The sequence below is a fragment of the Pseudomonas sp. MPFS genome (assembly GCF_022537035.1).
GTDB classification, from domain to species: domain Bacteria; phylum Pseudomonadota; class Gammaproteobacteria; order Pseudomonadales; family Pseudomonadaceae; genus Aquipseudomonas; species Aquipseudomonas sessilinigenes.
On record NZ_CP066123.1, the window covers coordinates 797081 to 910501 of the forward strand.

The following is a 113421-nucleotide window of genomic DNA, read 5'->3' on the forward strand; positions in this document are numbered from 1 at the left end:
ACCTTGGCCTACCGGCGACCGATATCGTGTTCGGCCGTCCAGTGATCGGTTTCCAGCAGCCCCTGGTGGCAGGGCAGAGATAAGTCCGGCGGTTCTGCTGCCAGCTTGATGCCCCGGCAGAGGAATCGGCTCCGGGCTTCCCTGAGCGGGCCCAGCAGGTCGTCGATGCTGGTCACCAGGTCGAAGCTCGCAACCAGGCGCTTGCCGATGGCCGAGTTGGCGAAGGCGAAGTCGATTTAACGATCGGACATGGAACGCACTCCGCAAGCTGGGGTTCAAAGAGTGGACCGCGAATGGCCCCGGGGTGTTCGCTCAGAGGCTTTGTCCCGCCGCTACCAGGGGAATACCTACGCTGCGTTAGGGGGGCGGCGCAGTAGTACTTACAAAACAAGGCGCTTTCCGTGACTTAGCTACGTCGCGTAGCGAGCATCGGCGGCAGTTGCCGCCCAGGTGCTCTGCACGCTCAAGGCGTAGCAGGACCCGCAATACTGCAAGACCCGGCTGGGGCTCGATGCGCCGCTGGGCGATATCGATCGTTCGCGGCTCAACGTCAAGGGCTGTTTCCTGGCGGCCGGTCACCCCTTTGCCGCCACGGGCGGGCGCATCGTTGCCAACTTGGCGAAGTTGTTGAGCGTGGCGGGACAGGGGGGCGGGTTGATTTCAATCTGTGCCGTGGGAGGGCAGGGCGTGACGGCGATCATCGAGCGTTGAAGGATGTTGGTCTGCTTATTGACGGCATTGTAGAGGGGCGTTGATCGGCAGCTCTTTCCCGGCGTGGGAGGATTGCCGTATAACGAGTGACTTTCGCGTGTTTGGTAACAAGGGAACCAGAATAAAAGCTGATGAAGACTCCAAAACGCATTGAACCGCTGATCGAAGACGGTCTGGTAGACGAGGTGCTGCGCCCACTCATGAGTGGTAAGGAAGCAGCTGTGTATGTGGTGCGCTGCGGGAAGGAGATACGTTGCGCCAAGGTCTACAAGGAGGCTAACAAGCGTAGTTTCCGCCAGGCGGCGGAGTATCAGGAAGGGCGCAAGGTGCGCAATAGCCGCCAGGCCCGGGCGATGGCCAAGGGCTCCAAGTACGGGCGCAAGGAAGCCGAGGAGGCCTGGCAGAACGCCGAGGTGGCTGCCCTGTTTCGCCTGGCCAATGCCGGGGTCAGGGTACCCAAGCCGTTCGACTTCCTGGAAGGCGTGCTGCTGATGGAGCTGGTGGCCGACGAGTATGGCGATGCCGCGCCACGCCTGAACGATGTGGTGCTGGAGCCGGAGCAGGCGCGTGAATACCACGCCTTCCTGATTTCCCAGATCGTGCTGATGCTGTGTACCGGCCTGGTGCATGGCGACCTGTCCGAGTTCAACGTGCTGCTGGGGCCGGAAGGACCGGTGATCATCGACCTGCCCCAGGCCGTGGATGCTGCCGGTAACAACCATGCCTTCAGCATGCTCGAGCGCGATGTGGGCAACATGGCCGCCTACTTCGGACGCTTTGCCCCGGAGCTCAAGCGCACCCGCTATGCCAAGGAAATGTGGGCGCTCTACGAGGCCGGCACCTTGCATCCGGAGAGTGTGCTCACGGGCGAGTTCGCCGAGGCCCAGGAGCAGGCGGATGTCGGTAGCGTGATGCGTGAAATCGAAGCGGCGCGTTTCGACGAGGAGCGTCGCCGGGCCGCTCGTGCGGAGGACGAAAGACCGCCGGGCAAATCCGACGAGCCACCGCCTCCGCCCTGGATGCAGTGACCCATGAAAAATCCGGCCCAGGCCGGATTTTTCGTTTCTGCAGACCACCTTGGCACCCTGTAGCCGCTGTCGAGCCTGCGAGGCTGCGCCAAGGCCCGCAGGACCTTCAGGACTCGATCTTGCGAGCGCTGCGCGCCTGTGCGGCAGCGGCTACACGAAGCCTTTCACACTCAAGGCCCGCAGCAACTGCCGGAGGCCAGTTCCTTGAGGATCGGGCAGTCCGGGCGGTGATCGCCATGGCAGTGCTCCACCAGGTCCTGCAGGGTGTCGCGCAGGCCTGCCAGTTCGCGGATCTTCTGGTTCAACTCATCGATGTGCTGACGGGCCAGGGCCTTCACATCGGCGCTGGCCCGCTGGCGGTCCTGCCACAGGGTCAGCAACTTGCCCACTTCCTCAAGGGAAAAGCCCAGGTCCCGGGAGCGCTTGATGAATGCCAGGCTGTGCAGGTCGTCATTGCCGTACAGGCGATAGCCGCTGTCGCTGCGGTGGGCCGGCTTGAGCAGTCCGATGGACTCGTAGTAGCGGATCATCTTGGCGCTCAGGCCGCTCTTGCGCGCTGCTTGGCCGATGTTCATCCGGCGTTCTCCAGGTCTTTGGGTTTCCAGGTTTTCAACAGTAGCGCATTGCTCACCACACTGACGCTGGACAGGGCCATGGCGGCGCCGGCCAATACCGGGTTGAGCATGCCGAAGGCCGCGAGGGGGATGCCGATCAGGTTATAGACGAAGGCCCAGAACAGGTTCTGGCGGATCTTCGCGTAGGTCTTGCGACTGATCTCCAGCGCGGCGGGAATCAAGCGCGGCTCGCCACGCATCAAGGTGATGCCGGCCGCGTGCATGGCCACGTCGGTGCCGCCGCCCATGGCGATGCCGATGTCCGCGGCGGCCAGGGCCGGAGCATCGTTGATGCCGTCGCCAACCATTGCCACTACGCCGCTTTTCTTCAGTTCGGCCACGGTGGCGGCCTTGTCGGCAGGCAGCACTTCGGCGTGCACGTCGCTGATGCCCAGGGCCTCGGCTACCACCCGAGCGCTGCCGCGGTTGTCACCGGTCAGCAGGTGGCTATCGATATGCCGGGCCTTGAGTTGCTGCACCGCTTGCAGGGCGCCGGGCTTGAGGGTGTCGCCAAAGGCGAACAGGCCCAGCACGCGCGGTTGGGCGCCCTGTTCGATCAACCAGGACAGGGTTCGTCCTTCATGTTCCCAGTCCTTGGCCACCGGGGCCAGGTCACCCGGGTTCAAGCCGCTTTCCTCCAGCAGGCGGCGATTGCCCAGGGCCAATGGTCGGCCGTCCAGGGTGCCGGCGATGCCGCGGCCGGTCAGGGCCTGGCTGGCGCTGACGTCGGCCACTGGCAACTGGCGCTCCTCGCACAGGTCCAGCACGGCCTTGGCCAGGGGGTGTTCACTGCCGCGCTGCAGGGCACCGGCCAGTTGCAGCAGGGTGTCTTCGTTACCCTCCAATGCCTGCAGGTGGGCGATACGAGGTGTGCCCGAGGTCAGCGTGCCCGTCTTGTCGAAGACCACGGATGTCACCTCATGGGCCCGCTCCAGGGCTTCGGCATCCTTGATCAGGATGCCGTGGCGGGCGGCGACGCCGGTACCGGCCATGATCGCGGTGGGGGTGGCCAGGCCCAGGGCACAAGGACAGGCGATCACCAGCACGGCCACGGCATTGATCACGGCGGTTTCCAGGGGCGCACCGTACAGCCACCAACCCACTAGGGTGATCAGCGCCAGCACCAGCACGGTGGGCACGAACACCTGGCTGACCTTGTCCACCAGCTTCTGGATAGGCGCCTTGCCGGCCTGGGCGTCTTCCACCAGGCGGATGATCCGGGCCAGCACGGTTTCCGCGCCCAGGGCCTGGGTGCGCACCAGCAGGCGGCCTTCGCCGTTGATCGCACCGCCGGTGACTTTGTCGCCAGGCTGCTTGGGCACCGGCAGGCTTTCGCCGCTGATCAGGGCTTCGTCGGCATGGCTCTGGCCCTCGACGACTTCGCCGTCTACCGCAAAGCGCTCGCCGGGCTTGACCAGCACCAGGTCGCCCAGGCGCAGGGCGCTGATGGCCACTTCCTGTTCGCGGCCGTCGATCACCTGGATCGCCCGTTCCGGCCGCAGGGCCTCCAGGGCGCGGATGGCGCTGGCGGTCTGGCGCTTGGCGCGACTTTCCAGGTACTTGCCCAGCAACACCAGGGCGATGACCACCGCCGAGGCCTCGAAGTACAGGTGCGGCATGCTGCCCGGCGTGGCGCTGGCCCATTCGTACAGGCTCAAGCCGTAGCCGGCGCTGGTGCCCAGGGCGACCAGCAGGTCCATGTTGCCGCTGCCGGCGCGTACGGCTTTCCAGGCCGCCACGTAGAAGCGTGCGCCGAAGATGAATTGCACTGGGGTGGCCAGGGCGAATTGGGCCCAGGCCGGGAGCATCCAGTGCAGGCCGAAGGGTTCTACCAGCATTGGCAATACCAGCGGCAGGGCCAGCAGGATGGCCAGTACCAGGCTCCAGCGCTCGCGGCGCAGGTGTTGCCCGGGATCGCCGTCATGGCGTTGCTCGGCCTGCCACAGTCTGGCGGAATAACCGGCTTTGGTTACGGCCTCGATCAACTGCGCCGGATCGACCTGGCCCAGCAGCTCGAGGTGGGCACGCTCGGTGGCCAGGTTGACGTTGGCGCTGCGTACTCCCGTTACCTTGTTCAAGGCGCGCTCCACGCGTCCGGCGCAGGTGGCGCAGGTCATGCCGCCGATGCTCAGTTCCAGGCTCTGTACCGGCACGCTGTAGCCGGCGTTCTCCACGGCGGCCAGCAAGTCCGGGAGACTGCCGTCCGGTGCCTCGATACGGGCCTGTTCCGTGGCCAGGTTGACGCTCACCGCACGGGTTCCGGCGACCTTGCCCAGGGCGCGCTCCACGCGTCCGGCGCAGCTGGCGCAGGTCATGCCGGCGATCGGCAGGTTGAAGGTGATTGAATCGGACATCGGGAGCACTCCCTGTAGACAAGTGGCCACAGGATCAACCTTGCCATGCAGGCAAGGTCAAGGGGCATTGCAGGGGTGCTTCATTTTGTCCCAGGAGCGGGACGGGAAAGGCCTGGCGCCAAGGGCACCAGGCGGGCGGTCAGTATTCCAGGGCCGCGGGCTTGAGGTACATGCCCGAGGGGCTGGTGGCGATGCGGAACTTCAGCACGTCGCCGGCCTTGAGGCTGATCTCCTGGGTGTTCGGGGCCAGCATGCCGGCGCTGCATCCCGGTGCCTGGCTCGGCAGCAGTTTCAGGCTCAGCGCTACTTTGCCCGCAGGCAGGTTGAAGGACGTGCTCTGCTCCTGGAACAGTCGACCGGCGAGCTGGTCCTGGATATACAGACCGATTTCGCAGGAGGTGGCAACCTCCAGTCGCTCCCTGGAAATGATCAGTACGCCGTAATCCTCGCCGGCGGCCAGGGCCGGTGGCACTGCCGCGAACAGGCCCAGCAGGCCGACGAGGCTGAAAGTTGACCAGCGCATGGCTGAATCTCCCGCTTTGATGACATAAGGAGTGAAGCTTGGCCGAGCGCGGCGTCGATTTCCAGCCCGGCAGGTTGCGCTGGAACTTGACCTTGCCATGGTGGCAAGGACAAGACTCTGCCCAACTTCAACACAGGAGAAGCGCAATGCAAGTATTCAACGTTCAAGGCATGTCCTGCGGCCACTGCGTGCGAGCCATCACCCAGGCCCTGCAGAGCAAGGACCCTGCGGCCACGGTACGGGTGGACCTGGCGGCCAAGGAAGTGGGGGTCGAGAGCCGGTTGTCCAACGATGAGGTGATCAGCCTGATCAGCGAAGAAGGTTATGCAGTGCAGGTGGCCTGAGTCTTTTTAATCGTTAGCGACCTACCTGAATGTTCAAGGCGTCCAAGCGCGGATAAACTGTCGGACCGCTGACCCGACGTTCGTTTGGATGCCATGAACCTGCGCACTATCCTGATTCTCGGCGCCCTGAGCGCTTTCGGCCCATTGGCCATCGACTTCTATCTGCCGGCTTTCCCGGCGATGGCCCAGGCTTTCGGCACTGATGAAAAACATGTCCAGTTGACCCTGGCGGCCTACTTCCTGGGGTTGTCCATCGGTCAGTTGGCCTATGGGCCGCTGGCCGATCGTTTTGGCCGGCGCTTGCCGCTATTGGCCGGAGTCGGCTTGTTTACCCTGGCGTCGATGGCCTGTGCCTATGCGCCGAGCCTTGAATGGCTGATCGGCGCGCGGTTCGTCCAGGCCCTGGGTGGATGCGCCGGCATGGTGATTTCCCGCGCGGTGGTCAGCGACAAATGCGATGCCGTAGGGTCGGCCAAGGTGTTCTCGCAACTGATGCTGGTCATGGGGCTGGCACCAATCCTGGCACCGATGCTCGGAGGCCTGCTGGTCAATCTGCATGGCTGGCAATCGATCTTCATCATGCTCACGGTATTCAGCGCGCTGTCCGGACTGGCCGTCGCCCTGGGCCTGCCGGAAAGCATGCCGGCGGATCGGCCGCGCCTGCCGTTGTCCGGTGCGCTGTACCAGTACGGCCTGCTGCTCAAGGACCGGGTGTACCTGGGCCATGCCTTGACCGGCGGTATCGCCATTGCCGGCATGTTCTCCTACATCGCCGGTTCGCCCTTTGTCCTCATCAAGTTGTATGGCGTGCCGGCCGAGCACTTTGGCTGGTTCTTCGGCATCAATGCCGGTGGATTCATCCTGGTGGCCCAGGTCAATGCACGGCTGTTGGCCAAGCGCGGACCGGCTTTCCTGTTGGCGCGCACGGTGTGGATCTATCTAGCGGCGGGCCTGACCCTGCTGGGTGTCAGTACCTTGCACACCGAGGCGCTGTGGCCACTGCTGGTGCCCCTGTTCGTGTGTATCGCGAGCCTGGGCTGCATCATTCCCAACGCCGCGGCCTGCGCCATGAATGGCCAAGGAGCCAGGGCCGGCAGCGCCTCGGCGCTGCTGGGGTGCCTGCAGTTCAGTGTCGCCGCGGGAGCGGCTTATCTGGTGGGGGTGTTGCACGATGGCAGCGCCACGCCAATGGCGATGGTCATCTGCCTATGTGGCGTGCTGGCCGTGAGCATGGCGGTCATGACCCGGCGTTTGCAGAATGCCCGGGCACTGAAGACCGCCGGGCTCTGAATCAGCCGACGGCGCGCTGGGGCTGGGGAATCGAATGAGGTGCCTGCAGCCTGGCTTGCAGGGTCTGGGCGAAAGCCCGCGCCTCGGCTTCGCTGCGGAACGCTACCGCATGCTGGTCGAGACGCACCTGCCACTGGGAGCCTTGAGGGGTTGCCAATTCTTTTATCAGGATCTTCATTGCTGACCTCCTAACGGTAAAAGAGCGCGCTGCAAGGGACCCCAGTGTAGACCTGAATACGGTCATGAATATGACCGAAATCAATTCTCGGACTGGCGGCCGCCGCTGCGTTTTATCGCCGGCGGGAGGCCGCCCATTACGGCTCTAGAAACCTTCCAGGACGATCTTGCCCTTGGCCTTGCCGCTTTCCAGCAACGCGTGGGCACGGCGCAGGTTGGCGGCGTCGATCCGGCCAAAATGTTCGCCGACCGTGGTCTTGAGGGTGCCAGCATCGATCAGCTCGGCGATCCGCGTCAGGATCACGTGTTGCTGTTGCATGTCGGGAGTCTCGAACAGCGAGCGGGTGTACATGAATTCCCAGTGCAGCGACAGGCTCTTGCGCTTGAGCTTGGTCACATCGAAGCTCTGTGGGTCGTCGATCAGCCCCAGCTTGCCCTGTGGCGCCAGGGCTTCCACCAGTTGGTCCAGGTGCGCGTCGGTCTGGGTCAGGCTGGCCACGTGGGTCACCTGCTCGATGCCGATGCGCTTGAGCTCGGCGCTCAGTGGCTGGCTGTGATCCACCACGGCATGGGCGCCCAGCTCGCGCACCCAGGCCTGGGTCTGCTCGCGGGAGGCGGTGCCGATCACCTTGAGCCCGGTCAGTTGCCGCGCCAGCTGGGTGAGGATCGAACCGACGCCGCCAGCGGCGCCGACGATCAACAAGCTCTGGTCTTTGATCTGCGGGTCCTGGCTGACCTGCAAGCGATCGAACAGCAATTCCCAGGCGGTGACCGCCGTCAGCGGCAGGGCGGCGGCTTCGGCAAAGCCCAGGCTCTTGGGCATGTGGCCGACGATGCGTTCATCGACCACGTGCACTTCGCTGTTGGCCCCGGCGCGGGCGATGGAGCCGGCGTAGAACACCTGGTCGCCAGCCTTGAACAGGCTGACCTCGCTGCCCACGGCCTTGACCACCCCGGCCACGTCCCACCCCAGGACCTTGGCGGCCCCGTCTTCGGGCTGGACGTTGCGGCGTACCTTGGTGTCCACCGGATTGACCGAGATGGCCTTGACCTCCACCAGCAGGTCGCGAGGGCCGGGGGTAGGCTCCGGCAGTTCAATGTCTTGCAGGGCGCGTGGATCGTCGATGGGCAACGATTGGTAGTAGGCGATGGCTTTCATGATGGGTTCCTTGTAAGGCGATTGAAGAGGGTCAGGCGATCAGTTGCAGGCGCTTGAGTTCGAAGTGTTCGAGGGCATCGCGGGTGTGTTCCAGGAAGGCCTGGAAGTGGGCGGTGCCGTTGTGCAGGTCCAGGGCCGCCTGGTTATCCCAGCGCTCCAGGACGTAGAAGGTGCCCGGCTGCCCGGCGTCCTGGTGCAGTTGGTAATACTGGCAGCCGGCTTCGGCGCGGCTGGGCGCCACCAGGACACTGAGTTCGCGTTGCAACACGTGCTGCTGGCCGGGCCGGGCGACCAGGGTGGCAATGGCGGTGAAGGGCTCGGACATTGGGGTATTCCTCGGTGGAATTGGACGATGGAGAGATGATTGGCTATTTCTGTGCACGGTAAAACCGGCTAAAAGAGCAGTCTCTTTCAATATTTTTTTGATAATACGAGGCTGGCCGTGTTGCGATTCGATGATCTGCAGTTGTTCGTGCGTGCCGCCGACCTGGGCAGCCTGTCGGCGGCGGCCCGGGTCATGGACCTTTCGCCGGCGGTGGCCAGCGCTGCCCTCAAACGCATTGAGCACCACCTCGGCGCACGCCTATTGGCTCGCTCCACCCGCAGCCTGCGCCTGACCGCCGAGGGCGAGGGTTTTCTCGAATACGCCCGCGCCGCCTTGGGCAACCTGGATGAAGGCCGGCGCCTGCTGGCCAGCGGGCAGGACCAGGTCAGCGGCGTGTTGCAGCTGTCCGCTCCCTCGGACTTTGGGCGCAATTTGCTGCTGCCCTGGCTCGACGAGTTCCAGCGCGAGCATCCCAAGCTCAGCGTGCGCCTGTTGCTGGGGGACAGGATCGCCGACCTGTTCCGCCAGCCGGTGGATATCGCCCTGCGCTATGGTGAACCGGAGGATTCCAGCCTGGTGGCCCTGCCGGTAGCCCCGGACAACCGCCGGGTGCTGTGCGCCGCTCCCGGCTACCTGGCGCGCCATGGCGAGCCGCGCCAACTGGAGCAGCTGGCCCAGCACAACTGTCTGTTGTACATGCTCGACAGCCGGGCCCACGATCTCTGGAGCTTTCATGACGGCAAGCGCGAGGTGAGCCTCAGCGTCAGTGGCGACCGCCTGAGCGACGATGCCGATGTGGTCCGGCGCTGGGCTTTGGCCGGGGCCGGGATCGTCTACAAGTCCTGGCTGGACGTGGCCGCCGATGTGCTGGAGGGGCGCCTGCAGGTGCTGCTGCCGGAGCTGACCTGCGAGCGGGCGTCGCTGAACCTGCTCTGCACCCATCGGGCGCACCTGAGCAAACCGGTGAAGCTGTTGCGCGATCTGTTGCAAAGACGCTGCGCCGAGATCAGCGCTCGCCGCCCGGTATAGCTCTGCCACGACATAGCACCCCCAGGACATAACCCTCCCACGGCGTCGCCCAGCCATTCGGCGCTTCGCCCCTGGGCGTCGCTGGTGGATGCGGGCAGGTCGCCCTCGGCAATCAGCCCCGGTCTCGATCCCGCACACTCCGACGGTCAAGCATTCGACTGTGGGGGACGGGGCATGGGCATACAGAAGTACAGCGCTGCGGAGCGCCTGGAGCGGTTACCCATCAGCGGCTATCACCGGCTGATCTTCATCATCATCGCCTTGGCGTTCTTCTTCGACTCCATGGACCTGGCGATGATGACCTTCCTCCTGGGCTCGATCAAAGCCGAGTTCGGCTTGAGCTCGGCCCAGGCCGGCCTGCTGGCCAGCTCGAGTTTCTTCGGCATGGTGCTGGGGGCGTCACTATCGGGAATGCTCGCCGACCGTTTCGGTCGCAAGCCGGTGTTCCAGTGGAGCATCGTGCTCTGGGGCGTGGCCAGCTACCTGTGCTCCACGGCCCAGGATGTGGACAGCCTGACCCTGTTCCGGGTGCTGCTGGGAATCGGCATGGGCATGGAGTTTCCCATCGCCCAGTCGATGCTCTCGGAGATGATTCCGGCGCAACGACGCGGACGCTACATCGCCTTGATGGATGGTTTCTGGCCCTTGGGTTTCGTCGCCGCCGGGGTGCTGTCGTACTTCCTCCTGCCGTTGATCGGCTGGCGCGACATCTTCCTGGTGTTGGCGATCCCAGCGGTGTTCGTGCTGGCGATCCGCTTCTTCATTCCCGAGTCGCCGCGCTGGCTGGAGCAGGCCGGGCGCCATGCCGATGCCGACCGGGTACTGCAAGGCATCGAGGGCAAAGTGCGGGTATCCCTGGGCACCAGCCAGTTGCCCGAGCCCGTGCGCCTGCCACGCATAGAAAGCGCGCCAGGGCAGTTTTTCTCTGCGTTGCGCCAGATCTGGTCGCCGCAGTATCGCCAGCGCACGGTGATGATCTGGAGCCTGTGGTTCTTCGCCCTGCTGGGGTTCTATGGCCTGACCTCCTGGCTCAGCGCGTTGCTCCAGCAGTCCGGCTTCGCGGTGACCCAGTCGGTGTACTACACGGTGCTGATTTCCCTGGGCGGGATCCCGGGGTTCCTCATGGCCGCCTGGCTGGTGGAGCGCTGGGGGCGTAAGCCGGTGTGCATCGTCACCTTGCTCGGTGGCGGGATCATGGCCTTCTTGTATGGGCAAAGCGCGGTGTTCGGCGGCAATGCGAGCCTGCTGATCGGCACCGGGTTGCTGATGCAGTTCTTCCTGTTCGGCATGTGGGCGGTGCTCTACACCTACACCCCGGAGCTGTATCCGACCTCGGCCCGGGCCACGGGCTCGGGGTTCGCTTCGGCAGTTGGCCGTATTGGTTCGTTGCTGGGGCCCTTGGTGACGGGGCTGGTGTTGCCGGTCGCCGGGCAAGGGGGCGTGTTCGCCTTGGGGGCGGCGTGCTTCGTGGTCGCGGCGGCGGTGGTCTGGCGCTTCGGGATGGAGACCCGGGGCCGGACCCTGGAGGAATTGAGCGAGGTGTAGAGGGGGCGTTGCGTAGCCCCCGGCGCCCTTGCAAGAGGGCGCCGGGGAGGGTGCTGCCTGTGGCAGCGACTCTGGCAGGCTGGCCTTACGGCTTGACCAGGCGGGCGTCCAGGCTGTTCTGGGCCAGGCGCTGGGCTTGTTCCCGGGTCATGCCCAGGTCGGTGTACAAGGCATGGAAGTTCTCGGTGACGTAGCCGCCGAAGTAGGCCGGGTCATCGGAGTTGACCGTCACCTTCACGCCACGCTCGAGCATTTCCAGGATGTTGTGCTGGGACATGTGATCGAACACGCAGAGCTTGGTATTGGACAGCGGGCAGACGGTCAGCGGAATCTGCTCGTCGATGATCCGCTGCATCAGCCGCTCGTCCTCGAAGGCCCGAACGCCATGGTCGATGCGCTGGATCTTGAGCAGGTCCAGGGCTTCCCAGATGTACTCCGGCGGACCTTCTTCGCCAGCGTGGGCCACGGTCAGGAAACCCTCGGCGCGGGCCCGGTCGAACACCCGCTGGAACTTGCTCGGCGGATGCCCCATCTCGGAGCTGTCCAGGCCCACGGCGATGAAGGCTTCGCGAAACGGCAGGGCCTGGTCGAGGGTCTTCTGCGCTTCTTCTTCGCTCAGGTGGCGCAGGAAGCTGAGGATCAGGCCGCTGGTGATCCCCAGTTGCTGCTCGCCATCCTTCAGGGCGCTGGCGATGCCGTTGAGCACCACTTCGAAAGGCACGCCACGGTCGGTGTGGGTCTGCGGGTCGAAGAAGGGTTCGGTGTGGATCACGTTCTGTTCTTTGCAGCGCAGCAGGTAGGCCCAGGTCAGGTCGTAGAAGTCCTGGGAGGTGCGCAGCACGTCGGCGCCCTGGTAGTACAGGTCGAGGAACTCTTGCAGGTTGTTGAAGGCGTAGGCCTTGCGCAGGGTCTCGACGTCGCTCCAGGGCAGGGCGATCTTGTTGCGCTCGGCCAGGGCGAACAGCAGCTCGGGCTCCAGGGAACCTTCCAGGTGCAGGTGCAGTTCAGCCTTGGGCAAGGCGTTCAGCCAGTCATACATGGTGTTGTCTCATCAGGTGCGGGAGCGGCGAGAAGCCTGGTGCTGGACGGTGCCCTTCTGTGGGGCCTGGCCATTGGCTCGCGGTGCTCGCCGGGTGTGAAAAAGCCGCCATTCTACAGTGGCCGGCGCGAATGTCCGATAAAACCTGACCGAGGGCGAGGGGGCTTCACTTGCACTCAGGGGCGAGTATGTAACGAAACATTAGTGACTCGCGGCGGTCTTCAGCTCATCTTCTATGTCCGTTTTTATTTCCGTCAAAGGATTGCAATGCTCACTTCCCTCAAGCAAGAAAAGCTCCTGCTGCTTGCGCTACTGGCTGCCCTGGCCGCCTATCCCCTGGAACACCTCTTGCTCAACAGTGGCCAGGGCATCGCCCTGCTCGCCGGGCTGGTGCTCATCGGCTTCATCGTCGTGGCTTCGATGCGGGTGGCCCATCACGCCGAGCTGCTGGCGGAAAAGGTCGGCGACCCCTACGGCACCATGATCCTGACCCTGGCGGCGGTGCTGGTGGAGGTGGTGATCCTGGCGATCATGATGAGCAACGAGGCTTCGCCGACCCTGGTGCGCGACACCATCTACTCGGCGGTGATGCTGGACATCAACGGCATCCTCGGCCTGGCCGCGCTGATGGGCGGCATCAAGCATGGCGAGCAGCCCTACAACGACGATTCGGCGCGGACCTACAGCGTGATGATCCTCACCGCCATGGGCGTGTCGATGGTGGTGCCGGAGTTCATTCCCGAAAGCGACTGGAAGGTCTACTCGGCCTTCACCATCGGCGCGATGGTGGTGCTCTACACCCTGTTCCTGCGCATGCAGGTCGGGCCTCATAGTTACTTCTTCAGCTACAGCTATCCGGAAAAACGCCGGGCCAAGGAAGACCAGGCGCAGCCCCATGCGGTCAACCTGGCCTGGAGCATCGGCATCCTGGTGTTCGGCGTGGTGGTGATCGGCGCCCTGGCCGAGGTGATGTCCAAGACCCTGGACCTGGGCCTGGAAGGCACCGGTGCACCACCGGTGATCACGGCGATCCTGGTGGCGGCGATTTCCGCTGCGCCGGAGATCCTCACCGCGTTGCGCGCAGCCCTGGCCAACCGCATGCAGTCGGTGGTCAACGTGGCCCTGGGCGCCTCCCTGTCGACGGTGATCCTCACGGTGCCGGTGATGGAGGCCATGGCCCTGTACACCGGCCAGCCGTTCCAGATGGCCATGACGCCGGTGCAGACGGTGATGGTGTTCATCACCCTGATTGTCAGCGCGATCAACCTCAACGATGGCGAAACCAACGCCATCGAAGGCATGACTCACTTCGTGCTGTTCGCCACCTTCATCATGCTCTCGCTGCTCGGGCTTTAAAGCGGCTGTGCCGACTGGATGGCGCAGCGAAAGCTGACACCGGGGGCATTCCAGGCCGCGAGTGCTCCCCAACGCCAACGACGCACGGTGCTGGCCGAAGGCGAGAAGGTCGGGTCGTTGGCAGACACGTTGTTCGCTCCACGTTGCGCCCGATAAATGCCGGTTTGCGGCCCCTGCGGGTTCTCCACGGGAGACTCGCGATAGTAGTGTTTGTCGTACCAATCGTTGACCCATTCGCTGGCATTGCCGGTGAGGTTGTAGAGGCCCAGGGGGTTGGGCACGAACCGGTCCACGGCGAAGGTCTGGTTGTCGTCGGGTGCCGGAAAGTTGCGGCCGTAGTCCAGGTTGCCGTTGTCGGTGGCGAACATCACCGGCTGGCCACGGTTGCGCGCCGCATATTCCCATTGGGCCTCGGTCGGAAGATCGACCGGATAACCACTGAGTTCTGCCAGCCAGCCGCAGTAATCCTTGGCTTCTTGCCAGTCTCGAGACGCCGGGGCGGGCAGGTTCTTTTGGTAGAGGTGCTGCATTTCGGCGCGGTTACGCAGGGCCGCGTCGAATGGCGGCTTGCCTTGCGCGAGGAAGAACAGATCGAAATCGCCCAGGGTGGTTTGCAGCGAGGACAGGTAATAGCTGCTCAATTTGACGGGGTGGACGAAGTCGTCATCGAGCTCGAGGCTGATCCGCTCCATTTTCGCCGGGTCCACGCCGCAGGGCCATTGGCACAGGGCATGTGGGTCGAAGCCAGGGGGCCAACCGAAATCGCCCATCTGGAATTCGCCACCTTCAATCCGCACCATGTTGTCCAGCGAGCGGACGACCGTGCTCAGCACGGCAGCGCGGTTTTGCGCGGAGAGGTCCGGGTACTTGCGGTTGATGGTGGAAGCTATTTCGGCAACTTTTGCAGGCGACAGTACTTTGCTGACGGGGCCTGCAACCTCCTGTTTCCCACAGCCTGAAATCAGCAGCGCGACGCAAAGCGCCAGTCCGTGCTTGTGTCTCACGTAATGTCCCTATGACAGCTATTTTGAGGGCGCAAACTACCATGTTTCCCCAGGCTGATCCGGTTTGGAGCGCAGGCGAGGGATCTGCTCCCTCGCCGCTGGAGGCATGGATCAGGTATTGGCGATCAGTTGCCGGGCTGCCTGGCTGTGATCGGCGATCAGGCCTTTGAGGTCCAGCCCGTCGACTTGGCCATCGAGCACCCGCCACTTGCCGCCAATCATCACTCGATCCGCCCGATCCGCACCGCACAACAACAGTGCCGAAACCGGATCGTGGCTACCCGAGAAACGCAGCTCATCGAGCTTGAACAAGGCCAGGTCCGCCTGTTTGCCCACCGCCAGTTCACCAATGTCGGTGCGGCCCAGCAGGCTTGCCGAGCCCCGGGTCGCCCAGCCCAGTACGCGCTCCGGGGTGATCTTTGCGGCGCCGTAGCGCAGGCGCTGAATGTACAGGGCCTGCCGCGCTTCGAGGATCATGTTCGAGGCGTCATTGGACGCCGAGCCGTCCACGCCCAGGCCCAACGGCGCGCCGGCGTCGGTCAGCTCGATACTGGGGCAGATGCCGGACGCCAGGCGCATGTTCGAACTCGGGCAATGGCAGATGCCGGTGCCGGCCTGCCCGAGGCGGGCGATTTCATCCGGGTTGAAGTGGATGCCGTGGGCCAGCCAGGTGCGCGGGCCGAGCCAGCCGACGCTGTCCAGGTAGTCCACGGTGCGCAGGCCGAAGCGCTGCAGGCAGAAGTCTTCTTCGTCGAGGGTCTCGGCCAGGTGGGTGTGCAGGCGCACGTCCAGGGCCTCGGCCATTTCGGCGCTGGCGGCCATGATCTGCGGGGTCACCGAGAACGGCGAGCAGGGCGCCAGGGCGATCTGGATCTGCGCGCCAGCGCCACGTTCGTGGTACTGCTGAATCAGCCGTTGGCTGTCGTCGAGAATCACCTGGCCCTCCTGCACGGTCTGTTGCGGTGGCAGGCCGCCGTCCTTTTCGCCAAGGCTCATCGAACCGCGGGTGAGCATGGCGCGCATGCCCAGTTCACGCACGGCTTCGACTTGCACGTCGATGGCGTTTTCCAGGCCGTCGGGGAACAGGTAGTGATGGTCGGCGGCGGTGGTGCAGCCGGAGAGCAGCAGTTCGGCCAGCGCCACCTTGGTGGCCAGGGCGAGTTTTTCCGGGGTCAGGCGGGCCCAGACCGGGTACAGGGTCTTGAGCCAGGGGAACAACGGCTGGTTGACCACCGGGGCCCAGGCCCGGGTCAGGGTCTGGTAGAAGTGATGGTGAGTGTTGATCAGGCCCGGCAGCAGCACATGTTCGCGGGCATCGAAGACTTCCTGGCAGGGGCTTGCGGGCTGTTGGCCGAGGCCGAGGATCTCGACGATCAGGCCGTCTTGCAGCACCAGGCCGCCGCGGGCGTCCAGGGCGTTGCCGGTGAAGATGGCCAGGGGATTTTTTAACCAGGTACGGGTCGCAGGCATGGTGGCCGGCTCCTCTGAAAGTGGGTTCAGGTTAGCCAGCTCAGTGTTGCCCTGTCTGCTGATCCAGGGTCGCCGTGGGGCGAGTGGCGCAGTCTAGCGAAAGTTTTGCCGGGGGACAAAACCGCTGTCCGGGGCCCGGTTCCAGAGCCTTTGCCGAAGGTGGCCGCAGGTTGTGGCGGCGGCCACCTGTTTCGGGGTTACCAGGGAATGGTCTGGCCCTTGTAGTTGATGAAGTGGTGGCCGCCCTTGCCGGTGTAGGCATTGACCTGGGCGATCAGGCCGCGAGTGCTGGTCAGCACGTCGATGTCGGCGCCTTCGCCGCCCATGTCGGTCTTGACCCAGCCCGGGTGCAGCGAGAGCACGGTCAATGGTTGTTCGAGCAGGCTGACGAAGCTGTTGGTCATGGAGTTCAGGGCCGCCTTGCTGGCCTTATACAGCGCCAGCTCGGGAGCGTCCGGCATGGTCACGCTGCCCAGTACCGAGCTCATGAACGCCAGGACGCCGGTATTGGGACGGATCTGCCCGACGAAACGCTGGGCCAGGTTGATCGGCGCCACGGCGTTGGTGAAGAACAGCTGGCCGACCTCGGCCTGGGTGGCCTGGCCCGGCAGTTGGTTGTCCGGGCCCTTGACCCCGGCGTTGACGAACAGCAGGTCGAACACCTGGCCCTTGAGTTTCTGGCTCAGGGCGAGCACGGCCTGCTGGTCGTCCATGTCCAGTTGTTCGATCTGCACCTTGCCCAGGGCTTGCAGGGCCTCGGCCTTGTGCGGGTTGCGCACGGTGGCGGTGACCTGCCAGCCGTCTTCGAGCAGGCGCTGGACCAGGCCGAGGCCCAGGCCCCGGGAGGCGCCGATGATCAGTGCGGTTTTTGCCGTGGACATAGTGAGGCTCCTTGGTGGATGAAGATCAGGGATTCAGTGGACAGGCTTGCCCGAGCCTTTGTTGCAGCTCGCGGCGCAAGTGGTCCAGTTCGTTGATGCGGGTTTCGATCAGGTTGAGCTTGTCTTGCAGCAATTGCGCAACGGCCTGGTCCGGCTTGGTGCTGCGCCACAGGGCACCGACGCTGCTGCTGATTTCCCCGAGGCTGAAGCCCAGGCGTTGCGCGGTCTTGATATAGAGCACCAGTTGGACCATGTCGGAAGGGTAGTCGCGATAGCCGTTGGCGCTGCGCTTTGGGGCGATCAGCCCGCGCTGTTCATAGAAGCGCAGGGTATCGCGGCTGACGGCGCAGGCGCTGGCCAATTCTCCAATACGCATTAAGGGGGACTCGAAGGGGGTTGACCTTGGAGCATACTCCAGGCTTTAGCCTGCGTGCTCCTTGAATCCATGGAGCGATTGATGATGTGGACGAACGCGCAATACCGAAAATTGGTCCGGGCCAGCGGTTGGTACGACCTGTTGATGACGATGGCCTTTGTGACGCCCTGGAGCTTCCTGGCTTTGCATGGGCTGCTGGGGCAGTTGGCCCTGGCACTGAATCTGCCGGGGGACCTGCCGCCATTCGAGCCCATGCATATGCTGTTGGCCAACTTGATGGGATCGATCGTCTGCGTGTGGTCGCTGTTGCGGATTCGCGATCCACAACCGGCATTCGGTCGTTATGACGCGCTGGGACGCTTCCTGTTCGCCACCTGGATGGCGTATGCCCTGGCCCAGGGGGGCACGATGTTGATTGGTGTGTTCCTGTTCTTCGAGCTGGCCTGGGGTGTGGCCCAGTGGTTGCCAGTGCGCGCCGATAGCCATGGGGGCGAGTTCCCGCCGGTACCTTTGCCGCAGTGAACCTGGGGTTGGATAAAAAGTGAGCAGTAGCGCTCAGGCCCTGTGCAACCTGCGGTACACGCAGCGTTGCACGGGTTATCCACAGCTTGCTCCACAGTATTTGTGTGCAAGAGCGAAACTTGGGCATAAGCCCGGCGGGGCTATCTTCCAAGTGCGATAAACCAAGCTAAGCCGCTGTTTTGCGTTGCAAAAAAATCCTCTGGGCAGGGCTTTGGACGAAAAACGATCAATGCCGATAAAGTCACGGTGCAAAAGGGCTGCAGCCTGGTGTACTCAGGTTATCCACAGCCGGGTGCACAGTAGATGTGGGCAATTGCCGTGGCCTGGCGCGGTTATGCACAAGCGCGAAGCCGGCGCTCAGCGTTGCAGCAGGATGCGTCCACGGCTCAGGTCGGCCAATTGTTGCTGCAGGGTGTCGATTTGTTCTTCGCCCAGGGCCAGTTGCAGTTCCACGCCGTTGGCGGTGAAGTCTTCCTGGACCAGCAGGCCGCCCAGCTCGGCGACTCGCAGATTGACCAGGGCCAGTTCGCTGAAGCTGCAAGCGCAGCGCAATGGCACCCGGTTGACCAGGGCGATGCGTTCGGCGCCTTGCAGGCATTTGTTGGCGCCGCCGCCATAGGCCCGGGCCAGGCCTCCAGTGCCCAGCTGGATACCGCCGTACCAGCGGATCACCAGGACCGCCACCTGGTCGCAGTCCTGGGCTTCGATGGCGGCCAGGATCGGTCGTCCGGCCGTGCCGCCGGGTTCGCCGTCGTCGTTGCTGCGGTACTGGTCGGCCAGCTTCCACGCCCAGCAATTGTGCGAGGCATCCGGGTCGCTGTGCGCCTGGATGAAGGCCTGGGCTTCGCTGGCGCTGGTGATGGGGGCGGCGAAGGTGATGAAGCGACTTTTGCGAATTTCCTCGCGGTATTCGCAAAGGCCGGCCAGGGTAAAGGGCATGGGCTCAATCTTTCTGGGGGGAGGGCAGGCCGCAGCCTTTGAGGATGATACGCAGCAGGTTGTCGGTGGCGGCTTCCATGTCTTGCTTGGTCAGGCGGCTGCGGCCGGTGACGCGGCAGATCTGGCTGGCGAAGTCGGCATAGTGCTGGGTGCTGCCCCACAACAGGAAGATCAGGTGCATCGGGTCCACCGGGTCCATCTTGCCGGCGTCGATCCAGGCCTGGAATACCCCGGCCCGGCCTTGGAACCAGGTGCGATAGTCCTGGCTGAAGTATTCGCTGAGGCATTCACCGCCGCTGATGATCTCCATGGCGAAGATGCGCGAGGCCTGTGGCTGGCGCCGGGAAAACTCCATCTTGGCGCGGATGTAGCGGGTCAGCGCCTCGGCGGGATCGTCCTCGGCGGTGAGGCTGTTGAAGGTGCTGTCCCACTGCTGGAGGATGTTGCTCAGGACCGCAATGTACAGACCCAGCTTGTTGTTGAAGTAGTAGTGCAGGTTGGCCTTGGGTAGACCGGCCTTCTGCGCGATGGCGTTCATGCTGGTGCCCTTGAAGCCGTGGCGGGCGAACTCGTCTTCGGCAGCCTGGATGATGGCTTCTTCATTCTTCTGCCGGATGCGGCTGGCGGGTTTGCCTGGAAGGTGAGCGCTGTGGGCGGGGACGTCAAAGGTCATGGGGGTTTCCGAGCGAGTCTGTGGGGAAAGCCTGTGCGTTGATAGCGCACCGCACTGGAACAGACAAGCCTTGGTGCGACAAAAGCCGGGCAAGGCGCCTAATGCCAGTCGGTTGATCGAGGTGATTCGCAGTAGGGGCGAAGCTTGCTCGCGATGGTCCTCAACGGTAGTACGTATCGACTGGATAAACGCAGCGCTCTGAAGTCCCTCGCGGGCAAGTCTCGCTCCTACCCTTTCCTTAACTGATCGGCATTGGCTGGCTACCGGGTGGTCGCCAGGCTTTCCAGGAAACTTTCCAGGACCAGATGCGGGCGTCGTCCCTTGCGGGTGACTGTCGACAGGTTCAGGTCATAGAAGCGCGACTTGGGCTTCAAGGCCCGCAGCCGCCCCTGCTGTACCCATAGGCTGGCGTAGTGGTCCGGCAGGTAGCCGATGTAGCGCCCGGTGAGGATCAGGAAGGCCATGCCTTCGCGGTCGGAAGCGCTGGCGGTGCAGTTCAGCGCCTGGTAGCGGGCCTGGATCTCGGCCGGCAGGCGGAAGGTCGGGGCAATGGCTTCCTGGTCGTTGAGGCGCTGGTCGTCCAGTTGCTTGTCATCCACATAGAACAGCGGGTGGCCGACCGCGCAGTACAGCAGCGAACGTTCGTCGTACAAGGGTTGGTATTCCAGGCCGGACAGGGCGCTGGCCTGAGGTACGACCCCCACGTGCAGGCGGCCGTCGAGCACTCCTTGCTCGACCTCGCTGGGCGCGATCATGCGGATCTGGATCTGCACGTCCGGGCCGCGCTCCTTCAATTGCGCCAGGGCGTGGGTAATGCGCATGTGGGGCAGGGTCACCAGGTTGTCGGTGAGGCCGATGATCAGCTCGCCGCGCAAATGGCGGTGCAGGCCATTGACCTCGGTTCGAAAGCTTTCCAGGGCGCTGAGCAGTTGCAGGGTCGATTGATAGACCTCGCGGCCTTCTTCAGTCAGGGAAAAACCGGCGCGCCCGCGTTGGCACAGGCGCAGGCCGAGTCGTTGTTCCAGGTCGCTCATCTGTTGGCTGATGGCCGAGCGGCCGATGCCGAGTACGGTTTCCGCGGCGGAGAAGCCTCCGCTCTCCACCACGCTGCGAAAGATCCGCAAGAGGCGGATATCAAAGTCACTGACTTGTGCCAGAGGATCGGCTCGACGAAGGCTCATAGTTTAGTGGGTGGCTGACTGAAGGTTATTAAAGTTGGATTTCACCGACTTTATAGCCGTGGCAACGTAGCTGCAACAACGCTTCATTCCTACGCCGCTTCATTGCCCTGCGAGGTTTTGCCCATGAACATGCCGGAAAACGCTCAACAGTCCCTGGCCAGTCAGCTCAAGCTTGATGCTCACTGGATGCCCTACACCGCCAACCGCAATTTCCAGCGTGATCCGCGCTTGATCGTGGGCGCCGAAGGCAGTTGGCTGGTGGATGACAAGGGGCGCAAGGTCTATGACTCGCTGTCCGGCCTGTGGACCTGTGGTGCGGGGCATTCGCGCAAGGAAATCCAGGAGGCGGTGAGCAAGCAGTTGGGCACCCTGGATTACTCGCCGGGTTTCCAGTACGGCCATCCGCTGTCGTTCCAGCTGGCGGAAAAGATCACCGCCTTGACTCCGGGCAACCTGAACCATGTGTTCTTCACCGATTCCGGCTCCGAGTGTGCTGACACCGCGGTGAAGATGGTGCGGGCCTACTGGCGCCTGAAGGGCCAGCCGACCAAGACCAAGATGATCGGTCGGGCCCGTGGTTATCATGGCGTGAACATCGCCGGCACCAGCCTGGGCGGGGTCAATGGCAACCGCAAGTTGTTTGGCCAGGCGATGATGGATGTCGATCACCTGCCGCATACCCTGCTCGCTAGCAACGCCTTCTCCCGTGGCATGCCGGAGCAGGGTGGTATTGCCCTGGCTGATGAGCTGTTGAAGCTGATCGAGCTGCATGATGCGTCCAACATCGCCGCGGTGTTTGTCGAGCCGCTGGCCGGTTCCGCGGGTGTGCTGGTACCGCCACAGGGTTATCTCAAGCGTCTGCGTGAGATCTGCGACCAGCACAATATCCTGCTGGTGTTCGATGAAGTGATCACCGGCTTCGGTCGTACCGGTGCGATGTTCGGCGCCGACAGCTTCGGCGTGACGCCGGACCTGATGTGCGTGGCCAAGCAAGTCACCAACGGTGCGATCCCGATGGGCGCGGTGATTGCCAGCTCCGAGATCTACCAGGCCTTCATGAACCAGGCGACTCCCGAGTACGCGGTGGAATTCCCCCACGGCTATACCTATTCGGCGCACCCGGTGGCGTGCACGGCTGGCTTGGCGGCCCTGGACCTGCTGCAAAAGGAAAACCTGGTGCAGAGCGTGGCCGAGGTCGCGCCGCATTTCGAGCAGGCACTGCATGGCATCAAGGGCGCGAAGAACGTGATCGACATCCGGAACTTCGGCCTGGCGGGGGCGATCCAGATCGCGCCTCGTGATGGCGATGCGATCGTGCGGCCGTTCGAGGCTGGCATGGCCTTGTGGAAAGCCGGCTTCTACGTGCGCTTCGGTGGCGACACCCTGCAGTTCGGCCCGACCTTCAACAGCAAGCCCCAGGATCTCGACCGCTTGTTCGACGCGGTTGGCGAGGTGCTGAACAAGCTCGACTGATCCGATCCTTCTTATATAGCAGCCGGTGCGAAGTGGTTCGCGCCGGCTCCTTCCTTCTTCCCAGGAGTTCCCGCATGAGTCTGATTCCACACCTGATCCATGGCGAGCTGGTAAGCGACGGCGGTCGTAGCAGCGATGTCTTCAACCCGTCCACTGGCCAGGCGATTCACAAGGTACCGTTGGCCAGCCGCGAAACCATTCAACAGGCGATCGATTCCGCCAAGTCGGCATTTCCGGCTTGGCGTAACACGCCAGCGGCCAAGCGCGCCCAGGTGATGTTCCGGTTCAAGCAGTTGCTGGAGCAGAACGAGGCACGTATCGCCCAGTTGATCAGCGAAGAGCATGGCAAGACGCTGGAAGACGCCGCTGGTGAATTGAAGCGCGGTATCGAGAACGTCGAATACGCTTGCGCTGCACCTGAGATTCTCAAGGGCGAATACAGCCGGAATGTCGGCCCGAACATCGATGCCTGGTCTGACTTCCAGCCGCTGGGCGTGGTCGCCGGTATCACCCCGTTCAACTTCCCCGCCATGGTGCCGTTGTGGATGTATCCGCTGGCGATTGCCTGTGGCAACTGCTTCATCCTCAAGCCTTCCGAGCGTGATCCCAGCTCTACGCTGTTGATTGCCCAGTTGCTGCATGAGGCCGGGTTGCCCAAGGGTGTGCTGAACGTGGTGCATGGCGACAAGGCGGCGGTGGATGCGCTGATCGAGGCGCCGGAGGTCAAGGCCTTGAGTTTTGTCGGTTCGACGCCGATCGCCGAATACATCTATGCCGAAGGTACCAAGCGCGGCAAGCGCGTCCAGGCGCTGGGTGGGGCGAAGAACCATGCGGTGCTGATGCCGGATGCCGACCTTGATAATGCAGTCAGCGCACTGATGGGGGCGGCCTATGGTTCCTGTGGCGAGCGTTGCATGGCGATTTCGGTGGCGGTCTGCGTGGGTGACCAGGTGGCTGATGCCCTGGTGGCCAAGCTGGTGCCGCAGATCAAGGCGCTGAAGATCGGTGCCGGCACTTCGTGCGGTCTGGACATGGGGCCGCTGGTCACCGCCCAGGCCAAGGACAAGGTCAGCGGTTATGTAGAAGACGGCGTGGCTGCCGGTGCCCAACTGGTGGTGGATGGTCGTGGCCTCTTCGTGGCCGGCCACGAAGAGGGCTTCTTCCTGGGTGGCTGCCTGTTCGATCGCGTTACTCCGCAGATGCGCATCTATAAAGAAGAGATCTTCGGGCCAGTGTTGTGCATCGTGCGGGTCAACAGCCTGGAAGAGGCTATGCAACTGATGAACGATCATGAGTATGGCAATGGCACCTGCATCTTTACCCGTGACGGTGAAGCTGCACGTTTGTTCTGCGACGAGATTGAAGTCGGCATGGTGGGGGTCAACGTACCGCTGCCGGTGCCGGTGGCCTACCACAGCTTCGGTGGCTGGAAGCGTTCGCTGTTTGGCGACCTGCATGCCTACGGCCCGGATGGTGTGCGTTTCTATACTCGGCGCAAGGCCATTACCCAGCGCTGGCCACAGCGGGCCAGCCATGAAGCTTCGCAATTCGCTTTCCCCAGCCTTTAAGTAAGGCTCTGCCAAGGCCGGCCCGGAAGGGTCGGCCTTGGCATTTATGGGCTTTTTTGACCGATGTGACAGATTTATGAAAATAAGTGTTGACGGCGAGTTTAATGTCTCTATAATTCGCCCCACTTCCGGCGCAGTCGAAACGGAAAACTCCTTGAGATTCAACGAGTTACGAAGATTTCGATAGCGGTCACGCTTCAGTTCATCGAAGCCCGAAAGGAGCTGATAAGGCAGCGAAAGTAGCCTTGTTAGCGTTTCGATCCTCTCGATCGAAAGCGGTTAAAAAGAGGTGTTGACAGCAGCGTGTAACGCTGTAGAATTCGCCTCCCGCTAACGAGAGATCGAAAGCGCAAGTGGTTGAAGTTACAAAGGAAACTTTGAAAGCTTCTTGAAAAAATCACTTGACAGCAAATGAGGCTGCTGTAGAATGCGCGCCTCGGTTGAGACGAAAGATCTTAACCAACCGCTCTTTAACAACTGAATCAAGCAATTCGTGTGGGTGCTTGTGTAGTTAGACTGATAGTCAAAAAGATTGTCAGCATCACAAGTGACCATTCGAGAAATCAAATAGTCATTTGAGATTGCTGAGCCAAGTTTAGGGTTTCTTAAAAACCCAAGCAGTATTGAACTGAAGAGTTTGATCATGGCTCAGATTGAACGCTGGCGGCAGGCCTAACACATGCAAGTCGAGCGGATGAAGTGAGCTTGCTCACGGATTCAGCGGCGGACGGGTGAGTAATGCCTAGGAATCTGCCTGGTAGTGGGGGATAACGTTTCGAAAGGAGCGCTAATACCGCATACGTCCTACGGGAGAAAGCAGGGGACCTTCGGGCCTTGCGCTATCAGATGAGCCTAGGTCGGATTAGCTAGTTGGTGAGGTAATGGCTCACCAAGGCGACGATCCGTAACTGGTCTGAGAGGATGATCAGTCACACTGGAACTGAGACACGGTCCAGACTCCTACGGGAGGCAGCAGTGGGGAATATTGGACAATGGGCGAAAGCCTGATCCAGCCATGCCGCGTGTGTGAAGAAGGTCTTCGGATTGTAAAGCACTTTAAGTTGGGAGGAAGGGCAGTAAGCTAATATCTTGCTGTTTTGACGTTACCGACAGAATAAGCACCGGCTAACTCTGTGCCAGCAGCCGCGGTAATACAGAGGGTGCAAGCGTTAATCGGAATTACTGGGCGTAAAGCGCGCGTAGGTGGTTTGTTAAGTTGGATGTGAAAGCCCCGGGCTCAACCTGGGAACTGCATCCAAAACTGGCAAGCTAGAGTATGGTAGAGGGTGGTGGAATTTCCTGTGTAGCGGTGAAATGCGTAGATATAGGAAGGAACACCAGTGGCGAAGGCGACCACCTGGACTGATACTGACACTGAGGTGCGAAAGCGTGGGGAGCAAACAGGATTAGATACCCTGGTAGTCCACGCCGTAAACGATGTCAACTAGCCGTTGGGGTCCTTGAGACTTTAGTGGCGCAGCTAACGCATTAAGTTGACCGCCTGGGGAGTACGGCCGCAAGGTTAAAACTCAAATGAATTGACGGGGGCCCGCACAAGCGGTGGAGCATGTGGTTTAATTCGAAGCAACGCGAAGAACCTTACCAGGCCTTGACATGCAGAGAACTTTCCAGAGATGGATTGGTGCCTTCGGGAACTCTGACACAGGTGCTGCATGGCTGTCGTCAGCTCGTGTCGTGAGATGTTGGGTTAAGTCCCGTAACGAGCGCAACCCTTGTCCTTAGTTACCAGCACGTTATGGTGGGCACTCTAAGGAGACTGCCGGTGACAAACCGGAGGAAGGTGGGGATGACGTCAAGTCATCATGGCCCTTACGGCCTGGGCTACACACGTGCTACAATGGTCGGTACAGAGGGTTGCCAAGCCGCGAGGTGGAGCTAATCCCACAAAACCGATCGTAGTCCGGATCGCAGTCTGCAACTCGACTGCGTGAAGTCGGAATCGCTAGTAATCGCGAATCAGAATGTCGCGGTGAATACGTTCCCGGGCCTTGTACACACCGCCCGTCACACCATGGGAGTGGGTTGCACCAGAAGTAGCTAGTCTAACCTTCGGGAGGACGGTTACCACGGTGTGATTCATGACTGGGGTGAAGTCGTAACAAGGTAGCCGTAGGGGAACCTGCGGCTGGATCACCTCCTTAATCGACGACATCAGCTGCTTCATAAGCTCCCACACGAATTGCTTGATTCATTGAAGAAGACGATAGAAGCAGCTTTAAGCTCCAAGCTGATAGCTCCAAGCTAACAGTTACAAGCTCGAAATTGGGTCTGTAGCTCAGTTGGTTAGAGCGCACCCCTGATAAGGGTGAGGTCGGCAGTTCGAATCTGCCCAGACCCACCAATTTTGTTATGGGGCCATAGCTCAGCTGGGAGAGCGCCTGCCTTGCACGCAGGAGGTCAGCGGTTCGATCCCGCTTGGCTCCACCATAAACTGCTTCTGAAAGCTTAGAAATGAGCATTCAAATCGAATGTTGATTTCTAGTCTTTTGATTAGATCGTTCTTTAAAAATTTGGGTATGTGATAGAAAGATAGACTGAACACTACTTTCACTGGTAGTGGATCAGGCTAAGGTAAAGTTTGTAAATATTGCAAACTTTCGGCGAATGTCGTCTTCACAGTATAACCAGATTGCTTGGGGTTATATGGTCAAGTGAAGAAGCGCATACGGTGGATGCCTTGGCAGTCAGAGGCGATGAAAGACGTGGTAGCCTGCGATAAGCTTCGGGGAGTCGGCAAACAGACTTTGATCCGGAGATCTCTGAATGGGGGAACCCAGCCATCATAAGATGGTTATCTTACACTGAATACATAGGTGTAAGAGGCGAACCAGGGGAACTGAAACATCTAAGTACCCTGAGGAAAAGAAATCAACCGAGATTCCCTTAGTAGTGGCGAGCGAACGGGGACTAGCCCTTAAGCTTCTTTGATTTTAGCGGAACGCTCTGGAAAGTGCGGCCATAGTGGGTGATAGCCCTGTACGCGAAAGGATCTTAGAAGTGAAATCGAGTAGGACGGGGCACGAGAAACCTTGTCTGAATATGGGGGGACCATCCTCCAAGGCTAAATACTACTGACTGACCGATAGTGAACTAGTACCGTGAGGGAAAGGCGAAAAGAACCCCGGAGAGGGGAGTGAAATAGATCCTGAAACCGTATGCGTACAAGCAGTGGGAGCAGACTTTGTTCTGTGACTGCGTACCTTTTGTATAATGGGTCAGCGACTTATATTCAGTGGCAAGCTTAACCGAATAGGGGAGGCGTAGCGAAAGCGAGTCTTAATAGGGCGTTTAGTCGCTGGGTATAGACCCGAAACCGGGCGATCTATCCATGGGCAGGTTGAAGGTTAGGTAACACTGACTGGAGGACCGAACCGACTACCGTTGAAAAGTTAGCGGATGACCTGTGGATCGGAGTGAAAGGCTAATCAAGCTCGGAGATAGCTGGTTCTCCTCGAAAGCTATTTAGGTAGCGCCTCATGTATCACTGTAGGGGGTAGAGCACTGTTTCGGCTAGGGGGTCATCCCGACTTACCAAACCGATGCAAACTCCGAATACCTACAAGTGCCGAGCATGGGAGACACACGGCGGGTGCTAACGTCCGTCGTGAAAAGGGAAACAACCCAGACCGTCAGCTAAGGTCCCAAAGTTATGGTTAAGTGGGAAACGATGTGGGAAGGCTTAGACAGCTAGGAGGTTGGCTTAGAAGCAGCCACCCTTTAAAGAAAGCGTAATAGCTCACTAGTCGAGTCGGCCTGCGCGGAAGATGTAACGGGGCTCAAACCATACACCGAAGCTACGGGTATCACGTAAGTGATGCGGTAGAGGAGCGTTCTGTAAGCCTGTGAAGGTGAGTTGAGAAGCTTGCTGGAGGTATCAGAAGTGCGAATGCTGACATGAGTAACGACAATGCGAGTGAAAAACTCGCACGCCGAAAGACCAAGGTTTCCTGCGCAACGTTAATCGACGCAGGGTTAGTCGGTCCCTAAGGCGAGGCTGAAAAGCGTAGTCGATGGAAAACAGGTTAATATTCCTGTACTTCTAGTTATTGCGATGGAGGGACGGAGAAGGCTAGGCCAGCTTGGCGTTGGTTGTCCAAGTTTAAGGTGGTAGGCTGAGATCTTAGGTAAATCCGGGATCTTAAGGCCGAGAGCTGATGACGAGTTACCTTTTAGGTGACGAAGTGGTTGATGCCATGCTTCCAAGAAAAGCTTCTAAGCTTCAGATAACTAGGAACCGTACCCCAAACCGACACAGGTGGTTGGGTAGAGAATACCAAGGCGCTTGAGAGAACTCGGGTGAAGGAACTAGGCAAAATGGCACCGTAACTTCGGGAGAAGGTGCGCCGGTGAGGGTGAAGGACTTGCTCCGTAAGCCCATGCCGGTCGAAGATACCAGGCCGCTGCGACTGTTTATTAAAAACACAGCACTCTGCAAACACGAAAGTGGACGTATAGGGTGTGACGCCTGCCCGGTGCCGGAAGGTTAATTGATGGGGTTAGCGCAAGCGAAGCTCTTGATCGAAGCCCCGGTAAACGGCGGCCGTAACTATAACGGTCCTAAGGTAGCGAAATTCCTTGTCGGGTAAGTTCCGACCTGCACGAATGGCGTAACGATGGCGGCGCTGTCTCCACCCGAGACTCAGTGAAATTGAAATCGCTGTGAAGATGCAGTGTATCCGCGGCTAGACGGAAAGACCCCGTGAACCTTTACTATAGCTTTGCACTGGACTTTGAATTTGCTTGTGTAGGATAGGTGGGAGGCTTTGAAGCGTGGACGCCAGTCTGCGTGGAGCCATCCTTGAAATACCACCCTGGCAACTTTGAGGTTCTAACTCAGGTCCGTTATCCGGATCGAGGACAGTGTATGGTGGGTAGTTTGACTGGGGCGGTCTCCTCCTAAAGAGTAACGGAGGAGTACGAAGGTGCGCTCAGACCGGTCGGAAATCGGTCGCAGAGTATAAAGGCAAAAGCGCGCTTGACTGCGAGACAAACACGTCGAGCAGGTACGAAAGTAGGTCTTAGTGATCCGGTGGTTCTGTATGGAAGGGCCATCGCTCAACGGATAAAAGGTACTCCGGGGATAACAGGCTGATACCGCCCAAGAGTTCATATCGACGGCGGTGTTTGGCACCTCGATGTCGGCTCATCACATCCTGGGGCTGAAGCCGGTCCCAAGGGTATGGCTGTTCGCCATTTAAAGTGGTACGCGAGCTGGGTTTAGAACGTCGTGAGACAGTTCGGTCCCTATCTGCCGTGGACGTTTGAGATTTGAGAGGGGCTGCTCCTAGTACGAGAGGACCGGAGTGGACGAACCTCTGGTGTTCCGGTTGTCACGCCAGTGGCATTGCCGGGTAGCTATGTTCGGAAAAGATAACCGCTGAAAGCATCTAAGCGGGAAACTTGCCTCAAGATGAGATCTCACTGGGATCTTGAATCCCCTAAAGGGCCGTCGAAGACTACGACGTTGATAGGTTGGGTGTGTAAGCGCTGTGAGGCGTTGAGCTAACCAATACTAATTGCCCGTGAGGCTTGACCATATAACACCCAAGCAATTTGCTTAAGAGCGAGTTGCGGTGTGTGAAGACGCACGAACCGAAAGTTTGCAGCACACAAACCTATTGCATACCCATTCGCTGGAACGTTGCCCAAACAACGGCTCAGCTACAGAATTTCTTGACGACCATAGAGCATTGGAACCACCTGATCCCATCCCGAACTCAGAAGTGAAACGATGCATCGCCGATGGTAGTGTGGGGTTTCCCCATGTGAGAGTAGGTCATCGTCAAGATTAAATTCCGAAACCCCAATTGCGAAAGCAGTTGGGGTTTTGTCTTTGCGCTAGCGAAAAGTTTCCATCGTTCACGCAGCTCTTTGATCGGTCCGGCTGCCAGCGTTCCGCGACAGTGCTAAGGTTCCGCCCTGGCTTTTTGCATTCTCCAAGGAAATCCTTTATGCCGGACGCCTCGTCCCTCAACCCTGGTTTCATGGTGGTTCATGGTAACCGCCTGGACGAGTTGCGCAGCCTGGTCGTCAGTTGGATGCGGCGCTACCCGCTAGCGCCCTTGGAGAATGAAATTGCCCTGGTTCAGAGCAATGGCATTGCCCAGTGGTTGAAGCTGGCCCTGGCCGAAGACCCCGAAGACGATGATTCCGGTGGCTGCGGCATCGCCGCAGCCATCGATGTACAGTTGCCCGGCAGTTTCATGTGGCAGCTGTATCGCCTGGTGCTGGGACGGGATGAAATCCCCCCAAAATCTCTGTTGGACAAGGCCCCGCTCACCTGGCGCCTGATGCGTCTATTGCCGGAGTTGATCGACGAGCCGCATTTCGAGCCTCTGCAACGTTTCCTGACCCATGACAGCGATCTGCGCAAACGCTACCAACTGGCCGAGCGCTTGGCTGACCTGTTCGACCAATACCAGGTATACCGGGCCGATTGGCTGGAGGACTGGGCCGCCGGGCGGCATCAGTTGCGCAACGTTCGAGGAGAGCCCAAGGCCTTGCCTCCCGCCAACTGCTGGCAAGCCGAGTTGTGGCGAGCGCTGCTCCTGGACGTGGGTACCGAAGGCATGGCCCAGAGCCGAGCAGGTGTGCACCAGCGCTTTATCGAGCGAATCAACAGCCTCGACACCACCCCCCAGGGGCTGCCACCGCGAGTGATAGTGTTCGGGATCTCGTCACTGCCGGCCCAGGCCCTGGAGGCACTGGCAGGTTTGGCTCGCTTTAGCCAGGTACTGCTTTGCGTGCACAACCCCTGTCGCCACCACTGGGCTGACATCGTCGCCGACAAGGACCTGCTGCGGCATCAGTACAAGCGCCAGGCGCGCAAGACCGGCATGCCCCTGGCGCTCGACCCGCAAACCCTGCACCAGCATGCACACCCCCTATTGGCCGCCTGGGGCAAGCAAGGTCGTGACTACATCAATCTCTTGGACAGCTACGACGACCCCAACAGCTATCGCGCAGCCTTTCGCGATGGACGGATCGACCTGTTCAGCGAGACCCGCCCCCTCAGCATGCTCCAGCAATTGCAGGACGACATTCTCGAACTGCGCCCTCTCGATGAAACCCGCGAGCTATGGCCCGAGGTCGATCTCCAGCAGGACTCGTCGATCCGCTTCCACATTGCCCACAGTGCCCAGCGCGAGGTGGAGATTCTCCACGACCAGCTGTTGGCCCGCTTCAGCGCCGATCCCGAGCTGCGCCCTCGCGACGTGATCGTCATGGTTCCGGATATCGACAGTTATGCTCCGCATATCCGCGCCGTATTCGGCCAGCTGGAACGCGATGACCGACGCTTCATTCCCTTCACCCTGACCGACCAGGGGCAACGTGGCCGCGATCCGCTGCTGATCGCCGTGGAGCACTTGCTGAAACTGCCGGACAGCCGCTTCCCGGTCAGCGAGATTCTCGATCTGCTGGATGTCCCGGCCCTGCGCGCACGTTTCGGTGTCGACGAAGCCGACTTGCCGACCCTGCATCGCTGGATCGAAGGTGCTGGTATCCGCTGGGGCATGAATGCCGAACAGCGAGCCGAATTGGGGCTGCCCGAGGAGCTGGAGCAAAACAGCTGGCGTTTCGGTCTGCGGCGCATGCTGTTGGGGTATGCCGTTGGCCGTTCCGATGCCTGCGCCGGTATCGAGCCCTATGATGAGATCGGTGGCCTGGATGCCGCCCTGATCGGTCCGTTGGTGGCCTTGCTCGATGCCCTGCAACTGGCCCATGAGCAGCTGTGCCAACCTGCCGTGCCTGGTCAGTGGGGCGAACGCTTGCACCACCTGCTGGAGCAGTTCTTCCTGGCCAGTACCGAGCATGACGATTACTTGCTGGGCCAACTGGAAGACCTGCGTGAAACCTGGCTGGAAACCTGTGAGTCGGTGGGCCTGCAGGATGAACTGCCCTTGACCGTGGTACGGGAGGCCTGGTTGGCGGGCCTCGACCAGGGACGACTGTCCCAGCGCTTCCTGGCCGGCGCAGTGAACTTCTGTACCCTGATGCCGATGCGTGCCATCCCCTTCAAGCTGGTGTGCCTGCTGGGCATGAACGATGGCGACTACCCGCGGGCCCAGCCCCCCCTGGACTTCGACCTGATGGGCAGCGACTACCGCCCGGGCGACCGCTCTCGGCGTGAAGACGACCGCTACCTGCTGCTCGAAGCCTTGCTCTCGGCGCGTGACCAGCTCTACATCAGCTGGGTCGGCCGCAGCATCCGTGACAATAGCGAGCGCCCGGCCTCCGTGCTGATCGGCCAGTTGCGCGATCACCTGGCCAGTGGCTGGCGAGCGCTGGATACACCTGGCGCCCTACTGGAAGAAATGACCCAGGAGCATCCGCTGCAACCCTTCAGTGCCCGCTACTTTCATGACGACGATCCGCTGTTCAGCTACGCCCGGGAGTGGCAAGTGCTGCATCAGGCCCCACAGGAGCAGGACACGCTTGTGCGCCTGGAGCCCTATGCCCAGGACGAGCCCCTGAGTGTGGCCCAGTTGCAAGATTTCCTGCGCCACCCGGTACGGCATTTCTTCAGCCAGCGGCTCAAGGTGTTCTTCGAAGCGATGGAGGCGCCCTTGGCCGATGAAGAACCCTTCGTCCTTGATGCCCTGCAACGCTACAACCTGAGCGACAGCTTGCTGGAGGCTGCACTGGGCGACGCCCGGCAACCCGAGCATGCGCTACAGGCTCAGGCCCAGCGACTGCAGGCCAGCGGCTTGCTGCCCATGGCCGGTTTCGGTGAGTGCCTGCAACGGGAGTTGATGGAACCCCTGCCGGACTTGTTGCAGCGCTACCAGCAATTGCTGGCCCTATGGCCAACCCCGCTTGCCAGCGCACTGCCGGTGAGCCTGGACTTGCAAGGTGTCCGAGTGGAGGGGTGGTTAAGCGGTTTGCACCAGCGTGCGGATAATGGGCTGTTGGCCGTGACCGCCATTGCCAATGGCATCGGCTCCAGCAAGACCCGCAAGTGGCACCGACTGATCAAACCCTGGATCAATCACTTGCTGGCCTGTGCCAGTGGCTACTGCCTGACCACGGCACTGGTGGCGAGCGACGACAGCCTGCTGCTCGCCCCGCTCGAGCAAGAGATGGCCCGCCAGGTCCTGGGCGAGATCTTGCAAGCCTGGCAGGCGGGCATGCGCCAACCCCTGCCCGTGGCCGTCAAGACGGCCTTTGCCTGGTTGGGGCAGAGCGATCCGGACAAGGCCGCCGCCGCGGCGCGCAAGGCCTATGACGGTGATGGGCAGAATAGCCAGGGCGAGCGCCGCGAAAGTCCGGCGCTGGCCCGCCAGTTTGCCGACTACAACGCATTGATCGCCGATGAAACCTTCAGCGGCTGGGCCCAAACGCTCTATCGCCCGCTACTCAACGCCCCATGGCGTTCAGCCCTCGGCGAGGAGGCCGGAGCATGACTGGACAACGCCCCCTGGCCCTGGCTTTTCCGCTGCACGGCAGCCAGCTGATCGAGGCCAGTGCCGGTACAGGCAAGACCTTCACCATTTCCGCGCTCTACCTGCGCCTGGTACTGGGCCATGGCGGTGAAGCCGAAGGTTTTGGCCGCGAGCTGCTGCCGCCACAGATCCTGGTGGTGACGTTCACCGACGCCGCGACCAAGGAACTGCGCGAGCGTATCCGCACCCGCCTGGCAGAGGCCGCACGCTTCTTGCGTGAAGAAATCCCGGCCCCGGACAGCCTGATAGAGCAGTTGCGCGAGCAATACCCCCCCGAGCAATGGGCCGCCTGTGCCAATCGCCTGGATATCGCAGCCCAGTGGATGGACGAGGCGGCGGTCTCCACCATCCACAGTTGGTGCCAGCGCATGCTGCGCGAACACGCTTTCGACAGCGGCAGCCTGTTCACCCAGACCCTGGAGACCGACCACAGCGACTTGCTGGGCCAGGTCCTGCGCGATTACTGGCGATTGTTCTGCTACCCCCTGCAAGGCGACGCACTGAACTGGGTGCGTAGCCATTGGGTGGGGCCGGCCGAGTTGCTGCCCCGGGTCCGGGCGATGTTCGGCAATGAGCGGCGCGGGCCGATGGAGCAGACGCCAGCCGAGTTGATCGAGGCCAGCCTGCAAGAGCGCCGCGAAGCCCTGGTGCAGATCAAGGCACCCTGGCGCCAATGGTCTGCGCAATTGCGGGATATCTGCCTGCAAGGGGTGGCCAGCAAGAGCGTCGATGGACGCAAGATGCAGGCGCGTTATTTCGAGCCCTGGTTCGACAAGATCGACGCGTGGGTCGATGACGAGAGCCTTGAGCAACTGGATATCGGCACCGGTTTCAGCCGCCTGACTCCAGAGGGCATGAGTGAGGCCTGGAAGAGCGACGCCCCAAGCCATCCCGGGCTTGAGGCGATGGCCGGACTCAAGGCCAGCCTGGAGGCCTTGCCCAGCCCGGATGCGGCGGTGCTGCAACATGCTGCGCAATGGGTCGGGGCACGCTTTGAGGAAGAGAAGCGCCGCCGTGCCGAGATGGGGTTCGACGACATGCTGCTGCGCCTCGATGGCGCCTTGCAGAGCGATGGCGGCGAGCGTTTGGCGAGCCTGATCCGCGAGCAGTTTCCGGTGGCCTTGATCGATGAGTTCCAGGATACCGATCCGGTGCAGTACCGCATCTTCGAGAGCATCTATCGCATCGAAGACAACGACCCGACGACCGGGCTGTTCCTGATCGGCGACCCCAAGCAAGCGATCTACGCCTTTCGCGGTGCCGATATCTATACCTACCTGCGGGCGCGCCAGGCCACCAGTGGCCGCCTGCATAGCCTGGACACCAACTTCCGCTCCAGCCAGGCCATGGTCAGCGCGGTCAACCACGTGTTCCTGCATGCCGAGCAGCGCCAGCAAGGGCGAGGCGCTTTCCTGTTTCGCCAGCCCGATGGCCAGAACCCGGTGCCGTTCCTGGCCGTGGCGGCCCAGGACCGCAAGGAGCGCCTGCTGGTCGATGGCCAAGCCGTACCGGCACTGAATTTCTGGTTGCTGCCTTCGGAGCAACCGTTGTCCGCAGCCCAGTATCGCCAGCACCAGGCCGCGTCCTGTGCCAGTGCCATTGTCGGCCTGCTCAATGGCGGCCAGCAGGGCCGCAGTGGTTTTGCCCGCGGCCCGCAAGAGCTCGAAGGCCTGCTGCCGGCGGACATCGCCATCCTGGTACGCGACGGCAAGGAGGCCCAGGCCATCCGTGCCGAACTGGCCGCCCGCGGGGTGCGCAGCGTGTACCTCTCGGACAAGGACTCGGTGTTTGCCGCCCAGGAAGCCCGCGACCTGCTGGTGTGGCTCAAGGCTTGTGCCGAGCCGGACGTGGAGCGTCCGCTGCGTGCCGCCCTGGCGTCCTTGACACTGAACCTGCCCCTGGTGGAACTGGAGCGCTTGAACCAGGACGAATTGGCCTGGGAAGCGCGAGTCATGCAGTTCCGTGGCTATCGGGCGATCTGGCGGAGCCAGGGCGTGCTGCCGATGCTGCGCCGCCTGCTCCACGACTTCCAGTTGCCCCAGGCCCTGATGGCCCGCAGCGATGGCGAGCGGGTACTGACCAACCTCCTGCATCTGTCCGAATTGCTGCAGCAGAACGCCGCCGAGCTCGATGGCGAGCAGGCGCTGATCCGCCATCTCACCGAACACCTGGCCTTGTCCGGGCAAGCGGGTGAGGAGCAGATCCTGCGCCTGGAAAGCGATGAGCAATTGGTAAAGGTGGTCACCATCCACAAATCCAAGGGCCTGGAGTACCCCCTGGTGTTCCTGCCGTTCATTTGCTCCACCAAGCCGGTGGACGGCAGCCGCCTGCCGCTGCATTACCACGATGCCGCCGGCAAGCCCCAAGTCAGCCTGCGCCCTAGCGCAGAGCTGATCGCCCAGGCTGACGACGAGCGCCTGGCCGAGGACCTGCGGCTGCTCTATGTCGCCCTGACCCGGGCCCGGCATGCCTGCTGGCTGGGAGTCGCCGACCTCAAGCGCGGTAACCACAGCAACTCGATCCTGAATCTCTCGGCCCTGGGCTACCTGTTGGGCGGCGGCGCGCAGTTGAACGAGTCCACTGGCTTGCAGCGCTGGTTGCTGGATCTGCAGCAAGGCTGCGATGCCATCGCGGTGGCCGAGTTGCCGCCCGCTGATGACCAGCGTTTCTATCCGCCGCGCAACGAAGCCCGCCTGCTGGCTGCGCTGGCTCCCGTGCGCCGGGCCGCGGAGGACTGGTGGATCGCCTCCTATAGCGCCTTGCGGATCAGCGACACCCTGGGTGTGGGCAGCCAGGCCCCGGACGATCCCCAGGCACAAAAGTTGTTCGATGATGAACGCCTGGACCCCGAGGCGCCTCGGGAGGTCGTCGCCAGCAGTGGCGATATCCATCGTTTCCCCCGCGGGCCGAACCCCGGCACCTTCCTTCATGGCCTGCTGGAATGGGCGGGTGGCGAAGGCTTTCGTGCGTCCCCCGAAGCGATCACCGATGCGGTCGCCCGCCGTTGCAATCGCCGGGGCTGGGAAGGCTGGATCCCGACCCTCAGCGATTGGTTGCAGCAGGTGCTGCAAGTACCCTTGCCGGCGGGAGAGGGGCAGCCGCCCGTGGTGCTCGGGCAGTTGGTCCAGTATCGGGTGGAGATGGAGTTCTGGTTCGCCAGCCACAAGGTCGATGTACTCAAGCTCGACGAACTGGTGCGCCAGCAGACGCACCAGGGGGCGCCCCGGGTGACTGCCGAGCCCGTGCTGCTCAATGGCATGTTCAAGGGCTTTATCGACCTGACCTTCGAGCACCACGGCCGCTACTACGTGGCCGACTACAAGTCCAACTGGCTGGGCGTCGATGACGCCGCCTACACCGAGCAGGCCATGGAACAATCGATCCTCGACAATCGCTATGACCTGCAGTACGTCCTGTACCTGCTGGCCCTGCACCGACAGTTGAAGGCCCGCCTGGCCGACTACGACTACGACCGGCACATGGGCGGGGCTTTGTACCTGTTCCTGCGGGGCACTCAGGCGGCCAGCCGGGGCCTGTACTTCACCCGCCCGCCGCGGCAGTTGATCGAGCGCCTGGACCTGATGTTCCAGGGCCAGGCCGAGCCGCCCAGGGTCGAACCTGCCTGGGAACAGGGAGTGCTGCTATGACCCCGGATCTGTTCGCCTCCCTGGACGAGCCGGAGCCGGCCTCCCAGGGCCAGGCCCCCTTGAGCCGTGCCGCTGACCTGCTGCAGTTGCTCGACCTATGGGTGGCACGGGGTTGGCTGCGGGCCCTGGACAAGGCCTTCGTGGCCTTCCTCCATGAACTGGACCCGGAGTGCGACCCATTGGTGCTGATGGCCGCGGCCCTGAGCAGTCATCAACTGGGGCACGGACATGTCTGCCTGGACCTGTTCGAAACCCTCAAGGAGCCGGACTTCGCCCTGTCATTGCCCCCCGAAGGGGACGCGCAGAATGGCGCGCCGGCGCTGCCTTCCCAAGTCCTGGCCGGCCTTGAGGGCGCACACTGGTGCAAGGTCCTGGCCGGTAGCCGATTGGTCGCCCTGGCTGCGGACCACGGCGAGGGTGCGCGACAGCGGCCCCTGGTTCTGTCGGGCAAGCGCCTGTACCTGCGGCGCTATTGGGCCTATGAGCGACGCATAGACAACGCCCTGCGCCAGCGCCTGGCACAAACCGAGGCAACACCCGAGCATCTGGCCCGGCGCCTTGACGAGTTGTTCGGCGCAGCCAGGGCCAGCGGTCCGGTCGACTGGCAGAAACTCGCCTGTGCCCTGGCCACGCGAGGGGCCTTCAGCATCATCACCGGAGGCCCGGGCACCGGCAAGACTACCACGGTGGTCCGCCTGCTGGCCCTGCTCCAGGGGCCGGCAGTGGAGGTTCGCAAGCCCCTGCGCATCCGCCTGGCAGCCCCCACCGGCAAGGCCGCGGCGCGGTTGACGGAGTCGATCAGCCTGCAGGTGCGCTCCTTGTCGGTGGCCGATGAGGTGCGGGAAAAGATCCCCAGCGAAGTGACCACCGTGCACCGCCTGCTGGGCAATCGCCCGGGGACCCGGCACTTTCGCCACCATGCCGGCAATCGCCTGCCACTGGATGTGCTGGTCGTGGACGAGGCCTCGATGATCGATCTGGAAATGATGGCCAACCTGCTCGATGCCTTGCCCATCCATGCACGCCTGGTGCTGCTGGGGGACAAGGACCAGTTGGCCTCGGTGGAGGCTGGAGCCGTGCTGGGTGACTTGTGCCGGGATGCCGAGGCGGGCTGGTACAACCCGCAGACCCGCGCCTGGCTCGAGACGGTCAGTGGTGAAGACCTGGCCACCAGCGGCCTGCAGGAAGATCACGGGCACCAGCACCCCCTGGCGCAGCAGGTGGTGATGCTGCGTCACTCCCGGCGCTTTGGCGAAGGCAGTGGCATCGGCCAGCTGGCACGCTGGGTCAATCAGCAACAGGCCGACGAGGCCCGGCGCTTGCTGGCGGCCCGCAGCCATGGGGACTTGCATGGCCTGAGCCTCAAGGGTGAACAGGACCGGGCCCTGGAGCGGCTGTTGCTCGAAGGCCACGGCGAAGGGCCGCAAGGCTATCGCCATTACCTGAATGTGCTGCGCAGCCAGCGTCCACCGGTTGGTACCGGCCTGGAAGATCGGCGTTGGACCGATTGGGCACGCAACGTCCTGCAGGCCTTCGACCGCTTCCAGCTGCTCTGTGCGGTACGCAAGGGGCCTTGGGGCGTCGAGAGCCTGAACCAGCGCATCACCCAGGCACTGTTCAAGGCCCGGCTGATCGAAAGCGACCAGCAATGGTACGAGGGCCGTCCGGTCTTGATGACCCGCAATGACTATGGCCTGGGCCTGATGAATGGTGATATCGGCATTGCCCTGCGCTTGCCGGAACAGGACGGCAGCGAGGCGGGCCGCCAGGTGCTGCGCGTGGCCTTCCCGCGCAACGATGGCCAGGGCGGCGTGCGCCTGGTGCTGCCGAGCCGGCTCAACGACGTGGAAACCGTCTACGCCATGACTGTGCACAAGTCCCAGGGCTCGGAGTTCGCCCATACCGCGCTGATCCTGCCCGATGTATTGAATCCGGTACTGACCAAGGAGTTGATCTACACCGGCATCACCCGGGCCAAGGATTGGTTCAGCCTGATCGAACCCCGTGCCGGTGTCTTCGAGGAGGCGGTGCGACGGCGGGTCAAGCGCCTGAGCGGATTGATGCTGGAGCTGGACTGAGGCCGGGCTTCCAGGCATGGTTGCACCGCGTCGATCTCGCGGCATTTTCCAGGGCTGTGCTATCGTTGCGGCATCATCTTCGTGAAAATCAACGAGATTCCCTGCATGGACGTGGCTGTCTTGAGGACAGAGCGCATTTTGCGGTGGCGGCAGTACGTGCTGGCGACCATCCTTTGCCTGTTCAGCCTGTTGGCCATCGCACAGCCCGAACCCTCGGCACCGGCCAGCCTGGCCGAACAGCGGGCCAAGGCAGTGACCCAAGTGGTGCTGGGCATCCTCAGCTATGCGCGCTGGCCGGTCGAGCCAGCGCAGTTGCGTCTTTGCGTGGTAGGTCCCACCGAATACACCGACGATCTGCTCAAGGGGGCCACCCAGGCTACCGGACGCCCGGTGCAGGTGCGTCGGTTACTGGCCAGTAACGCGGCGATCGCCAGCGAGTGCGATTCAGTCTACGTCGGCAAGCTGGGGACTGAGCAGCGTACTCGCTTGTTCAGCTCGTTGACCGGGCAGCCGGTGCTGAGCATCAGCGAGGGGGGCGACCAATGCACCGTGGGCAGCCTGTTCTGCCTGCGAGTCAGCGACAGCCAGGTATCGTTCGAAGTCAATCTGGACTCAGTGGCGCGCAGTGGGGTGAAGATCCATCCCAGTGTGTTGCAGTTGTCCCGTCGGCGTCCGGCGGAGCCATGAAACTGTTCAAGTCCAACTCCCGCCCTACCTTGCGGTCGGTCATTGGTCGCGGCCACCTGATCGTTGCCCTGTTGGCGATCTCCATGGCCAGCCTGTCCCTGACCGGCCTTGGCGTACTGGCCCTGCGGGTGTATGCCGACCACAACCTGCACCTGATCGCCCGTTCCATCAGCTATACGGTGGAAGCTGCCGTGGTGTTCCACGATAACGTCGTGGCCACCGAGGCCCTGGCGCTGATCGCTTCCACCGAAGAGGTGGCCGACGCCAAGGTCTACGACAGCCAGGGGCAGTTGCTGGCCAGTTGGCAGCGTCCGGACAGCGGTTTCCTGACCAACCTGGAAATGCACATCGCCAGCACATTCCTGGAAAAACCCATCAGCGTGCCGATCTATCGCCAGGGCCAGGAGATCGGCAGCGTCAATGTCACCGGCCATGGCGGCAGCCTGTTGCGCTTCCTCTTCAGCGGGTTGGTGGGCATCGTGCTGTGCATCGCCCTGAGTGCCTGGGCCGCCCTGTACCTGGCACGCCGGCAACTGCGCGATATCACGGGCCCGCTACGCAGCCTGGCGGACGTGGCCCACGCGGCCCGACGCGAGCGTGCCTTCGACCAACGGGTGCCGCCGGCGCAAATCGCCGAGCTGGACAACCTGGGCAATGACTTCAACGCCCTGCTCGATGAACTGGAGGTCTGGCAGACCCACCTGCAGAGCGAGAATGAGACCTTGGCCCACCAGGCCAGCCATGACAGTTTGACCGGCCTGCCTAACCGGGCCTTCTTCGAGGGACGGCTGATCCGCGCCCTGCGCAGTGCCAACAAGCACAACGAACACATGGCGGTGCTGTTCCTGGACAGCGATCGGTTCAAGGAAATCAACGACAATTTTGGCCATGCCGCCGGGGATGCGGTGCTGGTGGCCGTGGCCACGCGGATTCGAGCGCAACTGCGCGAGGATGACCTGGTGGCGCGCCTGGGTGGCGATGAATTCGCGGTGTTGTTGACGCCCCTGCATCGGGTGGAGGATGCCCAGCGCATCGCCGACAAGATCATCAGCAGCATGGAGATGCCGATCCAGTTGCCAGGCAGCCTGTCGATCCTGACATCGCTGAGCATCGGCATCGCCGTGTATCCGGAGCATGGCGCCACTCCGGGCAGTCTGTTGAATGCCGCCGACGCGGCCATGTACCAGGCCAAGCGAGGCGCGCGAGGCGGGCAGCACACAGTGGGGGCGGAGTCCCCCGTCGTCCAGGTTCAAAACAGGAGCTAACTCCCTTGTTCTCAATGACACAACGTTCGGTTCGACTTTTCGGTGCCCTGGTGTTCATGGCCTTGCTGGCCTTGACGGGCTGCCAGAGCGTGCCACCCAAGGGCCTGACCCCGAAGCAGATCGCGGTGCTGAAACAGGAGGGCTTCGAACTGACGGATGAAGGCTGGGCCTTCGGCCTGTCGGGCAAGGTGTTGTTCGGCAGTGATATAGAGAGCTTGAACCCGGCCAGCACCCAGATCGTCCAGCGCATCGGCAAGGCCTTGCTCAGTGTCGATATCCAGAAGGTGCGGGTCGACGGCCACACCGATGCCTCCGGCAAGGAGGCCTACAACACGCAGCTCTCCATGCGCCGGGCCAAGAGCGTGGTCAAGGTCCTGACCCAGGTCGGCATGCGCGAAGAGAACATCCAGTTGCGCGGCCTTGGCAGCAGCGAGCCGGTGGCCTCCAACAGCACCCCGGCCGGGCGTACCGAGAATCGTCGGGTGTCGATCGTGGTGATCGCCGACTGAGCGGCGATCCATCCAGTCGCGGCTGTAGTCCTACGGCCGCTTCGCCAGGCCGATCGGTGACCGATACGGCATGGCGGCACAAGGCTAGGGGGCACTGAACGACATGCTTCGAGTGTCCCCCATCAACAAGGGCTGGTTCTGCTCGGTCACCTCGCGGATGTAATCCCATAGCAGTGTGATGCGCTTGAGCTTGCGCAGGTCCTCGCGGCAGTACATCCAGAATTGCCGGGTCAGGTTGATTTCCTTGGGCAGCACCGGCAGCAAGCGTGGGTCCTGGGCCGCCAGGAAACACGGCAGGATCGCCAGCGAGCGGCCCTGCTGCGCCGCCACGTACTGGGCGATGACGCTGGTGCTGCGCAGGTGGGCGCTGGCCCCGGGGACCACGTTGGCCAGGTACAGCAGCTCGGAGCTGAAGGCCAGGTCGTCGACATAGCTGATGAACTGATGCTCGCCCAGGTCGCTGGGGCGGCGGATCGGCGGATGGCGATCGAGGTATTCCTGGGTGGCGTACAGCTGCAGGCGGTAGTCGCACAGCTTGCAGCACACGTAGGGCCCATGTTCCGGACGCTCCAGGGCAATGACGATGTCGGCTTCGCGCTTGGACAGGCTGATGAAGTGCGGCAGTGGCAGGATATCCACCGAAATCGCCGGGTAGGCGTCGAGGAAATGGCTGAGCTGCGGGGTGATGAAGAAGGTGCCGAAACCTTCGGTGCAGCCCATGCGCACATGCCCGGACAGCGCCACGCCGGAGCCCGAGACCTGCTCGCAGGCCATGTGCAGGGTGCTTTCGATCGACTCGGCATACCCCAGCAGGCGCTGGCCCTCGGCAGTCAGGACGAAGCCGTTGGTACGGGACTTTTCGAACAGCAGGGTGCCCAGGGCGGTTTCCAGCGAGCCGATGCGCCGTGACACCGTGGTGTAGTCCACCGCCAGGCGCTTGGCCGCGCTGCTGGCCTTGCGAGTACGTGCCACCTCCAGGAAAAACTTCAGGTCGTCCCAGTTCAGGGTGCTCAGCGAGGTGATGTTTTTTTGCATGATGGACCGGATTTTATGTGCGTTCTTATTAGAAGTTTGCACATCTATACTCCAAAAACAGTCCGATACCAACTCGCGACTCCCCTCTTTCAAGGCGCTGCAACGCCTTGGTTCCCTGCATAAGAACTCAAGAAGTCAGGAGACCCCATGAACGCTCCCCTCCAGTCCGGCGGCACTACCCTGCAGCAGGTCAAATTGCTGATCGACGGCCAATGGGTCCAGTCCCAGACCCAGGAATGGCATGACATCGTCAACCCGGCGACCCAGGAAGTCCTGGCCAAGGTGCCGTTTGCCACCGCTGCCGAAGTCGATGCCGCGATCGCTGCGGCCCAACGTGCCTTCCAGACCTGGAAGCTGACGCCGATCGGCGCGCGGATGCGCATCATGCTCAAGCTCCAGGCCTTGATCCGTGAGCACTCCAAACGCATTGCCCAGGTCTTGAGCGCCGAGCAGGGCAAGACCATCGCCGACGCCGAAGGTGACATCTTCCGCGGCCTGGAAGTGGTGGAGCATGCCTGCTCCATCGGCACCCTGCAGATGGGCGAGTTCGCCGAGAACGTCGCCGGCGGCGTGGACACCTACACCCTGCGCCAGCCTATCGGCGTGTGCGCGGGGATCACCCCATTCAACTTCCCGGCGATGATTCCGCTGTGGATGTTCCCGATGGCCATCGTTTGTGGCAACACCTTCGTCCTCAAGCCTTCCGAGCAAGATCCGCTGTCCACCATGTTGCTGGTGGAGCTGGCGCTGGAAGCGGGAGTCCCGGCCGGCGTGCTCAACGTGGTCCATGGTGGCAAGGACGTGGTGGATGCCCTGTGCGTGCACCAGGACATCAAGGCCGTGTCCTTCGTCGGCTCCACCGCCGTCGGCACCCATGTCTATGACCTGGCGGGCAAGCACGGCAAGCGCGTGCAATCGATGATGGGCGCCAAGAACCACGCCGTGGTGCTGCCCGATGCCAACCGTACCCAGACGGTCAACGCCTTGGCCGGTGCGGCGTTCGGCGCGGCCGGCCAGCGGTGCATGGCCACCTCGGTAGCGGTGTTGGTGGGCAAGGCCCGCGAATGGCTGCCGGACATCAAGGAGGCCGCGAGCAAGCTCAAGGTCAACGCCGGTTGCGAGCCGGGTACCGATGTCGGCCCGGTGATCTCCAAGCGGGCCAAGGAGCGCGTGCTGGGCCTGATCGAAAGCGGTATCAAGGAAGGCGCCAAGCTGGAGCTGGACGGCCGTGACGTCAAGGTTCCGGGCTACGAGCAGGGCAATTTCGTTGGCCCGACCCTGTTCTCCGGGGTGACCACCGAGATGCAGATCTACACCCAGGAAATCTTCGGCCCGGTGCTGGTGGTGCTGGAGGTCGACACCCTCGACGAGGCCATCGCCCTGGTCAACGCCAACCCCTTCGGCAACGGCACCGGCCTGTTCACCCAGAGCGGCGCGGCGGCACGCAAGTTCCAGAGCGAAATCGACGTTGGCCAGGTGGGGATCAACATCCCGATCCCGGTGCCGGTACCGTTCTTCAGCTTCACCGGTTCGCGCGGTTCCAAGCTCGGCGACCTGGGTCCGTACGGCAAGCAAGTGGTGCAGTTCTACACTCAGACCAAGACCGTCACCAGCCGCTGGTTCGACGATGACAGCGTCAACGACGGTGTGAACACCACTATCAGCCTGCGTTGAGGAGCCTGACATGAACATTGCATTCATCGGCCTGGGCAACATGGGCGCGCCCATGGCCCGCAACCTGATCAAGGCCGGCCACCAGCTGAACCTGTTCGACCTGAACCAAAGCGTGCTGGCCGAGCTGGCGCAACTGGGCGGGCGCATTGCCGCCTCGCCCAAGGCCGCCGCCGAAGGCGCCGAACTGGTGATCACCATGCTGCCGGCCGCCGCCCATGTGCGTAGCGTCTGGCTGGGTGAGGACGGCGTGCTGGCGGGCATCGCCCGTGGCGTGCCAGCGGTGGACTGCAGCACCATCGACCCGCAGACCGCTCGCGATGTTGCCGCCGCTGCGGCCAAGCAGGGCGTGGCCATGGCCGACGCCCCGGTTTCCGGCGGCACAGGCGGCGCCCAGGCTGGCACCCTGACTTTCATGGTCGGCGCGGGTACCGAGCTGTTCGCCGCCCTGCAGCCGGTACTGGCGCAGATGGGGCGCAACATCGTGCACTGCGGGGAAGTGGGCACTGGGCAGATCGCCAAGATCTGCAACAACCTGCTGCTGGGCATCTCGATGATCGGCGTCAGCGAAGCCATGGCCCTGGGCGATGCCCTGGGTATCGATACCAAGGTGCTGGCCGGGATCATCAACAGCTCCACCGGGCGGTGCTGGAGTTCCGACACCTACAACCCGTGGCCGGGAGTGATCGAGACCGCGCCCGCAGCGCGTGGCTACACCGGTGGTTTTGGCGCCGAGCTGATGCTCAAGGACCTGGGGTTGGCCACCGAGGCCGCCCGTCAGGCCCATCAGCCGGTGGTGCTGGGCGCGGTGGCCCAGCAGCTGTACCAGGCCATGAGCCAGCGCGGGGAAGGTGGCAAGGACTTCTCGGCCATCGTCAACAGCTACCGCAAGCCGCAGTAGCCCTTTGCGTGGCGGGGGCCAAGCCCTCGCCACGAATACCGTCTCATGATCGTAGCCCCCCGAATGGGGGCGTTTCCGGGAATCCGCGTCGGGCGGCTTCCCGTTTTTTTTGCCCGCTCAGTTGGGCCGGCCAGCCGGAGTGCGTGGCGGCGGATTGAGGCGGGTGTCGAGGCCGAAGCGCTCCTGGATCACCACCTGGTACAACCCCTTGGCCAACAGCGGATTGATCAGGATGTTCCAGCTGTGGCGCGAGACGGAGGAAGGCACCAGTACGAAGGGATGCTCGGCCAGTAACTGGTCGGCGAATTGCTGCTGGCCGGCGCTGGGAATGCCCGGCACCAGCCAGTTGGGATTGGGCACGCTGCCTTCGTCCAGGCGGTAGATGGTCGACGGGTCGTGGATCAGCGCCCCGGTCAGCACATGGGGCACCTGGTCGAGCGCGGCAAAGCCCTTATGCACGGCCACCTCGAGGATCGCCGTGGCAGGGTCGGCGCTGCCATATACGGCCTTGACCCCCTTGGAGTTCCAGCGCCCGCCGCACAGCTCGGCACCGATGCCGCTGTCCCAGCTGTCGGCGTGCTGCGCGGCGTCCAGGCGCCAGAAGTGAACGGCACTGCTGCCGGGGATGCTGATCACTGATAGACCCCGTATTCCAGGCGGGTGAGGAACTCATCCACCAGCTCGAATCCGATGGGGTTGGTCAGCAGGTCCACCGGCTTGTGGCCGTCCAGGGCCATCACCGGCTTGGCCATCCAGTCCTGGGCCTGTTCGCTGCTGCCGAAGACCTCCTGGGCCTTGGACAGCACCTGGGCGAAGCGTACCGCCCGGGCGCTCTGCTCCGGGTTCAGCGGTTCGTCGGGGGTCTTCAGGCGCCGGTGCAGGGTGCGCTCGGACAGGCCGATGATCTTGGCCAGGACCTGTTCGTCCTTGAGCATGGGGACCGAGGAGACGAACTTGACGATTGCCGTCAGCGGAATGCCTTCCTCGGTCAGGCGATAGATCGAGATACGGTCGTCGAACCGTGCCCGGCCACCGAGCAGGATGTCCGAGGTTCGATCCTTCAATACGGGCTTGCCGCGTCGTTTTACGGCGATGTCGCTACCGGTCAGTGCAACCATGGGCCTTACTCCTGCCTTTGCCATTTGGCAGGGATTATATAGACATTTGGCAAGCAGCGCTGAGCCGGGCGTCGGCGGCCCGGACTCGCCGCTGGCAGGCCTCAGGCGAAGACGAAGTACTTGCGTACCGTCTCCACGACTTCCCAGGTGCCCTTCATGCCGGGCTCGACCACGAAGATATCGCCGGCGCGCAAGTGGATGGGAGCCAGGCCGTCCGGGGTGATCACGCAATAGCCTTCCTGGAAGTGGCAGTACTCCCACTTCTCATAGGCCACCCGCCATTTGCCGGGAGTGCAGATCCAGGTGCCCATGATCTTGCTGCCATCTTCGCTGGTGTAGGCATTGAGGTTGACGGTGTGCGGGTCGCCTTCGAGTTTTTCCCACTTGCAGGCGTCCAGGACCGGCAGTGGATGGGTATCGCGCAGAACGGTAATGGGCTTGGGCATGCTGTGCTCCTGACAGATCGAGAACCAGAGGCCGCACCCTATAGCGCCCGGCGCCCATGGGGTTGTCTGTACTCGACACCGGGGTATCCAGAAGCGCTGCGGCCCTGCTCGCGATGACTGGCAAAGGGGGAGCCGGTGGCCGGCGGGCTTGAAAGATTCATCGGATAAACCAGGTTTTGTTAGCAGTTCTTGCGAAATACCTGAAGCTGACCGAGTTATTTCGCAAGAATCTTTACCGGCTTCGCTCGTATTATGCAGTCTGGACCGACCAAGAGCCATGCCCATGGAACATACACCCCGTTGGTGGGATATCAGCCCGCCCTTGAGCACCGCGACCCCGACCTGGCCGGGAGACACGCCATTCCAGGAAGAACGTGTCTGGCATTTCGGGCCCGAGTGTCCAGTGAACATCGGTCGGATCACCCTGTCGCCCCACACTGGCGCCCATGTCGATGCCCCGCTGCATTACCGCCCTGATGGCCTGCCTATTGGCGAGGTGCCGCTGGATGTCTACATGGGGCCGTGCCGGGTCCTGTATTGCCTGGAGAGCGGTCCGCTGGTGCAACCCGAGGACCTGCAGGGGCATCTGGACAATCTGCCCCAACGGGTACTGCTGCGGACCTATCGCCAGGCTCCGCTGGACACCTGGGACTCAGGCTTCACCGCTGTGGCCGAGGCCACCATCGAGCTGCTGGCCCGTCTCGGTGTGCGCCTTGTCGGTATCGACACCCCCTCCCTGGACCCCCAGCAGTCCAAGACCATGGATGCCCACAATGCGGTCGCCCGGCATGGCATGGCGATCCTCGAAGGGGTAGTGCTCGACGAGGTGCCTGAAGGCGACTACGAACTGATTGCCCTGCCACTGCGCTTTGCCCACCTGGACGCCAGTCCGGTGCGGGCGATCCTGCGCCCGTTGGCCGATTGATTCCTACAATAACTATGACGGCGGGCCATTCGTGCACCCTTGCCCAGGCAACGGTGTGGGCCCCAGCCGACCGAGACGAGGAGCCCACGCGATGAGCCAATGTCCTTTTTCAAGCAATCCACCGGATGAATGGCATAACGCCCAGCTGAATTTCTCCGACTCCATGAGCTACGGCGACTACCTGGATCTGGGGCGCATCCTCAGCGCCCAGCATCCGTTGTCGCCAGACCACAACGAGATGCTGTTCATCATCCAGCACCAGACCTCCGAGCTGTGGATGAAGCTGATGCTCCACGAACTCAAGGCCGCCCGTGAGCAGGTGCGCCAGAGCCAGCTGGCGCCGGCGTTCAAGATGCTGGCGCGGGTCTCGCGGATCTTCGACCAGTTGGTGCATGCCTGGGCGGTGCTGGCCACCATGACCCCTTCGGAATACAAGTCCATCCGCCCGTACCTGGGCCAGTCCTCGGGCTTCCAGTCGTTCCAGTACCGCGATATCGAATTCATCCTGGGCAACAAGAGTGCGGCGCTGTTGCGTCCCCATGCCCACCGTCCCGAGCTGCTGCAGGCGCTGCAGGAATCCATCGCCACTCCGTCGCTGTATGACGAGGCGATCGCCCTGATGGCCCGCAGCGGCCTGGACATCGATCCGCAGCGCCTGGCGCTGAACAGCACCAGCGCGACCCAGCACGATCCCTCGGTGGAAGCGGCCTGGCGCGAGGTATACGGTGATCCCTCGAAGTATTGGGACCTGTACCAGCTGGGCGAGAAGTTCATCGACCTGGAAGACTCCTTCCGTCAATGGCGCTTCCGCCATGTGACCACGGTGGAGCGGATCATCGGCTTCCAGCCGGGCACTGGTGGAACCGAGGGCGTGGGTTATCTACGCAAGATGCTCGATACCGTGCTGTTCCCCGAGTTGTGGCGAGTGCGCTACCCGCAATGACCCAGACCAACGCCCCGCCAGCCGGGGCGTTTTCATTCCTGGCATCGCCCATTCGCTTCTCGTGCCTGTCCTGGCGCCTGCGACAGCGGCCAGGCAGGAGGTGACCGCAAAGGTGGCCGGCGCTAAAGTGGCTGCCCAAAATCGATGCTTTCACTTTCCTGGGCAGACCGCATGAGCCGTACCTTCGAACTTGAAACCCTGAACATGCGGCTCAATGACCCGGAGTTCCAGGCATTGGACCTGCATCAGCGCATCCAGCGGGCGCTGTGCGGGCTGATCCTCGATGGAGCCCTGGCGCCGGGGCTCAAGCTACCGGCGAGTCGGGTCCTGGCCAAGTCCCTGGGGGTATCGCGCGATACCGTGGAAAACGCCTACGTACAGTTGCAGCGCGATGGCTTCATCGTCCGGCGCGAGGGCTCCGGCAGCTATGTCTGCCAGGCCATTGGCGCGCAGTTGCGCGGAGCGGCCCGCAGGCGCCTGCGCTTGCAGGAGCCGCCACGCAGCATCCGGGAGCCTGGGGGCGGCTTGAGTCGTCGGGGGCGGACGCTGTTCGAACGCGGTGGGGTCGCGGACCAGCAGGTGGTCAAGGCCTTTGCCACCGGCTTGCCGGAAACCCGCAGTTTCCCGGTGCAGGTCTGGGAGCGCTTGCAACGCCAGGTGCTGCAGGAGTACCGGGGCAATGTCTTGCTGCATGGCGACCCACAGGGGGCCGAGCCCTTGCGCAAAGCCATCGCCGCCTATCTGAACCTGGAGCGTGGAGCCAAGGTGCAGCCGGGGCAGATCCTGGTGTTGAGCAGCACCCGCCAGGCCTTGTTCCTGTGCGCGCAACTGCTGGTGGACGCTGGCAAGCCGATCCTGATGGAGAACCCGGGGTATTTTGGCGCCCGCAAGGCGTTCGAGGCCGCCGAGGTGCGCATCGTCCCCATCGATGTCGATGAACAGGGCTTGCGCACCGATCTGCTGCGGGCCGATCGCAGTGGTGCCCGCTGTGTCTATGTCACGCCATCGCATCAGTATCCCAGCGGGGTCACCCTGTCCCTGGAGCGCCGGCTGGAGTTGATCCGCTGGGCCGCCGAGCACGATCGCTGGATCATCGAGGACGACTACGACAGCGAGTTCCATTACGACGGCCTGCCGACCGCCTGTGTCCAGGGCCTGGACGCGTATCAGCGCACCCTGTACATCGGCACGTTCAGCAAGACCCTCTATCCCGGCCTGCGCATGGGCTACATGGTCCTGCCCGAGGAGTTGGTGGCGCCCTTCAGTGCGGCCCGCAGCATCATGGACGGCCATACCCCGCAGATTCTCCAGCTGACCCTGGCGCGGTTCATGGAGCAGGGGCACTACAACGCCCACGTGCGGGCCATGCGCAAGCTCTACGCGGGACGCAGGCAGGCCATGCTCGACGCCATCGGGCGGCATTTGCAAGGCATCGCCAGGGCCTTGCCGCCGCCGGGAGGCCTGCAGATTCCCTGCCTGTTGGAGCCGGGCTGGAGCGAGGAGCACACCCAGCGCCGGGCAGCGAGTATCGGCATGCAGTTACCCGGCCTTGGCCGGCTGTATGTCGGCGAGCACAGGGAACAGGGCTGGTTGCTGGGCTACGCCTCCTTGAGTGCCCATGAAATCGAAGCCGCGATGGAGCGCCTGGGACAGGTTCTGCGCAAGCCCTAGGGCAATTTTCAGGGCTGGGCGCTCGCGGTGTCGCGAGCCCCGGGCCGACCGTGCATCAGCCAGTGCGCGGCCAGGCCCGCCAGCAACCCCCAGAAGGCACCGCCGACGCCCAGCAGGCTGACATTGGCGACCGTGGCAAGAAAGGTGATCAAGGCTGTTTCCCGGGTCTTGGCATCGGCCATGGCATTGGCCAGGCTGCCACCGATGGCACCCAGCAGCGCCAGGCCGGCCAGGGTGCCGATGAAGGCCTTTGGCAACACCATGAACAGGCTCGCCAGCGTCACACCGAAAGTGCCCACCAGGATGTACAGCAGCCCGCAGGCGATACCGGCGAGGTAGCGCTTGCCCGGGTCCGGATGGGCGTCCGGGCCGGTGCAGATGGCCGCGGTGATAGCGGCCACGTTGAAGGCGTGGGCACCGAATGGCGCCATGATCAGCGAGCCCAGGCCGGTGACCGTCAGCAGCGGGTTGGCACTGGTCTTGAAACCGTCGTTGCGCAGCACCAGCATGCCAGGCATGTATTGCCCGGTCAGGGTAATGACGAACAGTGGCAGGGCCACGCCGAGCAGGGCCGGCAGAGAAAACTGCGGTGGGGTGAACAGCGGTGTGGCCAGGCTCAGTTGCACGCCAGCACCGTCGATCCGTTGCTGGACGATCAACAGCGCCAGGCCGATCCCGAGGATGCCGACTACGGCAAAGCGCGAGGTGAAGCGCCGCAGCAGTGCATAGGAACCCAGCAGCACGGTCACCAACAGGGGATCGACGCTGGCGCCGCCAAAGGCATTGATGCCAAACGGCAAGAGGATTCCGGCCAGCAGCCCGGCGGCGATCCCCTTGGGGATCAGCTGCACCAGCCGTTCGAAGGCCCCGCATGCACCCAGGATGATGAAGCCCAGGGCCGAAACCAGGTAGGCGCCGATCACCTCGGCGTAGGGGGTCACAGGCAGGACCGTGGCCAGGAAGGCCGCTCCGGGGGTCGACCAGGCCGTGATGACCGGTGCCCGATAGCGCAGGCTCAACCACAGGCCGCTGACTCCGACCCCTACCGACACTGCCCAGACCCAGGAGGCCGTCTGGGCTGGCGACAGGCGGGCCAGCTCGGCGGCCTGCAGCACCAGGACGAACGTTCCACCGTAGTTCACCAGCACCGAAATCAGCGCGGCCACGGTGGGTGAGAAAAAATCGGCAGGCCTGAGCCCCTCGGTCGTTCTATTCATGCGCCATTCTCCATCCAGGGTGAGCCCCGGTCCTGAAGCTCCGGGAGGCGCTGATTCTAGAGAGCTGGCGGAGGGTCGTTTCAGGCCGCTTGAGAGGGTTGGGGCAGACCACTTTGTGGTGCGCATGAAAAAGCCCGGCCTTGGATCCAGGGCCGGGCTTTCAGGTCTTGCAGGGGCCACCCGCTAACTTAGCGCAGGGCTGCCTGTTCGGTTTTTTTCGCCTGGCTCAGGCGGTAGAACACCCAGATCAGCAGGACCCAGACCGGGATCGCGTACACCGAGGCACGGATGCCCGGGATCATCAGCATCACGCCGATGATCATGACCATGAAGGCCAGGCACAGGTAGTTGCTCAGTGGCGACCAGAAGGCCTTGAAGGACGGCACCACGCCTTGCTCGGCCATGGCCTTGCGAAAGCGCAGGTGGGTCAGGCTGATCAGCGCCCAGTTGATCATCAGGGCCGCCACCACCAGGGCGAACAACAGCTCCAGGGCCTCATGGGGAGCCAGGTAGTTGACCAGCACGCAGAGCAAGGTGATCAGCGCGGAGATACCCAGGGCCAGGATCGGCACGCCTTGCTTGTTGAGCTTGGTCAACGCCTTGGGCGCATCGCCCTGCTCGGCCAAGCCGTAGAGCATGCGGCTGTTGCAGTACACGCCGCTGTTGTACACCGAGAGCGCGGCAGTCAGGACCACGAAGTTGAGGATCTGCGCGGCGGTATCGCTACCGATCAGCGAGAAGATCTTCACGAAGGGACTGCTGCTGTAGGCGTCGCCGCCGGAATTGAGGCTGACCAGCAACTCGTCCCACGGGTACAGGGAGAGCAGCACCGCCAGGGCGCCGACGTAGAAGATCAGTACCCGGTAGACCACCTGGTTGATGGCCTTGGGAATCACTTTGCGCGGCTCGCTGGCCTCGGCCGCGGTGATGCCCACCAACTCCAGGCCGCCGAAGGAAAACATGATGAAGGCCATGGCCATCAACAGGCCGTTGCCGCCATTGGGGAAGAAGCCGCCGTGGGACCACAGGTTGCTCACCGAGGCCTGGGCCCCGCCACTGCCGCTGAAGAGCATGTAGCAGCCCAGCAGGATCATGCCGACGATGGCGACGACCTTGATGATGGCGAACCAGAACTCGGCTTCACCGAAGAACTTCACGTTCATCATGTTGATCAGGTTGACCAGCACGAAGAACACCGCCGCGCTGACCCAGGTAGGAACCTCCGGCCACCAGAACTGGATGTATTTACCTACCGCAGTGAGCTCGGCCATCCCCACCAGCACATACAGCACCCAGTAGTTCCAGCCGGCGAGGAAGCCGAAGTAGCCCCCCCAGTACTTATGGGCGAAATGGCTGAAGGAGCCGGCCACTGGCTCTTCGACGATCATCTCGCCCAGCTGGCGCATGATCAGGAAGGCGATGAAGCCAGCGATCGCGTACCCCAGGATCATCGAGGGCCCGGCGGACTTCAGGACCCCGGCCGAGCCGAGGAAGAGTCCGGTCCCGATCGCCCCGCCCAGGGCGATCAATTGGATATGGCGGTTTTTCAAGCCGCGCTTGAGTTCACCCTGCTTCAAGGTTTGATCCACTAACTTGCGCTCTCTTCTAGTTGTTATCAGGACCGACCCAGGGATTTAGGCGTCGGTCTCGGCATCGTGTCGACGGGATCAGATATTACTCTCGGTGAACCTCTCGTAATACAGCTGAACACGCCCAAGTCCCTGTTCTTGCTGCCAGGTGCGGATCGAATCGACCATCGGCGGTGGCCCGCAGACGTACATGTCGGCCTCGCCGCTGCGCAATTCCTCGGTATCGAAGTGCTCGGTGATGTAACCGCGCTTGCCGTTCCAGGCCGGGTCGCTGTCGCTGATCACCGGCGTGAAGCGAAACGCCGGCAGGCGCTCGCCGTAGGCGCGGATGCGCTCCAGCTCGCATAGGTCGGCACTCTGGCGCACGCCGTAGTACAGGTGGACCGGTTGCTGGCAGTCCTGCTCGACGATTTGCTCGAGCATTGCCAGCAGGGCCGAGAGCCCGGTGCCGCCCGCCACGAGGACCAGCGGACGGCTGACCTGGCGCAGATAGAACGCCCCCAGCGGCGCTTCCAGCTCCAAGGCGTCGCCCACCTGGCAGCGCTCGCGGATGTAGTTGCTCATCGTCCCGTCGGGTAACAGGCGGATCAGGAACAGCAACTGATTGTCCGCCGCGGATCGGTTGGCGAAGGAGTAGGCGCGGCTGCAGTCGGTGCCGGGAATGCCGAGGCGGGCGTATTGGCCGGGCAGGAAGTCCAGCGGGGTCGGATTGCCGCCCAGGTCCAGGCGCAGGATCGCCGTGCTGTCCGAAACCTGGCGCACTTCCTGTACCGAGGCGCGGTAGCGCACCGGCTCGGCGGCATGGCACAGGCTGGAGTCGAAGTCGAAGTAGAACGCCGCATCGGATTGCACCCGGGTCTGGCAGCTGAGCATCTTGCGTTGCGCAAGGTCCTGGGCCGACAGGGCTTCCTCGTCCACGTAATCCTGGCTGTACTGGCCCGACTCGCAACGCCCCTGGCAGGTGCCGCAGACCCCTTCGCGGCAGTCCAGGGGGATCTTGATGCCGTTGCGCAGGGCGGCGTCGAGCAGTATTTCATTGGCTTGCACCGGGAAGAACAGGGTCTTGCCGTCGGCGAAGCTGAACGCGACCTTGTGCGTCATGGGGAGTGTCCGTCGAGTCAGAGGTGATAGAAGTCGAGCACCGAGTTGATCGTGTCGTTGAGCAGCAGCACGTGCTTGCGCTGGATCAGCCAGCTGTCGCCGTGGGGGACGAGGTCATAGGTGGCATGACCGTAGAACTGCTCGGAAGTGGCCAGGCGGTAGAACAACGTGTGCCAGTTCAGGCGCACCTGCAGCTTTCCTTGCTCGCCTTCGGTGATGCGCAGGTTGCTGACCTGGTGCAGGGTGCGTGGCATCGGGATGGTGGAGGCCGCCTTGCCGGTACGCAGGCGGAAGACCCGGTCCTCCAGGCCTGAGCGGTTGGCATAGTAGATCAGCGACATGCCGCGCTTGGGGTCCTGGGTGTAGACATGCTCGGAGTCCCACTGGGGCAGGTGGAACACGCTGTCCTGGGCGAACAGTTGCAGGTAGGCGTCCCAGTCCTGGGCGTCGCACAGCTCGGACTTGCGATAGAAGAACTGCTCGACCTGGTATTGCAGTTGCGCATTCATGTTCATACCTCCCGCAGTTTCAGGGGTTGGCGCTGCAGGCCTTCGAGGAGGAAGCGCTGCCAATTCTCGTGCTGGTTGACGTACAGCCCCTCATGGGTGATCTCGGTACCGGTCATGGCCGGCGCGATGCCCAGGTTCCGGGTGTTGGCGGTCGGGCCGGTGGCCCAGCGGTGATGGCCGCGAGAAACGTCGCTCCAGCGCTCCAGGCGGGCCTGGAAGCCGCGCTGGGCCTCGCGAAACTCCACCAGGTCGTCAGGGGTGCCCATGCCCGAGACGTTGAAGAAGTCCTCGAACTGGCGAATGCGGTTTTCCCGGTCGGCGTCGCTCTCGCCCTTGACCCCGATGCACTGGCTGATGATCTCGGTCTTGTTCCAGGCCACGGGGCGAATGATCCGCAACTGCGAGCTGATCTGGTCGAGGAAGAACAGGCTGGGGTAGATGTTCAGGTTGCGCAGGCGATGCATCATCCACTCGGCCCGGGCCTGGCCGTACTCCTCCACCAGGCGCGGCATGATGCTGGCGTAGCCGGAACGTACCGCCGGGTTGGGCATCTCGCTGAACAGCACGCTGTGGCCGTTGGCGAAGGCGAACCAGCCGTCGTCGGTGGCGGCATCGCCGGCCCCGAGCTTGCTGTAGTCCAGGGTGGCGCTGGCGGTGCCGTTCTCGCTGTTGACCTGCTGGCGATGCTGCACCGTGGCCACGTAGTTGTAGTGCACGGTGCTGACGTGATACCCGTCCAGGCCGTTCTCGTTCTGCAGTTTCCAGTTACCGTCGTAGGTGTAGGCGGACTTGCCCGGCAGCACCTCCAGCTCGCCGGTGGGCGATTGGGCGACCATCATGTCGAAGAAGATCCTGGCGTCACCGAGGAAGTCTTCCAGGGTGTCCGTGGCTGCGACATCCAGGCTGATGAACACGAAGCCCTTGTAGCTCTCGATACGGGCCTTTTTCAGGCCGCGGGTGGCCTTGTCGAAATCCTCGGCGTACTCGCCGGGGGCCTTGACCTTCACCAGGCGGCCGTCGCTCTTGTAGCACCAGGCATGGAAGGGACAAGTGAAGGTGGACTGGTTGCCCTTGCCGACCCGGGTCAGGGTGGTGCCGCGATGCTGGCAGGCGTTGACCAGCGCATTGAGCCGGCCCTCGCCATCACGGGTGATGATCATCGGCTGGCGCCCGGCCCGCATCGTGACGAAGTCGTGGTTGTTGGGCAGCTCGCTTTCGTGACAGGCGTAGATCCAGTTCTTCTCGAAGATCAGTTCCATCTCCAGGTCGAACAGCTCGGGTTCGGTGAACATCTCCCGGGCGATGCGGAACACGCCATCGGCTGGGCGAAAATCCAGGCAGCTGTGGATGAACTCCTGCCATTGCTCGACGTTTCTTGCGCCACTCATGGGTCGGTACCTTTTTTATTCGGGCCAATCGGTACGATCATTAGAGTGAGTGCAGGGCGGGGGTGGCTATCCGCTTAGTCGACCAAGCGCATCCACAAAATTGCCAGGGTGGCGGTAGCCGCTGCCGAGAGTGCGAGGCCGCGTCAGGGACCTTTCGGCCAGCTCCGCCTATGGCCGCTACGCGCCCATGCGCAGGCTGCGGCAGCGGCTGCAGGGTGGGGACTTTCTACACGGTCGGCGCCAGCCGGTGAATGAAAGCGAGCAGGGTGGCGGGGAGGTTTATCCACTTAGTCGGCTATTGTTATCCACTGGGTTGGCAGCAGCACCGGTTGGCGCAAAACTTGCCCTGCCAAACAAGACGCGCCGTCAGAGCGCGCTAAAAAATATTGCCGTGAGTGTGCCGTGATGAATAGCAAGACTGATGGGCAGTTGCGCGATATTCGCGTCGATCACTACGACCTCGAGGGCGCCAGGAGCTGGATGTCGGGCATTTGCGGCCCGCACCGCCTGGAGACCGCGACGCCCGAGCGGATCCGTTTCCACCACAGTGCCCATGTGCTCAGGTCGCGGGCCACGACCCTGGGCATCATCGAGTACGGCACGGACGTGGTGGTGGATATCGAGGACATCGAGCGCTTCAGCAGCTACAGCCTGAGCCTGCCGTTGTGCGGCGAGCAGGAGTTGAGCAAGGACGGACGCCTGCTGCGCTCCGACAGCGACCATGGCGTGATCATCGCTCCCAACGAAAGCCAGGTGCTGGCCATCTCCGGCGATTGTCGCAAGTTGCAGGTGGTGATTCCCCGGCCGGCCATGAGCGAGGCCCTGGAAGCCTTGTTGCAGCGCCCGATCCTGGACCCGTTGCGTTTCGAGCCGGGCATGGACGCGCTCAATGGCGCGACGGCCTCCTGGTGGCGCATGGCCCGACATTTCATCGGCGAGTTGGCCCAGGGCAACGAGCTCTATGAGCAACTGGCCTTCACCCGGGAAATCGAGAGTTCGCTGATCAAGGGCCTGATCCTGGCCCAACCCAACAATTACTCCAGCGAGCTGCGCGAGGTGCTTGGGGTCAAGCTGCCGCATTACCTGGTACGGGCCCGCCAATACTTGCAGGAGCATGCCCGCGAGGCGGTGCACCTGGAGGATCTGGAAGTGGCCGCCGGAGTCTCGCGCTACAAGCTGTTCGAAGCCTTTGGCAAATACTTCGCGCTATCGCCCATGGCCTACCTCAAGCGCCATCGGCTCAATGGCGTGCGCCAGGAGATTCTCGAACATGGTGCAGCGCGCAATATCTCCGAGATCGCCCTGGGCTGGGGCTTCACCCACCTGGGGCGATTTTCCGCCGAGTACCGCAAGCTGTTCGACGAGTCCCCGAGCGCGACCGCCCAGCGCCATCCGAGTCGGTTTTAGTTCCGACAGGGCGCTTATTTGCGCTGCACCAGGTCCAGCAGGCCGTTCTGCTCCTTGATCTTCTGCAGGACGATCTCCGAGCGAATATCGGTGACCCCGGCGGCGCGGTTCAGGTGATTGACGATGAAATCCGAGAAGTGCTTGAGGTTGCGCGCCTGGACGCGCAACACATAGTTGCTGGCACCGGTGATCACATAGGCCGTCATCACCTCCGGCCACTGCTGGACCTTGGCGATGAAGGTCTCGTGCCAGCCCTCCACGTCATGGCGCAGGGACACGTGGACGATGGCCTCCAGCTCGATCCCCAGGCGTTCGGCATTGAGCTGGGCGCGGTAGCCGCTGATGATGCCGTCGCTTTCGAGCATGCGCAGCCGACGCAGGCAGGCCGAGGGCGACAGGGCGACTTTCTCCGCCAGCTCCTGGTTGCTGATGCGCCCGTCCTGCTGCAGGTGATGGAGGATGCGCAGGTCGGTGGAGTCGAGCGTCATGGTTGGCATGAATCCATGTTTTTTATTGAAGGATTAGAATTTTATTCGAGATTAGTACGGGATCGCGCTGCTCTTTGCACGAAAATTCTTCTTGGCTTCGTTCATTATTTTCCGGGTTTATCCATTGCCTGCTCCGTTCGTTCCGTCGTGGAACGGGCAGGGCATCGACCAAGACAGGACTTCCAATGATCGACAAAAACCACTGCCTGCGTCTCGATGAACAAGACTCCCTGGCGCCGCTGCGCCGGCAGTTCGCCTTGCCTGAGGGGGTGATCTATCTCGATGGCAACTCCCTGGGCGCGCGCCCCGTGGCCTCCCTGGAGCGGGCTCGGCAAGTCATCGAGCAGGAGTGGGGCGATGGCCTGATCCGTAGTTGGAACAGCGCCGGCTGGCGCGACTTGTCCCAGCGTTTGGGCGATCGCCTGGCGCCGTTGATCGGTGCCGATGCCGGGGAAGTGGTGATCACCGACACCACCTCGATCAACCTGTTCAAGGTCCTCAGCGCCGCCTTGCTGGTGCAGGCCGAACGCGCCCCCGAGCGCCGGGTGATCGTCTCCGAAAGCAGCAACTTCCCCACCGACCTGTACATCGCCGAAGGCCTGACCCAGCTGCTCCAGCAGGGCTATTCGCTGCGCCTGGTGGACAGCCCCGAGCAGGTGCCGGCGGCCATCGACCAGGACACCGCGGTGGTGATGCTCACCCACGTCAACTACAAGACCGGCTACATGCACGACATGCAGCAACTGACCGGGTTGATCCACGAGGCTGGCGCCCTGAGCATCTGGGACCTGGCCCACTCGGCCGGCGCGGTACCGGTGGAACTCAAGCGCTGCGGCGCCGACTACGCCATCGGCTGCACCTACAAGTACCTCAATGGCGGTCCTGGTTCCCAAGCGTTCGCCTGGGTCGCCCCGGCGCTGTGCGACCTGGTGACCCAGCCGCTGTCCGGTTGGTTCGGCCATGCCCGGCAGTTCGACATGGCCACCCGCTATGAACCCAGCAGTGGCATTGCCCGCTACCTGTGCGGCACCCAGCCGATCACCTCGCTGGCGATGGTCGAGTGCGGCCTGGAGATCTTCGAGCAGACCGACATGCAGAGCCTGCGGCGCAAGTCCCTGGCCCTGACCGACCTGTTCATCGAACTGGTCGAGCAACGCTGCGCCGGGCATGACCTGACGCTGGTGACCCCGCGTGAGCACGCCAAGCGTGGCAGTCATGTGAGCTTCGAGCATCCCGAGGGGTATGCGGTGATCCAGGCCCTGATCGCCCGGGGCGTGATCGGCGATTATCGCGAGCCGCGGATCATGCGTTTCGGCTTCACGCCGCTGTACACCACCTTCACTGAAGTGTGGGAGGCGGTGCAGATCCTTGGTGAAATCCTCGACGCCAAGACCTGGGCCCAAGCGCAGTTCCAGGTGCGCCACAGCGTAACCTGAAGACAACCTGTAGCCGCTGGCGCAGCCCTATCCTGCGCCAGCCACTGCAACACCCCGCGGCACAAGGACGAGCCGCCAGATCGATCAACGCGTGCACACAACAATAAAGAGGCACTGAACGTGACCACCACCAACAAGGGTTTCGAAGCGATTTCCAATCGCGAGCACGGCCTGAGGCGGCAGCTGACCGCCGGCCAGATGAGCATGATCGCCATTGGCGGCGCCATCGGTACCGGGCTGTTCATGGGCAGCGCCTACGCCATTGGTTATGCCGGGCCCAGCGTGCTGCTCAGCTATGCCATCGGCGCCCTGATCACCCTACTGCTGATGGGCTGCCTGGCGGAAATGACCGTGGCCCATTCCACCTCCGGCTCCTTTGGCGCCTATGCCGAGTTCTATATCAGCCCCCTGGCCGGTTTCCTGGTGCGCTACGCCTATTGGGCGGCCATCGTCCTGGCCGTGGGCGCCGAGGTCACGGCCATCGCCATGTACATGAAGTACTGGTTCGCCAACGTGCCTGAGTGGGTCTGGATCATCTCGTTCTCCAGCGTGCTGATCCTGCTCAATGCCATCAGCGTGAAGACCTTCGGCAATTTCGAATACTGGTTCTCCACCATCAAGATCGCCGCCATCGTCGGTTTCATCATCCTGGCGGTGTATGTGGTGTTCGGCTCCGGCAACCCCGACTATGGCGTGCACAACTACAACGTCCACGGCGGCTTCTTCCCCAACGGCTTGCAGGGCATGTGGATCGCGGTGATCGTGTCGATCTTCAGCTACCTGAGTGTGGAGATGATCGCGGTGGCGGCCGGGGAGGCCCAGGACCCGCAACGGGCAGTGAAACAGGCGTTTCGCGCCACCATCGTGCGCCTGGTGGTGTTCTACCTGCTGACCCTGGCACTGATGCTGGCCATCGTGCCCTGGGTCCAGGCGGGCAAGGCCCAGAGCCCGTTCGTCACGGTGATGCAGACCATCGGCATTCCCGGGGCCACCGGAGTGATGAACTTCGTGATCCTGATCGCTGCGCTGTCGGCCATGAACAGCCAGCTCTATATCACCACCAGGATGATGTTCAGCCTGTCCCGCGCCGGTTATGCGCCCAAGTCCATGGGGGCCCTGAGCAAGACCGGGATTCCGCTCAATGCCCTGCTGCTGTCGAGCAGCGGTATCGCCCTGGCGACCCTGATCAACGTGTTCTACCCGGAAAGCTCGTTCGCCCTGATGATGGCGATCTCGATGTTCGGCGCGATCTTCACCTGGTTCATGATCTTCCTCACCCACTACTGCTTCCGGCGCTATCACCAGCGCCATGGCGAGCAGCCGCTGTCGTTTCGCATGCGCCTGTTTCCCTACAGCACCCTGCTCGGGTTGTTCCTGATGGGGGCCGTGATGATCACCACCTTTTTTACCGACGCCTTCAAGATGACCCTGGTGTTCGGGGTGCCCTTCCTGCTGGTGCTGAGCCTCGCCTACTGGTTGTTCTTCCGCAGGCCCAGGAGTACGGCCGCGTTGTCGCAAGTCTGATACGCCGCTTCCCGGGCGGCCTTAGAGGCTGCCCAAGGGACACTCATCGCGGGCCTGTTGCAGGCTGCCCTGGAAGGCGTCGAGGCGGGCATGCAGCTGTTGCAGCTCATCGATCTTGAGTTGCAGCTCGCGCTTCTTCTGCGCCAGGGCCGCCTGGGCCTGGTCCCAGGGAAAGGCCTGGCCCTGGTGGGCGGCGAATACCTGTTGCAGTTCCTTGAGCTTGAACCCCAACTGTTGCGCGCACTTGATGAACACCAGTTGCTCGACGCTCTGCGCGTCATAGAGTCGGTAGCGACCCTGGCGCGGGGCCTCGGGCAACAGGCCGATGGCCTCATAGTGGCGGATGCTCTTGATGGTGGTGCCGGACAATTGCGCGGCTTGACCGATGTACATGGCGGCTTCCTTGTGCTGTACCGGGCAGGGGCGCCGGATGCCGCGCATTATCGAGCAGTGTCAGCGCCTGGCAAGCTGTTCTGCTTGTTGCAGCCAATGGGTCCGGCTGAGGTCGCTGGCGCCCAGCACCGGGCCGAAGGTCAAGGTACGCCGTGTGCGAATACCACAAAAGGCCAGGGTGGTGCGGCGCATCTGGTGCAGCCCGGGCATGTGGTAGAACCAGCGGTAGTACCAGGGCGGGGTGTCCATGGTCACCAGCAAGTCGGCAGTGCGTCCCTTGAGCAGTTGTTCCGGGAAGGCCTTGCCGGGGCGGTACTTGAACGCGAAGCCGGGCAACAGCACCCGGTCGAGAAAACCCTTGAGCAAGGCCGGGATGCCGCCCCACCAGATGGGGAAGACCCAGGTCAGGTGCTCGGCCCAGAGGATATCGGCCTGGGCTCGCTGCAGGTCGTCTTCCAGTGGCTGGATTCGCCGATACCCCTCGTGCAGCACCGGGTCGAAGCGCAGGTCGCCCAGGTACAGGCTCCGTACTTCATGCCCGGCTTGCTGCGCCGCGTGGATGTAGCGCTCGCTCAGTGCCGCGCAGAGGCTGGCGCGGGAAGCATGGCCGAGAATCACCAGAATGCGTTTGCTCATTACCTTGGTCCTTGGGGAAGAAGTGCCAAGGCTAAGGTCTGCCCCTAAGGGCAGAGTCAAGGCTTGTGCAAGGCCTGGCACAGGTCCTGGGCATAGAGCGGCAGGGTGGCGAAATCACGGGCGCACAGGAGCAAGCGCCGCCGGGCCCAGGGCTCGCCCAGGGGGCGGGTCTGCAGGGCCAGTTGCCGGTTGCGCTCCAGGGCGGCCAGGGGCACCACGGCCAACCCGGCTCCGCGTGCCACCATGCGCAATGCCGCGTCGAAACCCTCGGTCCGAATCCGCAACTGCATGCGCAGGCCCAGGTGCAGGGCCTGCTCCTCCAGGTACACCGCCAGGGCGCTATGACTGGCCAGGCCGACATAGTCATAGGCCAGGGTGTCATCGAAGCTCGGTGCGGACTGCTGGCTCAGCGGGTGATCCATGGGCATCGCCAGGATCAGCGGATCATCGCGAAACGGCCGGACCTGCAGGCCCCGGGTGTCCACCGCATCGGAGACGATGCCCAACTCTGCCGCGCCTTGGCGCAGGGCATGGGTGATGCGTTGGCTGGGCAACTCCAGGCAATCGATATCCACCTGAGGGCGCTCGCGCAGGAAGTCCGCCAGCAGTTCCGGCAAGTACTCGCTCAGGGCGCTGGTATTGCACAGCAGGCGCACCTGCCCCTTGACGCCCTTGGCGTACTCGGCGAGGTCCTGTTGCAGGTGTTCGGCATACAGCAGCAACGTCCGGGCGTGCTGGGCCAGGGCCTTGCCGGCCGGCGTCGGGCTGATGCCGCGCCGACCACGTTCGAGCAGGCCGATGCCCAGGCTGGCTTCCATGGCGCGGATCCGCGCGCTGGCCGCGGCCAGGGACAGGTGGCTGCGCTCGGCGCCAGCGGTGATATTGCCGGCGTCGAAGACATTCAGGTACAGGCGCAGGTCCACCAGGTCGAAATGCATGCGGGGCCTCCACAGTCAGGGCATCGAGGATCAGCCTCTTGTCTGGCAAGAGGCTGGCTCAGTATATGGCAGATTTTCAGCGCCGCCGGGCGAGAGCAGGATAGGCCCATGAATACCTCCCTCGCGTTTTATCAGGATCTGGGCCTTGGCCTGTCTTTATGGGTACTCGGCATCTTTGTCATGGCCGGAATGGTCAAGGGTGTGATCGGCCTGGGCTTGCCCACGGTGGCCATGGGGCTCCTGGGGTTGGCTATGGCTCCGGCGCAGGCAGCAGCCTTGCTGATCATTCCGGCGACCCTGACCAACCTCTGGCAACTGGCGTTCGGTGGGCACCTGTCGGCCTTGCTCAGGCGTTTGTGGCCGCTGTTGCTGGCGATCGGCATCGGCACCTTGGGCGGCTCCCTGTGGTTGGGCATCGATGGCGGGCCGTGGGTGGTGCGAGGGTTGGGGGCGGCCTTGCTGCTCTATGCCCTGGCGGGCCTGTGCTTGCCTCAGCTGCACATCGCCCCGGCCCATGAGCGTTGGCTGGCGCCCTTGTGTGGATTGGCCACTGGCCTGGTTACTGCGATCACCGGGGTTTTCGTGATTCCGGCGGTGCCTTACCTGCAGGCGCTGGGCCTGGCGCGGGATTCCTTGGTCCAGGCCCTGGGCCTGTCGTTCACCGTCTCGACCCTGGCCCTGGCCGCCGGCCTCGCCTGGGGCGGCCACCTGGGTGGTGCGCAGCTGGGGGCCTCGTTGCTGGCGCTGGTCCCGGCGCTGCTGGGCATGTGGCTGGGCCAGTGGCTGCGCCAGCGCATCAGCGCGCCGTTGTTCAAACGGGTGTTCTTCATCGGCCTGGGCCTGCTGGGGGCCCACCTGCTGATCAGCGGATAGCAGAAGCCGGGCTGAGCATGTCGATGGCGCGGATCTCGAAGTCGCGCTCCAGGTACTCCATGCGCGCATCGCGGAACTGCTTCATGTGCGGCAGGTTGGAGTGCACGTCCAGCGCCTCCTGGGATTCCCAGACTTCGTAGAAGATGAACAGGCTGGGGTCCTGCTGGTCGCGCAGCATGTGGTACTCGATGCAGCCGGGTTCGGCGCGACTGGCGGCGACATAACCGAGGAACAGCGCTTCGAATTCGGCAGCCCGTTCGGGGCGCGTCTTGGCGTGGAGGATGAAGGCCTGGCGGGTCATGGGATGTGCTCGTGGCAAAGGAAGTTGCCAAGGATTCTAAGACAACAATAAAGGCTTGATTCGTGCCTTTACGGCAAATGTATTTTGAGCGCCAGAGGCTTATTCCCGCGCGAGTCCTTCACTAACCTGCCGCCCTCGTTTTCCACCCCAACGGCCTGGCGTCGCACGACGCCTGCAACGGGCCGTTCCCGCGACAGGGCCCGCTCATGAAAAAAGTACTGCTGCTCAATGGCGCCAAGCAATTCGCCCACTCCGACGGCCGCTACAACACCACCTTGCACGAGGCTGCACTGGCGGTGCTGGATCGCGGCGGCCTGGACGTCAAGGTCACCCTCATCGACCAGGGCTACGACGCCCAGGAAGAAGTGGCGAAGTACCTCTGGGCCGACGTGATCGTCTACCAGATGCCTGCCTGGTGGATGGGCGAGCCCTGGATCGTCAAGAAGTACATTGACGAGGTCTTCACCCAGGGCCATGGCAGCCTGTATGCCAACGATGGCCGGACCCGTTCCGACGCTTCGCAGAAGTACGGCAGTGGCGGCCTGGTCCAGGGCAAGCAGTACATGCTCTCGCTGACCTGGAATGCACCGCAGCAGGCCTTCGACGACCCGAGCGATTTCTTCGAAGGCAAAGGGGTGGACGCGGTCTATTTCCCGTTCCACAAGGCCAACCAGTTCCTGGGCATGAGCCCCCTGCCGACCTTCCTCTGTGTCGATGTGATGAAGTGCCCGGCTGTTGAAAACGATGTCCGGCGCTACGAGCAGCATCTGCGCCAGGTGTTCGGTCTTAAGGCTCAAAGCCGCTAATATCGATAGGCCGTTCCTGTAGCCGCCGTGCGTCGCAGCCTGCGCAGGGGCTACAGCTACCAATCGATAGAGGGTTCTACGTGAAAGCCAGATCCGACGAGTTGCAGATCTTCGTCTGTGTCATCGAGTGCGGTTCCATCTCCGCCGCTGCCGAGCAGGTCGGGCAGACGCCATCGGCGGTCAGCCGCACCCTGTCGCGCCTGGAATCAAAGCTCGATACCACGCTGATCAACCGCACGACCCGGCGCATGGACCTGACCGAAGAGGGCAAGTATTTCTTCGAGCAGGCCAAGCTGATCCTCGATCAGATGGACCAACTCGAAGAGCGCCTGTCCTCCCGCCAGCAGACCCCCTCCGGGCGCCTGCGGATCAACGCCGCCTCGCCGTTCATGCTGCACGCCATCGTCCCCTACATCGCCGAGTTTCGTGGCCTGTACCCCGATATCCAGCTCGAGCTCAACAGTAACGACCTGATCATCGACCTCCTGGAGCAGAGCACCGATATCGCGATCCGCATCGGCACCCTGGCCGACTCGACCCTGCATGCCCGCTCCCTGGGTTGCAGCCCCTTGCGCATCCTGGCCAGCCCGGCCTACCTGGAGCGCCACGGCACCCCGCGCAGCGTCGCCGAGCTCAGCGAACACACGCTGTTGGGCTTCACCCAGACCGAAAGCCTCAACCACTGGCCGCTGCGCCATCCCCATGGCGACCGCTGGCAGATCCAGCCAGGCATCAGTGCCTCCAGCGGCGAGACCCTGCGCCACCTGGTACTGGAGGGGCAGGGCATTGCCTGCCTGTCGCACTTCATGACCATCGATGACATTCGCGCCGGGCGTCTGATACCGATCCTCAGCGAGTTCAACAGCGGTTATCGCCAGCCGATCAACGCCGTGTACTACCGTAACTCGCAGTTGGCCCTGCGTATCCAGTGCTTCCTGGATTTCATCCAGGGCAAGCTGGCCGACTACGCCGACCCGATGTTCGAGGGCTGAGACCCAGGTTCCCTGGCTGGGGATTCGTGATCCCTGCGCAAGAGTGATTTGGTCCAGCCCGGCTGTTTCGTCGAAGCAGGCGCGCCGATACTGGCGCCATCACTTATCCACCCAGGGAGTCTCTCCATGAACGTATTCGTTACCGGTGCCGCGGGTTTCATCGGCGGTTCCATCGCCACCGGCCTGGTCAAGGCCGGGCATCAGGTCACTGGCCTGGTGCGCAGCGCCGAGCAAGCCGCCGAGCTGACGGCCCTGGGCATCAAGCCCGTGGTAGGCAGCCTGGACGACAGCGCCCTGCTGAGCGAACAGGCCCGGGCCGCCGATGCGGTGATCAATGCTGCCAGCAGCGACCATCGTGGTGCGGTGGAAGTGTTGCTGGCCGCGCTCAAGGGCTCGAACAAGCCGTTCCTGCACACCAGCGGTTCGAGCATCGTCGGCGACGCTTCCGGCGGCAAGGCCAGCGATACCGTCTACTACGAAGACCAGTTGCCGGAGCCCACCGTGGACAAGGCCGCCCGGGTGGCCATCGATAACCTGATCCTGGCGGCGGCCAAGGACGGGGTGAACTCGGCGGTGCTGTGCAACACCCTGATCTACGGCCACAGCCTGGGCGTCAAGCGTGACAGCGTGCAGCTGCCGCGCCTGCTCAAGCAAGCGCGCAAGAGCGGTGTGGTGCGTCATGTCGGGCCGGGACAGAACATCTGGTCCAACGTGCATATCGAGGACGTGGTGGCGCTCTACGCCCTGGCCCTGACCGACAACACTCCGGGCAGCTTCTACTTCGTCGAGAGCGGCGAGGCGTCCTTCATCGACATGACCCGCGCCATGGCCCGCGCCCTGCACCTGGGCGAACCCGAGGACTGGCCGCTGCCTGCCGCCGAGGCCGAGTGGGGCTACGAGATGGCCAACTACGGCCTGGGCTCCAACAGCCGGGTACGCGGCAAGAAGGCCCGCGAGCTGCTGGGCTGGGCGCCGCAGCGGACTTCGGTGCTGGAGTGGATCGAGCACGAGATGGTCTGAGGAGCGGCTGCTCCACTGATCCATCTGCGACAAACGGCTGCCTGCGGGCGGCCGTTTTGCTGTGGGCGTTTGCCCACCGCGCAACAAAGCGCATAAGGTTCGTCTGGTCTGAAAACAACGATAAGGACGGACTCCATGGGTATCTTGCCGTGCACGACCCTCACCCTGGGCCTGGCGCTCGCTGCCAGCGTTCCAGTCTTCGCCGCGCCCCTTGAGGGCGGCGCGGTGGCCGCACCCAACCAGTACGGCGCCGATGTCGCGGCGCAGATCCTCAAGAAGGGCGGCAACGCGGTGGACGCTGCGGTGGCCATGGCCTTCACCCTGGCCGTGACCTATCCCGAAGCCGGCAATATCGGCGGTGGCGGCTTCATGACGCTGTTCATCGACGGCAAGCCGTATTTCCTCGACTACCGGGAAACCGCGCCCAAGGCCGCGACCCGCGACATGTACCTGAATGACAAGGGTGAGGTGATCGAGAACCTCAGCCTGGTGGGCGCCCGCGCCGCCGGGGTGCCGGGCACCGTGATGGGCCTGTGGGAGGCCCACCAGAAGTTCGGCAAGCTGCCCTGGAGCGAACTCGTCACCCCGGCAGTGGCCTACGCCAGGAACGGCTTCAAGGTGGCGGACAAGCAGTACCAGTACCGCGAGGATGCCTTGAAGCTGTTTAACGGCAGCACCAACTTCGGTGATTATTTTGGCAGCATGCAACCCGGCCAGACCTTCCGTCAGCCGGAGTTGGCGGCGACCCTGGAACGCATCGCCGACCAGGGCGCCAAGGAGTTCTACAGCGGCAAGACCGCCGACTTGCTGGTGGCCCAGATGCAGGCCGACAAGGGCCTGATCACCAAGCAGGACCTGCAGGACTACAAGGTCCAGTGGCGCCAGCCGCTGCAGGTGAATTTCCGTGGCAACGTGCTGTACACCGCGCCGCCGCCCAGTTCCGGCGGGGTCGCCCTGGCCCAGCTGATCGGCATCAAGGAAGAGCGCGCCGCCGACTTCAAGGGCGTCGAGCTCAATTCGGCCAAGTACATCCACCTGCTGGCGGAAATCGAGAAGCGAGTATTCGCCGACCGTGCCGACTACCTGGGCGATCCGGCGTTTTCCGAGGTGCCGGTCAAGCCATTGACCGACCCGGCCTACCTCAAGCAGCGTGCGGCCCAGGTCAACCCCGACGCCATCTCGCCCACCGACAAGGTGCGCCCGGGGCTGGAACGGCACCAGACCACCCATTTCTCCATCGTCGATGCCCAGGGCAATGCGGTGAGCAATACCTACACCCTGAACTGGGACTACGGCAGCGGCGTGGTGGTCAAGGGCGCGGGGTTCCTGCTCAACGACGAGATGGACGACTTCAGCGCCAAGCCCGGCGTGGCCAATGCCTTCGGCGTGGTGGGCGGCGATGCCAATGCCATCGCCCCGGGCAAGCGCATGCTGTCGTCCATGAGCCCGAGCCTGGTGACCCGCGACGGCAAGGTCACCCTGGTCCTGGGCACTCCGGGCGGGTCGCGGATCTTCACCTCGATCTTCCAGGTGCTGAACAACCTCTACGACTTCCACCTGCCCCTGGAGAAAGCCGTGGCCGCGCAACGGGTGCATCACCAACTGCTGCCCAAGGACACGATCTACTACGACGCCTATGCGCCGCTCACCGGCCAGGTCGCCGATGAACTCAAGGCCATGGGCTACACCCTCGAGGACCAGGGCTGGGAGATGGGCGACATCCAGGCCATCCGGGTCAATGGCACCCAGCTTGAAACCGCTTCCGACCCGCGCGGGCGTGGCGTAGGCAAAGTGGTCAAGTAACCGCTGCGCCCTTGCCTGGGCCGGTACTCCGGTTCCGGCAAGGGCTTGGCTGCGCGCCGACGGCCGGCTGGTCGGCGGCGTTTCGATTCCGTACCATTCCGGCCTGTTTTCCCCCGCCATTCCCCGGGCCCTGCGCGGCCCAACTATCAGGTCAATCATGAAAGCAAAACGTCTGCGTGCCGATGTCCTGGCCGGACTCACCACCTCCTTCGCCCTGCTGCCCGAATGCATCGCCTTCGCCCTGGTCGCTCACCTCAACCCGTTGATGGGCCTGTACGGCGCCTTCTTCATCTGCACCCTGACCGCGCTGTTCGGCGGCCGTCCGGGCATGGTCTCCGGCGCGGCCGGCTCCATGGCGGTGGTGATCGTCGCCCTGGTGGTGCAGCACGGGGTGCAGTACCTGCTGGCCACGGTGCTGCTGGGCGGGCTGGTGATGATCGCCTTCGGCCTGTTGCGCCTGGGCAAGCTGGTGCGCATGGTGCCGCACCCGGTGATGCTGGGCTTCGTCAACGGCCTGGCGATCGTCATCGCCCTGGCCCAGCTGGAGCATTTCAAGAGTGGCGAGCACTGGCTCAGCGGCCAGCCGCTGTACCTGATGGCCGGCCTGGTGGCGCTGACCATGGCCATCGTCTACCTGCTGCCGCGCCTGACTCGGGCGGTGCCGCCGGCGCTGGTGGCGATCCTCGGCGTGGGCCTTCTGGTGTACGTGCTGGGGTTGCCGACCCGCACCCTGGGGGACATGGCCCACATCGCCGGCGGCTTGCCGGCGCTGGCGTTGCCGGACGTGCCCTGGACCCTGGAAACCCTGGGCATCATCGCGCCCTATGCCTTCCTGATGGCCATGGTCGGCCTGCTGGAAACCCTGCTGACCCTGAACCTCACCGACGAGATCACCGAGACCCGCGGCTACACCAACCGCGAGTGCGTGGCCCTGGGCGCGGCGAACATGGTCTCCGGCGTCTTCGGCGGCATGGGCGGCTGCGCGATGATCGGCCAGACCGTGATCAACCTCAGTTCCGGTGGCCGTGGGCGCTTGTCCGGGGTCGTGGCCGGGGTGCTGATCCTGCTGTTCGTACTGTTCCTGTCGCCGCTGATCGAGCGCATTCCCCTGGCGGCGCTGGTGGGCGTGATGTTCGTGGTGTCGCAGCAGACCTTCGCCTGGGCCTCCTTGCGGGTGGTCAACAAGGTGCCGCTCAACGACGTGCTGGTGATCCTCGCGGTGACGGTGATCACCGTGTTCACCGACCTGGCCACCGCGGTCATGTGCGGCATCGTCATCGCCGCCCTCAACTTCGCCTGGCAGCAGGCCCGCGAGCTGTACGCCGACAGCCACCTGGAAGCCGACGGCAGCAAGCTCTACCACCTGCACGGCACCTTGTTCTTCGCTTCCACCACGCCGTTCCTCAACCAGTTCGACCCGGCCAACGACCCATCGCGGGTGACCATCGACTGCCGGCACCTGAGCTTCGTCGACTATTCGGCCATCGCCGCGCTCATGACCCTGCGCGAGCGCTATGCCAAGGCCGGCAAGCAGTTGCGGGTGCTGCACCTGTCCGAGCGCTGCAAGAAGCTGCTCAAGCGCGCCCGGGTCCAGCACGACTGACGGCCTGCGGGCGAGCCGTCGCGCTCGCCCGTCCGCCCGGCACGGGCATGAAAATACCCGGTGCCGATTTTCATCACCGGGGCTTTTGCATAGTCCTGCACGACAAAGCCTGCCTCTTTACGAAAATCAGTTTCATATGGTTTGAAATTCACTGCCTAAAGTGATTAAAAACTTTCATAACCATTCGAAACGACGCTGTTTTCAAGGAGGTATCCGTGGCTCCTGTATCGGCTTACGGACTGCTGGGTTACGCCGCAGTCGCCATCATCGCGTTGATCGTCCTGATCGCTCGCTACCGGCTCAATCCCTTTATCGTCATTACCCTGGTCTCGGTGGGCCTGGCGCTGGTGGCCGGCATGCCGGCCTCCGGGGTGGTGGCGGCCTATGAGGCCGGGGTCGGCAAGACCCTGGGGCATATCGCCCTGGTGGTAGCCCTGGGCACCATGCTCGGCAAACTGATGGCCGAATCCGGTGGGGCCGAGCAGGTGGCGCGCACCCTGGTGGCCCGCTTCGGCGAGCGCAACGCCCACTGGGCCATGGTCTGCATTGCCTTCCTGGTGGGGCTGCCGCTGTTCTTCGAGGTGGGTTTCGTGTTGCTGGTGCCCATCGCCTTCACCGTGGCGCGGCGGGTCGGGGTATCGCTGCTGATGGTTGGCCTGCCGATGGTCGCCGGGCTGTCGGTGGTGCATGCCCTGGTGCCGCCGCACCCGGGGGCGATGCTGGCGGTGCAGGCCTACCAGGCGCCGGTGGGGCAGACCTTGCTGTACGCGATCCTGATCGGCGTGCCCACGGCGATCATCGCCGGCCCGGTGTATGCGCGGCTGATCGTGCCGCACATCCAGTTGCCGGCGCACAACCCGCTGGAGCAGCAGTTCATCAACCGTGAACCGCGCCTGCGGCTGCCAAGCTTTCGCCTGACCCTGGGCACCATCCTGCTGCCGGTGGTGCTGATGCTGCTGGGCGGTTGGGCCAACCTGATCGCCGCCCCGGGTACCGGGCTCAACCAGTTCTTGTTGTTCATCGGCAACTCGGTGATCGCCCTGCTGATCGCCACCCTGGTGAGCTTCTGGACCCTGGGCCTGGCCCAGGGCCTGAACCGCGAGTCGATCCTCAGGTTCACCAACGAATGCCTGGCGCCGACTGCCGGCATCACCCTCCTGGTGGGGGCCGGTGGCGGCTTGAACCGGATCCTCATCGACTCCGGGGTGACCGAGCAGGTGACCGGCCTGGCCCATCAGTTCCAGTTGTCGCCGTTGTGGATGGGCTGGCTGTTCGCGGTGCTGATGCGGGTCGCCACCGGTTCGGCCACCGTGGCCCTGACCACCGCCTCGGGGGTGGTGGCGCCGGTGGCGGTCGGCCTGGGTTATCCCCATCCGGAACTGCTGGTGATCGCCACCGGCGCCGGCTCGGTGATCCTCTCCCACGTCAACGACGGCGGCTTCTGGCTGGTCAAGGAATACTTCAATATGAGCGTCATCCAGACCTTCAAGACCTGGACCGTGCTGGAGACCCTGATCTCGCTGATCGCCTTCGGCCTGACCCTGGTTCTCGCGGAGTTTCTCTAGATGGACATCCTTTACCAGATCCGCTCGCGCCTGGACGATCTCAGTACCGGGGAGGCGCGGATCGCCCGGCTGATGCTCGATGACGTGGGCTTCGCCGCCTCCGCCAGCCTCGAGGAGCTGGCCCGGCGGGCCGAGGTCAGCGCCGCGACCCTGTCGCGTTTCGCCCGCAGCGTCGGCTGTCGGGACTTGCGCCAGCTGCGCCTGCAACTGGCCCAGGCCAGCGGCGTGGGCAGCCGCTTCCTCGATCCGGGGGCGAGCACCGAGTCGTCCGGTTTCTACCGGCAGATCGTCGGCGATATCGAGTCGACGCTGCACCACCACCTGGCGGGTTTCGAGGGGGCGCAATTCGCCGATGCGGTGCGTCTGCTGGGCCGCGCGCGGATGATCCACGCCTTCGGCACCGGTGGCTGTTCAACCCTGTGCAGCGCCGAGTTGCAGGTGCGCCTGGTGCGCCTGGGCTACTGCATCGCCGCCTGCCATGACCCGGTGATGATGCGGGTGACCGCCGCCTCCCTGGGGCCGCAACACGCAGTGATCGCCTGTTCCCTCAGCGGCCTCACCCCGGAACTGCTGGACGCGGTGACCCTGGCCCGCAGCTACGGCGCCGCTGTGCTCGCCATTACCTTGCCCGACTCGCCCCTGGCCGGGCTGGCGGACGTGCTGTTGCCACTGCACAGCGCCGAGACCTCGTTCATCTACAAACCCACCGCCGCCCGCTACGGCATGCTGCTGGCCATCGACGTGTTGGCCACGGAGCTGGCCCTGGCCATGCCCGACGACAATCAAGAGCGCCTGCGCAGGATCAAGCTGGCCCTGGACCATTACCGTGGCGGCGCCGACAGCCTGCCCCTGGGAGACTGACATGCGCTACGACACCCTGATCCGCAATGCCCTGGTCATCGACGGCAGCGACCGTCCCGGCTATCGCGCCGACCTGGCCATCCTCGACGGGCGCATCCAGCGCATCGGCGAGCTGGCCGGTGCGCTCGCCGAGGTCGAGATCGATGCCGCCGGCCGCGTGCTGGCCCCGGGCTTCATCGACGTGCACACCCATGACGACACGGTGGTGATCCGCCAGCCGCAGATGCTGCCCAAGCTCAGCCAGGGGGTGACCACGGTGGTGGTGGGTAACTGCGGCATCAGTGCCGCGCCGGTGACCCTCAAGGGCGATCCGCCGGACCCGATGAACCTGCTGGGGCAGCGCGAGATGTTCGTCTACCCGCGTTTCGCCGACTACCGCGCGGCGGTGGATGCGGCCCGTCCGGCGGTGAATGTCGCGGCCCTGGTGGGGCATACCGCCCTGCGCAGCAACCACCTGGCGGACCTGTACCGCACGGCCACCGCTAGCGAAATCGCGGCCATGCGCGAGCAATTGCGCGACAGCCTGGAGCAGGGCGCTCTGGGCCTGTCCACCGGGCTGGCCTACGCCAGCGCCTTCTGCGCGAAAACCGATGAGGTGCGTCAGCTGGCCGAGGAGTTGACGGCCTTCGGCGCGCTGTATGCCACGCATCTGCGCAGCGAGTTCGAGCCGGTACTGGAGGCCATGGACGAAGCCTTCCTGATCGGCCGTTCGGCGCGGGCACCGGTGATCATCTCTCACCTCAAGTGCGCCGGCGCCGGCAACTGGGGGCGCAGCCCGCAACTGCTGGCGGCCCTGGAGCAGGCGGCGCAGGAGCATCCGGTGGGCTGCGACTGCTATCCCTATGCCGCCAGCTCCTCGACCCTGGACCTCAAGCAGGTCACCGATGCCTATCGCATCACCATCACCTGGTCCACGCCGCATCCCGAGCAGGGCGGACGCGACCTGGCGCAGATCGCCGCCGACTGGGGCCTGGATCTGCAGGCCGCCGCCAAGCGCCTGCAACCGGCGGGAGCGGTGTACTACGGCATGGACGAAAGCGACGTGCGGCGCATCCTCGCCCACCCGCTGACGATGGTCGGCTCCGATGGCCTGCCGGAAGACCCGTTCCCCCATCCCCGGTTATGGGGCGCCTTTCCCCGGGTGCTGGGCCACTTCAGTCGCGACCTGGGGTTATTCCCGCTGCACACTGCGGTGCACAAGATGACCGGCCTGTCGGCGGCGCGCTTCGGCCTGCGCCAGCGCGGCGAGATCCGCGAAGGCTATTGGGCCGACCTGGTGCTGTTCGATCCCGAGCGGGTCCGGGACGTGGCCGACTTCCAGGAACCACGGCGCCCGGCCCAGGGAATCGACGGGGTCTGGGTCAATGGCGTGAGCAGTTATGCCGCCGGCCAGGCCAGCGAGCAGCGCCATGGGCGCTTCCTGCCCCGGGAGGGCGATTTGCGCCAGGGGTTCGGGATGCCAGGCTGATTTGTTGATCGCCGTCACAATGGTGGCGCATTGATATTAAAGAAAGCCCGCGTGGCGCCGAAGTGCTGGCAATCGGGGTCGCTCTCAGCGACCTGTTTCCAGTCAGGGAGTCACGCAATGAGCTTTGGCAAAACCACCCCCGTCCTGCGGATCTTCGATGAAGCCAAGGCCCGGGAGTTTTACCTGGACTTCCTGGGCTTCAGCCTCGATTGGCAGCATCGCTTCGAGACCGATCTGCCGCTGTACATGCAGGTCTCCCGGGGCGAGTGCGTGCTGCACCTGAGCGAGTACCATGGCGACTGCACCCCTGGTGCGGCACTGCGTATCGAAACCGATGAACTGGAAGCCTTCCAGCAAGGGTTGCTGGCCAAGCAGTATCCATTCTCCCACCCGCAGATCCAGGCCATGCCCTGGGGAAGCCAGGACATGACCATCAGCGATCCTTTCGGTAACCGGTTGGTATTCACCAATACCATCAGTGCCTGATGCGGGTCAGGCCTGTGTGGTGGGGAGGGCGGCCTGGCGAAACTGGCCCGGGGTCAGGCCGGTGCGGGTCTTGAAGCTGCGGTGGAACGAACGGGGTTCGGTGAAGCCCAGGCGATCGGCGATGTCGTGGATCGACAGCTCGCTGTGCCGTAGATAGTGCTCGGCCAACTCTTGGCGCAGGTCATCGAGAATCTGCTGGTAGGACGTTCCGTCCTTGAGCAATTGGCGTTGCAAGGTGCTTACCGATACCGACAGTTGCTCGGCCACTTGTTCCTTGCGCGGCAGGCCATCCTTGAGCAACTGGCGCAGGACGCCCTGCACCTGCAGCGCCACCGGTGCATCGGCCAACGAGGCCATCATCGCCTGGGCATGGTCTTCCAGGGTCTTGAGCAGGCGCGCATCGGCCTGGCGCAAGGGCAGTTGCAGGTAGTTCAGCGGCGCCACCAGGGCCGAGCAGGGCTGCTGGAACAGCACCGGGCAGCCCAATAGCGCTTCGTATTGCTCGACCTGGGCTCGCTCCGGCAGCGGGTGCTCGAACCACACGGCGCGAGGCGACAACTGCGAATCGGCGATCCAGCGGGCATACAGTAACCAGGAGGCGAGCACGTTTTCCACCAGGTGCCGGCGGATGTCCGGGCGCTGGTGGCGGCAGCTCCAGACCAGGCGTACCTCGTCGCCTGCCACCTCGGCGCGGCTGGTACCCATGTCCCCCACCAGTTTTTCGAACGGCATGATGCGCGCCATGGCTTCGCCCAGGGTCGCGCAGTTCATGGTGATGTAGCCCAGTACGTTCCAGGAGTTGGGTTTGACGAAGCGTGCTGAATTGAGCCCGAACAAAGGGTCGCCCGAGTGCAGGCAGAAGTAGTCCAGCAGGCGTTCGTGGACCTCCACCGGCAGGCGCAGGCTGGTGTCGTTCAGTTGCTCGGCTTGCAAGCCGGCGGCTGCCAGCGCCGGTTCCGTGGCGATGCCCAGTTGCTCGGCATAGAGCAGGTACTTGAGCAGGGGCGGGACCGAGGTAAAACCGAGGCTGGGCATGATTGGGTTCCTGGCAACGAATCCTTCGGACAGCAGGATGCAGACCGGGAAAGGTAAGGGCAAACCGCGCGCGCTGTAAATGCCTGCTCACCCCGCCTCTTGTAGCCGCTGCCGCAGGCTGCGGCTACAGAAGTCGAGCATCCAGGCGTGGCGCACCTTGCGTGCGCCGGGTATCTGGCGTCCTGCACATGACCGCCAGCCTTGTTCAAAGGCGGCGGCCATGGGGTACAAGTCAGACGCGGAAGTGGCTGACCATCATTTGCAGTTGGCCGCCCAGGCGGGCCAGCTCGACGCTGGAGGCAGCGGTTTCCTCGCTGGCGGCGGCGGTCTGTTCCGACACATCGCGCACGTTGATGATGCTGCGGCTGATCTCCTCGGCCACGGCACTCTGTTCTTCGGCCGCGGCGGCGATCTGCTGGTTCATCGACTGGATGTTGGACACCGTGCGGGTGATGTTTTCCAGGGAGGCACCGGCCTTGCGGGTCAGCTCGACGCTGCTGTCGGTCAGCACGCGGCTGTTTTGCATCACGGTCGCCACTTGCTGGGTGCCGTTCTGCAGGCCGGCCACCAGTTCCTCGATTTCCTCGGTGGACTTCTGGGTGCGCTGGGCCAGGGCCCGGACCTCGTCGGCCACCACGGCGAAACCGCGACCGGCTTCACCGGCGCGGGCGGCTTCGATGGCGGCGTTCAGGGCCAGCAGGTTGGTCTGCTCGGCCACGGCCTTGATCACGTCCATGACGCTGCCGATCTTGTCGCTTTCCTGTTGCAGCACGGTCATGGCGTCAGTGGAACGCACCACTTCGCTGGCCAGGCGTTCGATCTGCTCGATGGCCTGGGCCACGACCTTGTCGCCTTCGCGAGCTTCGCCGTCGGCAGCCGAAGCCGCCTGGGAAGCCTCTTCGGCGTTGCGCGCGACTTCCTGCACGGTGGCGGTCATCTCGTGCATGGCGGTGGCTACCTGGTCGGTCTCGACTTTCTGGCTGTTGACCCCGGCGCTGGTTTCCTCGGTCACGGCCGACAATTCTTCGGCGGCGCTGGCGATCTGGGTCACGCCGTCGCGGATGCCACCGATCAGCTCGCGCAGGGTCACGCCCATGCGGGCGATGCCTTGTTGCAGCACGCCCAGCTCGTCGCGCCGAGTGATGTGCATATCCTGGGTCAGGTCGCCGGAGGCAATACGCTCGACAGCGGTCAGGGTTTCGCGCAGTGGGCGGGTGATCTGGCGGGTGATGATCACCGCGGCCAATACGCCCACCAGCAGCGCCAGCAGGGTGCTGGTCAGTTGCAGGCTGCGGGCCTGGGTGCTTTCGATGTCGCGGCGATCCAGTTGGATCTGATACAGGGCATCGCTGCGCTCGACGATATCGGCGCCCTGGTCGGTCATTTCCTTGCGTGCCTGCACGGCGTCGGAGAACGCGGCCTTGAAGGTCTGCAGCGAGCTGCGGTAGCCGGCCAGGGCGCTGGTCAGGCGTTGCAGGGCATCGCCCTGGGTACGGCTGAAGTGTTTGTTCAACTGCTCCAGCTCGGCAATCGCGGCATTGAGCTGCGTGACCGCCTTCTGCTCGGTTTCCGGATTGCTGGTGGTGACGTAGCCACGTACTTCATAACGTGCCAGCTGGAAGGCTTCCTTGGCCTCGGTGATGGCCTGGAACTGCTCGAAGCGCTCGTCGCTCAGGGGCATCTGCTTGACCCGCTCGTTGATCCCGTTGATCAGGTCGTTGGCGTCGTCGGCATTCTGGTTCATGGCCTGGCGCGCGGCGTTGCCGGTGCGGTAGGCGTTGCGCATCTTGTTCAGCGAGTCCTGGTAGGCGGCGATGGTCGCGCCCAGGCCTTGCAGCAGCTTGATGTTCTCCGGGCTCTGGAACGAGGTCAGGAGCTTTTTCTGTTGGGCGCTGAAATCGTCCAGGGTGTTCTGCACGCCCTGAGCGGCAGTTTCGTCGCCGTTGGCCAGCATGTACTGCAGGCGGGTGACCCGCAGCTTGGTCAGGCCGATGTTCAACTGGGTGATGTCGCTCATCCAGTTGCTGCGGTCGATAAGGCCGCCCAGGCTGGTCCAGCCGGTCAGTGCAAGAACGGTGGTCAGGGCCAGGACCAGGCCGAAGCCCAGGCCCAGCTTAAGGTTGACGCTGATGTTGGCAAACCAACTATTCATTGAATTCCTCCAGGAACGTAGCGCTTCTTGATCTCAGTTGGCCGGAAGATTGTTGTTCTTGGTGACCAGCAGGGTGTTTTGTAGGGGATGTATCGGCGGGATGTGCCATAGCTGAAACGATTTCGTCGGCATTGCGCCAAGACAATGTTTCAGGTTTTGACGGCTATTTTGCGGGATGAACCGCCGGTCCGTTGAGCTTTTTTTCACATTCATTTCACCGCGCCCCCACGGAGCCCGCCCTAGAGTCTTTGCGTCGCTGCCCAAGGCTGGCGGCAGCGCTCAACTGTCATCAGGTTTTTGTAGCCTTGGCACGAGCTGCTCAACGCAATGAATCACTTTGGAAAGGGCGGCTGGACTGTGACAACAAGACCGATGTTCGTGGTGGCCAAGCGTCCCTTCCTGCGGGGGGCCGTGGCCCGTTACAAAAAGCCCCTGATGCTGTTGTTGGGAGCCCTCCTGGTGCTTTTATCGAGCCTGTATCTGTTCAGGCCGGCCCAGGTGCCTGACCTGACCCGCGACAACGCGGCCGGGGTCAAGGCGTTGGCCAGCGGTTGGGCCAAGGGCGACATGATCGTCCTGGTACGCCATGTGGAACGCTGTGACCGTTCCAATGCCCCATGCCTGGGGCCGGCCGACGGCATCACCGACCGCGCCCGTGAAGTAGCGGTTGCCCTTGGCGCCAGGTTCGAACAACTGGGCCTGGAACATACCGATATCTACAACAGCCCGCTGACCCGTACGGCACAGACCGCTGGCTTCATGTTCAGCAAGGTCAGCAGCGGTGACAACTGGTTGTTCAACTGCCGGGGCAGCATGCTGCGCGATGCGCTGGCGCATAAGGTTGCCGGGCGCAACCTGGTGCTGGTAACCCACAGCGAATGCATGACGCAAATGGACAAGGACCTGAACCTGTCGACTCCGACCTTGGGCTACGGCGCGGCCATGTTCGTTTCCACCGACACCCTCAACGGCACCCCGAAGATGCTCGGGTTGATCGAGGCCAGCGACTGGCGCTCGGTGAACCTCAAGCCCTGAAATCGTCGATCTGCAGTGGCCCTGGCCTGATGCCTGGTGGACTTATGGACAGGACGTGCTCTGACTCCCCCGAGCACGTCCTGGATGCTGGCGTTCGATTAACGGGAAGGATTGGCATCCAGGCGGCGGATATTGCCGATTTGCCTGAGGCTCAGGCCGTACTTGTCCGCCAGCACGCTGCGGGAAATGCCCCCCATGCTTTCCAGCTGGATGTGCTGGTTGCGGATCTGCCGGCAGAAGTGGTCAGCCTTGGGAATCTCCAGCGCCAGCCCGGCGAAGCGTTCGATCAGGGCACTGAGGGCATCGGCGGGCAGGATCAGCGCCAGCGTGGTGCGTTCGGCATGCTTGGGAATGTACTTGGGACGCCCGCCATACTCGCAGGTCAGGCGGTAGGCGTTTTCCAGGCCGATGCACTCGATAAGGGCCTGGAGCGAGTGGGGGAGTTGGCTTACATCGATGAGGTTGAGGTCTTTCACGTCCATTTGGTACCTCCTTGGAATTATGGGTAAGGCCGGTTCGATCCTAAGGAGGTGGCTTATCTTTTGTTCAGTGGGAAATCTCCCCCTTATTTATGACACAAGGTGTTGTGGCGCTGGTGTGCCGGTGCCCGTGCGATGGGGCCGCTGCGTGGGGCCGGTGGCATGTACCAGGTCGGTGATCGCTGGCCTGGCGGGGAGAGATGATGGGGGCAAAAAAGGCTCAAAGGATTGGCACAGCGCAATGGTCATCTGCCTTGGCCGCGAGTAAAGTGCCGGCGCCCGGGAAATGAGTTCCCGGTGTTTTTCCATGGAGTTGCGTTGTGAAGCACATCAGCAAAGTCGTTGCCTCGGCCTGCCTGGGCCTGGTTCTCGCAGGTTGCACCGGTACCCCGATGAAAACCCAGCAACTGGACAGCAGCCAGTACACCGTCATCGGTCACAGTGAGGCGAGCGCTACCGGCATCATGTTGTTCGGCCTGATCCCGATCCAGCAGAACAATCGTTTCGTCCGTGCCCAGACCGCAGCGATCCAGGCCAAGGGCGGCGACGCACTGATCAATACCCAGATCCAGGAAAACTGGTTCTGGGCCTGGGTCCTGAGCGGCTATACCACCAAGGTTTCCGGTGATGTGGTCAAGCTGAAGACTCCTTGAGCGAACCCGGTTCGCCAATGAAAACGGCACCTGTACCAGGTGCCGTTTTTTTTCGTCTTAGTGGGCCGGTGCCAGGGTGACGAAGTAATAGGGCTGGCGCCCAACCATCATGGTCTTCTGCACCTGCAAGGGCGGCTTGGGAGGCTCGGCGCCACCCAACACGGCCATATGTCCAGGTGAATCACGCAGGAATGCGATGAGCTGTTCCTCTGTCTGCAGGTCCTTGAGCAGGCTTCGGGTATAGAACACGCTGGCTCCGGCAATACGCTCGTTGGCCTGGTACAGCGCCATTTGATGACCACTGGCCTGCAACGCCATGATCTGGTCCGTAACCGGCACGAACGACAGTTCGCGGTCGGCTCTTGGCGCGGCCCATTGGGCGTTGACCAGATAGGCACCGATCACCAGAGCCATGACCGTGGTGACCAGGCCTTTGCGTCTTTGCCCCAATGCGCTCCAGAAACCTGTACTGGCCGACCGCTGTGCCAGGCGCTGGTACAGCACGGCACCATACTCGGCTGCCAGCACTGCCGCCGCCGGAGTCAGTGACATCAGATACACCGTGCGTTTACTCGACGCCAGGCACAGGAGAGTGAATTGCGCCAGCAACCAGATGACCATGAACAGCAGGTAGCGATTGTTCGCCAGGCTTTTGCGGAAATGCCACAGGCCCAGGTAGACCAGGATGTTCCAGGGCAGGAACGCCTGGGGCAGCTTGGCCAGGTAGTAATAGAAGGGCTCATAGTGCCCGGCCTCCACGAAGGAGCCGTCAAAGCGCCCAACGCTGTTGGTCCATAACACTTCCCCCAGGGCCTGCATGCCACCACGCTGGTACAGCACGGCGAGCCATATGGCCAGGGGCACCAGCCCCAGCAGCGTCAGCAGCGCAGGACGCAGCCAGTGACCCAGGGCCAGGCGCTTGTCGATCAGGCTGTCGGCCAGCAGGTAGGTGAAGATCACCACCCCAGGCATCGCCAGTCCTAGTATGCCCTTGCTCAGGGTGGCGATAGCGATCCCGCCAGCAAAGGCCAGCCAGGCCAGCAGGGCCGGATGCCCAGAGGCCTGGCGGCGATGAGCCTGGAAGAACGCCAGCAGGGCCAGGGTCACTCCCAGACTCAGCAGGGCATCCTCTCCCACACCCCGCACGTTGCTCCAGTAACTGGCCATGGTCGCCAGCATCACGCCGGCGATGAGGGCCAACCCGGCGGGTCGTCCGAAACGCCGCAACATGGCATACAGCAGCATCACGCTGAACAGCCCGGCAAAGGCCGAGGCCAGGCGTACCGCCAGCGGCGTGCCGCCAAAGGCGCGAATGGCACTGGCGTCGAGCCACAGGCTCAGGGGCGGCTTCTCCAAAAATGGTGTGCCGAACAGGCGCGGCGTGACCCAGTCGTCATCCAGGTGCATCTGCATGGCGATCCCGGCAACCCGGGCTTCGGTGGAGCCTTGTAGCTGGTGATTGCCCAGGGCAAAGAAAAACAGCAGGCAGGCGAGTAGGAACAACAGCGGGGCAGGTCGTGACATGGGTTATGGGCCACCAGATCCGGAGCGCAGGCAAATGCTGCGGGCAAGCCCCGGAGTATACGGAGGCAAGTCTTAACGAATTGTGAATAAGTAGGAGGTTTTGCCGTCGGTATTCCATGGGCCAGGGGCGTGGGCCTAGTCGAGCGTCTGCTGTTCGTAGGCGGCGACCGCTTCGGGAAACAGTTGCTGGTAGAGCGGGTAGGCGATGCCCAGGACGCTGACTTCGATGGCGTCCTCGCCGCATTCCTGGCGCAGGTCCAGGATGCTGACCGCCATGGCCGGCAAGGGTTGGCCCAGGTGATAGGCCACCAGGTGCAGGTCGCTCTGGTCTGTGCCATTGCGTGCCCGCACCTGTTCCTGGACCGAGGCATAGGCCGGGGTAACGAAAAACTGGCCGCAAGCGACGCCCATTGGCGGATCGCTGGACTCCAGTGCGGTCCAGCCCAACAGGGTCGAATCCTGGAAAATGGCGAACCTGGGTGGCTGGGACAAGTGGGAGGACATGCAGGCTCCAGTGTTCAGGCGCTCGCGGTCTGTTGCAGACGGGCGATGCGTCCCTGGCCCCAGGCAGACAGTGCCTCGACCACCGGCTGCAGCGATCGCCCTTCTTCGCTCAGGCGATATTCCACCCGCGGCGGGACTTCGGCGTACACCGTGCGCAGCACCAGGCCGGCGGCCTCCAGGTCACGCAGCTGCTTGGTCAGCAGGCGCTGGGAAATCCCGGGCAGGCGCCTTTGCAGTTCATTGAAACGCAGGTAGTCGTTGTTGAGCAGTTGGTGCAGAACCACGCCTTTCCAGCGTCCATCGATCAGGTCCAGGGTGACCTCGACCGGGCATCCGGGAATGTCCTGGTAGTGCTTGTTCTTCATCGTCTGACGACCCTTTTGCGTAGCTGGTACGCAAAAGTACCGTACTTGTGCGGGTGGGGCATGAAGGATTTAAGTGTGCGCTTTGAGTCTTCGGGAAAGCCTTGCAATGCACGTCATCCATTATCTTCCAGGGTCGGATCTGACCGATCCCCAGGCCCTTTTCGAGCAGCAACGACCAGTGCCGTCGCTCGCCCCCCATGACTTGCTGGTGGAGGTGCGCGCGGTATCGGTCAACCCGCTGGATACCAAGGTCCGGGCGGGACTGGTGGCGGTGCCCGATAGCGTGCAGGTCCTGGGTTGGGATGCCAGCGGGGTGGTGCGTGCAGTGGGCAGTGCGGTGACCCTGTTCGCACCGGGCGACACGGTGTTCTATGCCGGGACTTTCACTCGCGATGGCGCCAATGCCCAGTTGCATCGGGTCGACGAGCGCCTGGTGGGGCACAAGCCCAAGAGCCTGTCCTTCGCCCAGGCGGCGGCGATGCCACTGACTTCGCTGACGGCCTGGCAGTTGTTGTTCGAGCGCTTGGCCCGGGTGCCTGGCGATCTGGCCAGCCAGGGGACCTTGCTGATCCTCGGCGGGGCTGGTGGCGTGGGCTCGGTGTTGATCCAGCTGGCGCGCAAGTTGACCGGCATGACGGTGATCGCCACCGCTTCGCGGCCCTCCAGCCGCCAGTGGTGCCTGGCGTTGGGAGCCCAGCATGTGCTGGATCATTCCCGCCCGCTGGTGCCGCAGCTGGCGCAGTTGCAACTGCCGGGCGTGACCCATGTCGCTGCCCTGGCCCACACCGCAGAGCACTTCGCCGAACTGGTGGAGATCATCGAGCCCCATGGGCATATCGCGCTGATCGACGATCACCAGTCCTTCGATGCCGTACCGCTCAAGAGCAAGAGCGTGTCCTTGCATTGGGAGATGGTCTTCACCCGGGCGCTGTTCCAGACCCCGGACATGCACGAGCAACATCGCATCCTGGAGCGTGTGGCGCAGCTGCTGGACCAGGGTGTTATCCGCTGCACCCTGCGCGAGGTCTTGAGCCCTTTTACCGTGGACAACCTGCTCTTGGCCCATGGGCAGGTGGAGCAGGGTGGCCAGCCCGGCAAGGTGGTGGTGGCCCATGATCCCGATGCCGGTCTCGGTCACTGACCGGTCAGCGCAGGTGGCGCCCGGTACGCCACCAGAACACTGCCCCGAGGAAAGCCCCTGAACCGGCGAACAGCGGCAGCATCGGCAGGTAGCTTTGCAGGCTGGTGGCTGGGGCTTCATCGTCGGGGGCGTCGGTGAAAAAGTCGGGCGAAAACAGGCTCGCCACCACGGGCATCGTCGGCAAGGAACCCAGCACTCCGCAGAACAGGTAGATCAGCACATGGCGCCAGGCGAAGCGCTGGGCCAGCCAGAAGAACAGCGCGCAAGGAAAGGCGGCCAGGATGCTGACCAGCACGATGATCAGCAGCATTGCCTGCACGGCGATGGAAAAGATATCCGCGAGGGTCTGCCACAGCGGCTCGCTACTGCTGGCCAGGATCAATATCGCTACCAGCAGGACGACCGTCAGGGCCAGCACCGCAATGCCGATGAAGTAAGTGGCAAACCATTCCAGGGGGTGCACGCTGCGAATGGCCGGGAAGTTCTGGGGCATGGGAAGAGTCCCTTTCCGGGAGTTGATGACCGGGCCAGGTTATCGATGGCGACCGCTGCGCTGGGTGGAGTTTGTGTGTGTTTTGTGTGGGAGCGCTTGCCGGTGGATGACAGCTGTCGCTGAAATACTCTATACAGGTGACGGCTCGCGGCCCCAGTCGCGGGCCTTGTGGTTTCGCCCAGCCAAGGAGATGGAGATGATCAAGTTCCTCAACGTAACCGAGTTGCCCCGCACCCCTGTGCATTGCCATGCCGGCTCCGTCAACGGAGCGATCAATGCCTGGGAGCTGAAAAATCGGGCTCTCAATACGAAGGGGTTTGTTTCATGTCCAAAGAATTACTCGGAGTTTCTGCTGTAGGGCTGATGGTGCTGGGCGAGTTCTGCGCCATCTACAGTGAAGTGGTGGTGGCGCGGCTGGCCCATGCCGGCAACACGGGGAGCAGCGGGCTGCTGGTGCCGGTGCTGATCATGTGCCTGGGCGGGCTTTGCCTGCTGGCGGCCTACTGGCTGGGGTACATGGCGGTGGGGGATATCTGGATCGTCACCGTGGTCTCGGTGACTTCGCTGCTGCTCCTGGAGCCGCTGGTGATCTGGGCGCTGTTCCAGCAGATGCCCGGGCGCGGTGCGCTGATCGGCTTCTGCCTGGGCGCACTGGGAATGTTGTCCGCGGTGTTCCTGTAATCCGGGGGCGCTCGTTTCGGCCTGGCGGGCAATCTGCCGGGCCGTTGTCCCTCAGTCCCTTGCCTGGGCGAAATAGCGGCTGGGCGCCTGTCCCAATACCTTGCGAAACACGCCACTGAAGGCGCTTGGACTGCTGTAGCCCAGGTCCGTGGCCACCCGGGTCACGGGCTGGCCATTGCCCAGGCGGACCACCGCCGCCAGCAGGCAGGCCTGCTGGCGCCATTGGACGAAGCTGACCCCTGTCTGCTGGCGAAACAGGCGGGTGAACGTGCGTCGGCTCATGCCGGCCCGCCGGGCCATCTCATCGATCGTCCATTCCAGTGATGGCTGTTCCAGCAAGGCACGACAGGCCTTCATCAGGCGCGGTTCGGCGGGCAGTGGTGCGTTGAGCGGCAGGGCGACCATGGCGCCAATCTCATGCAGGAGCAGGTTCATCAACTGACCCTGTATGCCCTGGGGGGCGTAGCGGGGAGGAATGTCCACGGCACGGATCAGCAACTGGCGCAGCAGTTCGGACACCTCCAGCACCTGGCACTGGCCAGGCAGGCCCAGTCGGTTGGCTGCACGGACCCGTACATAGGTGTTGAGCATCAGCACCGGCCCGCTCATCTGCATGGCATGGGGGACATCGGCCGGCACCCAGATCGCCCGTTGCGGTGGTACGACCCAGTTGCCCTGTTCAGTGAACACGCTGATCACTCCCGAGGCGGCGTAGGCGAACTGCCCGCGTCGATGACGATGCTCGCCAAAGTGTTGGCCGTCCTGGTAGTGCGTGGCGGTCACCACGGCATCTCGAGGCGTGTTTTCGTAGGGGTCGATATCGGTCGGGTGCATGGCCCGAATTTAATGGAATCTGACCTGATACTACAAGCGGGCCATGGCCGCACACGTTGATAGTTCGCTCCCGGTCGGGGAATGACCTGCGACTGTCTTTACCGGAGTGTGCGATATGCAGAACAAACACCTGTTCCTGGCCTTGCTGGTGACAGCTCTATGGGGGCTCAACTTTCCCGTCACCAAGCTCGGTTTGGCCAATATCGATCCGTTGTTGCTCACCGCCCTGCGCTTCACCCTGGCAGCGCTGCCCTGGGTGTTCCTGATTCCGCGTCCGCAGGTGGCCTGGGGCTGGCTGGTGGCCTATGGCTTGATTTTCGGCGTGGCCATGTGGGCTCTGATCAACCTGGGCATTGAGCAGGGCGTCGCTCCAGGAACCGCTTCGCTGTTGATCCAGTTCAGTGCCTTTTTCTCCCTGGGCTGGGGCGTCCTGCTGTTTGGCGAACGCCTGCGCCTGTCACAGGTGCTGGCCACCGGCTTGGCGGCCTGGGGCTTGCTGCGGATCGTCGGCACCAGTCCCGGGCAGGCCACCACCTTGGGTTATGCCTTGCTGTTGGTCAGTGCATTCAGCTGGAGCCTGGGCAACGTCATCATCAAGCGCTGCGGGGTTCGGGAAGTGTTCGCCTTCGTGGTCTGGGCCAGCCTGTTCGCCCCGTTGCCCTTGCTGGTGCTGACCTGGCTGAGCCACGGCAATGCTCCTTTCGTGCAGCTGGTCGGAGAAATTTCCTGGACTTCGATCTTTTCGCTGCTGTTCCAGGTCTATGTCGCGACGCATTTCTGTTACTGGGGCTGGAACCTGCTATTGCGCGAGTACCCGGTGTCCCGAGTGGCTCCCTTGTCGTTGCTGATTCCGCTGTTCGGTACCGCAGGCTCGATAGTGTTGCTGGGGCAACAGGTGACGCTCGACGACGGGCTGTCCATGCTCCTGGTGCTGCTGGCGTTGTTGGTGGGCCAGGTGCGCTGGCGGTTTGGGGGTGTGTGGCGATAAGTGGGCGAGGAGGTTTTTTCAAGCCTCGTTCAGGCATCGTTCAGTGATCGCTCCTGCAACATTGCCAGCCTTCCGCCGGGCCTTTGGAACGGCACTTTCTGGTAGAGCGAAGATGCTTCGAGAAAATCGTTTCGTGGCCCAGGCCTGGGCTGTGTACCTGGTGGCCCTGGTGCTGTTTACCTGGGGCATCTGGGACGAGCAACCCCAGGGGTTCGATGGCCGCTGGGCGCTGTTCCTGCAGGAAATGTTCCGTCATGGCGCCAGCCTGTTTCCCACCACCTATGGCCAGCCCTACCCGGATTACCCCGGCACTGCGACGTTTTTCAGCTATCTGTTTGCCCAGGCTTTCGGGGCGCCCAATCACCTGGCCAATGTGTTGCCCACGGCCTTGGCGTCGGCCGGGGTCCTGGCGTTGTTGTACCGCCTGCTGGCGCCAATGGGGCGAACCTGGGCCTTGCTGGCGGTTTTGCTCACGGCCCTGACCAGCCAGTTGCTGGACAAGTCACGCTCGGTTTGCCTGGACCAGATGGTGTCGCTGTTGTGCCTGGGCAGCTTCTATCTGTTGCACAGCGGTGAGCAGCTTGGCTCGCGGCTGCGCCAGTGGGCCGTACTGCCGCTGATGGTGCTGGCCTTCGCCATTCGTGGCCCCCTGGGGGTGGTGGAGGTCTGTGGCGTGGCCTGTTTCTACTGGCTGCTGGGCGATGTTCGAACGCCTCAAGCGCGCAAGGCGATGTTCATGCGCGTCGTGGGTTACGGCATGGCGGGGTTGGTGCTGCTGGCCGGTTGCTGGTGGTTGTTGATGAAGCTCGCCTACATCAGTGGCGGCGACGGTTTTGTCCAGCAGGTCTATGACATGCAGGTGAGGGGGCGCCTGGATGAGAGCGGTGAGCCGTTCTACTTCTACTTCCAGCTATCGCTGTACCGCTACTTCCCGGTAGTGCCATTGGCCCTGGCCACGCTCTGGGTTCTACGGCGCCAGTGGGCACGACGCCATGTCGATGCGCAGCTGCAACTGGTCCTGCGTCTTGGGGCCTGTGGCCTGATGATCCTGTTCGGGCTTTCCGTACCGAACTTCAAGCGCGCCTATTACATCCTGCCCATGGTGCCGATGTTCGCTGCCGTGGCGGCCTACGGCTTGCTCAATGCCAAGGGGTGGATGGCCAGGTTGGGCAAGGGCTATCAATGGCTGGTGGCCCTGTTGCCGGGGTTGTGCATCGTGGTGCTGTTCATCCTGCGCCATAGCTGGGGCAAACACGGCTACTGGCCACCGGTGTCGATGCCGTTGTTGATCGTGATCTTCGCCTTGTTGCAAGCGCTGGTGTTGTACCACTGGCGGCGCACCGCAGCGGACCTGGGCAGGCGCCTGGTGCTGCTCAGCGGCCTGGCGCTGGCGGCGCAGTGGCTATTGTTGGTGACGGTGGTGGACCCGGCCAAGGATTTGCAGTTCGATACCCAGGGCTTCGTCTCCCAGGTCGAGCGCTTGCGTGCACAGCAGCCAGGTGCGCTGGTGTTCTTCAAGCTTGGCCAGGACACCTGGGCGGTGCGCTACATGATGAACCTGGACTATGACGAGCGGCCGTTGTTTGTCAGTGGCGACGCGCCGGAACAACTGGATGAGCTGCCGCATGGCGCTTGGGTGATCGTGGCGCGCAAGGAGCGAGGACTGCTCCAGGGGACCTCGCTGGAGCACCTGCAACCGGTGTACGAGGGGCGCCTGAACGATAATCCCTGCCTGGTGTTCAAGCTGCCCTAGCGGCTTGGCAGCCATCGCTGCAGAACGTATTTTGGACCTTTGGTCAGGAGCAGGCAGGGAGCGCTCATGCAGTGTCAGGTACGGAAGGCCGAGGCGGCCGATGCAACGCGGATCAGCCAGGTGATCCTGGCAGCCCTGCTCACCAGCAATGCCCAGGATTACCCGGCCAGTGTGATCGAGCGGGTCAAGGCCAGCTTCACTGCGGATGGGGTACTGCACCTGATGCAGAGTCGGCGGATGTTCGTGGCCTTGGTCGATGGCGCCCTGCTGGGCACTGCGAGCCTGGATGGGCGTGCGGTACGCACGATGTTCGTCGACCCGGCATGGCAGGGGCGAGGCATCGGCCGATGCTTGATGCTGGCTTTGCAGCAAGTGGCCAGGGAGTCTGGCGAGCAGTCGCTGATCGTCCCGGCCTCGATCACTGCCGAAGGATTTTATGCGCGCCTGGGGTTTCGCACGGTGCGCGAGCAGCTCGACGGCGAGGAGCGGACGCTGATCATGGCGCGCCCGCTTTAAGGCGTGGCTACAAAAAAAGCCGCGGCCTCCAGGGAGGTCCGCGGCTTTTTCAGGTCTGGATCAGCCGATCAGTGGATCGCTACCGGGTTGATGTTGACCTGGGTCGAGCCTTTGTACAGCGGTTGGCCGAGGACGAACATGAACTCCCAGGCCTTGTCCCGCACCAGGGCGCGGCTGTCGATCAGCTCCAGGTTGTAGATACCGTTCTTGGCCAGCATGTACTGGTTGACCGGGAACTCCTGGCCATCTTTGGCCGGGTAGATTTCCGAGGCCCAGGTGTCGCCGCCGAAGGCCACGATCTGCTTGTCCACCAGCCATTTGGCTGCCTCCATGCCGATACCGGGCTCGACCGCGAGGAATTTCTGGTTGTCCTTGCCGATCAGCTCCAGCCAGCCGGTGTTGAACAGCACCACGTCACCCTTGCGGATGCTGATGCCTTGCAAGTCCAGGGCCTTCTGGATATCGGCGACGGTGAATTCGGTCTTCTCCGGGACGATGGCCTTGCCGTAGACGGCGGTCATGTCCAGCACCACGCCCCGGGTCACGATCGGCGGTACCTTTTCGATACCGAGCTTCTTCACGCCCTCGACGCTGACGAAGTCCGCCGCGCGATTGCCGTTGTAGTAGACGTTGTCGATACCGATATGGCCAATACCGTTGAGTTGGGTGCCGACCCCGGTCCAGCCCACCACCAGTTCATCGTTGAAGGTGAACTTGTTGGGGCCCAGGGAGGTGCCGCCGGCTTCGCCGGGTTGCACGTTGGTCAGGTGGAAGCTGCGATGGCGGAAGGCCGGCAGGTTCTTGTCGATGGGCACTGCCAGCGGGTAGGTCTTGCCGGTCTTGATCAGCTTCGCGGCATCGAGCACCGACTGGGCATCCAGCAGGTTGACCGCGCCGATCTCGTCTTGCGCGCCATATTTGGAGGGGTACCACTTCTGGGTATCGGCGGCATGGGCCGCACCGATGGAAAACAGCAGGGTAAAGGGCAGGATCAAACGATTGAACATGGGAAAGTCCTTGGCAAGTTGCAGTGGGGCCAAGGTACGTGGCGCAGCCTGGGGGAAACAGGCAGGTATGCTCAATACATTTGTTCGTAGAAGTCAGGAATAGCGGCTGGAATCCGTATCGCCGATGGTCAGGAGCCGCTTCTCCTGGGGCCTGGAATGCAACTGGTCTGAGTCGCTTTGATTTTTTTATAGGTAATGTATACGTTACTTTAATGTTTGACTGTTACGTATATAGAACATGGATCATGCACTCATTACATTGCGTCTAGGCGAGCAGATTCGCCAGCGCCGCCTGAACCGCGGGTTGACCCAGGCCAGCTTGGCGTCCTTGGCGGGCATTACCCGGCAGAAAGTCATAACCATCGAAAGGGGCGATTTGTCGGTGGGCATGATGGCTTACGCACGAGTACTGGCAGCCCTGGACTGTGAGTTCACTCTGATGCCTGCCGCCATGCCCACGTTGGATGAGATCCAGGGAGTGTTCGAGTGATGCCGGCCATGCTGCAAGTCGCAACGCCAGAGGGTGGGAGTGGAAAGGTCTTCAATACCGCCGGGGACTATCTGTTTCGCTACCACGAAGGCGCCGTGGCCCAGGCAGCTATCAGTCTGTTGATGCCTGTGCGCGTGGAGGAATACCGCTACCACGAGCTGCACCCGATTTTCCAGATGAACCTGCCGGAAGGTTATGTCCTGGAGCAGTTGCGCAACCGTCTGGCCAAATTGGTGAGCATCGATCCCATGTTGCTGTTGGCCCTGTCTGGCAGCAGTTCTCCCATCGGCCGAGTAATGGTGCACTCCCCTGAAATCGATGCGCTCTTGCAACGCCAGCAGTTTGCCGGAGAACGGCTTGAGGAAATCCTGGCCTGGGACGGTGCCGAGGATATTTTCGCTGGCCTGGTGGATCGCTACATCCTGCGCGCCGGTATCTCGGGCGTTCAGCCCAAGGTGCTGGTGCCTGAGCAGCAGGACGCCATGTCACCGCGTTTTACCTCGAAGACTTCCGACTTGATCATCAAGAGTGGCCGGGATGAGTTTCCAGGGCTGGCGATCAACGAATTTCTTTGCATGTCCATGGCCCGGGAGGCGGGGATTGCGGTTCCGGAGTTCTATCTATCCGCCAACGGCAAATTGTTCGTCATGCGTCGCTTCGATCGGGACGAGCGGCTCGATCCACTGGGGTTCGAGGACATGGCTGCGCTGATGGGGCTGGGTACCGAACAGAAGTACAGCAAGAGTTATTCGGCGATTGCCAAGGCAGTCCGCCTATTCTGTGCGCCCGAGCAGGTGCGGGGCTCGCTGGCCCAGTTGTTTGCCATGGTAAGCCTGAGTTGCATCGTGGGTAATGGCGATGCCCACCTGAAGAATTTTGGCCTGTTGTACTCCGATCCTACCCAGCGCAACGCACGGCTTGCGCCGGCCTACGACATCGTCAATACCACGGCGTATATTCCGGAAGATGTCCTGGCACTGGATCTGCTTGGCAACAAGTCTCTGTTCTCTTCGCGCCAAGGCTTGCTGGAATTTGCCAGGGTCTGTGATGTAGCACGGCCCGAAGAGGTCATTCGCGAGCAGCTACAAGTTGTGGAGCGGGTGTTGGCCCGTTCGCCAGAATGGGTTGAACAAGCGCCCCAGGTCGTCGCCGCAATCAGGCAGTGTGCCGAGCCGTTCATGAGAACCTTCGGCTAGCTCCAGGCATACGCTGGCAGCCCCGATAGCCAGTGAGCTGCCAGAAACTCAAGCTTCCCCCCGCAATTCCTCCACATCGATCTTCTCGTCGCCGATCCAGCGCCGGGCGCCGCAGCCGTTGCGCGAGTAGATGTCCCCCGGGTTGTTCATCTTGCAATGGTCCATGGACATGCAGCCGCAGCCGATGCATTCCTCCAGGCTCATGTTCAGCCGCTCCAGCTCGGCGATGCGTTGTTGCACCCGGGCTTTCCAGGTGGCGGACAGGCGCTGCCAGTCCTGGCCCATGGGGGCGTGGTTGTTGGGTAGGCCGTTGAGCTGCTCGCTGATTTCCTCCAGGGAAAACCCCACGCGCTGGGCGAACACGATATAGGCCACGCGGCGCAGTACCGAGCGAGGGTAGCGGCGGTGGCCGCTCCCGGCGCGGGCCGAACTGATCAGCCCGCGGGACTCGTAGAAGCGCAAGGCCGACGCATTGACCCCACTGCGTCGGGCGATCTCGGTAATGGTCAGGTGCGGCTCGCCTTGGGAATACATGATTGCTCCATCGAGGGCTTTACTTAAAGTTCACTTTAACTTGTACCGTGCCGACTGAAAAATCAACGTTCGATTGTCGGGGAGTGCATGTCCGTGAATTCAGCCCAGCGAGTTCTCTTTCGAGCCCGTGGTGTGTCGCGAGGTGTCGCGTTGTACGGCGTGGTCCTGGCCTTGGCGGCCTGTGGTGAAACCCAGGCGCCCCCGGCGGCGCAGGCTCCGGAAGTGGAGGTCAGTACCCTGGCCTTGCGCAGCATCCGTGAGTGGGATCAGTTCAATGGCCGGATCAGTGCGGTGGACAGTGTCGACTTGCGGCCCCGGGTCAGCGGTTACGTCGATCGCGTGGCGTTCCGCGATGGCGAGCAAGTGCGCCGGGGCCAGGTGCTGTTCGAGATCGATCCGCGTCCCTATCGCGAGGCCCTGGCCAGTGCCGAGGCGCGCTTGCAACAGGCCCAGGCCTCGCTGCGCCTGGCCAAGGCCCAGGACCTACGCGGCCAGGCGCTGGTCAAGCAGGCGGCGATCTCCCGCGAAGAGAGCGATATTCGCAGCGCCTCCCTGGGCCAGGGAACGGCACAGGTGAACGCAGCCATCGCCGATGTCGCCATGGCCCGGCTTAACCTGGGGTTCACCCAGGTCCGGGCGCCGTTCGACGGGCGTGCCGGACGGGCGCAGATCACCGCCGGCAATCTGGCCCAGGCCGATCAGACGATATTGACCACGGTGGTTTCCCAGGACCCGGTGTATGTCTACTTCGATGCCGACGAGCACAGTTTCCTGCGCTACAGCGAGCAGGCCGCAGCTGGCGCCCGCCCGGGCATTGCCCATCAGGTGCGGGTCGGTCTGGCCAGCCAGCGCGAGAGCTTTCCCCATACCGGCAAAGTGGACTTCCTGGACAACCGGGTCGACGCCACCACCGGCACCATCCGCGCCCGGGCGGTCCTGCCCAACCCCGATGGCAAGCTGACCCCTGGGCTCTATGCCCGGGTACGCCTGGAGGGGGCCGGGGAAACCCAGGCATTGCTGGTGGACGATCGCGCGATCCTGACCGACCAGAACCGCAAGTACGTCTATGTGTTGGGCCCGCAAGACAAGGCGCTGCGCAAGGACGTGACCCTCGGTCGCCTGCTCGATGGCCAGCGGGTGATCGAGTCGGGCCTGGCCGTCGGTGACCAGGTGGTGGTCAGCGGCGCGCAGAAGATCTTCTACCCGGGCATGCCGATCCGGCCCAAGGAGGTGGCGCCGGCTGCCGCCAAGTCGCCATTGAGCCCTGATGCACCGGCGTTGTCGGCCCATTGACGGAGACAGAACATGGATTTCTCGAAGTTCTTCATCGACCGGCCGATCTTCGCCATTGTCTTGTCGATCATCATTTTTGCCCTGGGGTTGATCTCGATCCCGTTACTGCCGTCGGGGGAATACCCCGAGGTGGTGCCACCCAGCGTCATGGTCCGGGCGACCTACCCCGGTGCCAACCCCAAGGAAATCGCCGAGTCGGTGGCGGTGCCCCTGGAGGAGGCGATCAACGGCGTCGAAGGCATCATGTACATGAAATCGGTGGCCGGTTCCAACGGCACCCTGGCCCTGACCGTGACCTTCAACCCGGGCATCGATCCGGATGCCGCCGCGGTACGGGTGCAGAACCGCGTCAGCCAGGCGTTGTCGAGGTTGCCGGAGGAGGTGCGGCAATACGGCGTCACCACCCAGAAGCAGTCGCCGACCCCACTGATGTACGTCAGCCTGTACTCCAAGGAAGGCCATTACGACTCCCTGTACCTGCGCAACTACCTGATCCTGCACGTCAAGGATGCCCTGTCGCGTTTACCCGGCATCGGTGATGTCGGGGTCTACGGTTCTGGCGACTACGCCATGCGCCTGTGGCTGGACCCCGACGCCCTGGCGACCCGGGGCCTGACGGCGGCCGATGTGCTGGGGGCGGTGCGCGAGCAGAACGTGCAGGTCTCGGCGGGCCAGTTGGGCGCCGAGCCTTCGCCGCAGACCGCCGACTTCCTGGTGTCGATCAACGTGCGCGGGCGCTTGCACAGCGAGCAGGAGTTCGGCGATATCGTGCTCAAGTCCGGCAAGGACGGCCAGGTGGTGCGCCTGGCCGATGTGGCACGCATCGAACTGGGGGCCGGCGACTACACCCTGCGTGCCTCCCTGGATGGCAAGGAGCAGGCCACGGTGGGGATCTTCCTGCTGCCCGGGGCCAACGCCCTACAGGTGGCCGATGCGGTCTACGCCAAGTTCGACGAGCTGGCGCAGAACTTCCCCGAGGACGTCGCCTACAAGGCGGTCTGGGACCCGACGGTGTTCGTTCGCGAATCCATCGCCTCCGTGCAGCACACCCTGATCGAAGCCGTGATCCTGGTGGTGCTGGTGGTGATCGTGTTCCTGCAGACCTGGCGGGCCTCGATCATCCCACTGCTGGCGGTGCCGGTGTCGATCGTCGGCACGTTCGCCTGGCTCTACCTGCTGGGGTATTCGATCAACACCCTGACCCTGTTCGGCATGGTGCTGGCCATCGGCATCGTGGTGGACGATGCCATCGTGGTGGTGGAGAACGTCGAGCGCTTCATCGCCCAGGGCCTGCGCCCGCGGGAGGCCGCGCACCGGGCGATGAAGGAAGTCTCCGGGCCGATCATCGCCATCGCCCTGGTGCTGTGCGCGGTGTTCGTGCCCATGGCCTTCCTCTCGGGCGTCACGGGGCAGTTCTACAAGCAGTTCGCGGTGACCATCGCCATCTCCACGGTGATCTCGGCGATCAACTCGCTGACCCTGTCGCCGGCGCTAGCGGCCAAGCTGCTCAAGCCCCACGATGCCGCCAAGGACCCCCTGGAGCGTTTTATCCAGCGCCTGCTGGGCGGCTTCTTCCGGGTGTTCAACCGTTTCTTCAATCGCAGCTCGGAACGCTACCAGGGCTCGGTCACCGGAATCCTGCGCCATCGTGGCAGCGTCTTCGCGGTCTACGGCCTGCTGCTGGTCGCCACGGTCTGGCTGTTCCAGATCGTGCCCGGCGGGTTCATTCCGACCCAGGACAAGCTCTACCTGTTCGCCGGTACCAAGCTGCCCGAGGGCTCCTCCCTGGCGCGCACCGATGAGCTGACGCGCAAGGTCATCGAGACGGCCCTGGGGGTCGAGGGCGTCGAGACGGCGCCAGCCTTCAGTGGCCTCAATGCCTTGCAGGGAACGAACACCCCCAACGTCATGGCGGCCTACATCATCCTCAAGCCGTTCGATCAACGCACCCGCAGTGCGGCGCAGATCAATGCCGAACTCAATGCCAAGCTGTCGCAAGTACACGAGGGTTTTGCCTACGCGCTGCTGCCGCCGCCGATCCAGGGCCTGGGCAATGGTTCGGGTTATGCCCTGTACCTGGAGGACCGCGAAGGCCTGGGCTACGGTGCCCTGCAAGGGGCGATCAGCGCCTTCCAGGCGGCGGTGGCGCAGACGCCGGGCATGAGCTTTCCGGTGAGTTCCTACCAGGCCAACATCCCGCAATTGGAGGTGCAGGTGGATCGGGTCAAGGCCAAGGCCCAGGGCGTGGCCCTGAGCGATGTGTTTAACACCTTGCAGGTCTACCTGGGTTCGGCCTACGTCAACGACTTCAACCTGTTCGGGCGGGTGTACCGGGTGATGGCCCAGGCCGACAGCCGCTATCGCCAGAGCGCCGAGGACATCGGCGCCTTGCGGGTACGCAACGACCGCGGCGAGATGGTGCCGCTGGCGGCGATGATCACCGTCACCCATACCTTCGGCCCGGACCCGGTGGTGCGCTACAACGGCTACCCCGCGGCGGGAATGATCGGCGATGCCGATCCCAAGCAGCTGTCTTCGGCCCAGGCCCTGGCCAAGTTGCAGGAAATCGCCGACCGGGTACTGCCCAAGGGCATCGTCCTGGAGTGGACCGACCTGAGTTATCAACAGGTGACCCAGAGCCATGCGGCCCTGGTGGTCTTCCCCCTGGCGGTGATGCTGGTGTTCCTGGTGCTGGCGGCGCTCTATGAAAGCTGGACCCTGCCCCTGGCGGTGATCCTGATCGTGCCGGTGTGCATGCTGGCGGCGCTGAGCGGGGTCTGGCTCAGTGGCGGCGACAACAACGTGTTCGTCCAGGTCGGGCTGGTGGTGCTGATGGGCCTGGCGTGCAAGAACGCGATCCTGATCGTCGAGTTCGCAAGGGAGCTGGAGGCCCAGGGCCGGGGCACTGTCGAGGCGGCGCTGGAGGCCTGCCGCCTGCGTCTGCGGCCGATCGTCATGACCTCGGTGGCCTTTATCGCCGGGGCGGTGCCGCTGCTGATCGGCACGGGCGCCGGTAGCGAAATCCGCGCCGCCACCGGGATCACGGTGTTCTTCGGCATGCTCGGGGTGACGCTGCTGGGCTTGTTCCTGACCCCGGTGTTCTACGTCACCCTGCGCAAGCTGGCCGGCGGCCCGATACATGCCCTGGGCGCCGAGCCTGTCGAGGGCTGAGGCGCTCGGCACAGGGAAGCAACGGGTGCCTGCGGCGCCCGTTGCCGGTTCAGGCCCGCTGCGCGGCGATCACCATGATCTCGATGCGGTAGTGGGGCTTGGCCATCGGTGCCTGCACCAGCACCTGGATCATGGGCGCAGAGGGTTGATCGTACTCAACGGCCTCTGGTGCAATGCCGTGATCGGCACTGACACTGAACACAACAGATCGCCCCACGGACTGGAGAGCCTATGTATCCCGACGATTTCAACTTTTCCGGTTATCTCAAGGCCAGGGTCCTGACGGGAGATATCGATTTTTCTGCCTTGGTGGATGCGTTGAGCGAACGAGGCTATATCACCGAGGTGGACTTTCCCGAGGGCGCCGGGCTGTGTTCCAGCCACATGGAAGCGCTCAAGCAGCAAGAGTTCGACGAGCTGTTCGAGTTCTTCTACCCCAGGCGGATCAATGACATTCGCTTGCGCTGTATCGCCACCAACGAAGGTGGAGCCTGCCCGACCGGCGCCTATGCCTATGCCTTGATCAACAGCCGCCGGCTCACGGACCAGGAAGGGTTGCAGATCCTGGAGCGGGAGAACTACCTGAGCGAGTTCTCCGAGCATGACCTGCAATGGGCCAGGGAAGAGTTGCTCGAATGCCTGGGGGCCAGTGTGCAGCGGTTGTCCGATAGAGACGTCCAGCATGAGCTGCAAAGACGCCAGGCCCAGGTGCTGCTGATCGAAGGGCGTTTGAAGGCCCTGGGGGTGCTGCCACTGAGCGAAGAGGAGCACGCCTGGCAAGCGCTGGATGCGCAGTTCCCCAACGCCCGCAGTCGGGATGTCGTCGAGCTGGAGGGGGTGCGTTACCAGCGGGTGTTCCGCCCCGCGCAAAAGGATGCCGAGGACAAGGTGACCAAGTGGGACAAGAGCTGGCGTCGGCTTGGCCAGGCCAGCGACGCCTGATGCCAGTCAGTCAAGCGAGGTGATTCCCTGTAGGAGCAGCCGGTCGACGCTCGATTGCTCACGAGGGTCGTTAGCGATAGCGCGTGTTTACAGGGAAAACCCGGCGCTTTGAGGTCCATCGCGGGCAAGCCTCGCTCCTACAGGTTCCTTGGCTGGTTGGCATTGGGCGTCGAGCCGGGCTGTAGTCGCGGCCCAGGCGGCCTCGAGCGATAGGATCACTGATCGCTTGCCGGCGCGATTGTGTCTACGCCAGCGCCAGTCGCCGTGGGCGCAGCCAGCCGATGATCACGGCGGCGATCAGCAGGAAGCCCAGGTAGCCGAAGAACGGGTAGACCTGGCCCACCAGGCTGATGAAGCCCACCAGGCTGCCGACGAAGGCCAGGGCTCCGGCCAGGATCGAGCCGATGCGGAACTGCCGGGTGCCGGCGGGCAGCAGGCGGGCGGAGAAGGAGTACAGGGTGCCCACGGCGGTATTGAGGATCATGCAGAAGATGATCAGCGCCATCAGCAGGCCGAGGGTCGGCGAGACTTCGCTGGCGATCGACAGCATCGGCATCGGCAGCTCCGCCACACTGTCCAGGCGTGACAACAGGCCGAGACTCATCACCAGCATCAACAGACCCAGCATCGCACCACCGAGGATGCCGCCCCACATCGCCTGTTTCTCGCCCTTGGCCGCACCGCCCATGATGGCCAGGATCGGTACTCCGGCGACGATGTTGTAGGAGACATAGAGCAGGGCGCCCAGCAGCCAGTGACTGGCACCGGCCTGCTGCTGGCCGGCCAGTTGGTCGAGTTGCTGGAAGTCCAGGTGGCGGGTCGCGGCGCCGTACAGGGCGATACCCACGGCGGTGACGATCAGGAACGGGGTCACCGCGCCGATCATGCCGATCACCTTGTGCACGTCGAGGCAAACGATGGCCACCACCACCAGGGTCACCAGTACGCTGCCGGTGATGGCCGGGATGCCGAACTGCTGCTCCAGCAGGGCGCCGCCGCCGGCGAGCATGACCACGGTCACGGCGAACATGAAAAAGGTGATCATCAAGTCCACCAGGGTGCCCAGGCGCCGGCCGCAGAGGGCATGCACCACGTCTTTATGCGAAGCGGCTCGCAGGCGGCTGCCCAGGCTGGCCAGGGCCATGCCGAGGAAGGTGAACAGCGCAGCACTGACCACGGCGCCAAGCAGGCCCCAGACACCGAAATCGACGAACATCAGCAGCAGTTCACGACCGGAGGCGAACCCCGCCCCAACAATTACGCCGACGAAGGCGCCGGCGATTTTCAGACTTTCTTTCATGACGATTGGCCTCGGATTGTTCTTGTTATGTAAGGAGGACGCCACGGCGCTGGAGGGCCGTGGTCATCCTGGGCATCGCACTTGAAGGTTGGGTGGGTGGCTCAGTTCTCCCCGACCCAGACCTGGACTTCGATCTCTACGTCCACGCCCAGCGCCAGTTGCGCGGCGACGGTGGAACGCACCGGGAAACCGTTCTTGAAGTAGCCCTGGTACACCTCGTTGAAGCCGGCGAAGTGCTGCATGTCGGTGATCCAGACGGTGCTTTTCACCACCTGGTCAAAGCTGGCGCCGCACTCGGTCAGGGTGTCGCCAATGCGCTGCATGGCCGCGTCGGTCTGCACGCGAATATCGCCATGTACCACTTCGCCTTCGGCGCTCATGGGGATCTGCCCGGAGAGAAACAGGAAGCCGCCGACCCGGATCGCCCTGGAGAAGGGCAGGGGCAGGGAGCTGGGGTAACGCTGGATTTCGTTGGACATGGGGCTTTCCTCGTGGACTGGGATGGATTAACGCAAGCGTGCAGGGGCCAGGTGCTGTGGATCGACGCCTTGGCTCAACAGCTCTTCGGGGACCGGTTGCCCCAGCAGCAGGGCGCTGGCCAGTTGCGAGACGCCGGCCGCCGACTGGATACCGTAGCCGCCCTGGGCGGCGAGCCAGAAGAAGCCTTCGCATTCGTCGTCCCAGCCCACCACCAGGTCGCCGTCGGCGACGAAGGAGCGCAGGCCGGCCCAGCTGTGGCGCGGGCGGCGGATGCTCAGGGAGGTGGCGTTCTCGATGTGATAGATGCCGGTGGCGATGTCCAGCTCCTCGGGCATCACGTCCTGGGGCGGCACCGGATCGGCATTGGCCGGGGAGCCAAGCAACTGGCCGGCGTCGGGCTTGAAGTAGAAACTTTCATCGATGCCGATCACCGCCGGCCAGCGGCTGAAGTCGGTGTCTTGCGGGCCTTCGAAGGTGAAGGCGCTGCGCCGGCAGGGTTGCAGGCCAATGGGGGCTACGCCGCACAACCGGGCCACTTCGTCGGCCCAGGCGCCAGCGGCGTTCACCAGGCTGCGGGCCTGTACCTGGCGGCCATCCTTGAGCCTGAGGTGCCAATGACGGTCTTCACGCAGGGCTTCGACGATCTCGGCGTCGCACTGCAAGGTTCCGCCGGAGCGGCGCATGGCCCGCAGGTAGCCCTGGTGCAGGGCGTGCACATCCAGGTCCTGGGCGGCGGTTTCGAGCATGGCGCCAGCGGTGGCTTCGGGGCGCAGGCAGGGCACCAGGGCCCGGGCCTGGTCGGCATCGATCAGGCGCACATTGGCCGAACGGGCGCGGGTTTCGTCGTAGGTCTGCTGCAGTTGCTCCAGCTGTTCGTGATTGGCGACGTACAGGCAGCCCCGGGGTTCGAGCAACGGGTGCTCGCTGAAGCCTTCCGGAGGCCGTTGATAAAAGGCCCGGCTGGCGCGGGTCAGGGCCTGGATCTGCGGTGTGCCGTAGGCCTCCATGAACATCGCCGCCGAGCGCCCGGTAGCGTGGTAGCCCGGCTGCGATTCGCGTTCCAGCACCAGCACGCTGGCCTGGCCGGCCAGGCGGTAGGCCAGGGAGGCTCCGGCAATACCGCCGCCGATGATGACGAAATCGAAGCATTGGGTGTCGTGCATGGCGAACTACCTTCATTGTCCGGAAAGGGTTGTGAGAAAATTCTCTCATACGAGAAATCTAAGATATGAGAATTTTCCAGTCAACAGGAGATCATGGGGTAATATTTCGCCATTGGCCCCGGCTCCTGTCGCGGCAGTCCTTATCCGCCAGACAGAGAGTCTCCATGAGTGCCGACCGAGCCCAGCCCGCCTCGTGCTCCCCCGCCCATCCACTGACCGACCGGACCCAGGTCGGCGCGCGCCTGCGCAGCATCCGCAAGGCGCAGAAACTGACCCTCAAGCAGCTCTCGGAGCGTTCCGGCGTGGCACTGTCGACCTTGTCGAAAATGGAGCTGGCCCAGGTTTCGGTGAGTTACGAGAAGCTTGCGGCGGCGGCCCGGGCCCTGGGTGTCGATATCGCCCAGCTGTTTGCCCCGTCGGCCATGGCCAGTCGGGCGGTACAGCCCACGGTGGTCAGTACCACCATCGCCGACGCCCCGGGCTACAGCACCGGCAACTATGACTACCACCCCATGGCCGGTGATTTCCCCGGGCGTAACATGACACCCATGTATGCGCGGATCTTCGCCCGTGAGTTGCAGCAGTTCGAGGACTACATCCGCCACCCCGGGCAGGAGTTCGCCCTGGTGCTGTCCGGGCGGGTGCGCATCCAGTTCGAGACGGGGGAGCAGGTGAGCATCGGGCCGCAGGAAACCGCCTACTTCAACAGCAGCATCGGCCATATCTACCTGGCCGAAGGCGCGGAAGACGCCGAGGTGATGGTGGTGATGTCCGAGCGCTGAGCCCGGCGCCTGCTGGCCCAGGCCCGGGAAAGGCCTGGGACGAGGGAAGAGGTCAGCGGGCCAGGGATTCGTCGAGGAATTTCACCACGGTGCCCATGCAGGCCATGCGTTCCTCGATGTGGGGCATGTGGCTGGAGGCTTCGAACAGCGCCCAGCGAATATCCGGGACGTGGTCCAGGAACGGCTTGACCACGGTTGGCGTAGCTTCGTCGTGGCGCCCGGAAATCAACAGGGTCGGCACCTTGATCCGGTGCAGGCCATCGACGATGGACAGGTCCTTGGTGTTGCCGATGATGTGGAATTCGTTGGGGCCGGTCATGGCGTGGTAGACGGTCGGATCGGCATCGACCTGGGCGAAGGTGCGCGCCACTTCGTCCGGCCAGGGGCTGATCCGGCACACATGGCGGTCGTAGAACACCCGTGATGCGGCAAGGTATTCGGCGGCCCCGTAGTGGCCGACCCGCTCGTGCTCGAGCAGCGTCTGCTGCACGTCCTCTGGCAGGAGCTGGCGCAGGCGATTGGCTTCCTCGACCCAGGTGCGCATGTCCGCCGGGGAGTTGGCGACGATCAGCGCGCGCAGGCCGGCCGGCTGCCGGGCCGCATGGGCACTGGCCAGCATGCCGCCCCAGGATTGCCCCAGCAGTGTGTAGTCGTTGCTGATGCGCAGGTGGTCCAGCAGGTTGTCCAGTTCCTCAAGGAACAGCTGCAGGTTCCAGAACGCAGGGTCCTTTTCCGGCAGGTGGGTCGAGTGGCCGTTGCCCAGCTGGTCGTAGTGGATCACCGGGCGGCCGCTGCTGGCGATGTCCTTGAAGGCATCGAGGTAGTCATGTGTGCAGCCTGGGCCGCCATGTATGACCACCAACGGTGTATGGCCGCTGTCCAGGTCACCGGTGATGCGATACCAGGTCTGGTAGGGACCAAAAGGTGCAAAGCCTTCGCGTGTTGCCAGAAGTTCCATTTCTTGCCGCTCTCTGAAAAACCCTGCAACACACGATACCGGGGTGGCGTCCCGGGAATAACTAGAGAAACAGATAGGTTTTGCCGGGCTTCAGTTGTCGAGCAGCCGGTAGTGCACGGCCCTGACCACGGCCTGGACACGGTTCTTGGCCCCCAGCTTGTGCATGGCCGAGGTCAGGTGGAGGGTGATGGTGGCCAAGGAACGGTTCAGGCGCTTGGCAATCTCGGCTGCGGTCAGGCCATCGGCGGCGAATCGCAGGCACTCGCGTTCGCGCTTGGTCAGGTGGACCGGGCTGGTGCCGGATTCTTTTTCCAGCAACGGGAAGGCGGCTTCCTGCAAGGCGTGGGAAATCAGCGTGAAGTCGCCGAGGGTCTGGCGGGCATCCTGCAACGGGTCGCCATTACCGTCCGATCTCAGGCCCGTGAGCGTGGCAAAGCCGCCCTTGGGCAAGTGAATCGGCACGGTCACCCCGCAGGTCATCTGCGAGTCGTGCAGGTAGTCCACCACGGGAGCATGGTTTTTCCCGATGAACGATTGCAGCACGGTCTCGTCGTCCGGGCGATAGGACCAGGCAAAAGGGGAAACGGCGTTGATCGCCACATGCTGGACGGGATCGATCTGATAGAAACCTTCCTGGCACCAGAGCGATTGCCAGTCACGGGGGGTGTTGCGCAGCCTGACCACCGAAGGGGTGAGCAATATTCCCTCGTGGTCCAGCGGCACCGGACTGTAGTCGTAGACCAGGGTATCGAAGCCCAGCGCCTGGGCCATGCGCAATACGTTGTCCATCTGTTCGTCCAGGCTCCTGCCGGACATGAGACGGGCATTGAAATCAGACAGCTTGGTCTGCATCCATTCAGCTCCCTTGGCAATTTCAATCCTGAAATCGGGCCGGTAGAATGCCACGCCCGGACAAAGGACTGCCAGACCAAACCTATAGGAAATACTAGGTTATGGACGTACGGCTTCCTCGGTAAGGTTGCGCCAAAAGGGCATTGACCAGATGGAGAACAAGGATGTGGCGTGAAGTAGAGCCGGACCAGCGATATGAAGTGCAGGTCGATGGCCACAAGGTGGTGGCCTATGGGTTTGGCGAAGGCGATGAGGTGCTGCTGTGCCTCAATGGCGGTCCGGGACTGCCCTGCGATTACCTTCGCGACAGCCATGGTTGGCTCAAGGAGCATGGGCTGCGAGTCATTGCCTTCGACCAGCTGGGCACCGGCGCTTCGGACCGACCCACCGACAAGGCCCTCTGGGATATCACCCGCTATGTCGCCGAGGTGGAAACCGTCCGCCAGACCCTCGACCTGGGCCGGGTGCACCTGCTGGGCCACTCCTGGGGTGGCTGGCTGGGGATCGAATACGCCATCCATCATCCCCAGGCGCTCAAGACCCTGATCCTGGAAAACACCGCCGGCGACCTGCCGCACCTGTCCTTGGAGCTGGAGCGCCTGCGCAGTGCCCTGGGCAGCGAGACCGTGGCGATGATGCAGCGCCACGAGGCCATGGGCACCCTGGAGCATCCCCAGTACCAGGCCGCTGTCACCCTGCTCAACTACCGGCACGTGTGCCGCCTGGACCAATGGCCGGCGCCGGTGAACCGTTCCCTGGGCGATTGGAACATGGGACCGTACGTCACCATGCAGGGGCCCAACGAGTTCCTATATACCGGCAATCTCAAGGACTGGAACCGCATCGAGCAGATGTCGGGCTTCCAGATGCCGGTGCTGATCACCACTGGCCAGCACGACGAGCTGACGCCCGCCTGCGCCATGCGCATGAAGATGGCGCTCAAGGATGCCGAGTTGCATGTGTTCCCCAACAGCAGCCACATGCCGTTCTACGAAGAGCCCCAGGCCTATTTTCCGGTACTGCTGGATTTCCTGCGGCGCCATCGGAGCTAGCCCATGAACCTGGCGCGTTACCGCTTCATCCTGTCGCGCCCGTTGCAGTTGTTGCCGGTGCTGTTTGGTATCAGCGTGATCACCTTCGTGCTCGTGCGCTCCATCCCCGGCGACCCTGCCAGGGCGCTGCTGGGCTCACGCAGCACGCCGGATGCGTTGATCAAGATCCGTGCCCAGTACGGTCTCGACCAGCCGTTGTGGATGCAGTACTTCTACTTTCTGAAGAACCTGCTCAAGGGTGATCTTGGCCAGTCGCTGCTCTATAAGGTCGATGCCTTGCAGTTGATCGCCACCCGTATCGAGCCGACGCTGTTCCTGGTAGCGGGCAGTGTGTTGCTGTCGTTGCTGATTGCCATTCCCCTGGCAACGCTGGCGGCCCGCAACAAGGGGGGGTGGAGCGATCACCTGATCCGCCTGTTCACCACCGCTGGCCTCGGCCTGCCGGCGTTCTGGCTGGGGATCATGCTGATCCTGCTGTTGAGCGTGCAGCTGGGGCTGTTCCCGGTGTCGGGTTATGGCCGTACCTGGCCGGACAAGCTGCACCATATGGTGCTGCCTTGCCTGACGATCGCCCTGGCACTGTCTGCCGTGCTGGTACGCAACCTGCGAGCCAGCATGCTCATGGAGTTGCAAGCCGACCATGCGACCGCCGCCCGGGCCCGGGGGGTGCCTGAGCGTACGGTCTTTCGCCGACACGTACTGCCCAACTCGCTGGTGCCGACCGTTAACCTGCTGGCCGTCAATATCGGTTGGCTGATCAGTGGCACCGTGGTCATCGAAAGCCTGTTCGCCATTCCCGGTATCGGCCAGTTGCTGGTGCGCGGCATCTTCACCCGTGACTACATGGTGGTACAGGGAGTGGCCATGGTGCTGGCCTGTGCCACGGTGATGGTCAACTTCCTGGCTGATGTGGTGACGGTGGCGATCGATCCCCGGGTGAACATGCGATGAGCGTCCAGGTCTCGATCCCCGCCAGGCGCTTGGGCCTGGGTTTGCGCAATGGCCAGTTGGCCACGATGCTGGGCCTGGCCATCGTCGGCGGCTGGTTGCTGCTGGCGCTCTGCGCGCCCTGGATCGCCCCTTACGACCCTATCGTGCAGGACACCGACATCCGCCTGTTGGCGCCGAGCCTGGCCCATCCCTTTGGCACCGACAACTTCGGGCGCGACATCCTCTCCCGGGTGATCTGGGGCGCGCGGATCGACTTGCAGCTGGCGGTGATCGGCGTGTTGTTCCCGTTCCTCATCGGTACCTGTATCGGCGCCCTGGCCGGTTACATCGGCGGGCGTTTCGACACCGTGTGCATGCGCTTGATCGATGTGATCCTGGCCTTCCCGTTCCTGGTACTGATGCTGGCGATCATGGCCATCCTCGGGCCGGGCCTGAGCAACTTCTACATCGCCATGGCCCTGGTGGGCTGGGTGTCCTATGCGCGGTTGATCCGTTCGCAGATCCTGGTCCTCAAGGAGAGCGATTTCGCCTTGGCGGCCAAGAGCCTGGGGTTTGGCCATGGGCGCATCCTGTTTCGCCACTTGCTGCCCAATGCCCTGTTCGGTTCGATTGTGTTTTCCATGTCCGACGCGGTGCTGGTGCTGCTCAACGGTGCGGCGGTCAGCTACCTCGGCCTGGGCGTGCAGCCACCGACTGCGGAGTGGGGCACCATGGTCGCCGAAGGCCAGAGCTTCATCACTTCGGCCTGGTGGATCTGTACCTTCCCGGGATTGGCGATCGTGACCCTGGCCATGGGTTTCAGCCTGCTGGCCGATGGCATTGCCGAGCGTTTTGGAGAGCGCCCATGAACGCACCGGTGCTGCGTGTCGATGAACTCAGCGTGATCGCCCATGACCATGGGCGTGAGGTCACGCTGGTGGACCGCTTGTCGTTCGACCTGGCCGAAGGCGAGATCCTTGGCCTGGTGGGGGAGAGCGGCTCGGGCAAGACCATGGCCTGTCGGGCCCTGATGCGCTTGTTGCCTTCGACGAACCTGCGGGCCCAGGGCAAGGCCGTGCACCTGGCCGGGCAGGACCTGCTGCAGCTGGATGAGGCGGGCATGCGCCGCGTGCGCGGCCGGCGCCTGGGGATGATCTTCCAGAACCCCAGCAGTCACCTCGACCCTTTGATGCGTATCGGCGAGCAGATCGGCGAGGGCATCCGCCTGCACCAGGGGGCGTCCAAGCGCGAGGCACGGGCCGAGGCCATCGAGGTGTTGCGCCAGGTGGGCATTCCCGACCCGCAACGACGGGTCGACAGTTATCCCCATGAGTTTTCCGGTGGCATGCGCCAGCGGGCGATGATCGCCGTGGCCCTGGGTTGCAACCCCCAGGTGCTGATCGCCGATGAGCCGACCACGGCCCTGGACGTTACCGTACAGGCGCAGATCCTGCGCCTGCTCCTGGACCTGCGTGACCGGCATGGGTTGTCGATCATCATGATCACCCACGACCTGGGCGTGGTCGCCCAGACCTGCGATGCCATCGCGGTGATGTACGCCGGCCGGCTCTGCGAGCACGGCAGCAAACATGAACTGCTGGCTCGCCCGCAACATCCCTATACGGCGGCGCTGATCGGTTGCCAGCCCACAAGCGCAAGTGGCGAGGCCCAGTTACGGACCATCGCCGGCCAGCCGCCGCTGCTGGACCAGTTGCCTGTGGGCTGCCGCTTCAGTCCACGCTGTTCGCGACCGGGCAGCCGCTGCAGCGAGTCGTTGCCGCAGATGCAGGCCTTGGCGACGGGGCAGCACGTGGCCTGTCATTACCCGCTGCTGGCCGGAAGCCCGTCATGACGTTGTTGCAAGTGAAGGATCTGCAGGTGCGTTTCGCCGCGCCCGGCACCGGCCTGTTCGGGCTCAACAGGCAATGGCTCAATGCAGTCAATGGCGTGTCGCTGAGCCTGGAGGCCGGGGAGGTACTCGGCCTGGTGGGGGAGTCGGGCAGCGGCAAGAGCACACTGGGGCGAGCCATCCTGCGCCTCAATGACATCAGCTCGGGACAGGTGCTGTTCGATGGCGTGGACGTGACTCAAGGCCGCAAGGTCGATCTCGAGCGACTGCGTCACGAGACGGCGATGATCTTCCAGGACCCTTATGCGGCGCTCAATCCACGCTTGAGCATTGGCCAGGCCATTGCCGAAGTGCTGCGGGTGCAGGGGGTGGTCGCGGCGCCACTGATTCCCCAGCGGGTCGACGAATTGCTGACCCTGGTGGGCCTGCGGCCGGAGCTGGCCGGGCGCAAGCCCGGGGCCTTGAGTGGTGGCCAGTGCCAGCGGGTAGGGATTGCCCGGGCGCTGGCGGTGGAGCCGCGCTTGATCGTCGCCGATGAATGCGTGGCGGCGCTGGACGTGTCCATCCAGGGGCAGATCATCAACCTGCTGCTGGAGCTGCGCCAGCGCATGAACCTGGCGATCCTGTTCATCGCCCATGACCTGGCGATCGTCCAGCGCCTGTGCAGCCGGGTGGCGGTGATGTACCTGGGGCAGATCGTCGAGCAAGGGCCTACCGATGCCGTGTTCGGCGCGCCGCGTCATCCCTATACCGCTGCGTTGATCCAGTCGATCCCGCATATCGACCCCAATCGGCCTTTGGCGAGCGAACCCTTGCCGGGCGAGCCGCCCAGCCCGTTGGCACTGCCGGGCGGCTGTGCCTTCCATCCGCGCTGCAGGCAGGCCCGACCCGCCTGCACCGCAACACCGCCACCTAACCGAGACCTGGGTGGGCACAGCTACCGTTGTGTGCTCGCCGAACCCGTGCTTTGAAATACGTTCATCAAAAAGGAGTTTGACCATGCGTTCGAAACACCTGCGGTTGCTGACCGCCGCCACATTGACCCTCTGTTCGTTGGCCGCCGGTATCGCCCAGGCGGCTGGGGTACTGACCATCGGTTGCCGTGAGGAAAGCACCACCTTCGACCCGATCAAGAGCGCGCAGAACCGCGACAGCTGGGTCTTTGCCAACGTCTACGACGTGCTGGTGCGGGTCGACAACACCGGCACCAAGCTGCTGCCGGGTTTGGCACAAAGCTGGCAAGTATCTGCCGACGGCCTGACCTACACCTTCAAGCTGCGCCCGGCCAAGTTCTCCGACGGCTCGCCGATCACTGCCGGCGATGCCGCTTTCAGCCTGCTGCGGATTCGCGACAACAAGGGCTCGCTGTGGAGCGATTCCTACAAGATCATCGACAAGGCCCAAGCCACCGATCCGCAGACCCTGGTGGTGACCCTCAAGTCGCCGTCCGTGCCTTTCCTCGCGCAACTGGCCACGCCCAACGTCTCGATCCTGTCGCAGAAGGCCATGGAGAAAATCGGCGAGGACGCCTACGCCCAGGAGCCCGTGGCCTCGGGTGCCTTCATCGTCAAGGAATGGCTGCGCGGCGAGCGCGTGGTGCTGGAGAAGAATCCGCACTTCTGGCAGGCCGACAAGGTGAGCCTGGACGGCGTGGAATGGATCTCCATCCCGGACGACAACACCCGCATGCTCAAGGTCCAGGCCGGTGAGCTGGACTCGGCGATCTTCGTGCCGTTCTCCCGGGTCGAGACCCTGAAGAAAGACCCGAACCTGGTGATCCACACCGACCCTTCCACCCGTGAAGATCATTTGTTGATCAACCACGATCACGGCCTGCTGGGCAAACCCGAAGTGCGCCAGGCCCTGGACATGGCGATCGACAAGAAATCCCTGGTCGACACCGTGACCTTCGGCCTGGGCCAAGTGGCCTATTCCTACATCCCCAAGGGCGCGCTGTATCACAACGCCAACAACCCGCAGCGCCCCTATGACCCGGTCAAGGCCAAGCAGCTGTTGAAGGATGCCGGGGCCTCGGGCCTGAAACTCAACTACGTGGTCAATGCCGGCAACGAAGCCGACGAGCAGATCGCCGTCCTGGTCCAGCAGCAACTGGCCGCCGTGGGCGTGACCACCAACCTGCAGAAAGTCGACCCGACCCAGAGCTGGCAGATGCTGGTGGATGGCGACTACGACCTGTCGGTGATGTACTGGACCAACGACATCCTCGACCCCGACCAGAAGAGCACCTTCGTCCTGGGGCACGACACCAACATGAACTACATGACCCGCTACAAGAACGACAAGGTCAAGGCCTTGGTGGCCGATGCCCGCGTCGAGGCCGACCCGGCCAAGCGCCAGCAGATGTACACCGAGCTGCAGGCCATCGCCAAGCAGGACGCCCACTGGATCGACCTCTACTACAGCCCGTACATCAACATCTCGCGCAAGAACATCGAGCACTTCCAGCAGAGCCCGTTGGGCCGCCTGTCGCTGGAAGAGACGGTGAAGAACTGAGGGTGATGGACGCTGCAGGGAGAACGCTCAGCGTTGTCCCTGCATGATGGCCTGGAGGGGGCGGCGCTGTTTGCGGTCACCCCTGATTTGCCGGATTCCGGGCATAAAAAAAGACGTCCAAGGACGTCTTTTTTGTTTGCTGGAAGCAGCCTGGAAGGGTTGCGGAACGTTATTTCCCAGGCTGGTTACCAGGAGCGTTTTTTAAGGCGCGGACCACTGGACAGGATGTTTTCTCGCCGGTTCGCTGCTGGCCGGGGCTGGTAGGCATTGGGGCCCAGAGTCCAGGCATTATCAATGTGCTCAAAGTAGGTCTTGAAGGTTGAGCGCAAACGCGGGCTCAACTCGAGGATGTACTCTTCCTCAAGCATGACGGTGACGACAAATTTGTCCTCAACGATCACCGCATCACTGATGCGCTGCCAAAAACGGCTCTGGCGTTGTCTTTCTGATTCGCCCAAATCACCGTTGGTAATGACCGCAACATGCCCCTTGTGCTCAGCAATGCAAAAAATGCTGGGCGCGAGCAGCCCTTGGAAATAGGCGGCTTCCAGCAAGGCAATAACACGTTCATCGTGATCTTGGTCCCAAATCACAGCCAGGCGCTGCAGTTCTATTGGGCTATCGGGCTTTGCAAGCAGGGGGGCGGAGATAATCGAGTAATGTGCTTCGAGCGCACCAACATTGTGTTGCTCGTCATATTCGGTGCGGAAGAATTCAGAGTACTGCGGAAGGTCGACGCGGGAGCTTAAGCGCATAGGAGGGCACCTGTTTAGTAATGGTCAATTACGACGCTGTCTTTTCGGGATCAGCGCAATCTTGGTAATGGTCAATTACGGCGCTGTCCTTTCGGGATCAGCGCGGTCGGGACGGATTAAAGTGCTTCTGCGCCTCGGTTGTCAATACGCTTGCCCAGGTTCCAGGTGACGACCTGGGTCGATGCGGTTCCCGTCCGCTAATCGTCACCCTTACTCCAGCATCTGTGGCCTAGGTCGTCGGAGGGTGGTTCGTTGTCGGGGGTAGCTTGAGCTTTTTTTAGGTTCGGTAGCGGCGTAGAGGGGCGATGGGCAAGCCGTTGAGTGGTACTGGGGGGCTGCTGGGGTAATTCCAGGCACAAAAAAGGCACTTGCGAGATTCGCCAAGTGCCTTTTTGTATCGCTTGTTTGGTGGAGCCGGGGGGATTTGAACCCCCGTCCGCCAGTACTCCGCTGTCGGTCCTACATGCTTAGCCGTGTCTATTGAGTTAACCCTCAGCGACCCGACGGGCAGGGTGCTTTGGGCGAGTTGTGTAAGTTTTAGCCGCTTCGTCCACAACGTACTGCACGGCGATTCTGTTCTATATGACAATCATTTTGGGTTTACAGACATCCCCTGATGATTGCTGGACCCGAAGGTACCAGGGGGGAAGGGCTAGCGCCGCTTACGCAGCGAGAGCGTAATCCCCGTAGGTTTCGTCATTGGCAACTATAGGAAGTTGCAACAGTGGATTTACGAGTTCTGTTACCAACTCGGCATGCACCTAAAGTTTCGCAACCGGCGTCGAATCCAAAACGGCCCCGAGCCTGTCATGCATCGACGACAGGTTGGCGGATTCTACGCTAATCGTCGCCAGAAGGCCAACCCGAAGGTTGGCCTTGGTGGTGGTCTACTGATCGCCCTTGGTGTTGTTCTGCAACATCTGGATCGCCTGGGTGGTCAGGGAGATGCAGTTCTTGGTGCCCTGCTCGGTGCCCTTGGCCTGTTCGGCGGTGGCTTGCTGGACCTTGGAGTCGATGTCGCTGCTAAGGTCCGAGCTCATGGCTTCGGTGCTGACCTTGGCGTCGCGAATCTTTTGCAGGTTGATCTGGCACAGGTCTTCTTGCCCGGCGGCGAACGCCGGTGAGGCCAACATTGCAGCAGTGATGAACAGTCCAGCCAGTGCAGAGCGCTTCATGGTCGTCTCCTTGGATCACAGGGGGGAGGCCCACTTTTATCGTGGGCCTGGAGAATGGACTGCGCCCGTGGGCCGGGGTTCTGTTTTTGTACGAAAAGGCCGACGCGGGCGCCCGTTGTCGGGCACCCTTGGCCTCAAGCAGACTTGGCGCGGGTGATCCGGTCCACCAGGTACACCAGCCCGTGGTAGTCGATCCCGCCATGCTGGCTGAGGCCGATTTCACAGGTGCGGCTGGTGGAGATGCCTTCGCTGCAGTACTGCACCGCGTCCTTGAGGTTGCGCAGCGAGTGGGCATTGAGCTCCGGGGTGGTGAAGCCCTTGTCGCCGGCGAAACCGCAGCAGTGGATGCCTTCGGGGATCACCACGTTGTTGCTGCAACGCCGGGCCAGTTCGATCAGCGCCTGGCTTTCCCCCAGGTGCTGGGTGCTGCAGGTGACGTGCACGGCGATTGGCGCTTCCTGGGGCGTGAACTCCAGGCGATCCAGCAGGTGGGTGCGGATGAAGCGCACCGGGTCATAGAGGTCCAGGCGCACGTCGCCTAGGTCCTGCACCAGGCGCAGGGTGCAGGGACTGGTATCGCAGTAGATGGGGTCGAGGCCGCCACGGCTGGCGTGGAGCAGGGCGCCGATCAGTTCCTGGCGCTTGTCCTCGGCCTGGGTCGCATACCCCTTGGAGGCGAACGGCTGGCCACAGCAGAGGTTGTCCAGGTTGTCCGGCAGCACCACTTGGTAGCCGGCTTTCTCCAGCAGGCCGCGGGTCTTCTCGTACAGCGAACCTTGCTCCTTGTCGCCCGCCGCCGGCCCCATCACCCGCGACACGCAGGCCGCCAGGTACACCACCTTTGGGCGTGAGTCCGGCACGGCCGGGCTGAAGCGAATGGCTTTCTCCGGCTGAGGCATGGCGTTGGTCCATTGTGGCACCCGCCCTTTGGACAGCCGGGTCAGGCCCGCCGACAGCTTGCCCAGGCGCGGTGCCCCCAGCAGCAGGCGTGCGCCATTGGCCACATGCAACGTAAAGCGAGCGCCTTGCAAGGTGCTGGCGAAGTGGGTGCTGAGCCAGTCGGCGGTGCCGTTATGAGTGGCGTGCTCGCTGCGCAGTTTCTTCACCAGCTCGCCGGTGTTGATGCCCACCGGGCAACGCTGGGCGCACAGGCCGGTGGCGGCGCAGGTGTCGACGCCCTGGTACTGGTAGGCCGCCTCCAGCTCCCTGGTATCGATGCCGGCACGCTTGCGGGCCTGGATATCACGCCAGATAACGATGCGCTGGCGTGGGCTCAGGGTCAGCCCTTTGGACGGGCACACCGGCTCGCAGAAGCCGCACTCGATGCACTTGTCCACAATCTCGTCGGCCGCCGGTAGCGGCTTGAGGTGCTTGAGGTGGATCTGCGGATCTTCGCTGAGCACCACATCGGGGTTGAGAATACCGTTGGGGTCCAGCAGGCGCTTGAGCTGCCACATCAGCTGGTAGGCATCGCTGCCCCACTCCAGCTCGACGAAGGGCGCCATGTTGCGCCCGGTGCCGTGCTCGGCCTTGAGCGAACCACCGAACTCCACGGCCACCAGTTGCGCCACGTCGTCCATGAAGGCCTGGTAGCGCTGCACTTCCTCAGTGCTGTTAAAGCCCTGGGTGAAGACGAAATGCAGGTTGCCCTCCAGGGCATGGCCGAACAGGATCGCCTCGTCGTAGCGGTGCTTGTCGAACAGCTCGATCAGGCGATTGACGCCGATGGCCAGCTGTTCGACGGGGAAGGTTACGTCCTCGATGATCACCGTGGTGCCGGTCTTGCGCACTGCGCCGACGGCCGGGAAGGTGTCCTTGCGGATCGCCCAGAGCTTGGCGTTTTCCTGCGGGTCCTCGCTGAAATCCACCTGTTTTTCCACCGCGAAGGCGGCCAGGGAATCCATGATCTGCGCCAGTTGCTCATGCAGCAGCGACGAGGACGCGGCGCGGGACTCGATCAGCAGGGCGCAGGCGTTGGCCGAGAGCTGCTGGACGAAGGCCGGCATGCCGGGCTTGTCCTGCACCGAGCGCAGGCTGCGGCGGTCCAGCAGCTCCACCGCCGACACCGGCTGGCTCTTGAGTACGGTCACCGCGTTGCAGCAGGTCTCCACATCGGGGAAGACGATCAGGGCCGAGGCCTTGTGCGGATGGTCGACCACGGTGTCGTAGGTCACCGCGCTGATGAAGCCCAGGGTGCCCTCGGAGCCCACCAGCAGGTGGCTGAGGATCTCCAGCGGCTCGTCGAAGTCCACCAGGGCATTGAGCGACAGGCCGGTGGTGTTCTTCAGCCGGTACTTGTGGCGGATGCGGCTGGCCAACTCGCTGTTGGCGCGGGTGGCGCGGCCCAGTTCCGCCAGGCGTTGCAGCAGCGCAGCGTGGCTGTGGCGAAAGGCGGCGACGCTGGCGGCGTCCTCGGTGTCCAGGCGCGTGCCATCGGCCAGGACCACGCGGATGCCGGCCAGGGTGTGGTAGCTGTTCTG

General features: G+C 63.2%; 99 protein-coding genes, 2 tRNA genes, 3 rRNA genes, 1 other RNA gene and 2 pseudogenes (2 of these 107 only partly in view). 58 read left to right on the plus strand and 49 right to left on the minus strand.

The annotated features are described in order from the left end of the window. A pseudogene (locus I9018_RS03505) lies at positions 1-191 on the minus strand (MaoC/PaaZ C-terminal domain-containing protein) (its annotated part extends 284 nt beyond the left edge of the window); the annotation flags it as partial. 250 nt (positions 192-441) lie between these two features. Here I9018_RS03505 and I9018_RS03510 point away from each other — a divergent pair. Further along, positions 442-711: pseudogene (locus I9018_RS03510) on the plus strand (acetyl-CoA C-acyltransferase); the annotation flags it as partial. Positions 712-842: 131 nt separating this feature from the next. Continuing rightward, positions 843-1739: a PA4780 family RIO1-like protein kinase gene (locus tag I9018_RS03515; protein WP_241108744.1), complete on the plus strand. Its 897-nt coding sequence runs from the start codon at positions 843-845 to the stop codon at positions 1737-1739. A gap of 170 nt (positions 1740-1909) precedes the next feature. On the opposite strand, the gene cueR is transcribed toward I9018_RS03515, so the two are convergent. From cueR to I9018_RS03530, 3 genes are all read right to left on the minus strand, one after another. Further along, positions 1910-2314, minus strand: coding sequence for a Cu(I)-responsive transcriptional regulator (gene cueR / locus I9018_RS03520; protein ID WP_068585490.1), 405 nt, complete (start codon positions 2312-2314; stop codon positions 1910-1912). Then, positions 2311-4707, minus strand: coding sequence for a heavy metal translocating P-type ATPase (locus I9018_RS03525; RefSeq protein WP_241108745.1), 2397 nt, complete (start codon positions 4705-4707; stop codon positions 2311-2313). Before I9018_RS03525 ends, cueR begins: the two co-directional genes overlap by 4 nt. A 139-nt stretch (positions 4708-4846) precedes the next feature. Further along, on the minus strand, positions 4847-5230 hold the full coding sequence (locus tag I9018_RS03530) for a hypothetical protein (RefSeq protein ID WP_241108746.1): 384 nt from the start codon (positions 5228-5230) through the stop codon (positions 4847-4849). Between the two features lie 146 nt (positions 5231-5376). Between I9018_RS03530 and I9018_RS03535 the strand changes: the two genes are divergently transcribed. Both I9018_RS03535 and I9018_RS03540 read left to right on the plus strand, forming a co-directional pair. Continuing rightward, entirely contained in the window at positions 5377-5574 is a 198-nt protein-coding gene (locus I9018_RS03535) for a cation transporter (protein WP_022642104.1), read from the plus strand. A gap of 93 nt (positions 5575-5667) precedes the next feature. After that, positions 5668-6864, plus strand: a complete 1197-nt coding sequence (locus I9018_RS03540) for a multidrug effflux MFS transporter (protein ID WP_068585481.1) — start codon at positions 5668-5670, stop codon at positions 6862-6864. 1 nt (position 6865) lies between these two features. Here the strand turns inward: I9018_RS03540 and I9018_RS03545 are convergent, their stop codons facing one another. The 3 genes from I9018_RS03545 to I9018_RS03555 form a co-directional block, all read right to left on the minus strand. Then, positions 6866-7042 carry a hypothetical protein gene (locus I9018_RS03545; RefSeq protein ID WP_164487263.1) on the minus strand — a complete coding sequence of 59 codons (177 nt, stop codon included), beginning with the start codon at positions 7040-7042 and terminating at the stop codon, positions 6866-6868. Between the two features lie 144 nt (positions 7043-7186). Next, positions 7187-8200: a zinc-binding alcohol dehydrogenase family protein gene (locus tag I9018_RS03550; RefSeq protein ID WP_241108747.1), complete on the minus strand. Its 1014-nt coding sequence runs from the start codon at positions 8198-8200 to the stop codon at positions 7187-7189. Between the two features lie 31 nt (positions 8201-8231). Further along, positions 8232-8525, minus strand: a complete 294-nt coding sequence (locus tag I9018_RS03555) for a putative quinol monooxygenase (RefSeq protein ID WP_241108748.1) — start codon at positions 8523-8525, stop codon at positions 8232-8234. Between the two features lie 117 nt (positions 8526-8642). On the opposite strand from I9018_RS03555, the gene I9018_RS03560 reads away from it, so the two are divergent. Beyond that, entirely contained in the window at positions 8643-9554 is a 912-nt protein-coding gene (locus tag I9018_RS03560; RefSeq protein ID WP_068585471.1) for a LysR family transcriptional regulator, read from the plus strand. 174 nt (positions 9555-9728) lie between these two features. After that, positions 9729-11099: an MFS transporter gene (locus tag I9018_RS03565; RefSeq protein ID WP_241108749.1), complete on the plus strand. Its 1371-nt coding sequence runs from the start codon at positions 9729-9731 to the stop codon at positions 11097-11099. An 85-nt stretch (positions 11100-11184) separates the two neighbouring features. Here the strand turns inward: I9018_RS03565 and I9018_RS03570 are convergent, their stop codons facing one another. Beyond that, complete coding sequence (locus I9018_RS03570; RefSeq protein ID WP_241108750.1) at positions 11185-12138, minus strand: adenosine deaminase; 954 nt, start codon at positions 12136-12138, stop codon at positions 11185-11187. A 267-nt stretch (positions 12139-12405) separates the two neighbouring features. Here I9018_RS03570 and I9018_RS03575 point away from each other — a divergent pair, with 267 nt between their 5' ends. Then, positions 12406-13494 (plus strand): calcium:proton antiporter, encoded by a 1089-nt coding sequence (locus tag I9018_RS03575; protein ID WP_068585467.1) that lies wholly within the window; start codon positions 12406-12408, stop codon positions 13492-13494. Here I9018_RS03575 and I9018_RS03580 read toward each other — a convergent pair. The 4 genes from I9018_RS03580 to I9018_RS03595 form a co-directional block, all read right to left on the minus strand. Next, entirely contained in the window at positions 13491-14498 is a 1008-nt protein-coding gene (locus I9018_RS03580) for an SUMF1/EgtB/PvdO family nonheme iron enzyme (protein ID WP_241108751.1), read from the minus strand. The genes I9018_RS03575 and I9018_RS03580 overlap by 4 nt on opposite strands. Before the next feature lie 111 nt (positions 14499-14609). Next, positions 14610-15968, minus strand: coding sequence for an 8-oxoguanine deaminase (locus I9018_RS03585; RefSeq protein WP_241108752.1), 1359 nt, complete (start codon positions 15966-15968; stop codon positions 14610-14612). 197 nt (positions 15969-16165) lie between these two features. Then, positions 16166-16849 (minus strand): SDR family oxidoreductase, encoded by a 684-nt coding sequence (locus tag I9018_RS03590; protein ID WP_241108753.1) that lies wholly within the window; start codon positions 16847-16849, stop codon positions 16166-16168. A gap of 25 nt (positions 16850-16874) precedes the next feature. Beyond that, on the minus strand, positions 16875-17225 hold the full coding sequence (locus tag I9018_RS03595) for a MerR family transcriptional regulator (protein WP_068585456.1): 351 nt from the start codon (positions 17223-17225) through the stop codon (positions 16875-16877). An 84-nt stretch (positions 17226-17309) separates the two neighbouring features. On the opposite strand from I9018_RS03595, the gene I9018_RS03600 reads away from it, so the two are divergent. After that, positions 17310-17747, plus strand: a complete 438-nt coding sequence (locus I9018_RS03600; RefSeq protein WP_241110104.1) for a hypothetical protein — start codon at positions 17310-17312, stop codon at positions 17745-17747. Between the two features lie 357 nt (positions 17748-18104). Here I9018_RS03600 and I9018_RS03605 read toward each other — a convergent pair whose 3' ends face one another. The 3 genes from I9018_RS03605 to I9018_RS03615 all read right to left on the minus strand — a co-directional run bounded on the left by I9018_RS03605 (position 18105) and on the right by I9018_RS03615 (position 20540). Further along, the gene (locus tag I9018_RS03605; RefSeq protein WP_241108754.1) at positions 18105-18686 is read right to left on the minus strand and encodes a YigZ family protein; all 582 of its coding nucleotides are present in this window, start codon (positions 18684-18686) and stop codon (positions 18105-18107) included. Between the two features lie 4 nt (positions 18687-18690). Continuing rightward, the gene (locus I9018_RS03610; protein WP_068585449.1) at positions 18691-19359 is read right to left on the minus strand and encodes a TetR/AcrR family transcriptional regulator; all 669 of its coding nucleotides are present in this window, start codon (positions 19357-19359) and stop codon (positions 18691-18693) included. Between the two features lie 260 nt (positions 19360-19619). Beyond that, the gene (locus I9018_RS03615) at positions 19620-20540 is read right to left on the minus strand and encodes a LysR family transcriptional regulator (RefSeq protein WP_241108755.1); all 921 of its coding nucleotides are present in this window, start codon (positions 20538-20540) and stop codon (positions 19620-19622) included. Positions 20541-20663: 123 nt separating this feature from the next. Between I9018_RS03615 and I9018_RS03620 the strand changes: the two genes are divergently transcribed. The 13 genes from I9018_RS03620 (at position 20664) to I9018_RS03680 (ending at position 41231) form a co-directional block, all read left to right on the plus strand. Continuing rightward, positions 20664-22013, plus strand: a complete 1350-nt coding sequence (locus I9018_RS03620; protein ID WP_241108756.1) for an aspartate aminotransferase family protein — start codon at positions 20664-20666, stop codon at positions 22011-22013. Between the two features lie 74 nt (positions 22014-22087). Then, positions 22088-23581, plus strand: coding sequence for a CoA-acylating methylmalonate-semialdehyde dehydrogenase (locus I9018_RS03625; protein WP_241108757.1), 1494 nt, complete (start codon positions 22088-22090; stop codon positions 23579-23581). Positions 23582-24206: 625 nt separating this feature from the next. Next, positions 24207-25743 (plus strand): 16S ribosomal RNA (locus tag I9018_RS03630). A 123-nt stretch (positions 25744-25866) separates the two neighbouring features. Next, a tRNA-Ile gene (locus I9018_RS03635) sits at positions 25867-25943 on the plus strand. Between the two features lie 10 nt (positions 25944-25953). Further along, positions 25954-26029, plus strand: a tRNA-Ala gene (locus I9018_RS03640). Between the two features lie 218 nt (positions 26030-26247). After that, positions 26248-29139 (plus strand): 23S ribosomal RNA (locus tag I9018_RS03645). Between the two features lie 135 nt (positions 29140-29274). Beyond that, a 5S ribosomal RNA gene (gene rrf / locus I9018_RS03650) occupies positions 29275-29390 on the plus strand. The 16S, 23S and 5S rRNA genes sit together here with 2 tRNA genes alongside, the layout of an rRNA operon. A gap of 163 nt (positions 29391-29553) precedes the next feature. Continuing rightward, the gene (gene recC / locus I9018_RS03655) at positions 29554-33006 is read left to right on the plus strand and encodes an exodeoxyribonuclease V subunit gamma (RefSeq protein ID WP_241108758.1); all 3453 of its coding nucleotides are present in this window, start codon (positions 29554-29556) and stop codon (positions 33004-33006) included. Next, entirely contained in the window at positions 33003-36692 is a 3690-nt protein-coding gene (gene recB, locus I9018_RS03660; protein WP_241108759.1) for an exodeoxyribonuclease V subunit beta, read from the plus strand. The genes recC and recB overlap by 4 nt, the downstream gene beginning before the upstream one ends. After that, entirely contained in the window at positions 36689-38770 is a 2082-nt protein-coding gene (recD, locus tag I9018_RS03665) for an exodeoxyribonuclease V subunit alpha (RefSeq protein ID WP_241108760.1), read from the plus strand. Before recB ends, recD begins: the two co-directional genes overlap by 4 nt. Before the next feature lie 105 nt (positions 38771-38875). Next, positions 38876-39457 carry a YfiR family protein gene (locus tag I9018_RS03670; RefSeq protein ID WP_241108761.1) on the plus strand — a complete coding sequence of 194 codons (582 nt, stop codon included), beginning with the start codon at positions 38876-38878 and terminating at the stop codon, positions 39455-39457. After that, positions 39454-40722 (plus strand): diguanylate cyclase, encoded by a 1269-nt coding sequence (locus I9018_RS03675; protein ID WP_241108762.1) that lies wholly within the window; start codon positions 39454-39456, stop codon positions 40720-40722. Before I9018_RS03670 ends, I9018_RS03675 begins: the two co-directional genes overlap by 4 nt. 14 nt (positions 40723-40736) lie before the next feature. Further along, the gene (locus tag I9018_RS03680) at positions 40737-41231 is read left to right on the plus strand and encodes an OmpA family protein (RefSeq protein ID WP_241110105.1); all 495 of its coding nucleotides are present in this window, start codon (positions 40737-40739) and stop codon (positions 41229-41231) included. Positions 41232-41315: 84 nt separating this feature from the next. On the opposite strand, the gene I9018_RS03685 is transcribed toward I9018_RS03680, so the two are convergent. Next, on the minus strand, positions 41316-42266 hold the full coding sequence (locus tag I9018_RS03685) for a LysR family transcriptional regulator (RefSeq protein WP_068577383.1): 951 nt from the start codon (positions 42264-42266) through the stop codon (positions 41316-41318). Positions 42267-42413: 147 nt separating this feature from the next. Between I9018_RS03685 and I9018_RS03690 the strand changes: the two genes are divergently transcribed. Then, a complete protein-coding gene (locus I9018_RS03690) occupies positions 42414-43940 on the plus strand; it encodes a CoA-acylating methylmalonate-semialdehyde dehydrogenase (protein ID WP_068577385.1) in 1527 nt (508 codons plus the stop codon). A gap of 10 nt (positions 43941-43950) precedes the next feature. Further along, positions 43951-44838: a 3-hydroxyisobutyrate dehydrogenase gene (gene mmsB, locus I9018_RS03695; RefSeq protein ID WP_124345681.1), complete on the plus strand. Its 888-nt coding sequence runs from the start codon at positions 43951-43953 to the stop codon at positions 44836-44838. Positions 44839-44955: 117 nt separating this feature from the next. Here mmsB and I9018_RS03700 read toward each other — a convergent pair whose 3' ends face one another. The 3 genes from I9018_RS03700 to I9018_RS03710 form a co-directional block, all read right to left on the minus strand. Further along, entirely contained in the window at positions 44956-45474 is a 519-nt protein-coding gene (locus tag I9018_RS03700; RefSeq protein WP_068577389.1) for an RES domain-containing protein, read from the minus strand. Continuing rightward, positions 45471-45956, minus strand: coding sequence for an antitoxin Xre/MbcA/ParS toxin-binding domain-containing protein (locus tag I9018_RS03705; RefSeq protein ID WP_083235739.1), 486 nt, complete (start codon positions 45954-45956; stop codon positions 45471-45473). Before I9018_RS03705 ends, I9018_RS03700 begins: the two co-directional genes overlap by 4 nt. 101 nt (positions 45957-46057) lie before the next feature. After that, positions 46058-46402 (minus strand): cupin domain-containing protein, encoded by a 345-nt coding sequence (locus I9018_RS03710; RefSeq protein ID WP_068577391.1) that lies wholly within the window; start codon positions 46400-46402, stop codon positions 46058-46060. Between the two features lie 283 nt (positions 46403-46685). On the opposite strand from I9018_RS03710, the gene kynB reads away from it, so the two are divergent. From kynB to I9018_RS03725, 3 genes are all read left to right on the plus strand, one after another. Next, a complete protein-coding gene (kynB, locus tag I9018_RS03715) occupies positions 46686-47327 on the plus strand; it encodes an arylformamidase (RefSeq protein WP_068577392.1) in 642 nt (213 codons plus the stop codon). Between the two features lie 91 nt (positions 47328-47418). Further along, the gene (gene kynA / locus I9018_RS03720; protein WP_068577394.1) at positions 47419-48270 is read left to right on the plus strand and encodes a tryptophan 2,3-dioxygenase; all 852 of its coding nucleotides are present in this window, start codon (positions 47419-47421) and stop codon (positions 48268-48270) included. Between the two features lie 171 nt (positions 48271-48441). Beyond that, positions 48442-49941 carry a PLP-dependent aminotransferase family protein gene (locus I9018_RS03725; RefSeq protein WP_068577396.1) on the plus strand — a complete coding sequence of 500 codons (1500 nt, stop codon included), beginning with the start codon at positions 48442-48444 and terminating at the stop codon, positions 49939-49941. 8 nt (positions 49942-49949) lie between these two features. Here I9018_RS03725 and I9018_RS03730 read toward each other — a convergent pair whose 3' ends face one another. The 5 genes from I9018_RS03730 to antA form a co-directional block, all read right to left on the minus strand. After that, on the minus strand, positions 49950-51158 hold the full coding sequence (locus tag I9018_RS03730; protein ID WP_068577398.1) for a benzoate/H(+) symporter BenE family transporter: 1209 nt from the start codon (positions 51156-51158) through the stop codon (positions 49950-49952). Between the two features lie 188 nt (positions 51159-51346). Beyond that, entirely contained in the window at positions 51347-52747 is a 1401-nt protein-coding gene (locus I9018_RS03735; protein ID WP_068577400.1) for an amino acid permease, read from the minus strand. Between the two features lie 78 nt (positions 52748-52825). Then, positions 52826-53848 carry an anthranilate 1,2-dioxygenase electron transfer component AntC gene (antC, locus tag I9018_RS03740; protein ID WP_124345685.1) on the minus strand — a complete coding sequence of 341 codons (1023 nt, stop codon included), beginning with the start codon at positions 53846-53848 and terminating at the stop codon, positions 52826-52828. A gap of 17 nt (positions 53849-53865) precedes the next feature. Then, a complete protein-coding gene (gene antB, locus I9018_RS03745; RefSeq protein WP_068577404.1) occupies positions 53866-54357 on the minus strand; it encodes an anthranilate 1,2-dioxygenase small subunit in 492 nt (163 codons plus the stop codon). Between the two features lie 2 nt (positions 54358-54359). Next, positions 54360-55745, minus strand: a complete 1386-nt coding sequence (antA, locus tag I9018_RS03750; protein WP_068577408.1) for an anthranilate 1,2-dioxygenase large subunit — start codon at positions 55743-55745, stop codon at positions 54360-54362. A 405-nt stretch (positions 55746-56150) separates the two neighbouring features. Here antA and I9018_RS03755 point away from each other — a divergent pair, with 405 nt between their 5' ends. After that, positions 56151-57152 carry a helix-turn-helix domain-containing protein gene (locus I9018_RS03755; protein ID WP_068577410.1) on the plus strand — a complete coding sequence of 334 codons (1002 nt, stop codon included), beginning with the start codon at positions 56151-56153 and terminating at the stop codon, positions 57150-57152. A gap of 14 nt (positions 57153-57166) precedes the next feature. On the opposite strand, the gene I9018_RS03760 is transcribed toward I9018_RS03755, so the two are convergent. Then, positions 57167-57640 carry an Lrp/AsnC family transcriptional regulator gene (locus I9018_RS03760; RefSeq protein WP_124345686.1) on the minus strand — a complete coding sequence of 158 codons (474 nt, stop codon included), beginning with the start codon at positions 57638-57640 and terminating at the stop codon, positions 57167-57169. Positions 57641-57825: 185 nt separating this feature from the next. Between I9018_RS03760 and kynU the strand changes: the two genes are divergently transcribed. Both kynU and I9018_RS03770 read left to right on the plus strand, forming a co-directional pair. After that, the gene (gene kynU / locus I9018_RS03765; protein ID WP_241108763.1) at positions 57826-59076 is read left to right on the plus strand and encodes a kynureninase; all 1251 of its coding nucleotides are present in this window, start codon (positions 57826-57828) and stop codon (positions 59074-59076) included. Positions 59077-59196: 120 nt separating this feature from the next. After that, a complete protein-coding gene (locus tag I9018_RS03770) occupies positions 59197-60600 on the plus strand; it encodes an amino acid permease (RefSeq protein WP_068577415.1) in 1404 nt (467 codons plus the stop codon). Between the two features lie 21 nt (positions 60601-60621). On the opposite strand, the gene I9018_RS03775 is transcribed toward I9018_RS03770, so the two are convergent. From I9018_RS03775 to I9018_RS03785, 3 genes are read right to left on the minus strand one after another with little or no spacing between them, the layout of a single operon-like run. After that, positions 60622-60993 (minus strand): MerR family transcriptional regulator, encoded by a 372-nt coding sequence (locus tag I9018_RS03775; protein WP_241108764.1) that lies wholly within the window; start codon positions 60991-60993, stop codon positions 60622-60624. A gap of 60 nt (positions 60994-61053) precedes the next feature. After that, positions 61054-61629: an NAD(P)H-dependent oxidoreductase gene (locus tag I9018_RS03780; protein ID WP_068577419.1), complete on the minus strand. Its 576-nt coding sequence runs from the start codon at positions 61627-61629 to the stop codon at positions 61054-61056. A 56-nt stretch (positions 61630-61685) separates the two neighbouring features. Next, positions 61686-62567, minus strand: coding sequence for a LysR substrate-binding domain-containing protein (locus I9018_RS03785; RefSeq protein WP_068577421.1), 882 nt, complete (start codon positions 62565-62567; stop codon positions 61686-61688). A 108-nt stretch (positions 62568-62675) separates the two neighbouring features. Here I9018_RS03785 and I9018_RS03790 point away from each other — a divergent pair, with 108 nt between their 5' ends. Beyond that, complete coding sequence (locus I9018_RS03790) at positions 62676-63440, plus strand: sulfite exporter TauE/SafE family protein (protein ID WP_241108765.1); 765 nt, start codon at positions 62676-62678, stop codon at positions 63438-63440. On the opposite strand, the gene I9018_RS03795 is transcribed toward I9018_RS03790, so the two are convergent. Beyond that, the gene (locus I9018_RS03795) at positions 63430-63741 is read right to left on the minus strand and encodes a putative quinol monooxygenase (RefSeq protein WP_124345689.1); all 312 of its coding nucleotides are present in this window, start codon (positions 63739-63741) and stop codon (positions 63430-63432) included. The two genes, I9018_RS03790 and I9018_RS03795, sit on opposite strands and share 11 nt — an antisense overlap. A 206-nt stretch (positions 63742-63947) precedes the next feature. On the opposite strand from I9018_RS03795, the gene I9018_RS03800 reads away from it, so the two are divergent. From I9018_RS03800 to I9018_RS03840, 9 genes are all read left to right on the plus strand, one after another. Continuing rightward, complete coding sequence (locus tag I9018_RS03800; RefSeq protein WP_241108766.1) at positions 63948-64547, plus strand: NAD(P)H-dependent oxidoreductase; 600 nt, start codon at positions 63948-63950, stop codon at positions 64545-64547. Positions 64548-64627: 80 nt separating this feature from the next. After that, complete coding sequence (locus tag I9018_RS03805; RefSeq protein ID WP_241108767.1) at positions 64628-65539, plus strand: LysR family transcriptional regulator; 912 nt, start codon at positions 64628-64630, stop codon at positions 65537-65539. A gap of 126 nt (positions 65540-65665) precedes the next feature. Then, positions 65666-66559, plus strand: coding sequence for an NAD-dependent epimerase/dehydratase family protein (locus I9018_RS03810; RefSeq protein WP_241108768.1), 894 nt, complete (start codon positions 65666-65668; stop codon positions 66557-66559). 135 nt (positions 66560-66694) lie between these two features. After that, entirely contained in the window at positions 66695-68362 is a 1668-nt protein-coding gene (ggt, locus tag I9018_RS03815; RefSeq protein ID WP_241108769.1) for a gamma-glutamyltransferase, read from the plus strand. Between the two features lie 157 nt (positions 68363-68519). Continuing rightward, positions 68520-69965, plus strand: coding sequence for a SulP family inorganic anion transporter (locus I9018_RS03820; RefSeq protein WP_022638954.1), 1446 nt, complete (start codon positions 68520-68522; stop codon positions 69963-69965). Positions 69966-70180: 215 nt separating this feature from the next. Continuing rightward, a complete protein-coding gene (locus I9018_RS03825; RefSeq protein WP_241108770.1) occupies positions 70181-71530 on the plus strand; it encodes a gluconate:H+ symporter in 1350 nt (449 codons plus the stop codon). Next, the gene (locus I9018_RS03830) at positions 71531-72391 is read left to right on the plus strand and encodes a MurR/RpiR family transcriptional regulator (protein WP_068577434.1); all 861 of its coding nucleotides are present in this window, start codon (positions 71531-71533) and stop codon (positions 72389-72391) included. 1 nt (position 72392) lies between these two features. Then, positions 72393-73859, plus strand: coding sequence for a D-aminoacylase (locus tag I9018_RS03835; protein WP_241108771.1), 1467 nt, complete (start codon positions 72393-72395; stop codon positions 73857-73859). Between the two features lie 117 nt (positions 73860-73976). Continuing rightward, positions 73977-74345, plus strand: a complete 369-nt coding sequence (locus I9018_RS03840; protein WP_068577438.1) for a glyoxalase superfamily protein — start codon at positions 73977-73979, stop codon at positions 74343-74345. 6 nt (positions 74346-74351) lie between these two features. On the opposite strand, the gene I9018_RS03845 is transcribed toward I9018_RS03840, so the two are convergent. Beyond that, the gene (locus I9018_RS03845; RefSeq protein WP_241108772.1) at positions 74352-75380 is read right to left on the minus strand and encodes an AraC family transcriptional regulator; all 1029 of its coding nucleotides are present in this window, start codon (positions 75378-75380) and stop codon (positions 74352-74354) included. A gap of 232 nt (positions 75381-75612) precedes the next feature. Continuing rightward, on the minus strand, positions 75613-77532 hold the full coding sequence (locus I9018_RS03850; protein WP_241108773.1) for a methyl-accepting chemotaxis protein: 1920 nt from the start codon (positions 77530-77532) through the stop codon (positions 75613-75615). Between the two features lie 372 nt (positions 77533-77904). Between I9018_RS03850 and I9018_RS03855 the strand changes: the two genes are divergently transcribed. Then, positions 77905-78567, plus strand: a complete 663-nt coding sequence (locus I9018_RS03855) for a histidine phosphatase family protein (RefSeq protein ID WP_225926578.1) — start codon at positions 77905-77907, stop codon at positions 78565-78567. A gap of 98 nt (positions 78568-78665) precedes the next feature. Here the strand turns inward: I9018_RS03855 and I9018_RS03860 are convergent, their stop codons facing one another. Then, a complete protein-coding gene (locus tag I9018_RS03860; protein WP_241108774.1) occupies positions 78666-79049 on the minus strand; it encodes a transcriptional regulator in 384 nt (127 codons plus the stop codon). Positions 79050-79366: 317 nt separating this feature from the next. On the opposite strand from I9018_RS03860, the gene I9018_RS03865 reads away from it, so the two are divergent. Continuing rightward, complete coding sequence (locus tag I9018_RS03865; protein WP_068577446.1) at positions 79367-79699, plus strand: hypothetical protein; 333 nt, start codon at positions 79367-79369, stop codon at positions 79697-79699. Between the two features lie 57 nt (positions 79700-79756). Here the strand turns inward: I9018_RS03865 and I9018_RS03870 are convergent, their stop codons facing one another. The 3 genes from I9018_RS03870 to I9018_RS03880 form a co-directional block, all read right to left on the minus strand. Next, positions 79757-81223: a phospholipid carrier-dependent glycosyltransferase gene (locus tag I9018_RS03870; RefSeq protein WP_241108775.1), complete on the minus strand. Its 1467-nt coding sequence runs from the start codon at positions 81221-81223 to the stop codon at positions 79757-79759. Between the two features lie 135 nt (positions 81224-81358). Beyond that, the gene (locus I9018_RS03875) at positions 81359-81727 is read right to left on the minus strand and encodes a hypothetical protein (RefSeq protein ID WP_176719756.1); all 369 of its coding nucleotides are present in this window, start codon (positions 81725-81727) and stop codon (positions 81359-81361) included. A 14-nt stretch (positions 81728-81741) separates the two neighbouring features. Next, positions 81742-82092 (minus strand): helix-turn-helix domain-containing protein, encoded by a 351-nt coding sequence (locus tag I9018_RS03880; RefSeq protein ID WP_241108776.1) that lies wholly within the window; start codon positions 82090-82092, stop codon positions 81742-81744. 106 nt (positions 82093-82198) lie between these two features. Between I9018_RS03880 and I9018_RS03885 the strand changes: the two genes are divergently transcribed. Next, positions 82199-83233, plus strand: coding sequence for a zinc-binding alcohol dehydrogenase family protein (locus I9018_RS03885; protein ID WP_241108777.1), 1035 nt, complete (start codon positions 82199-82201; stop codon positions 83231-83233). 4 nt (positions 83234-83237) lie between these two features. On the opposite strand, the gene I9018_RS03890 is transcribed toward I9018_RS03885, so the two are convergent. Continuing rightward, positions 83238-83726: a hypothetical protein gene (locus tag I9018_RS03890; protein ID WP_225926556.1), complete on the minus strand. Its 489-nt coding sequence runs from the start codon at positions 83724-83726 to the stop codon at positions 83238-83240. 363 nt (positions 83727-84089) lie between these two features. Between I9018_RS03890 and I9018_RS03895 the strand changes: the two genes are divergently transcribed. Next, positions 84090-84407, plus strand: coding sequence for a hypothetical protein (locus I9018_RS03895; RefSeq protein ID WP_022638973.1), 318 nt, complete (start codon positions 84090-84092; stop codon positions 84405-84407). Between the two features lie 51 nt (positions 84408-84458). On the opposite strand, the gene I9018_RS03900 is transcribed toward I9018_RS03895, so the two are convergent. Further along, complete coding sequence (locus tag I9018_RS03900) at positions 84459-85241, minus strand: helix-turn-helix transcriptional regulator (protein ID WP_124345699.1); 783 nt, start codon at positions 85239-85241, stop codon at positions 84459-84461. A 115-nt stretch (positions 85242-85356) separates the two neighbouring features. Here I9018_RS03900 and I9018_RS03905 point away from each other — a divergent pair, with 115 nt between their 5' ends. The 3 genes from I9018_RS03905 (at position 85357) to I9018_RS03915 (ending at position 88498) form a co-directional block, all read left to right on the plus strand. After that, positions 85357-86229, plus strand: coding sequence for an EamA family transporter (locus I9018_RS03905; protein ID WP_241108778.1), 873 nt, complete (start codon positions 85357-85359; stop codon positions 86227-86229). 112 nt (positions 86230-86341) lie between these two features. Next, positions 86342-87982, plus strand: coding sequence for a glycosyltransferase family 39 protein (locus I9018_RS03910; RefSeq protein WP_124345700.1), 1641 nt, complete (start codon positions 86342-86344; stop codon positions 87980-87982). A gap of 66 nt (positions 87983-88048) precedes the next feature. Beyond that, positions 88049-88498 (plus strand): GNAT family N-acetyltransferase, encoded by a 450-nt coding sequence (locus tag I9018_RS03915; RefSeq protein ID WP_241108779.1) that lies wholly within the window; start codon positions 88049-88051, stop codon positions 88496-88498. 68 nt (positions 88499-88566) lie between these two features. On the opposite strand, the gene I9018_RS03920 is transcribed toward I9018_RS03915, so the two are convergent. Next, entirely contained in the window at positions 88567-89505 is a 939-nt protein-coding gene (locus I9018_RS03920; RefSeq protein ID WP_068577466.1) for a cyclase family protein, read from the minus strand. Between the two features lie 238 nt (positions 89506-89743). On the opposite strand from I9018_RS03920, the gene I9018_RS03925 reads away from it, so the two are divergent. Both I9018_RS03925 and I9018_RS03930 read left to right on the plus strand, forming a co-directional pair. Continuing rightward, a complete protein-coding gene (locus I9018_RS03925; protein ID WP_022638979.1) occupies positions 89744-89995 on the plus strand; it encodes a helix-turn-helix transcriptional regulator in 252 nt (83 codons plus the stop codon). Further along, entirely contained in the window at positions 89995-91191 is a 1197-nt protein-coding gene (locus I9018_RS03930) for a type II toxin-antitoxin system HipA family toxin (RefSeq protein ID WP_241110106.1), read from the plus strand. The genes I9018_RS03925 and I9018_RS03930 overlap by 1 nt, the downstream gene beginning before the upstream one ends. Before the next feature lie 48 nt (positions 91192-91239). Here I9018_RS03930 and soxR read toward each other — a convergent pair whose 3' ends face one another. Next, the gene (gene soxR, locus I9018_RS03935) at positions 91240-91725 is read right to left on the minus strand and encodes a redox-sensitive transcriptional activator SoxR (protein WP_068577471.1); all 486 of its coding nucleotides are present in this window, start codon (positions 91723-91725) and stop codon (positions 91240-91242) included. Between the two features lie 132 nt (positions 91726-91857). Between soxR and I9018_RS03940 the strand changes: the two genes are divergently transcribed. Together I9018_RS03940 and I9018_RS03945 are read left to right on the plus strand one after the other, a co-directional pair. Further along, positions 91858-93018 (plus strand): efflux RND transporter periplasmic adaptor subunit, encoded by a 1161-nt coding sequence (locus tag I9018_RS03940; RefSeq protein ID WP_225926557.1) that lies wholly within the window; start codon positions 91858-91860, stop codon positions 93016-93018. A gap of 12 nt (positions 93019-93030) precedes the next feature. Beyond that, on the plus strand, positions 93031-96189 hold the full coding sequence (locus tag I9018_RS03945; protein WP_241108780.1) for a multidrug efflux RND transporter permease subunit: 3159 nt from the start codon (positions 93031-93033) through the stop codon (positions 96187-96189). A 49-nt stretch (positions 96190-96238) separates the two neighbouring features. On the opposite strand, the gene I9018_RS03950 is transcribed toward I9018_RS03945, so the two are convergent. Further along, the gene (locus tag I9018_RS03950; RefSeq protein ID WP_241108781.1) at positions 96239-96406 is read right to left on the minus strand and encodes a hypothetical protein; all 168 of its coding nucleotides are present in this window, start codon (positions 96404-96406) and stop codon (positions 96239-96241) included. Between the two features lie 14 nt (positions 96407-96420). Between I9018_RS03950 and I9018_RS03955 the strand changes: the two genes are divergently transcribed. Further along, positions 96421-97131, plus strand: a complete 711-nt coding sequence (locus I9018_RS03955) for a hypothetical protein (protein WP_124345701.1) — start codon at positions 96421-96423, stop codon at positions 97129-97131. Positions 97132-97375: 244 nt separating this feature from the next. Here I9018_RS03955 and I9018_RS03960 read toward each other — a convergent pair whose 3' ends face one another. The 3 genes from I9018_RS03960 to I9018_RS03970 form a co-directional block, all read right to left on the minus strand. Next, positions 97376-98431: a hypothetical protein gene (locus I9018_RS03960; protein WP_124345702.1), complete on the minus strand. Its 1056-nt coding sequence runs from the start codon at positions 98429-98431 to the stop codon at positions 97376-97378. A 101-nt stretch (positions 98432-98532) separates the two neighbouring features. After that, the gene (locus I9018_RS03965; protein ID WP_241108782.1) at positions 98533-98910 is read right to left on the minus strand and encodes a RidA family protein; all 378 of its coding nucleotides are present in this window, start codon (positions 98908-98910) and stop codon (positions 98533-98535) included. Positions 98911-98937: 27 nt separating this feature from the next. Further along, positions 98938-100074: an FAD-dependent oxidoreductase gene (locus tag I9018_RS03970; RefSeq protein ID WP_124345704.1), complete on the minus strand. Its 1137-nt coding sequence runs from the start codon at positions 100072-100074 to the stop codon at positions 98938-98940. Between the two features lie 164 nt (positions 100075-100238). Here I9018_RS03970 and I9018_RS03975 point away from each other — a divergent pair, with 164 nt between their 5' ends. After that, positions 100239-100856 carry an XRE family transcriptional regulator gene (locus tag I9018_RS03975; RefSeq protein ID WP_068577485.1) on the plus strand — a complete coding sequence of 206 codons (618 nt, stop codon included), beginning with the start codon at positions 100239-100241 and terminating at the stop codon, positions 100854-100856. 52 nt (positions 100857-100908) lie between these two features. Here the strand turns inward: I9018_RS03975 and I9018_RS03980 are convergent, their stop codons facing one another. Both I9018_RS03980 and I9018_RS03985 read right to left on the minus strand, forming a co-directional pair. Then, positions 100909-101814 (minus strand): proline iminopeptidase-family hydrolase, encoded by a 906-nt coding sequence (locus I9018_RS03980; RefSeq protein ID WP_241108783.1) that lies wholly within the window; start codon positions 101812-101814, stop codon positions 100909-100911. Between the two features lie 90 nt (positions 101815-101904). Then, a complete protein-coding gene (locus tag I9018_RS03985; RefSeq protein ID WP_068577489.1) occupies positions 101905-102666 on the minus strand; it encodes a LuxR family transcriptional regulator in 762 nt (253 codons plus the stop codon). Between the two features lie 164 nt (positions 102667-102830). On the opposite strand from I9018_RS03985, the gene I9018_RS03990 reads away from it, so the two are divergent. From I9018_RS03990 to I9018_RS04015, 6 genes are read left to right on the plus strand one after another with little or no spacing between them, the layout of a single operon-like run. Beyond that, on the plus strand, positions 102831-103718 hold the full coding sequence (locus tag I9018_RS03990; RefSeq protein WP_068577491.1) for a proline iminopeptidase-family hydrolase: 888 nt from the start codon (positions 102831-102833) through the stop codon (positions 103716-103718). 3 nt (positions 103719-103721) lie between these two features. After that, entirely contained in the window at positions 103722-104669 is a 948-nt protein-coding gene (locus I9018_RS03995) for an ABC transporter permease (protein ID WP_241108784.1), read from the plus strand. Then, on the plus strand, positions 104666-105517 hold the full coding sequence (locus I9018_RS04000; protein WP_241108785.1) for an ABC transporter permease: 852 nt from the start codon (positions 104666-104668) through the stop codon (positions 105515-105517). The genes I9018_RS03995 and I9018_RS04000 overlap by 4 nt, the downstream gene beginning before the upstream one ends. Then, positions 105514-106500 carry an ABC transporter ATP-binding protein gene (locus I9018_RS04005; protein WP_241108786.1) on the plus strand — a complete coding sequence of 329 codons (987 nt, stop codon included), beginning with the start codon at positions 105514-105516 and terminating at the stop codon, positions 106498-106500. Before I9018_RS04000 ends, I9018_RS04005 begins: the two co-directional genes overlap by 4 nt. Next, a complete protein-coding gene (locus I9018_RS04010; protein ID WP_124345710.1) occupies positions 106497-107468 on the plus strand; it encodes an ABC transporter ATP-binding protein in 972 nt (323 codons plus the stop codon). The genes I9018_RS04005 and I9018_RS04010 overlap by 4 nt, the downstream gene beginning before the upstream one ends. Positions 107469-107496: 28 nt before the next feature. Further along, complete coding sequence (locus I9018_RS04015) at positions 107497-109011, plus strand: ABC transporter substrate-binding protein (RefSeq protein WP_241108787.1); 1515 nt, start codon at positions 107497-107499, stop codon at positions 109009-109011. A gap of 185 nt (positions 109012-109196) precedes the next feature. On the opposite strand, the gene I9018_RS04020 is transcribed toward I9018_RS04015, so the two are convergent. The 4 genes from I9018_RS04020 to I9018_RS04035 form a co-directional block, all read right to left on the minus strand. Then, the gene (locus I9018_RS04020; protein ID WP_241108788.1) at positions 109197-109766 is read right to left on the minus strand and encodes a hypothetical protein; all 570 of its coding nucleotides are present in this window, start codon (positions 109764-109766) and stop codon (positions 109197-109199) included. Between the two features lie 406 nt (positions 109767-110172). Continuing rightward, positions 110173-110566: a transfer-messenger RNA gene (gene ssrA / locus I9018_RS04025) on the minus strand. Between the two features lie 87 nt (positions 110567-110653). Continuing rightward, positions 110654-110941 carry a hypothetical protein gene (locus I9018_RS04030; RefSeq protein ID WP_068577741.1) on the minus strand — a complete coding sequence of 96 codons (288 nt, stop codon included), beginning with the start codon at positions 110939-110941 and terminating at the stop codon, positions 110654-110656. 134 nt (positions 110942-111075) lie between these two features. After that, positions 111076-113421 carry the 3' portion of an FAD-binding and (Fe-S)-binding domain-containing protein gene (locus tag I9018_RS04035; RefSeq protein ID WP_241108789.1) on the minus strand. 465 nt of this gene lie beyond the right edge of the window, so 2346 of the gene's 2811 nt are visible here — the last part of the coding sequence; its start codon lies off the right edge, out of view — the gene reads right to left on this strand; the stop codon is at positions 111076-111078.

Coding starts and splice junctions, on each gene's coding strand:
- I9018_RS03840 (WP_068577438.1), top strand. CDS start 73,977: ATGAGCTTTGGCAAAACCACCCCCGTCCTGCGGATCTTCGATGAAGCC.
- I9018_RS03855 (WP_225926578.1), top strand. CDS start 77,905: ATGTTCGTGGTGGCCAAGCGTCCCTTCCTGCGGGGGGCCGTGGCCCGT.
- I9018_RS03530 (WP_241108746.1), bottom strand. CDS start 5,230: ATGCGCTGGTCAACTTTCAGCCTCGTCGGCCTGCTGGGCCTGTTCGCG.
- I9018_RS03870 (WP_241108775.1), bottom strand. CDS start 81,223: ATGTCACGACCTGCCCCGCTGTTGTTCCTACTCGCCTGCCTGCTGTTT.
- I9018_RS04015 (WP_241108787.1), top strand. CDS start 107,497: ATGCGTTCGAAACACCTGCGGTTGCTGACCGCCGCCACATTGACCCTC.
- I9018_RS03600 (WP_241110104.1), top strand. CDS start 17,310: ATGTGGACGAACGCGCAATACCGAAAATTGGTCCGGGCCAGCGGTTGG.
- I9018_RS03980 (WP_241108783.1), bottom strand. CDS start 101,814: ATGGAACTTCTGGCAACACGCGAAGGCTTTGCACCTTTTGGTCCCTAC.
- I9018_RS03785 (WP_068577421.1), bottom strand. CDS start 62,567: ATGCATTTCGACCTGGTGGACCTGCGCCTGTACCTGAATGTCTTCGAC.
- I9018_RS03990 (WP_068577491.1), top strand. CDS start 102,831: ATGTGGCGTGAAGTAGAGCCGGACCAGCGATATGAAGTGCAGGTCGAT.
- I9018_RS03890 (WP_225926556.1), bottom strand. CDS start 83,726: ATGCCCCAGAACTTCCCGGCCATTCGCAGCGTGCACCCCCTGGAATGG.
- I9018_RS03905 (WP_241108778.1), top strand. CDS start 85,357: ATGCAGAACAAACACCTGTTCCTGGCCTTGCTGGTGACAGCTCTATGG.
- I9018_RS03675 (WP_241108762.1), top strand. CDS start 39,454: ATGAAACTGTTCAAGTCCAACTCCCGCCCTACCTTGCGGTCGGTCATT.
- I9018_RS03820 (WP_022638954.1), top strand. CDS start 68,520: ATGAAAGCAAAACGTCTGCGTGCCGATGTCCTGGCCGGACTCACCACC.
- I9018_RS03850 (WP_241108773.1), bottom strand. CDS start 77,532: ATGAATAGTTGGTTTGCCAACATCAGCGTCAACCTTAAGCTGGGCCTG.
- I9018_RS03540 (WP_068585481.1), top strand. CDS start 5,668: ATGAACCTGCGCACTATCCTGATTCTCGGCGCCCTGAGCGCTTTCGGC.
- I9018_RS03830 (WP_068577434.1), top strand. CDS start 71,531: ATGGACATCCTTTACCAGATCCGCTCGCGCCTGGACGATCTCAGTACC.
- I9018_RS03925 (WP_022638979.1), top strand. CDS start 89,744: ATGGATCATGCACTCATTACATTGCGTCTAGGCGAGCAGATTCGCCAG.
- recD (WP_241108760.1), top strand. CDS start 36,689: ATGACCCCGGATCTGTTCGCCTCCCTGGACGAGCCGGAGCCGGCCTCC.
- I9018_RS03930 (WP_241110106.1), top strand. CDS start 89,995: ATGCCGGCCATGCTGCAAGTCGCAACGCCAGAGGGTGGGAGTGGAAAG.
- I9018_RS03565 (WP_241108749.1), top strand. CDS start 9,729: ATGGGCATACAGAAGTACAGCGCTGCGGAGCGCCTGGAGCGGTTACCC.
- mmsB (WP_124345681.1), top strand. CDS start 43,951: ATGAACATTGCATTCATCGGCCTGGGCAACATGGGCGCGCCCATGGCC.
- I9018_RS03995 (WP_241108784.1), top strand. CDS start 103,722: ATGAACCTGGCGCGTTACCGCTTCATCCTGTCGCGCCCGTTGCAGTTG.
- I9018_RS04030 (WP_068577741.1), bottom strand. CDS start 110,941: ATGAAGCGCTCTGCACTGGCTGGACTGTTCATCACTGCTGCAATGTTG.
- I9018_RS03725 (WP_068577396.1), top strand. CDS start 48,442: ATGAGCCGTACCTTCGAACTTGAAACCCTGAACATGCGGCTCAATGAC.
- I9018_RS03670 (WP_241108761.1), top strand. CDS start 38,876: ATGGACGTGGCTGTCTTGAGGACAGAGCGCATTTTGCGGTGGCGGCAG.
- kynU (WP_241108763.1), top strand. CDS start 57,826: ATGATCGACAAAAACCACTGCCTGCGTCTCGATGAACAAGACTCCCTG.
- I9018_RS04010 (WP_124345710.1), top strand. CDS start 106,497: ATGACGTTGTTGCAAGTGAAGGATCTGCAGGTGCGTTTCGCCGCGCCC.
- I9018_RS03615 (WP_241108755.1), bottom strand. CDS start 20,540: ATGAGCCTTCGTCGAGCCGATCCTCTGGCACAAGTCAGTGACTTTGAT.
- cueR (WP_068585490.1), bottom strand. CDS start 2,314: ATGAACATCGGCCAAGCAGCGCGCAAGAGCGGCCTGAGCGCCAAGATG.
- I9018_RS03860 (WP_241108774.1), bottom strand. CDS start 79,049: ATGGACGTGAAAGACCTCAACCTCATCGATGTAAGCCAACTCCCCCAC.
- recC (WP_241108758.1), top strand. CDS start 29,554: ATGCCGGACGCCTCGTCCCTCAACCCTGGTTTCATGGTGGTTCATGGT.
- I9018_RS03595 (WP_068585456.1), bottom strand. CDS start 17,225: ATGCGTATTGGAGAATTGGCCAGCGCCTGCGCCGTCAGCCGCGATACC.
- I9018_RS03550 (WP_241108747.1), bottom strand. CDS start 8,200: ATGAAAGCCATCGCCTACTACCAATCGTTGCCCATCGACGATCCACGC.
- I9018_RS03680 (WP_241110105.1), top strand. CDS start 40,737: ATGACACAACGTTCGGTTCGACTTTTCGGTGCCCTGGTGTTCATGGCC.
- antC (WP_124345685.1), bottom strand. CDS start 53,848: ATGACGCACAAGGTCGCGTTCAGCTTCGCCGACGGCAAGACCCTGTTC.
- I9018_RS03780 (WP_068577419.1), bottom strand. CDS start 61,629: ATGAGCAAACGCATTCTGGTGATTCTCGGCCATGCTTCCCGCGCCAGC.
- I9018_RS03875 (WP_176719756.1), bottom strand. CDS start 81,727: ATGTCCTCCCACTTGTCCCAGCCACCCAGGTTCGCCATTTTCCAGGAT.
- I9018_RS03845 (WP_241108772.1), bottom strand. CDS start 75,380: ATGCCCAGCCTCGGTTTTACCTCGGTCCCGCCCCTGCTCAAGTACCTG.
- I9018_RS03810 (WP_241108768.1), top strand. CDS start 65,666: ATGAACGTATTCGTTACCGGTGCCGCGGGTTTCATCGGCGGTTCCATC.
- I9018_RS03790 (WP_241108765.1), top strand. CDS start 62,676: ATGAATACCTCCCTCGCGTTTTATCAGGATCTGGGCCTTGGCCTGTCT.
- I9018_RS03835 (WP_241108771.1), top strand. CDS start 72,393: ATGCGCTACGACACCCTGATCCGCAATGCCCTGGTCATCGACGGCAGC.
- I9018_RS03730 (WP_068577398.1), bottom strand. CDS start 51,158: ATGAATAGAACGACCGAGGGGCTCAGGCCTGCCGATTTTTTCTCACCC.
- I9018_RS03910 (WP_124345700.1), top strand. CDS start 86,342: ATGCTTCGAGAAAATCGTTTCGTGGCCCAGGCCTGGGCTGTGTACCTG.
- I9018_RS03800 (WP_241108766.1), top strand. CDS start 63,948: ATGAAAAAAGTACTGCTGCTCAATGGCGCCAAGCAATTCGCCCACTCC.
- I9018_RS03960 (WP_124345702.1), bottom strand. CDS start 98,431: ATGAAAGAAAGTCTGAAAATCGCCGGCGCCTTCGTCGGCGTAATTGTT.
- I9018_RS03970 (WP_124345704.1), bottom strand. CDS start 100,074: ATGCACGACACCCAATGCTTCGATTTCGTCATCATCGGCGGCGGTATT.
- I9018_RS03570 (WP_241108750.1), bottom strand. CDS start 12,138: ATGTATGACTGGCTGAACGCCTTGCCCAAGGCTGAACTGCACCTGCAC.
- I9018_RS04020 (WP_241108788.1), bottom strand. CDS start 109,766: ATGCGCTTAAGCTCCCGCGTCGACCTTCCGCAGTACTCTGAATTCTTC.
- recB (WP_241108759.1), top strand. CDS start 33,003: ATGACTGGACAACGCCCCCTGGCCCTGGCTTTTCCGCTGCACGGCAGC.
- I9018_RS03605 (WP_241108754.1), bottom strand. CDS start 18,686: ATGCCCTTTACCCTGGCCGGCCTTTGCGAATACCGCGAGGAAATTCGC.
- I9018_RS03915 (WP_241108779.1), top strand. CDS start 88,049: ATGCAGTGTCAGGTACGGAAGGCCGAGGCGGCCGATGCAACGCGGATC.
- I9018_RS03515 (WP_241108744.1), top strand. CDS start 843: ATGAAGACTCCAAAACGCATTGAACCGCTGATCGAAGACGGTCTGGTA.
- kynB (WP_068577392.1), top strand. CDS start 46,686: ATGGAACATACACCCCGTTGGTGGGATATCAGCCCGCCCTTGAGCACC.
- kynA (WP_068577394.1), top strand. CDS start 47,419: ATGAGCCAATGTCCTTTTTCAAGCAATCCACCGGATGAATGGCATAAC.
- soxR (WP_068577471.1), bottom strand. CDS start 91,725: ATGTATTCCCAAGGCGAGCCGCACCTGACCATTACCGAGATCGCCCGA.
- I9018_RS03955 (WP_124345701.1), top strand. CDS start 96,421: ATGTATCCCGACGATTTCAACTTTTCCGGTTATCTCAAGGCCAGGGTC.
- I9018_RS03525 (WP_241108745.1), bottom strand. CDS start 4,707: ATGTCCGATTCAATCACCTTCAACCTGCCGATCGCCGGCATGACCTGC.
- I9018_RS03685 (WP_068577383.1), bottom strand. CDS start 42,266: ATGCAAAAAAACATCACCTCGCTGAGCACCCTGAACTGGGACGACCTG.
- I9018_RS03585 (WP_241108752.1), bottom strand. CDS start 15,968: ATGCCTGCGACCCGTACCTGGTTAAAAAATCCCCTGGCCATCTTCACC.
- I9018_RS03895 (WP_022638973.1), top strand. CDS start 84,090: ATGGTGCTGGGCGAGTTCTGCGCCATCTACAGTGAAGTGGTGGTGGCG.
- I9018_RS03885 (WP_241108777.1), top strand. CDS start 82,199: ATGCACGTCATCCATTATCTTCCAGGGTCGGATCTGACCGATCCCCAG.
- I9018_RS03985 (WP_068577489.1), bottom strand. CDS start 102,666: ATGCAGACCAAGCTGTCTGATTTCAATGCCCGTCTCATGTCCGGCAGG.
- I9018_RS03920 (WP_068577466.1), bottom strand. CDS start 89,505: ATGTTCAATCGTTTGATCCTGCCCTTTACCCTGCTGTTTTCCATCGGT.
- I9018_RS03545 (WP_164487263.1), bottom strand. CDS start 7,042: ATGAAGATCCTGATAAAAGAATTGGCAACCCCTCAAGGCTCCCAGTGG.
- I9018_RS03555 (WP_241108748.1), bottom strand. CDS start 8,525: ATGTCCGAGCCCTTCACCGCCATTGCCACCCTGGTCGCCCGGCCCGGC.
- I9018_RS03620 (WP_241108756.1), top strand. CDS start 20,664: ATGAACATGCCGGAAAACGCTCAACAGTCCCTGGCCAGTCAGCTCAAG.
- I9018_RS03710 (WP_068577391.1), bottom strand. CDS start 46,402: ATGCCCAAGCCCATTACCGTTCTGCGCGATACCCATCCACTGCCGGTC.
- I9018_RS03795 (WP_124345689.1), bottom strand. CDS start 63,741: ATGACCCGCCAGGCCTTCATCCTCCACGCCAAGACGCGCCCCGAACGG.
- I9018_RS03575 (WP_068585467.1), top strand. CDS start 12,406: ATGCTCACTTCCCTCAAGCAAGAAAAGCTCCTGCTGCTTGCGCTACTG.
- I9018_RS03705 (WP_083235739.1), bottom strand. CDS start 45,956: ATGGTTGCACTGACCGGTAGCGACATCGCCGTAAAACGACGCGGCAAG.
- I9018_RS03775 (WP_241108764.1), bottom strand. CDS start 60,993: ATGTACATCGGTCAAGCCGCGCAATTGTCCGGCACCACCATCAAGAGC.
- I9018_RS03610 (WP_068585449.1), bottom strand. CDS start 19,359: ATGACCTTTGACGTCCCCGCCCACAGCGCTCACCTTCCAGGCAAACCC.
- I9018_RS03755 (WP_068577410.1), top strand. CDS start 56,151: ATGAATAGCAAGACTGATGGGCAGTTGCGCGATATTCGCGTCGATCAC.
- ggt (WP_241108769.1), top strand. CDS start 66,695: ATGGGTATCTTGCCGTGCACGACCCTCACCCTGGGCCTGGCGCTCGCT.
- antB (WP_068577404.1), bottom strand. CDS start 54,357: ATGAATGCGCAACTGCAATACCAGGTCGAGCAGTTCTTCTATCGCAAG.
- I9018_RS03880 (WP_241108776.1), bottom strand. CDS start 82,092: ATGAAGAACAAGCACTACCAGGACATTCCCGGATGCCCGGTCGAGGTC.
- I9018_RS03945 (WP_241108780.1), top strand. CDS start 93,031: ATGGATTTCTCGAAGTTCTTCATCGACCGGCCGATCTTCGCCATTGTC.
- I9018_RS03690 (WP_068577385.1), top strand. CDS start 42,414: ATGAACGCTCCCCTCCAGTCCGGCGGCACTACCCTGCAGCAGGTCAAA.
- I9018_RS04000 (WP_241108785.1), top strand. CDS start 104,666: ATGAGCGTCCAGGTCTCGATCCCCGCCAGGCGCTTGGGCCTGGGTTTG.
- I9018_RS03590 (WP_241108753.1), bottom strand. CDS start 16,849: ATGTCCACGGCAAAAACCGCACTGATCATCGGCGCCTCCCGGGGCCTG.
- I9018_RS04005 (WP_241108786.1), top strand. CDS start 105,514: ATGAACGCACCGGTGCTGCGTGTCGATGAACTCAGCGTGATCGCCCAT.
- I9018_RS03625 (WP_241108757.1), top strand. CDS start 22,088: ATGAGTCTGATTCCACACCTGATCCATGGCGAGCTGGTAAGCGACGGC.
- I9018_RS03535 (WP_022642104.1), top strand. CDS start 5,377: ATGCAAGTATTCAACGTTCAAGGCATGTCCTGCGGCCACTGCGTGCGA.
- I9018_RS03965 (WP_241108782.1), bottom strand. CDS start 98,910: ATGTCCAACGAAATCCAGCGTTACCCCAGCTCCCTGCCCCTGCCCTTC.
- I9018_RS03900 (WP_124345699.1), bottom strand. CDS start 85,241: ATGCACCCGACCGATATCGACCCCTACGAAAACACGCCTCGAGATGCC.
- antA (WP_068577408.1), bottom strand. CDS start 55,745: ATGAGTGGCGCAAGAAACGTCGAGCAATGGCAGGAGTTCATCCACAGC.
- I9018_RS03975 (WP_068577485.1), top strand. CDS start 100,239: ATGAGTGCCGACCGAGCCCAGCCCGCCTCGTGCTCCCCCGCCCATCCA.
- I9018_RS03760 (WP_124345686.1), bottom strand. CDS start 57,640: ATGACGCTCGACTCCACCGACCTGCGCATCCTCCATCACCTGCAGCAG.